Origin of the sequence: Arthrobacter sp. H-02-3 (genome assembly GCF_003097355.1) — a bacterium.
Classification (GTDB): Bacteria; Actinomycetota; Actinomycetes; order Actinomycetales; family Micrococcaceae; genus Arthrobacter; species Arthrobacter humicola.
In genome coordinates this window covers 57,672-173,014 of the sequence record NZ_PYUI01000001.1, presented here as the reverse complement: position 1 = coordinate 173,014, position 115,343 = coordinate 57,672, and the positions used below count along the sequence as shown (strand labels likewise).

At 66.9% G+C, this 115,343-nt stretch carries 101 protein-coding genes, 1 tRNA gene and 1 pseudogene (1 of these 103 only partly in view); 57 read left to right on the top strand and 46 right to left on the bottom strand.

The features are described from left to right. From C9424_RS00790 to C9424_RS00760, 7 genes are all read right to left on the bottom strand, one after another. Positions 1-911 carry the 5' portion of a CpaF family protein gene (locus C9424_RS00790; RefSeq protein ID WP_116765075.1) on the bottom strand. It extends 559 nt beyond the left edge of the window, so 911 of the gene's 1,470 nt are visible here — the first part of the coding sequence; the start codon lies at positions 909-911; the stop codon falls past the left edge of the window. Beyond that, the gene (locus tag C9424_RS00785; protein ID WP_116765074.1) at positions 908-2,113 is read right to left on the bottom strand and encodes an AAA family ATPase; all 1,206 of its coding nucleotides are present in this window, start codon (positions 2,111-2,113) and stop codon (positions 908-910) included. Before C9424_RS00785 ends, C9424_RS00790 begins: the two co-directional genes overlap by 4 nt. After that, positions 2,110-2,889 (bottom strand): Flp pilus assembly protein CpaB, encoded by a 780-nt coding sequence (cpaB, locus tag C9424_RS00780; protein ID WP_202615723.1) that lies wholly within the window; start codon positions 2,887-2,889, stop codon positions 2,110-2,112. The genes C9424_RS00785 and cpaB overlap by 4 nt, the downstream gene beginning before the upstream one ends. Before the next feature lie 20 nt (positions 2,890-2,909). Further along, the gene (locus C9424_RS00775; protein WP_116765072.1) at positions 2,910-3,932 is read right to left on the bottom strand and encodes a pilus assembly protein TadG-related protein; all 1,023 of its coding nucleotides are present in this window, start codon (positions 3,930-3,932) and stop codon (positions 2,910-2,912) included. Then, positions 3,920-4,327 (bottom strand): TadE/TadG family type IV pilus assembly protein, encoded by a 408-nt coding sequence (locus C9424_RS00770; protein ID WP_116765071.1) that lies wholly within the window; start codon positions 4,325-4,327, stop codon positions 3,920-3,922. The genes C9424_RS00775 and C9424_RS00770 overlap by 13 nt, the downstream gene beginning before the upstream one ends. Before the next feature lie 126 nt (positions 4,328-4,453). Continuing rightward, positions 4,454-4,660, bottom strand: a complete 207-nt coding sequence (locus C9424_RS00765) for a Flp family type IVb pilin (RefSeq protein ID WP_202615722.1) — start codon at positions 4,658-4,660, stop codon at positions 4,454-4,456. A gap of 270 nt (positions 4,661-4,930) precedes the next feature. Further along, on the bottom strand, positions 4,931-5,632 hold the full coding sequence (locus C9424_RS00760) for a prepilin peptidase (protein WP_116765069.1): 702 nt from the start codon (positions 5,630-5,632) through the stop codon (positions 4,931-4,933). Between the two features lie 316 nt (positions 5,633-5,948). Here C9424_RS00760 and rplM point away from each other — a divergent pair, with 316 nt between their 5' ends. From rplM to C9424_RS00740, 4 genes are all read left to right on the top strand, one after another. Then, a complete protein-coding gene (rplM, locus tag C9424_RS00755) occupies positions 5,949-6,392 on the top strand; it encodes a 50S ribosomal protein L13 (RefSeq protein WP_015937805.1) in 444 nt (147 codons plus the stop codon). 36 nt (positions 6,393-6,428) lie between these two features. Then, on the top strand, positions 6,429-6,938 hold the full coding sequence (rpsI, locus tag C9424_RS00750) for a 30S ribosomal protein S9 (protein WP_018773707.1): 510 nt from the start codon (positions 6,429-6,431) through the stop codon (positions 6,936-6,938). Between the two features lie 199 nt (positions 6,939-7,137). Next, positions 7,138-8,499 carry a phosphoglucosamine mutase gene (gene glmM, locus C9424_RS00745; protein WP_116765068.1) on the top strand — a complete coding sequence of 454 codons (1,362 nt, stop codon included), beginning with the start codon at positions 7,138-7,140 and terminating at the stop codon, positions 8,497-8,499. A 182-nt stretch (positions 8,500-8,681) separates the two neighbouring features. Next, positions 8,682-9,839 (top strand): hypothetical protein, encoded by a 1,158-nt coding sequence (locus C9424_RS00740; protein ID WP_116765067.1) that lies wholly within the window; start codon positions 8,682-8,684, stop codon positions 9,837-9,839. Between the two features lie 65 nt (positions 9,840-9,904). Here C9424_RS00740 and C9424_RS00735 read toward each other — a convergent pair whose 3' ends face one another. Both C9424_RS00735 and coaA read right to left on the bottom strand, forming a co-directional pair. Continuing rightward, complete coding sequence (locus C9424_RS00735) at positions 9,905-10,879, bottom strand: M15 family metallopeptidase (protein WP_237563229.1); 975 nt, start codon at positions 10,877-10,879, stop codon at positions 9,905-9,907. 5 nt (positions 10,880-10,884) lie between these two features. Then, on the bottom strand, positions 10,885-11,850 hold the full coding sequence (gene coaA / locus C9424_RS00730; RefSeq protein ID WP_091252054.1) for a type I pantothenate kinase: 966 nt from the start codon (positions 11,848-11,850) through the stop codon (positions 10,885-10,887). Between the two features lie 167 nt (positions 11,851-12,017). On the opposite strand from coaA, the gene glmS reads away from it, so the two are divergent. From glmS to C9424_RS00690, 8 genes are all read left to right on the top strand, one after another. Further along, positions 12,018-13,910, top strand: a complete 1,893-nt coding sequence (glmS, locus tag C9424_RS00725; RefSeq protein ID WP_116765066.1) for a glutamine--fructose-6-phosphate transaminase (isomerizing) — start codon at positions 12,018-12,020, stop codon at positions 13,908-13,910. Positions 13,911-13,914: 4 nt separating this feature from the next. After that, positions 13,915-14,262: a holo-ACP synthase gene (locus tag C9424_RS00720; RefSeq protein WP_024366340.1), complete on the top strand. Its 348-nt coding sequence runs from the start codon at positions 13,915-13,917 to the stop codon at positions 14,260-14,262. A gap of 73 nt (positions 14,263-14,335) precedes the next feature. Next, entirely contained in the window at positions 14,336-15,862 is a 1,527-nt protein-coding gene (locus tag C9424_RS00715) for an NAD(P)H-hydrate epimerase (protein WP_116765065.1), read from the top strand. Between the two features lie 91 nt (positions 15,863-15,953). After that, a complete protein-coding gene (glgX, locus tag C9424_RS00710; RefSeq protein ID WP_237563228.1) occupies positions 15,954-18,413 on the top strand; it encodes a glycogen debranching protein GlgX in 2,460 nt (819 codons plus the stop codon). Then, positions 18,410-20,749, top strand: coding sequence for a malto-oligosyltrehalose synthase (gene treY / locus C9424_RS00705; protein ID WP_116765064.1), 2,340 nt, complete (start codon positions 18,410-18,412; stop codon positions 20,747-20,749). Before glgX ends, treY begins: the two co-directional genes overlap by 4 nt. 77 nt (positions 20,750-20,826) lie before the next feature. Continuing rightward, a complete protein-coding gene (gene treZ, locus C9424_RS00700; protein ID WP_116765331.1) occupies positions 20,827-22,653 on the top strand; it encodes a malto-oligosyltrehalose trehalohydrolase in 1,827 nt (608 codons plus the stop codon). Positions 22,654-22,668: 15 nt separating this feature from the next. Then, positions 22,669-23,706, top strand: a complete 1,038-nt coding sequence (gene mgrA / locus C9424_RS00695) for an L-glyceraldehyde 3-phosphate reductase (RefSeq protein ID WP_116765063.1) — start codon at positions 22,669-22,671, stop codon at positions 23,704-23,706. A gap of 187 nt (positions 23,707-23,893) precedes the next feature. Then, positions 23,894-24,979, top strand: coding sequence for an inositol-3-phosphate synthase (locus tag C9424_RS00690; RefSeq protein WP_116765062.1), 1,086 nt, complete (start codon positions 23,894-23,896; stop codon positions 24,977-24,979). Positions 24,980-25,094: 115 nt separating this feature from the next. Here the strand turns inward: C9424_RS00690 and C9424_RS00685 are convergent, their stop codons facing one another. Continuing rightward, complete coding sequence (locus C9424_RS00685) at positions 25,095-26,840, bottom strand: formate--tetrahydrofolate ligase (protein WP_116765061.1); 1,746 nt, start codon at positions 26,838-26,840, stop codon at positions 25,095-25,097. 77 nt (positions 26,841-26,917) lie between these two features. Continuing rightward, the gene (gene mshA / locus C9424_RS00680; protein WP_116765060.1) at positions 26,918-28,183 is read right to left on the bottom strand and encodes a D-inositol-3-phosphate glycosyltransferase; all 1,266 of its coding nucleotides are present in this window, start codon (positions 28,181-28,183) and stop codon (positions 26,918-26,920) included. Between the two features lie 207 nt (positions 28,184-28,390). Here mshA and C9424_RS00675 point away from each other — a divergent pair, with 207 nt between their 5' ends. Beyond that, the gene (locus C9424_RS00675) at positions 28,391-28,918 is read left to right on the top strand and encodes a GNAT family N-acetyltransferase (RefSeq protein WP_116765059.1); all 528 of its coding nucleotides are present in this window, start codon (positions 28,391-28,393) and stop codon (positions 28,916-28,918) included. 81 nt (positions 28,919-28,999) lie between these two features. On the opposite strand, the gene C9424_RS00670 is transcribed toward C9424_RS00675, so the two are convergent. Next, positions 29,000-30,445 (bottom strand): family 4 glycosyl hydrolase, encoded by a 1,446-nt coding sequence (locus tag C9424_RS00670; RefSeq protein WP_116765058.1) that lies wholly within the window; start codon positions 30,443-30,445, stop codon positions 29,000-29,002. A 207-nt stretch (positions 30,446-30,652) separates the two neighbouring features. On the opposite strand from C9424_RS00670, the gene C9424_RS00665 reads away from it, so the two are divergent. The 6 genes from C9424_RS00665 (at position 30,653) to tsaD (ending at position 36,505) form a co-directional block, all read left to right on the top strand. Continuing rightward, on the top strand, positions 30,653-31,744 hold the full coding sequence (locus C9424_RS00665) for a carbohydrate kinase family protein (RefSeq protein WP_116765057.1): 1,092 nt from the start codon (positions 30,653-30,655) through the stop codon (positions 31,742-31,744). Positions 31,745-32,285: 541 nt separating this feature from the next. Continuing rightward, on the top strand, positions 32,286-33,506 hold the full coding sequence (gene alr, locus C9424_RS00660) for an alanine racemase (RefSeq protein WP_116765056.1): 1,221 nt from the start codon (positions 32,286-32,288) through the stop codon (positions 33,504-33,506). Beyond that, entirely contained in the window at positions 33,503-34,198 is a 696-nt protein-coding gene (gene tsaE / locus C9424_RS00655; protein ID WP_116765055.1) for a tRNA (adenosine(37)-N6)-threonylcarbamoyltransferase complex ATPase subunit type 1 TsaE, read from the top strand. The genes alr and tsaE overlap by 4 nt, the downstream gene beginning before the upstream one ends. Further along, entirely contained in the window at positions 34,198-34,869 is a 672-nt protein-coding gene (gene tsaB, locus C9424_RS00650) for a tRNA (adenosine(37)-N6)-threonylcarbamoyltransferase complex dimerization subunit type 1 TsaB (protein ID WP_116765054.1), read from the top strand. The genes tsaE and tsaB overlap by 1 nt, the downstream gene beginning before the upstream one ends. Before the next feature lie 53 nt (positions 34,870-34,922). Beyond that, positions 34,923-35,390, top strand: coding sequence for a ribosomal protein S18-alanine N-acetyltransferase (rimI, locus tag C9424_RS00645; RefSeq protein WP_116765330.1), 468 nt, complete (start codon positions 34,923-34,925; stop codon positions 35,388-35,390). Beyond that, positions 35,387-36,505, top strand: coding sequence for a tRNA (adenosine(37)-N6)-threonylcarbamoyltransferase complex transferase subunit TsaD (tsaD, locus tag C9424_RS00640; RefSeq protein ID WP_116765053.1), 1,119 nt, complete (start codon positions 35,387-35,389; stop codon positions 36,503-36,505). The genes rimI and tsaD overlap by 4 nt, the downstream gene beginning before the upstream one ends. Positions 36,506-36,602: 97 nt before the next feature. On the opposite strand, the gene C9424_RS00635 is transcribed toward tsaD, so the two are convergent. Continuing rightward, positions 36,603-37,754 (bottom strand): glutamate--cysteine ligase, encoded by a 1,152-nt coding sequence (locus C9424_RS00635; protein ID WP_116765052.1) that lies wholly within the window; start codon positions 37,752-37,754, stop codon positions 36,603-36,605. A 329-nt stretch (positions 37,755-38,083) separates the two neighbouring features. Here C9424_RS00635 and C9424_RS00630 point away from each other — a divergent pair, with 329 nt between their 5' ends. Beyond that, positions 38,084-38,917 (top strand): shikimate 5-dehydrogenase, encoded by an 834-nt coding sequence (locus C9424_RS00630; RefSeq protein ID WP_272914132.1) that lies wholly within the window; start codon positions 38,084-38,086, stop codon positions 38,915-38,917. A gap of 15 nt (positions 38,918-38,932) precedes the next feature. Here the strand turns inward: C9424_RS00630 and C9424_RS00625 are convergent, their stop codons facing one another. Further along, entirely contained in the window at positions 38,933-40,165 is a 1,233-nt protein-coding gene (locus C9424_RS00625; RefSeq protein WP_116765051.1) for a class I SAM-dependent methyltransferase, read from the bottom strand. 66 nt (positions 40,166-40,231) lie between these two features. Here C9424_RS00625 and C9424_RS00620 point away from each other — a divergent pair, with 66 nt between their 5' ends. The 4 genes from C9424_RS00620 (at position 40,232) to C9424_RS00605 (ending at position 45,561) form a co-directional block, all read left to right on the top strand. After that, complete coding sequence (locus C9424_RS00620) at positions 40,232-40,729, top strand: hypothetical protein (RefSeq protein ID WP_337189799.1); 498 nt, start codon at positions 40,232-40,234, stop codon at positions 40,727-40,729. 498 nt (positions 40,730-41,227) lie between these two features. Beyond that, a complete protein-coding gene (gene groES / locus C9424_RS00615; protein WP_028275747.1) occupies positions 41,228-41,524 on the top strand; it encodes a co-chaperone GroES in 297 nt (98 codons plus the stop codon). An 80-nt stretch (positions 41,525-41,604) separates the two neighbouring features. Next, a complete protein-coding gene (gene groL, locus C9424_RS00610; RefSeq protein WP_116765050.1) occupies positions 41,605-43,215 on the top strand; it encodes a chaperonin GroEL in 1,611 nt (536 codons plus the stop codon). 291 nt (positions 43,216-43,506) lie between these two features. Further along, entirely contained in the window at positions 43,507-45,561 is a 2,055-nt protein-coding gene (locus tag C9424_RS00605; RefSeq protein ID WP_116765049.1) for an acyltransferase family protein, read from the top strand. Between the two features lie 103 nt (positions 45,562-45,664). Here C9424_RS00605 and C9424_RS00600 read toward each other — a convergent pair whose 3' ends face one another. Then, the gene (locus C9424_RS00600) at positions 45,665-46,627 is read right to left on the bottom strand and encodes a DUF389 domain-containing protein (protein ID WP_116765048.1); all 963 of its coding nucleotides are present in this window, start codon (positions 46,625-46,627) and stop codon (positions 45,665-45,667) included. A gap of 203 nt (positions 46,628-46,830) precedes the next feature. On the opposite strand from C9424_RS00600, the gene C9424_RS00595 reads away from it, so the two are divergent. From C9424_RS00595 to C9424_RS00585, 3 genes are all read left to right on the top strand, one after another. Next, complete coding sequence (locus C9424_RS00595) at positions 46,831-48,915, top strand: acyltransferase family protein (RefSeq protein ID WP_202615721.1); 2,085 nt, start codon at positions 46,831-46,833, stop codon at positions 48,913-48,915. 217 nt (positions 48,916-49,132) lie between these two features. Continuing rightward, positions 49,133-50,644: an IMP dehydrogenase gene (gene guaB, locus C9424_RS00590; RefSeq protein ID WP_116765047.1), complete on the top strand. Its 1,512-nt coding sequence runs from the start codon at positions 49,133-49,135 to the stop codon at positions 50,642-50,644. 161 nt (positions 50,645-50,805) lie between these two features. After that, the gene (locus tag C9424_RS00585) at positions 50,806-52,656 is read left to right on the top strand and encodes an ABC transporter ATP-binding protein (RefSeq protein WP_116765046.1); all 1,851 of its coding nucleotides are present in this window, start codon (positions 50,806-50,808) and stop codon (positions 52,654-52,656) included. Here C9424_RS00585 and C9424_RS00580 read toward each other — a convergent pair. Continuing rightward, entirely contained in the window at positions 52,643-53,263 is a 621-nt protein-coding gene (locus C9424_RS00580) for a hypothetical protein (protein ID WP_116765045.1), read from the bottom strand. The genes C9424_RS00585 and C9424_RS00580 overlap by 14 nt on opposite strands. Before the next feature lie 87 nt (positions 53,264-53,350). On the opposite strand from C9424_RS00580, the gene C9424_RS00575 reads away from it, so the two are divergent. The 8 genes from C9424_RS00575 (at position 53,351) to C9424_RS00530 (ending at position 68,013) form a co-directional block, all read left to right on the top strand. Beyond that, entirely contained in the window at positions 53,351-54,487 is a 1,137-nt protein-coding gene (locus C9424_RS00575; RefSeq protein ID WP_091252098.1) for a GuaB3 family IMP dehydrogenase-related protein, read from the top strand. A gap of 168 nt (positions 54,488-54,655) precedes the next feature. After that, positions 54,656-56,407 (top strand): glycerol-3-phosphate dehydrogenase/oxidase, encoded by a 1,752-nt coding sequence (locus tag C9424_RS00570; protein WP_116765044.1) that lies wholly within the window; start codon positions 54,656-54,658, stop codon positions 56,405-56,407. Positions 56,408-56,496: 89 nt separating this feature from the next. Next, complete coding sequence (locus C9424_RS00565; protein WP_091252102.1) at positions 56,497-56,985, top strand: PTS sugar transporter subunit IIA; 489 nt, start codon at positions 56,497-56,499, stop codon at positions 56,983-56,985. 346 nt (positions 56,986-57,331) lie between these two features. Then, positions 57,332-59,620 (top strand): HNH endonuclease signature motif containing protein, encoded by a 2,289-nt coding sequence (locus C9424_RS21825; protein ID WP_237563227.1) that lies wholly within the window; start codon positions 57,332-57,334, stop codon positions 59,618-59,620. 532 nt (positions 59,621-60,152) lie between these two features. Next, the gene (locus C9424_RS00545; RefSeq protein ID WP_116765043.1) at positions 60,153-61,124 is read left to right on the top strand and encodes an SURF1 family protein; all 972 of its coding nucleotides are present in this window, start codon (positions 60,153-60,155) and stop codon (positions 61,122-61,124) included. Beyond that, positions 61,121-61,630, top strand: coding sequence for a DUF3817 domain-containing protein (locus C9424_RS00540; protein ID WP_116765042.1), 510 nt, complete (start codon positions 61,121-61,123; stop codon positions 61,628-61,630). The genes C9424_RS00545 and C9424_RS00540 overlap by 4 nt, the downstream gene beginning before the upstream one ends. Before the next feature lie 132 nt (positions 61,631-61,762). Beyond that, on the top strand, positions 61,763-63,352 hold the full coding sequence (gene guaA, locus C9424_RS00535) for a glutamine-hydrolyzing GMP synthase (RefSeq protein ID WP_116765041.1): 1,590 nt from the start codon (positions 61,763-61,765) through the stop codon (positions 63,350-63,352). A 356-nt stretch (positions 63,353-63,708) separates the two neighbouring features. Next, complete coding sequence (locus C9424_RS00530; protein ID WP_202615737.1) at positions 63,709-68,013, top strand: AAA family ATPase; 4,305 nt, start codon at positions 63,709-63,711, stop codon at positions 68,011-68,013. A gap of 129 nt (positions 68,014-68,142) precedes the next feature. Here C9424_RS00530 and C9424_RS00525 read toward each other — a convergent pair whose 3' ends face one another. From C9424_RS00525 to C9424_RS00515, 3 genes are all read right to left on the bottom strand, one after another. Beyond that, entirely contained in the window at positions 68,143-68,772 is a 630-nt protein-coding gene (locus C9424_RS00525; RefSeq protein WP_237563226.1) for an RcpC/CpaB family pilus assembly protein, read from the bottom strand. Between the two features lie 500 nt (positions 68,773-69,272). Continuing rightward, positions 69,273-69,530 carry an FmdB family zinc ribbon protein gene (locus C9424_RS00520; RefSeq protein ID WP_116765039.1) on the bottom strand — a complete coding sequence of 86 codons (258 nt, stop codon included), beginning with the start codon at positions 69,528-69,530 and terminating at the stop codon, positions 69,273-69,275. 148 nt (positions 69,531-69,678) lie between these two features. After that, on the bottom strand, positions 69,679-70,317 hold the full coding sequence (locus C9424_RS00515; RefSeq protein WP_116765038.1) for a 5-formyltetrahydrofolate cyclo-ligase: 639 nt from the start codon (positions 70,315-70,317) through the stop codon (positions 69,679-69,681). 105 nt (positions 70,318-70,422) lie between these two features. Between C9424_RS00515 and galU the strand changes: the two genes are divergently transcribed. From galU to C9424_RS00485, 7 genes are all read left to right on the top strand, one after another. Beyond that, positions 70,423-71,340, top strand: coding sequence for a UTP--glucose-1-phosphate uridylyltransferase GalU (gene galU, locus C9424_RS00510; RefSeq protein WP_116765037.1), 918 nt, complete (start codon positions 70,423-70,425; stop codon positions 71,338-71,340). Between the two features lie 5 nt (positions 71,341-71,345). Further along, positions 71,346-71,966, top strand: coding sequence for a GNAT family N-acetyltransferase (locus C9424_RS00505; RefSeq protein WP_116765036.1), 621 nt, complete (start codon positions 71,346-71,348; stop codon positions 71,964-71,966). A 142-nt stretch (positions 71,967-72,108) separates the two neighbouring features. Further along, on the top strand, positions 72,109-73,107 hold the full coding sequence (locus tag C9424_RS00500; RefSeq protein ID WP_116765035.1) for a hypothetical protein: 999 nt from the start codon (positions 72,109-72,111) through the stop codon (positions 73,105-73,107). A 120-nt stretch (positions 73,108-73,227) separates the two neighbouring features. Next, positions 73,228-74,052: an SDR family oxidoreductase gene (locus C9424_RS00495; RefSeq protein ID WP_116765034.1), complete on the top strand. Its 825-nt coding sequence runs from the start codon at positions 73,228-73,230 to the stop codon at positions 74,050-74,052. Between the two features lie 46 nt (positions 74,053-74,098). Further along, a tRNA-Ala gene (locus C9424_RS00490) sits at positions 74,099-74,171 on the top strand. Positions 74,172-74,398: 227 nt separating this feature from the next. Then, positions 74,399-74,527, top strand: a complete 129-nt coding sequence (locus tag C9424_RS22040) for a hypothetical protein (RefSeq protein ID WP_272914131.1) — start codon at positions 74,399-74,401, stop codon at positions 74,525-74,527. A 488-nt stretch (positions 74,528-75,015) separates the two neighbouring features. Next, entirely contained in the window at positions 75,016-76,272 is a 1,257-nt protein-coding gene (locus C9424_RS00485; RefSeq protein WP_116765033.1) for an Nramp family divalent metal transporter, read from the top strand. Between the two features lie 14 nt (positions 76,273-76,286). Here the strand turns inward: C9424_RS00485 and C9424_RS00480 are convergent, their stop codons facing one another. Then, positions 76,287-76,976, bottom strand: coding sequence for a metal-dependent transcriptional regulator (locus C9424_RS00480; RefSeq protein ID WP_116765032.1), 690 nt, complete (start codon positions 76,974-76,976; stop codon positions 76,287-76,289). A 180-nt stretch (positions 76,977-77,156) separates the two neighbouring features. Here C9424_RS00480 and C9424_RS00475 point away from each other — a divergent pair, with 180 nt between their 5' ends. Next, a complete protein-coding gene (locus tag C9424_RS00475; protein ID WP_116765031.1) occupies positions 77,157-77,615 on the top strand; it encodes a hypothetical protein in 459 nt (152 codons plus the stop codon). A gap of 106 nt (positions 77,616-77,721) precedes the next feature. Here the strand turns inward: C9424_RS00475 and C9424_RS21820 are convergent, their stop codons facing one another. The 6 genes from C9424_RS21820 to C9424_RS00445 form a co-directional block, all read right to left on the bottom strand. Continuing rightward, a complete protein-coding gene (locus C9424_RS21820) occupies positions 77,722-79,068 on the bottom strand; it encodes a copper resistance CopC family protein (protein WP_237563225.1) in 1,347 nt (448 codons plus the stop codon). 136 nt (positions 79,069-79,204) lie between these two features. Continuing rightward, positions 79,205-79,894, bottom strand: a complete 690-nt coding sequence (locus tag C9424_RS00465; RefSeq protein WP_116765030.1) for a DsbA family protein — start codon at positions 79,892-79,894, stop codon at positions 79,205-79,207. Beyond that, positions 79,894-80,811, bottom strand: a complete 918-nt coding sequence (locus tag C9424_RS00460; RefSeq protein WP_116765029.1) for a cation diffusion facilitator family transporter — start codon at positions 80,809-80,811, stop codon at positions 79,894-79,896. The genes C9424_RS00465 and C9424_RS00460 overlap by 1 nt, the downstream gene beginning before the upstream one ends. 49 nt (positions 80,812-80,860) lie before the next feature. Continuing rightward, the gene (locus C9424_RS00455) at positions 80,861-81,175 is read right to left on the bottom strand and encodes a hypothetical protein (protein ID WP_116765028.1); all 315 of its coding nucleotides are present in this window, start codon (positions 81,173-81,175) and stop codon (positions 80,861-80,863) included. A gap of 2 nt (positions 81,176-81,177) precedes the next feature. Continuing rightward, complete coding sequence (locus C9424_RS00450) at positions 81,178-82,029, bottom strand: cation diffusion facilitator family transporter (protein ID WP_116765027.1); 852 nt, start codon at positions 82,027-82,029, stop codon at positions 81,178-81,180. After that, positions 82,026-82,352: an ArsR/SmtB family transcription factor gene (locus tag C9424_RS00445; RefSeq protein ID WP_116765026.1), complete on the bottom strand. Its 327-nt coding sequence runs from the start codon at positions 82,350-82,352 to the stop codon at positions 82,026-82,028. Before C9424_RS00445 ends, C9424_RS00450 begins: the two co-directional genes overlap by 4 nt. A gap of 218 nt (positions 82,353-82,570) precedes the next feature. Between C9424_RS00445 and C9424_RS00440 the strand changes: the two genes are divergently transcribed. Next, positions 82,571-83,800 carry an MFS transporter gene (locus C9424_RS00440; protein WP_116765025.1) on the top strand — a complete coding sequence of 410 codons (1,230 nt, stop codon included), beginning with the start codon at positions 82,571-82,573 and terminating at the stop codon, positions 83,798-83,800. A 4-nt stretch (positions 83,801-83,804) separates the two neighbouring features. Next, positions 83,805-84,164, top strand: a complete 360-nt coding sequence (locus tag C9424_RS00435) for an ArsR/SmtB family transcription factor (RefSeq protein ID WP_442861998.1) — start codon at positions 83,805-83,807, stop codon at positions 84,162-84,164. A 70-nt stretch (positions 84,165-84,234) separates the two neighbouring features. On the opposite strand, the gene C9424_RS00430 is transcribed toward C9424_RS00435, so the two are convergent. The 3 genes from C9424_RS00430 to C9424_RS00420 form a co-directional block, all read right to left on the bottom strand. Continuing rightward, entirely contained in the window at positions 84,235-84,795 is a 561-nt protein-coding gene (locus C9424_RS00430) for a sulfocyanin-like copper-binding protein (protein WP_116765024.1), read from the bottom strand. Further along, positions 84,795-85,052, bottom strand: a complete 258-nt coding sequence (locus C9424_RS00425; protein WP_116765023.1) for an SHOCT domain-containing protein — start codon at positions 85,050-85,052, stop codon at positions 84,795-84,797. The genes C9424_RS00430 and C9424_RS00425 overlap by 1 nt, the downstream gene beginning before the upstream one ends. Positions 85,053-85,145: 93 nt before the next feature. Beyond that, positions 85,146-85,832 carry an ArsR/SmtB family transcription factor gene (locus tag C9424_RS00420; RefSeq protein WP_237563224.1) on the bottom strand — a complete coding sequence of 229 codons (687 nt, stop codon included), beginning with the start codon at positions 85,830-85,832 and terminating at the stop codon, positions 85,146-85,148. Between the two features lie 95 nt (positions 85,833-85,927). On the opposite strand from C9424_RS00420, the gene C9424_RS00415 reads away from it, so the two are divergent. The 5 genes from C9424_RS00415 to C9424_RS00395 all read left to right on the top strand — a co-directional run bounded on the left by C9424_RS00415 (position 85,928) and on the right by C9424_RS00395 (position 92,451). Continuing rightward, entirely contained in the window at positions 85,928-87,322 is a 1,395-nt protein-coding gene (locus C9424_RS00415) for an MBL fold metallo-hydrolase (protein WP_116765021.1), read from the top strand. Next, on the top strand, positions 87,319-88,602 hold the full coding sequence (locus C9424_RS00410) for an MFS transporter (RefSeq protein WP_116765020.1): 1,284 nt from the start codon (positions 87,319-87,321) through the stop codon (positions 88,600-88,602). Before C9424_RS00415 ends, C9424_RS00410 begins: the two co-directional genes overlap by 4 nt. Positions 88,603-89,087: 485 nt before the next feature. Then, entirely contained in the window at positions 89,088-89,540 is a 453-nt protein-coding gene (locus C9424_RS00405; protein WP_116765019.1) for a universal stress protein, read from the top strand. 48 nt (positions 89,541-89,588) lie between these two features. Then, entirely contained in the window at positions 89,589-90,011 is a 423-nt protein-coding gene (locus tag C9424_RS00400; protein ID WP_116765018.1) for a hypothetical protein, read from the top strand. Between the two features lies 1 nt (position 90,012). Beyond that, entirely contained in the window at positions 90,013-92,451 is a 2,439-nt protein-coding gene (locus C9424_RS00395) for a PEP/pyruvate-binding domain-containing protein (protein ID WP_116765017.1), read from the top strand. Between the two features lie 1,038 nt (positions 92,452-93,489). Here C9424_RS00395 and C9424_RS00385 read toward each other — a convergent pair. Further along, positions 93,490-93,834 carry a heavy-metal-associated domain-containing protein gene (locus C9424_RS00385; RefSeq protein ID WP_116765015.1) on the bottom strand — a complete coding sequence of 115 codons (345 nt, stop codon included), beginning with the start codon at positions 93,832-93,834 and terminating at the stop codon, positions 93,490-93,492. Between the two features lie 378 nt (positions 93,835-94,212). Here C9424_RS00385 and C9424_RS00380 point away from each other — a divergent pair, with 378 nt between their 5' ends. Continuing rightward, on the top strand, positions 94,213-94,890 hold the full coding sequence (locus C9424_RS00380) for a TIGR00730 family Rossman fold protein (RefSeq protein WP_116765014.1): 678 nt from the start codon (positions 94,213-94,215) through the stop codon (positions 94,888-94,890). A gap of 260 nt (positions 94,891-95,150) precedes the next feature. On the opposite strand, the gene C9424_RS00375 is transcribed toward C9424_RS00380, so the two are convergent. Continuing rightward, the gene (locus C9424_RS00375; RefSeq protein ID WP_116765013.1) at positions 95,151-95,678 is read right to left on the bottom strand and encodes a hypothetical protein; all 528 of its coding nucleotides are present in this window, start codon (positions 95,676-95,678) and stop codon (positions 95,151-95,153) included. 948 nt (positions 95,679-96,626) lie between these two features. On the opposite strand from C9424_RS00375, the gene C9424_RS00370 reads away from it, so the two are divergent. After that, on the top strand, positions 96,627-96,911 hold the full coding sequence (locus C9424_RS00370) for a hypothetical protein (protein WP_116765012.1): 285 nt from the start codon (positions 96,627-96,629) through the stop codon (positions 96,909-96,911). Between the two features lie 184 nt (positions 96,912-97,095). Here C9424_RS00370 and C9424_RS00365 read toward each other — a convergent pair whose 3' ends face one another. Genes C9424_RS00365 through C9424_RS00355 form a run of 3 tightly spaced genes read right to left on the bottom strand, consistent with a single transcriptional unit; the run spans position 97,096 to position 99,906 of the window. Further along, positions 97,096-99,345, bottom strand: a complete 2,250-nt coding sequence (locus tag C9424_RS00365; protein ID WP_116765011.1) for a heavy metal translocating P-type ATPase — start codon at positions 99,343-99,345, stop codon at positions 97,096-97,098. Beyond that, complete coding sequence (locus C9424_RS00360) at positions 99,345-99,569, bottom strand: heavy-metal-associated domain-containing protein (RefSeq protein WP_116765010.1); 225 nt, start codon at positions 99,567-99,569, stop codon at positions 99,345-99,347. Before C9424_RS00360 ends, C9424_RS00365 begins: the two co-directional genes overlap by 1 nt. A 19-nt stretch (positions 99,570-99,588) precedes the next feature. Then, on the bottom strand, positions 99,589-99,906 hold the full coding sequence (locus tag C9424_RS00355) for a metal-sensitive transcriptional regulator (protein ID WP_116765009.1): 318 nt from the start codon (positions 99,904-99,906) through the stop codon (positions 99,589-99,591). A gap of 373 nt (positions 99,907-100,279) precedes the next feature. Here C9424_RS00355 and C9424_RS00350 point away from each other — a divergent pair, with 373 nt between their 5' ends. The 4 genes from C9424_RS00350 (at position 100,280) to C9424_RS00335 (ending at position 104,475) form a co-directional block, all read left to right on the top strand. Further along, entirely contained in the window at positions 100,280-100,723 is a 444-nt protein-coding gene (locus tag C9424_RS00350) for a hypothetical protein (protein WP_133247461.1), read from the top strand. A 331-nt stretch (positions 100,724-101,054) separates the two neighbouring features. Beyond that, the gene (locus C9424_RS00345; RefSeq protein ID WP_237563223.1) at positions 101,055-101,390 is read left to right on the top strand and encodes a heavy-metal-associated domain-containing protein; all 336 of its coding nucleotides are present in this window, start codon (positions 101,055-101,057) and stop codon (positions 101,388-101,390) included. A gap of 73 nt (positions 101,391-101,463) precedes the next feature. Then, on the top strand, positions 101,464-103,971 hold the full coding sequence (locus C9424_RS00340; protein WP_116765007.1) for a heavy metal translocating P-type ATPase: 2,508 nt from the start codon (positions 101,464-101,466) through the stop codon (positions 103,969-103,971). 51 nt (positions 103,972-104,022) lie between these two features. Then, entirely contained in the window at positions 104,023-104,475 is a 453-nt protein-coding gene (locus tag C9424_RS00335; RefSeq protein ID WP_116765006.1) for a universal stress protein, read from the top strand. 70 nt (positions 104,476-104,545) lie between these two features. Here C9424_RS00335 and C9424_RS00330 read toward each other — a convergent pair whose 3' ends face one another. Continuing rightward, positions 104,546-104,971 (bottom strand): hypothetical protein, encoded by a 426-nt coding sequence (locus tag C9424_RS00330; RefSeq protein WP_116765005.1) that lies wholly within the window; start codon positions 104,969-104,971, stop codon positions 104,546-104,548. 745 nt (positions 104,972-105,716) lie between these two features. Here C9424_RS00330 and C9424_RS00325 point away from each other — a divergent pair. After that, entirely contained in the window at positions 105,717-106,142 is a 426-nt protein-coding gene (locus tag C9424_RS00325; protein ID WP_116765004.1) for a DUF302 domain-containing protein, read from the top strand. A gap of 151 nt (positions 106,143-106,293) precedes the next feature. Here the strand turns inward: C9424_RS00325 and C9424_RS21815 are convergent. From C9424_RS21815 to C9424_RS00270, 11 genes and pseudogenes are all read right to left on the bottom strand, one after another. Beyond that, positions 106,294-106,537 (bottom strand): annotated as a pseudogene (locus C9424_RS21815) (four-helix bundle copper-binding protein); the annotation flags it as partial. A 153-nt stretch (positions 106,538-106,690) separates the two neighbouring features. Continuing rightward, positions 106,691-107,350 (bottom strand): TlpA family protein disulfide reductase, encoded by a 660-nt coding sequence (locus tag C9424_RS00315; protein ID WP_116765003.1) that lies wholly within the window; start codon positions 107,348-107,350, stop codon positions 106,691-106,693. A gap of 165 nt (positions 107,351-107,515) precedes the next feature. Further along, the gene (locus C9424_RS00310) at positions 107,516-108,427 is read right to left on the bottom strand and encodes a cytochrome c oxidase assembly protein (protein WP_116765002.1); all 912 of its coding nucleotides are present in this window, start codon (positions 108,425-108,427) and stop codon (positions 107,516-107,518) included. Between the two features lie 2 nt (positions 108,428-108,429). Next, positions 108,430-108,687: a hypothetical protein gene (locus C9424_RS00305; protein WP_116765001.1), complete on the bottom strand. Its 258-nt coding sequence runs from the start codon at positions 108,685-108,687 to the stop codon at positions 108,430-108,432. Between the two features lie 30 nt (positions 108,688-108,717). Continuing rightward, positions 108,718-109,353 carry a DUF3105 domain-containing protein gene (locus C9424_RS00300; RefSeq protein WP_116765000.1) on the bottom strand — a complete coding sequence of 212 codons (636 nt, stop codon included), beginning with the start codon at positions 109,351-109,353 and terminating at the stop codon, positions 108,718-108,720. Beyond that, positions 109,350-110,255, bottom strand: coding sequence for a prolipoprotein diacylglyceryl transferase (lgt, locus tag C9424_RS00295; protein WP_116764999.1), 906 nt, complete (start codon positions 110,253-110,255; stop codon positions 109,350-109,352). The genes C9424_RS00300 and lgt overlap by 4 nt, the downstream gene beginning before the upstream one ends. Positions 110,256-110,267: 12 nt before the next feature. After that, positions 110,268-111,863 (bottom strand): multicopper oxidase family protein, encoded by a 1,596-nt coding sequence (locus C9424_RS00290; protein WP_116764998.1) that lies wholly within the window; start codon positions 111,861-111,863, stop codon positions 110,268-110,270. A 40-nt stretch (positions 111,864-111,903) separates the two neighbouring features. Next, entirely contained in the window at positions 111,904-112,653 is a 750-nt protein-coding gene (locus tag C9424_RS00285; protein ID WP_116764997.1) for a cytochrome c biogenesis CcdA family protein, read from the bottom strand. 4 nt (positions 112,654-112,657) lie between these two features. Further along, entirely contained in the window at positions 112,658-113,539 is an 882-nt protein-coding gene (locus tag C9424_RS00280) for a F510_1955 family glycosylhydrolase (RefSeq protein WP_116764996.1), read from the bottom strand. Between the two features lie 70 nt (positions 113,540-113,609). Beyond that, a complete protein-coding gene (locus C9424_RS00275) occupies positions 113,610-114,233 on the bottom strand; it encodes a DUF305 domain-containing protein (protein WP_116764995.1) in 624 nt (207 codons plus the stop codon). Between the two features lie 117 nt (positions 114,234-114,350). Continuing rightward, on the bottom strand, positions 114,351-114,824 hold the full coding sequence (locus tag C9424_RS00270; RefSeq protein ID WP_116764994.1) for a hypothetical protein: 474 nt from the start codon (positions 114,822-114,824) through the stop codon (positions 114,351-114,353). Positions 114,825-115,343: the final 519 nt, after the last annotated feature.

The following is a 115,343-nucleotide window of genomic DNA, read 5'->3' as shown; positions in this document are numbered from 1 at the left end:
TGGTCCTGCTGCAGCTGCAGTTCCACAGCGTCCTCGATCGTAACGATCCGGTCCGACGCCGGAATGAACGAGGAAAGCACATTCAGCAGAGTCGTCTTGCCGGTGCCCGTGCCGCCGGACACGATGATGTTCATTCGTGCCAGCACGCAGGCCTGCAGGAGTTCCGCCATCTCGGGGGACAAGCTGCCCATCGAAATCAGGTTGTTGACGGTGAGCGGATCACGACCGAATTTCCGGATCGTGAGAGCCGGCCCGTTGACCGCCAGGGGCGGGATGATGGCGTTGACACGTGAGCCGTCGGCGAGCCGGGCGTCCACGAGCGGCGAGGACTCGTCGATGCGCCGCCCCACATGGGTCACGATCCGCTCGATCACCCGGCGAAGGGCTTCATCCGAGGTGAACTTCGTGTCCGTCAGGTGCAACTGGCCGTCGCGTTCCACGTAGATCTGGTCGTAGCGGTTGACCATGACTTCTGTGACGGCGGGATCGTCCAGGAACCGCTGGATGGGCCCGTGCCCCAGGACGTCGTCGATGATCTCGCGGATCAGACGTTGGCGTTCCTGGCCCGAGAGTGGAATCTGTTCCTCATCGACGACGGCCTTGAGTTCGTCCTTGACCGACTGGTGGAGTTCAGCTTCGCCGATCGACGAATCGGTGATCCTGGATCCGAGCCGTTCAAACAGGGCCTGGCTCGCCCGCTCCTTGAGCGCGTTGAGAGCTTCGCTGGCGATTGAGGCGGTCTGCTGGACGTCCGCGACGTCGCTGCGCGTTTCCGCAGCTGCCTTTGCCTCATGGATGCGGCCAAGCGTCGACGGGGCCTGGAAGACGTCGACCGGGGCCGGCCGCACTTCCTTTGACTTTCCTGCGGGGGCTTCTCCCCGCAGCTGTGCGAATCGGTCGGTGAGGCTCACTGGAATACCGCCCTTCTGTGCAGCTGCTTGTGAGGTCTTGCTTCCCACCCGGGCTTGAAGCGATCCACCAACTGGCGCAGTCCTTTGGATGCGGCATCCTTGCTACCGTCCTGGAGGACGGGGATACCCTTGTTGGTGGAGTAGGGAAGGTTCTTGGAACGCGGCAGCACCACGTCCACCGGGGCGCCGACTGTTGCTTCGACGTCCTTCAGCGTCAGACCCGCCCGCCGGTCGGCCATGTTCAAGACGATGTGCCGGCGTTCGGGTGCCAGATTGAGCTCTTCCAGGATCTGGAAGCCGGTCCGCATGCCCCTGATGCTGGGAACATCCATGCCACAGATCCAGACAGCATCCGTGGCCTGTTCCAGCGTCGCCAGGACGTGTTCTCCCAGACCTGGCGCCGTATCTACCACGATGTATTGGAACTCCTGCCGCAGCTGTTCGAGCAGGTGGGAGACATGGGCAGCCGTGATCCGGTCCATGTCGATCGGACTGCGCGGGGCGCAGAGGGCATAGATGCCGGCCGGGTGGACGGTCAGGTAGGTCTTGAGGACCATCGAATCCTGGCTAGCAGCCCCCATGACAGCATCCGTGATGGTGAAATCCGGTTCCAGCAGTAGGCCGCTGGCCACATCGCCGAACTGAAGGTCGAGATCGACGATTACTACGCCCATCGGAGATGTCTTGCCAAGGCCGACCGCGAGGTTGGTTGCCACCGTTGTCTTGCCAACGCCGCCCTTGGGCGACATCACAGCGATGACGCGGCCGGCGCCGCCGTGGTCGGCGTGCTCTGACGCCTGCGGGGCGAGCCCGCGCCGCCGGCCCGCCGCCGCCAGGCTGGCACGCTCCAGCATGACGCGGATGGTGTCCGCGTCGGCTGCCGGGTCCAGGAAATCCCGGACGCCGGCCCGCATGGCCTGCAGCACGGTCTCCGGAGCAGCTGTGGCGGCGAGCACCACACTGATTTCCGGGTATTGGAGGTCCATGACGGATGCGAGCTTGAGGGAACCCTCCACCGGCAGGCCAGGCCCGAGAATCAGGACCTCCGGAGGTTCTCCCTGCATCTGCCGCAGGATATCTGCCGGACCTTCCGGCAAATAGTCTGCCTGGAAGACGTGCAGTGCGCCGTGCATTCCGGTCACAGCCAGCCGGACCAGACGCTCGAAGTCACTGTTCGGGGTGATGAGTACGTAGCGGCTCATCGGAACAGTCCCGCCGTGTCAACCGCGCCGCTACCCGTCTCGAGTGCGTCACCCGGCTCTTTGGACAGGTAGATCTTGCCGAACTCCGCGGCAAAAACGATGCGCTCGGCATCGGCCGAGTTCCTTGCGAGCGTCACAAGGTAGGTGTCGTCCGTCTGTTCCTTGCTGCTGGACGTCGACGACGCCTGGGCAGTTCCCGCTGAGGAGTCCGAGGCTCCCGTCTGGGTGGCTGTGCCGTTGCTGAACTGGGCTGCCGTGACCAAGACCTTGTGGAAGCTCAGCTGGGTCTTGCTCGACTTGCCTCCGGCCTGGGCACCCGTGTCTTCCAGCGAGAGGAAGACTCCCACGGTGTCGCCGGCTTTCAAGACTCCGCCCGCTACGCGCTCAATGGGAAGCTTCAGCGTGAGCTCCTGGAGCCCTGTGGGGACCTGGACCCGCGCCGGACCAAGGAAAGCGTTCTGCTCCACCATCCGGGAGGACAGCAGTTGCTCGCCCGGCATCAGCGCAACGGCGGAGACCTTGGAGTTCAGTGTCGCGAGGTCCGTCACGCTGTTTTCGGCGATCGCGAGTTTCGGTACTGACTTCTTGGACACCGAGCCGGCGATCTCTTCGGCGGTAGCGCCGGCAGGAATGGTTTTCTGGACAATGTAGATGTTTTCAGTTTCGGTACTGGCCAGCGCGCGTTTATCAGCATTTTGGACGTACGTCACCAGCAATACAGTTCCAACAATTGCCACAAGTAATGCGGCGATGCCCCCCAGCAGGCGTGTTTTCATCGTAACTCCTTAGAAATTGCTTATTTGACGAGCTTGATATCGACGGTCCCCAAGTCGGTACCGCCCGTTCCTCCAAAAGAATCAATGGTTTCGAATTTCACGAATTGGCCAATGACGCAGCGGTTGTTGGCCGGAGTGTCACAGGCCAGGGCGCTGGTCATTCCAGGATCGCTGGCCTTGTCGCGGAATTCGTACGGGCTGTTTTGCCCGAACTTCCAGCCCCAGATCTTGAAGGTGGCGTAGCCAATGACGTGGAAGTAGCCGTTTTGTCCCTGGTTGGTGGCGTCATCGAAGACGGGGAAGGCCACTTTGACCTCACCGCCGGCAAGGATGGTGGTCTTCCAGCCGGACAGGACGTCATAACACAGCGTGGGCGGGTTGTTGCCAGGATCCGAGCCGACTCGGTTGGTGCCGGTGGTCGTCGTTGCGACGCACGGCGAGCTCTGGTCCAGCCACCCCCAGCCGCCCGGGATCTGCGTTCCGGACGGGCCCGTGCAGGTTCCGCCGGGTTTGTAGGAGATCTTCTGGACGTCTGCCGTTTGCGCTGCACTGGAGAGGTTGTAGCAATGGTTGGAGATCGCCAAGGGAAAGCTGGACCCGCTTGAGGGCGGTGCCCAGGCCGCGGTAGCGCCGGCCCGGACCGTCACCGGCGGGGCGTTCAGCGCGCTGGCGAACATCTTGGTGAGGAACCCGTTGCCGCCGTTGAGGGTGGAAGTGACCACCTTGACCTGTTTCGGAACCGACAAATCGACGGAATCGACGGTTGTGGCTCCATCGTTGGAGTTCCCCCCGCTGAGTTCTCCCGCCCAGAGCTTGGCCTGCGTGACCGTGCAGGTACCGGCCTTGTGGCACTGTTGCGCAGCGGCCATGGCGCCTGCATCCGCCGCGTTCTGGAGTTGCGCCCGTTCGGCGTAGATCTGTCCGGTGTCGACGGCCAGGGCGCCGGCACCGATGAGCACCAGCATCATCACTGCGACCAGGACGCCGGCGGCTCCGCGTTCTTTGTCGTGCTTCGCCCGGGAAGTCGCGTTTAGCCGTGGCATCGCATGGCTCCCGTTCCGTGAACGGTGACGGAACCGCCAAAAATCCCGGTCAGGGAGTTGGCCTTATAGTCAACAGCAACTTGGGCGTTGCCAGTGCTGCCGCTCGGGCAGGCGCCGGTGAAGGTATACGTGAAGCCGGCCGCGCTTAGCCCGGGCGCTCCCGCCACGGCGGCGGCCCTGGCCTGGCTTTGATCGTTGTGAAGGGCCATGTTCCTTGCCGCCTCGCGGGCGGCCTGGGTCACCGAAATCTGCAGGTTGTAGGTATACGAGAACTCAATGATTCCGCCGACCAAGGCGAGAAGGACGGGGGCGACGAGGGCGAACTCGACGGCTGCCGCGCCACGCTGCCGGCCCTGCGCCCGAGGCCGGGGCGACGGTAAACTGCTGCGCTTCATGGGATCCCCCCAGGGATAGATGCAGCTGGATGATTAAGAAAATGTGCCGCGTCCGCGAGACACGGACGCGGCACATTGGGTGTTGCTGAGACCTTCAGTTGTGCTTTGACGCTGCGTGCAGGGCTACTAGTTCTTCCAGTTGCCCACGGTGGTGCCGAGGTCGTTGAACCAGGTGTTCAGCTGGGTGCCGAAGAACGTGACGCCCAGGATGATGCCGAAGGCGATGAAGGCCACGAGGAGCGAGTATTCCGTCGCGGTGGCTCCCTTTTCGGAAGTGAGCTTGTCCTTGATGCCGGCGATGAAAGAGACCATTGAGACCATGAGACCAGTCATTTTAGTTTTTCCTTTTCCAGAGTGTGAGTAGTAAACGAATTTCCGGCAAATCCCCGATTGCTTATTTGCTGGAGCTTCGTTGGGACAACATTTGCACGGGCGCAATCGGCACGGCAATGAGGTTCGATACTCGACTTTTTGGCAGGAAAATGTGGGTACCACCTACCCTGAAACGGGGGTGTACTCAGTTTCCAAGTAGCGGAAGTGGCCGACTACTTGGTTTGCATAGTCGTGCGGCTTATTCCCCGCACGTGGCGGGGTAGGCCCTACTTAGGGGAGCAGCAGGATCACGGCCAAGCCCGCCGCCAGCATCGAAGGCCCATAAGGCACTTCCTCTGGCTTGTTTCCGCGGTTTTTGAGGACCAGGAGTACGGAAACGACGCCACCTGCGACGAACCCCAGGGCTCCCCCGTAGAACAAGTGGGACCAGCCTAGGTAGCCCAAGTACAGCCCAAGTGGTGCCGCAAGCTTCACATCCCCCATTCCGAGCCCGTTTCGGCTGGCCAAAGCCAAAATAAGGTAGGAAATGAAGAGAATTAATCCGCCGGCCACCCCCCTCAGCAGGTTTCCGGCCTCGCCGGACACCCCTGCAGCGGCTCCGAGCAGCACCAGGCCAGCCCCCAGCAGGGGCAAAACCATCCGGTTTGGCAGCAGATGGTGAATTAGGTCGATCCGCGCCAGCTGGACGCCGGCGACAGCCAGCAATACGTAGGCGGGGAGCTCAGGCGACAATCCGAAACGCCAGGCCAGTAGGCCGGACAACACACAAGTGACCGCCGCCGTCGTAATTCCTGTGCGTACTGTAGGGCTGCCGGCAAGGCGGGGGAGTGCGCGCTTGATGAAGATGTCGGCAAATAGGCCAAGGCAAGCGCCCGCGAGACCCACTCCGACTATGAAGAGAACGTCAGCAACGGACCCGAGCGGCTGAGCCGACAGTAGTGAGACGGTGCCGGCAGCGGCGGGATCTGACACGGTTCCTCCAGGGATGCGACGGGCCGGCATGGGGCAGCATGCGAAACAGCGAGCACACAGGATGCATCCGGACACCCCATTTTGACCCAAGACCCCGCGGCAGGCTATTCTTGGTAGTCGTTGTGCGTGTCCTACTCGATGGTGCGTGCCCGCTTGAGAATCCGGTTGCAGGATAGCTACTCAACGTGCACATTCGAGACCTCAGGATGACTGGTTACATAGAGCCCTCACCTCTGTTCCGGTAGCGCATAGATAGTAGGTGCACCTTGGGTGACGCCTAAAACAAGAACGCCAGAACAAGAACGAGGCAAACACCGTGCGTACGTACACCCCGAAGCCCGGCGATATCAACCGCCAGTGGCACGTCATTGACGCCACCGACGTTGTCCTTGGTCGTCTCGCCAGCCAGACCGCAATCCTGCTGCGCGGCAAGCACAAGGCCACCTTTGCGTCCCACATGGACATGGGCGACTTCGTCATCATCATCAACGCCGAAAAGGTTGCCCTTACCGGCGCCAAGCTGGAGCAGAAGCGCGCATACCGCCACTCCGGTTACCCGGGCGGCCTGACCTCCGTCAACTACGCGGAGCTGCTGGAATCCAACCCGGTCCGCGCCGTGGAGAAGGCCATCAAGGGCATGCTCCCGAAGAACTCCCTCGCTGCACAGCAGCTGGGCAAGCTGAAGGTGTACCGCGGTGCCGAGCACCCCCACGCCGCCCAGCAGCCCAAGACTTTCGAAATCACCCAGGTCGCCCAGTAGTCCTGGCCACCAACCAACTTTTAATCAAGGAGAATCGTGGCTCAGAACGAAGAACTGACCACCGAGGCCGTCGAGGCTGAGGAAAACCTGACCAGCTACACCTCGGAGAGCGGTGCTGCAGAAGCAGCTGCGCCGAAGAAGGAACGCCCGGCGCTGACCGTTGCCGGCGCTGCAGTTGGCCGTCGCAAGGAAGCCGTTGCACGCGTTCGCGTTGTGCCGGGCTCCGGCAAGTGGACCATCAACGGCCGCGAGCTGGCGAACTACTTCCCGAACAAGCTGCACCAGCAGGACGTCAACGAGCCCTTCAAGATCCTCGATCTTGACGGCGCCTACGACGTCATTGCCCGCATCCACGGTGGCGGCATCTCCGGCCAGGCCGGTGCCCTGCGCCTCGGCATCGCCCGTTCCCTGAACGAGATCGACACCGAAAACAACCGCGCCACCCTGAAGAAGGCCGGTTACCTGCGCCGCGACGCTCGCGTCATCGAGCGCAAGAAGGCCGGTCTCAAGAAGGCCCGTAAGGCTCAGCAGTACTCCAAGCGCTAAAAATGCGCCTACCCAACCGTTGGCCGCTGGCGCGACCGACGGTTGGGACCCTCGGCGCTTTTAGCGCTCGGATCCACAAGCGCTAATACCGCTTCCAAGCGCTTCTGGCGCTTGCACGAAAGCCCGTTCCGCCACTCGGCGGGGCGGGCTTTCGCCGCTTAAGCCGGACCTGCCCTGGCCATCGACTAAACTTGACCCGATGTCTAGATTATTTGGAACAGATGGAGTCCGGGGCCTGGCGAACGGTTTGCTGACCGCCGAGCTCGCTTTGCAGCTGGCGCAGGCCGCAGCCGTCGTGCTTGGCCACGACCGCAACACGAGCGGGGAGCGGCCGCGCGCCGTGGTGGCACGGGACCCGCGGGCCAGCGGTGAGTTCCTCGCCGCCGCCGTGGAAGCGGGCCTCTCGAGTTCCGGAATCGACGTCTACGACGCCGGCGTGCTTCCCACCCCGGCCGCCGCCTACCTCGTGGCGGACCTCGACGCCGACTTCGGCGTCATGATCTCCGCGTCCCACAATCCTGCGCCGGACAACGGCATTAAGTTCTTCGCCCGCGGCGGCCAGAAGCTGCCCGACGACGTCGAGGACGCCATCGAAGAGCAGCTCGGCAAGGAACCCTTCCGGCCCGTCGGCGGCGAAGTCGGACGGATCCAGCGCTTCTCCGACGCCGAGGACCGCTACATCGTGCACCTGCTCGGCACGCTTCCGCACCGTCTGGACGGCCTGAAGGTGGTCCTCGACTGCGCCCACGGTGCAGCCAGCGGCTGTTCCCCGCAGGTGTTCAAGGACGCTGGCGCCGACGTGATCCTCATAGGCGCCGAACCGGACGGACTCAACATCAACGACGGGGTGGGCTCCACCCACCTCGGCCCGCTCCAGCGGGCCGTCCTGGACCACGGGGCAGACCTTGGCATTGCCCACGACGGCGACGCCGACCGCTGCCTCGCCGTGGACCACGAAGGCACCGAAGTGGATGGCGACCAGATCATGGCGATCCTGGCCGTGGCCCTCAAGGCCTCCGGAAAGCTGAAGGACGATGTCCTGGTGGCCACCGTGATGAGCAACCTCGGCCTGAAGATCGCCCTGCGCGAGGCCGGTATCAGCCTGCGTGAAACCGGCGTGGGGGACCGCTATGTCCTCGAGGAAATGCGCAACGGCGGCTTCAGCCTGGGCGGCGAGCAGTCCGGGCACGTGATTTTTGCCGACCACGCCACCACCGGCGACGGCGTGCTGACGGGCCTGCAAATCGCAGCCCAGGTGGCCTTCACCGGGCGCCCGCTGAAGGAGCTGGCCACCGTGATGACCAAGCTGCCCCAGGTCCTCATCAACGTCCGGGGCGTGGACCGCACCCGCGTGAAGGGCGACGAAGCAGTGGCTGCTGCCGTGGCCGTCGCCGAAGCCGAACTTGGCGACACCGGACGCGTGCTGTTGCGCCCCTCCGGCACCGAGCCCGTGGTGCGCGTGATGGTCGAGGCCGGAGACCACCAGACAGCCCAGGACGTCGCGGAACGCCTGGCCCAGGTGGTCCGGACCGAGCTGGCCCTGGAACTCGTCGCCGACTAGGCCGTCGGGAGCGGTTCCGGCCGCCAGGTGTGGTCGTCGTCGGAGCCGCTTCGCGCGGCACCGTTACGGACGCTCAAAACCGGGCTACCTATCTGGGGTTCCCAATGGGGAAAACACCCTTAGGATCAATTGGGTGACGTGTGTCAACTCTTACGGTACCTACAGGTTCATGGGGGCGCTCAATGGTTGATCACCCGGGCATCACCATCGACGACGTCAAGATCCGCAGGGTGAACACCGACGCACTGCTCACCCAGGGATTCCTCTGCAAGCCTGACGGCGGATCGAGCCAGCCAACAGCTGATGACATCGACGGCGCTATCGCCGGCGTCAGAATGCCGGAGCATCCCGATCAACGGTTCCATGCGGTTGAAGTGAGCAAGGGAACGGCAATCTATGTCTACCCGGTCATGGCGCCCAAGCACGCCGTGGAGATTGCGGACATGATCGCCGACGCGATTGCGCCCCTAGGCTTCACCGGCACCATCACGGCTTGTGCCGACCGCCCCGGCCCCAGACCACGCACGGATCGGTACGCCTACTGTGCCGCGATCTGCTCCGTCGACGCAGCCCTTGACAATAATGAGACCCCCCTCGCCTTCCGGTCTGTGAAGAAGAACCTGGACCGATGGGCCGTGGACAGTCCGGTATTCAAGGAGATCGTGGAGCGGATCGCCGGCTGGGCCGCGGCCAACGCGACCGCTCCGATCCTCGCCGGGCTCCACTTCACGATGACCCAGTGCGAGCCCCACCAGGTCGCCGGTCTGCTGACCCGCTGCTGCGAAGACATCGGAAGGGCGTATCTGCTGTTCCCCACTGCCAACGGGGACTGGTACGTCCGGTTCACCGGCGAGGGATGGATCCTCGCCGGCACCGAGATCAAGAAGGGCAAGGACGACGCCGGGGAGGCACTCACGCGGCTCCTAGCGGACCTGGCCCCGCTATATGACTACGCCCAGATGTCCAGGGTCATCTTTGGATTAGTGACGCCCAGGAGTGTGATGATCCAAATGGCAGCCCGCGGTCAGAAGGTGCCGGATACATATATCCGTCGTTCCCACACGATCCTGGTCCCCGGCCCCGGAGACATCGAACTCAGCGCTGACCACGGATTCGTGAGGAATTCTATTCCCGGGATATTCGCCGTGCAGGTCCTCGGACCCGCCCATCCGGACCTCCAGCCGGCCGACCGCTGGCGCGTCACACCACTCAACGCAGGCCGAAGAATGGCCACCGTCGACAACCTCGGCGACTGGTGGGCGGCCCCACATCAAACCCCTCCGGAAGATCTGCAGCTTCGACGCGAAGCCAACAAGGCTCTCCTATCCAAGTGGGCCTGATCTGATACGTCTGTGTCCTGCCCTTCAGGCTGTCGCATCCAGAGCTTTCACCCTCATGGGTACCCCTACAAGTATCCCGGGGCGGCTTCCAGACCGAAATACTCCTCCAAGGTGGCAATTCCACGGGTGGACATGTCCGTTGCCGCCGCGACGCCGATGTACCGCAGGTGCCAGGGCTCGTAGTAGTAGCCCGTGATTTCGTGGAACATCCACGGGTAGCGGACCACGAAGCCGAAGCGGTGGGCGTTGGCCTTGGCCCAGACCGCCGCCTGCTGCTCGGCAAAACAGGGCTGGAAGCTGCATGCCCCGCCGCCGTCGCCGATGTCGAAGGACCAGCCGGTCTGGTGTTCGGAGTAGCCCGGCCGCGCCGAAGCGGTGTCGGCTTCGGCCCGGCCCCGGGTGCGCACGTAGCTGCCGTATGTTGCCGTTTGCGTCCTGAACGAACGGTACCCGCTGGCCAGGGTGATAATGACGCCGTCGGCAGCCGCGGCAGCGAACATCTTCTCCGCCGCTGCCGCCGTCGTGCTATTCAGCAGTGCCGCCTCGCCGGAGGTGGCCAAGCGGACGGACGGCCGGATGAGGTCCGGCGGCACAAAGGTGGCGGGGAAGAGCGGCCGGTGCTTGTTGACGATTACCCACGGGCTGACGGGGTCCGTCAGTGAATGCTGCGGCCCCCGCGCTGAGGCCGACGGCGGTGCCTTCGACGGAGCTGCCTTCGACGGCGCTGCCGCCGGCGTCGGAGGCGTGGCCGCCGCCGTCGTGCTTTCCGGAAGGGTTGCCGCCGACGGCGGGTTTGGCGGTGGAGAGCTCGACGTCGCAGCTGTCGGCGAACCGGTGCGGACACCCGGGCTCAGCCCCGGCGACGGTGCCGGTATGCCGGCCGGTGCTGAAGCGGGCGCGGACGCCGGGGCCGGAGTGCAGGCGCTCAGGGCCGTGAGGCCGGTGCCTGCCATCAGGAGGCGGTTGAACGCGCGGCGGCTTGGCGAATCCGGTCCGGCTGACTGCCGTCCGATCGATTCGCCCCCACCGTCGTAGCACATGTGTGCTAGACCTTCCTCAGCAGCATCCGCCGGATGGAGTGGTCGGCATCCTTGGTCAGAACCAGTTGCGCCCGGCCCCGGGTCGGGAGGACATTTTCCTCGAGGTTCGGCTCGTTGATGCGCTTCCAGATCTCGCGCGCGGTCTGTTCGGCCTCGGCATCGGAGAGGGTGGCGTAGCGATGGAAGTAGGATTCCGGCTGCGCGAAGGCGGTGCTCCGCAGCTTGCGGAAGCGGTCCACGTACCACTCCTCGATATACGAGGTCTTGGCGTCGACGTAGATGGAGAAGTCGAAGAAATCGCTCAGAGCGAGGCCCTGCCGGCCGTCCTGCCGTGCCCGGGCCGGGGCCAGGACGTTCAGTCCCTCGACAATCAGGACGTCCGGCCGGCGGACCACCACTTCCTTGCCCGGGACAATGTCATAGGTCACGTGGGAGTACCACGGCGCCCGGACTTCCTCGGCGCCGCCCTTGATTTCGCTCACGAAACGCAGCAGGGCTCGGCGGTCGTACGACTCCGGGAAACCCTTGCGCTCCAGCAGCTGCCGGCGCTTGAGCTCAGCCAGGGGATAGAGGAACCCGTCCGTCGTGATGAGCTCCACGTTGGGGGTGCCCGGCCAGCGCCGGAGCATTTCCCGCAGCACGCGGGCGATGGTGGACTTGCCGACGGCCACCGAACCGGCAACACCGATCACGAACGGCGTGCGCTGGGTGGTCTCGCCAAGGAACGTTGTGGTGGCGGCGTGCAGTTGGCCGGCGGCCTCCACATACAGGTGCAGGAGCCTGGACAGCGGCAGGTAGACCTCGCGCACTTCCTTGATATCGAGGGGGTCCCCGAGGCCACGAAGGCGGACCACGTCCTCTTCATTAAGGGGCTGCTCCATCTGGGCAGCGAGCCGGGACCAGGTCTGCCGGTCCAGCTCCACGAACGGGGAGACACCTTCCCCGGTCGCTTCATTGCGTTGCAAAGTCACCCTAGAGATTCTGCCCCTCACGACGCCGAGAGCGAAATGGACGGGCCGGTGGGAGCCGGAACAGGCCCGCGCCGGCCCTGCCACGGCGCAGCACCGGCCCCGCGTCGAAGCGTCCGCACGGCCCTGTCCCACGTCCTCCCTCCCGGAAACCCGCTAGGCTTGACCCCATGTGTGGAATCGTTGGATATGTGGGCCACTCAGATGGCCGGGTAAATGCTGGACACAATGCCTTGGACGTTGTCCTTGAAGGATTGCGGCGCCTGGAGTACCGCGGCTACGACTCAGCGGGAATTGCAGTGGTTGCCGACGGCACCATTTCTTCCCGGAAGAAGTCGGGAAAGCTGAGCAACCTGATTGCCGAGCTCGAGACCAGCCCGTTGCCCGAATCGCTGACAGGCATCGGCCACACGCGCTGGGCAACGCACGGCGGCCCGACGGACCAGAACGCCCACCCGCACTTGTCCGACGGCGGCAAGCTGGCACTGATCCACAACGGCATCATCGAGAACTTCGCCGAACTCAAGCAGGAACTCCTCCGCAAGGGCGTCATCTTCCAGTCCGAGACCGACACCGAGGTGGCCGCCGCGCTGCTGGGCGACATCTACCGGAACCAGATCGGCGGTGACGCGGCCAAGGGCGGCCTCACCCGGGCCATGCAGCTCGCCTGCCAGCGGCTCGAAGGCGCCTTCACCCTCCTGGCCGTCCACGCCGACCAGCCGGACGTAGTGGTCGCAGCGCGCCGCAACTCTCCGCTCGTGGTGGGCCTGGGCGACGGCGAGAACTTCCTCGGCTCCGACGTCTCCGGCTTCATCGACTACACCCGGCGCGCCGTGGAACTCGGCCAGGACCAGATCGTCACGATCACCGCCGACTCCGTGGAGATCACGGACTTCTACGGCGCCCCCGCCGAAGGCAAGGAATACCACGTCAACTGGGACCCGGCCTCCGCAGAAAAGGGCGGCTTCCCGTCCTTCATGGAAAAGGAAATCCACGACCAGCCGGACGCCGTGCTGCAGACCCTGCTGGGCCGCTCCGACATCCACGGCCGGCTGACGCTCGACGAGCTCCGGGTTGACCCGGAACTGCTCAAGAACGTCAACAAGATCATCGTCCTGGCCTGCGGCACTTCCGCCTACGCCGGGCAGGTCGCGAAGTACGCGATCGAGCACTGGTGCCGGATCCCCACCGAGGTCGAACTCTCGCACGAATTCCGTTACCGGGATCCGATCGTGGACGAGAACACCCTGATTGTCTCCATCTCCCAGTCGGGCGAGACCATGGACACGCTCATGGCCGTCCGCTACGCCAAGGAACAGGGCGCCAAGACGGTCTCCATCTGCAACACCAACGGATCCACCATCCCGCGGGAATCCGACGCGGTGCTCTACACACACGCCGGACCGGAGATTGCCGTGGCCTCGACCAAGGCGTTCCTCGCCCAGATCACCGCCGCCTACCTGCTGGGCCTTTATTTGGCACAGCTGCGCGGTAACAAGTTCCAGGGCGAGATCAAGGACATCCTGGCCGACCTCGGCAAGATTCCGGCCAAGATCCAGCACATCCTGGACAACGAGGCCGAGATCAAGGAACTCGGCGAGTCCATGGCCGATGCCAAGTCCGTGCTGTTCCTGGGCCGCCATGTCGGCTTCCCGGTAGCGATGGAAGGTGCCCTGAAGCTCAAGGAGCTCGCCTACATCCACGCCGAGGGCTTTGCCGCCGGCGAGCTCAAGCACGGCCCGATCGCCCTGATCGAGGAAGGCCAGCCCGTCTTCGTGGTGGTCCCGTCCCCGCGCGGCCGCGACTCGCTGCACTCCAAGGTGGTCTCGAACATCCAGGAAGTCCGCGCCCGCGGTGCCCGGACCATCGTGATCGCGGAAGAAGGAGACGAGGCCGTCAAGGCGTATGCCGAGCACGTCTTCTACATCCCGGAGACCCCCACGCTTCTGGCACCGCTTCTCGCAACGGTTCCGCTGCAGATTTTCGCCCTCGCACTCGCCTCAGCCAAGGGATACGACGTGGACCAGCCGCGCAACCTGGCCAAGAGCGTGACCGTAGAATAACGCCATGATCGTTGGCATTGGCGTAGACGTCGTAGACATTGAGCGGTTCGGGCGGCAGCTCGAGCGCACCCCCGGGCTGCGCGACAGGCTGTTCGTCCCGGCCGAGCGGGAACTGAACACGCGGTCCCTCGCGGCACGGTTCGCCGCCAAAGAAGCCGTGGCCAAAGTGCTGGGGGCACCGGCCGGCATGAATTGGCAGGACTGCTGGATCGGGCTGGACCAGAACGGCCCCACGGTCCAGGTCAAAGGCACCGTGCTGGCCGTGGCGGAGTCGAAAGGCGTCAAGCGCTGGCACCTGTCGATGAGCCACGACGGCGGGATCGCCACCGCGACCGTAATCGCGGAAGGCTGAGCCGGCCGCCCGGGCAGCACCAGCCTGAGCGCCAGGCATTCCCCAGCGACCGCACCGCGAACGGACTGAAACCATGATCAGCGCCTACACCGGAACACAGGTACGAGAAGCCGAGAAACCATTTCTCGACGACGCCCTGGGCCCCGGTGCGGGCGCTGTTCTCATGCAGCGGGCCGCCTACGGGGTCGCCAACGCCGTCATCAGCGCATTGCGCGGCCGCGGTCAGCGGCTGTATGGCTCCAGGGTGGCCGTGCTGGCGGGCAAGGGCAATAACGGCGGCGACGGGCTCTTCGCCGCCGCCCTGCTGGCCGGCCGCGGCATGCGGACGACGGCGGTGCTCACCGCCGGCGACGCCCACGACGCGGGGCTGGCCGCCTTCCGGAAGGCCGGCGGATACGCCGTGACCCTCACCGGGGATAACGTGGCCGAACTCGCCGCGGTCGCCGGCGGCGCCGACGTCGTGATCGACGCAATCCTCGGGACCGGCGCCCAGGGCGGGCTGCGCGGCGCGGCCGCCGGGCTGATCGAGACCCTGGGCCACTTCCGGCCGGACCTCGTAGTGGCCTGCGACATCCCCAGCGGCGTCGACGCAGACACCGGAGAGGCGCACGCGCCGGTCCTGGCCGCCGATCTGACGGTCACATTCGGTGCCGCCAAGGCCGGCCTGCTCGCGGACCCCGGTGCCGACTTCGCCGGCCGCGTGCAGGTGATTCCGATCGGAATCGAAGGAGCGCTGCCATGGCCGGCCCTGCGACGGCTTGAGGCCCGAGACCTTTCCGCTCTCCTCCCGCGCCCGGAGCGGCGGGCCCACAAGTACTCCAGGGGAGTGCTGGGAGTGGTCGCAGGCTCAAGCGCCTACCCCGGCGCCGCCGTGCTCGCCTGCAAGGGCGCCCTGGCTGCCGGCGTCGGCATGGTGCGCTACCTTGGGCCGCCGGACGTCGCCGACCTCGTCCGGCAATCCTGCCCCGAGGTCGTGTGCAGCGTCGGCGCCGTGGCCGACACCCACGTTCAGGCCTGGCTCGTTGGCTCCGGACTGGATGACTCCGATGAACAGCAGCTCCAGCGCGCCCGCGACGCCGCAGACTCGGGCCTGCCGACGATCGCCGACGCCGGCGCGTTGCCCGCCCTGCCTGAAGTGCTGGCCCCGCAAGTGATCCTCACACCCCACGCCGGCGAACTGTCCGCATTGCTTGAGCGCCTCGGGGTTTCCTTGGACCGTTCCGCGGTAGAAGCATCCACGCTCAGCGCGGTGCGGCGGGCTGCGGGGCTGACCGAAGCCACGGTGCTGCTCAAAGGCGCCACGACCCTTGTTGCCTCCCCATTCCAGGACTTCTTCAGCCAGGCGGAAGCCACCCCGTGGATGGCCACGGCCGGCAGCGGGGACGTCCTGGCGGGAATTATCGGCGGGCTGCTTGCCCAGGTGGGTGCCGACGTCGGGCGCTTCGGTGACCATGGCATCGATCCTGACGCCAGATGGGCCGCGGTCGCGGCGATGGCGGCCAGCATCCACGGCCGCGCCGGCGTCCGGGCCTCCGGCGGGGGACCGGTAACGGCCAGCGGCATTGCCGATGCGGCGCGGGAGGTGATGCGGGAGCTGTAACAATCGGGCGCGTTCAGTGCGCCCGGACAAATACTAATCCTACTTACAAGTAGTCTGTCTAGAGAATATTCGTCACGCACGAGGAGTACACATGGAAGTCTGGCCCGGAACGGCTTACCCGCTGGGAGCCACTTTTGACGGCACTGGCACCAACTTTGCCCTTTTCAGCGAGCGCGCCGAGCGCGTGGAACTGTGCCTCCTGGCTGACGACCTGAGCGAAACCCGGATCGAACTGACCGAAGTGGACGGCTACGTGTGGCACTGCTACCTGCCGCAAGTCCAGCCCGGACAGAAGTACGGCTACCGGGTGTACGGAGAATACGATCCTGACAAAGGCAACCGGTTCAACCCCAGCAAGCTGCTGATGGACCCGTACGCCAAGGCCATCCAGGGCCAGATCGACTGGGACCCGGCGCTCTTTTCCTATAACTTCGGTGACCCCATGTCCCGCAATGACACCGATTCGGCTCCGCACACCATGCACGGTGTCGTCATCAACCCGTTCTTTGACTGGGACGGAGACCGCCAGCTGCGCATCCCGTACCACGAATCGGTCATCTACGAAGCCCACGTCAAGGGCCTGACCGAGCTGCATCCGGAGGTCCCGGAGGAGCAGCGCGGCACCTATGCCGGCGTGTCCCATCCCGCCGTGATCGAGCACCTCAAGAAGCTCGGGATCACTGCGGTCGAGCTCATGCCCGTGCACCAGTTCGTCAATGACGGCACCCTCGTGGAGAAGGGCCTCACCAACTACTGGGGCTACAACACCATTGGTTTCTTCGCCCCGCAGAACACCTACAGCTCCTCCGGCGACGTCGGACATCAGGTCCAGGAGTTCAAGGCGATGGTCCGGGACCTGCACAAGGCCGGCATCGAGGTGATCCTGGATGTGGTCTACAACCACACGGCAGAAGGCAACCACCTCGGCCCCACGCTGTCCTTCAAGGGCATCGACAACGCCGCCTACTACCGGCTGGTGGACGGCGACCTGAAGCACTACATGGACTACACCGGCACCGGAAACTCGCTCAACGTCCGGCACCCGCACTCCCTGCAGCTGCTCATGGACTCCCTGCGCTACTGGGTCACGGAAATGCACGTGGACGGGTTCCGCTTCGACCTCGCGTCCACCCTGGCCCGCGAGTTCTACGACGTCGACAAGCTCTCCACCTTCTTCGAACTGATCCAGCAGGATCCGATCGTTTCCCAGGTCAAACTGATCGCCGAACCGTGGGACGTGGGGCCCGGTGGCTACCAGGTGGGCAACTTCCCGCCGCAGTGGACCGAATGGAACGGCAAATATCGCGACACCGTCCGTGACTTCTGGCGCGGGGAACCGGCCACGCTCGGCGAGTTCGCCTCGCGGCTGACCGGTTCGGCCGACCTCTACGAGAGCTCTGCCCGGCGCCCGGTGGCTTCCATCAACTTCGTCACCGCCCACGACGGGTTCACCATGCGTGACCTCGTGTCCTACAACGAGAAGCGCAACGACGCCAACGGTGAAGGCAACAACGACGGCGAATCGCACAACCGCTCCTGGAACTGCGGCGCGGAAGGCGAGACCGAGGACGACGCCGTACTGACCTTGCGCGCCCGCCAGCAGCGGAACTTCATTGCGACCCTCCTGCTGTCGCAGGGCGTTCCGATGATCCTGCACGGCGACGAGCTGGGCCGCACCCAGCAGGGCAACAACAACACCTACTGCCAGGACTCGGAACTGAGCTGGGTGCACTGGGATGACATGGACCAGCCGCTAGTGGAGTTCACCGCCGTGGTCAACAAGATCCGCCGCGACCACCCGATCTTCCGGCGCAGCCGCTTCTTCGACGGCCGCCCCGTCCGCCGCGGCGAGGGCGAGAAGCTGCCGGATATTGTCTGGCTCAACACCGACGGCAAGGAAATGCTGCCGGAGGACTGGGACAGCGGCTTCGGCCGGACCATCGGTGTGTTCTACAACGGCCACGGCATCCAGGAGCAGGACTCCCGCGGACGCCGGATCACCGATGACAGTTTCCTTCTGGCGTTCAACGCCCATGACGACCACGTCGACTTCCTGCTCCCGGCCGAGGAGTACTCGCCGTTCTGGGACGTCGTGGTGGACACCGCCGACCAGGCAGACACGGACCAGCCGCTCAAGGCCGGGTCCGCCCTGAAGCTGGCGGCGAAGTCCCTCGTGGTCCTGCGCGCCTACTCGGGCCCGGAAGTTGAGGTGGACTACTCCGCCGCGGCATCCCTGGCCGCCCGGGCCGAGGCCCCCGCGGAAGCGGCTCCGGCTGCACCCGCTGCTGCCCAGGTTCCGGCTCCGGAGGTTCCGGCGGCGCCTGCTGCTCCCGAGGCTCCGGCCGAGGAGGTCGTGGTCGCGCCCGAGCCTGAGGCCTCGCAGGCTGATCCGACGCCTGAGCCGGACCCGGCGCCCGAGCAGGATCCCGCTCCGGCCGATCCCGCACCGGCCAAGGCGGCTCCGGCCAAACGCGGCTCGTCCAAGGCGGCCGCGAACCCCAAGGCGGCCCCCGCCAAGAAGCCGCGGTCCAGGAAGGGCCCTGCCTCATGAGGACGCCCGTCTCGACGTACCGGCTCCAGATCCGTCCCGGCTTTACCCTGCAGGACGCCGCGCTGACCGTTCCATACCTGAAGTCCCTGGGCGTGGACTGGATTTATCTTTCGCCGATCCTGACGGCCGAAAAAGGTTCGGACCACGGCTACGACGTCACGGATCCTTCCGCCATCGATCCGGATCGGGGCGGCGCGGCCGGCCTGCTGGCGGCCTCCGCAGCGGCCCGGGAAGCCGGCATGGGCGTGCTCGTGGACATCGTGCCCAACCATGTCGGCGTCGCGACCCCGGCCCAAAACCCGTGGTGGTGGTCCCTCCTGAAGGAAGGGCAGCAGTCCCGCTACGCCCAGGCGTTCGACGTCGACTGGGACTTTGGCGGCGGCCGGGTCCGGATCCCCGTGCTTGGGGAGGACTCGGACGTGGACGCGCTGGAGATCCGTGACGGTGAACTGCGCTACTACGACCACCGCTTCCCGCTCGCCGAGGGCACGTTTACCGCAGGTGACTCCACTGCCGATGACCCCCGGGAGGTCCACGACCGGCAGCACTACGAGCTGATCGGCTGGCGCCGGGCGGACAAGGACTTGAACTACCGCAGGTTCTTTGCCGTCAACAGTCTGGCCGGGATCCGGGTGGAGCTCCCCGAGGTCTTCGATGAAGCCCACGCTGAAGTTGTGCGCTGGGTCCGGGAGGGACTCGTTGACGGGCTGCGGATCGACCACCCGGACGGCCTCGCCGACCCGGAAGGCTACCTGCACCGGCTGCGCAAGGCCACTGACGGCAGCTACCTCCTGATCGAGAAGATCCTGGAACCGGGCGAGGTGCTGCCGGCCGGCTTCGAGTGCGAGGGCACCACCGGTTACGACGCCCTCGCGGACGTGGACCGGGTGTTCGTCGACCCCGCCGGCCAGGGGGTGCTCGACGCGCTCGACGCCGAACTGCGCAGCGGGCAGGCTGCCGACTACGACGACATGATCCGCGGCACCAAGCGCAGGATCACCGACGGGATCCTGCACTCGGAAATGCTCCGGCTGGCGCGGCTGGTTCCGGCTGCTGCAGGGCTGGCCCAGGATGCCGCGGCGGATGCTCTGTCCGAGATCATCGCGGCGTTCCCTGTCTACCGCAGCTACCTGCCCGAAGGGGCCGACGTGCTCCGGGACGCCTGCGAGCTGGCTGTCCGGCGCCGCCCGGACCTCGGGGACGCCGTCGGAATCCTCCTTCCGCTGCTGCTGGAGGCCGGCCCTGAACCCGACGCCGAGCTCGGCCTCCGCTTCCAGCAGACCTCCGGCATGGTCATGGCCAAGGGAGTGGAAGACACAGCGTTCTTCCGCTACACCCGGCTGGGAACCCTGACCGAAGTGGGCGCCGACCCCACGGAATTCGCCGTTGCCCCGGAGGAGTTCCACACCCGGATGGCCCGCCGCCAGGCCGAGCTCCCGCTGTCCATGACGACGCTCAGCACCCACGACACCAAGCGCAGCGAGGATACCCGCGCCCGGATCTCGGTCCTGGCGGAACTGGCGCCAGAGTGGCGGGACTCCCTGAAGCGGCTGCAGAAGCTGGCGCCCCTGCCGGACGGGCCCCTGGCCAACCTGCTGTGGCAGGCCGTCGCAGGGGTATGGCCCGCGGACCGCGACCGTTTGCAGTCCTACGCGCAAAAAGCCGCCCGCGAAGCCGGGAACTCGACCAACTGGATCGATCCGGACGAGGCGTTCGAAGCGAAGCTGGCCGCCGCCGTCGACGCCGCGTTCGACACCCCGGAGGTGACGGCTGAGCTGGAGTCCCTCGTGGCGCTGCTGGCGCCGTACGGTGCCGTCAATTCGCTGGGCGCCAAACTCGTCCAGCTCACCATGCCCGGGGTGCCGGACGTCTACCAGGGCACCGAGTTTTGGGACCGGTCGCTGACGGATCCGGACAACCGGCGGCCGTTCGATTTCGGTGAGCGCCGGCGTGCCCTCGCCGCCCTCGACGCCGGTGACCGGCCGGCGTCGTTCCTGGACGACGCGGCGAAACTCCTCGTCACCTCCCGGGCCCTGCGCCTGCGGCGGGACCGGCCGGAGCTGTTCACCGGGTACGTGCCGGTCACGGCCACCGGCGCCGCAGCAGCGCACCTGCTCGCCTTTGACCGCGGAACCGCCTCAACCCCGGGTGCCCTCACGCTTGCCACCCGGCTGCCCCGCGGACTTGAGCAGCGAGGCGGATGGCAGGACACGTCCGTCCGGTTCGCCGCCGCCATGACCGACGAACTGACCGGCAGGACCTTCGGCCCGGGCCCCGTAGCGGTGGGGGAGATCCTGCGGGACTACCCTGTAGCTCTGCTGGTGCCGGCGTCCTGACGTATTCCTGCGACGGTATTCCTGAAAACGATCTTCCCGAAAAGCTGATTCCCCGGACAGCGGAACGGAGCATGACGATGACCTTGCCTGCACACGGAAGCGCGCGCTTCGACCTCTGGGCGCCGGAAGCGGGCACGGTGACGCTGCTTGCCGATGGTCGGGAGTACCCCATGACCCGGCGGCCCGGCGGCGGCACTGACAGCGGCGGCGGCACTGCCGGTGACGGGTGGTGGACCGTCCCCGGGGCGCCCGCCTCCGGGGACGTGGACTACGGGTACCTACTGGACGGGGACTCCATTCCGCTGCCGGACCCGCGCTCCCGCCGCCAGCCGGCGGGCGTGCACGCACTGTCGCGAACGTTTGACGCCGGCCATCACCAATGGGCGGACGGCCAGTGGGCGGGACGGGAGCTCAAGGGCTCCGTCATCTACGAACTCCACGTGGGCACCTTCACCCCGGAAGGAACGCTGGACGCCGCGGCAGGAAGGCTGCAGTACCTGGCGGAGCTGGGCATCGACTTCGTGGAACTCCTGCCGGTCAACGGGTTCAACGGCACCCACAACTGGGGCTATGACGGCGTCCAGTGGTACGCCGTGCACGAAGGCTACGGCGGACCCGCGGCGTACCAGCGCTTCGTGGACGCCGCCCACGCCGCCGGCCTTGGCGTTATCCAGGACGTGGTCTACAACCACCTCGGACCCAGCGGAAACTACCTCCCGCGGTTCGGGCCCTACCTGAAGTCGGGGGAGGGCAACACGTGGGGCGACTCCGTCAACCTGGACGGCCCGGAGTCCGACGAGGTGCGCCGCTACATCCTGGACAACGCCGCCATGTGGCTGCGCGACTACCATGTGGACGGCCTGCGGCTGGACGCCGTGCACGCCTTCAAGGACGAGCGCGCCGTGCACCTCCTGGAGGACTTCGGCGCCCTCGCGGACGCCGTCTCGGCGGAGACGGGCCGCCCGGCCACCATGATCGCGGAATCGGACCTGAACAACCCGCGCCTGCTCTATCCGCGGGACGTCAACGGCTACGGGCTGGCCGGGCAGTGGAGCGACGACTTCCACCACGCCGTCCACGTCAACGTCAGCGGCGAAACCATTGGCTACTACGAGGACTTCGACTCGCTGGGCGCGCTCGCCAAGGTCCTGGAACGCGGGTTCTTCCACGACGGCAGTTTCTCCAGCTTCCGCGGCCGGCACCACGGACGGCCCATCAACCCGGCCCTGGTCCACCCCGCTGCGCTGGTGGTGTGCAGCCAGAACCACGACCAGATCGGGAACCGGGCCACCGGGGACCGGCTGTCCCAGACCCTGGGCTACGGGCAGCTCGCGCTCGCCGCCGTCGCCACCTTGACGTCGCCTTTCACGCCCATGCTCTTCATGGGCGAGGAATACGGGGCCAGCACCCCGTGGCAGTTCTTCACCTCCCACCCGGAACCGGAACTGGGCAAGGCGACGGCCGAAGGCCGGATCAGGGAGTTCGAGCGCATGGGGTGGGACCCCGCCGTCGTGCCCGATCCGCAGGATCCGGAAACCTTCACCCGGTCCAAGCTCAACTGGGCCGAGGCCTCCGAGGGGGACCATGCCCGGCTCCTGGAGCTGTACCGGGCGCTGATCGCGCTGCGCCGCACGACGCCGGACCTGACGGAGCCCGGGTTCCAGGACACCGTCACCGAAGTCAGCGAGGAAGAGGGCTGGCTGCTGTTCCGGCGCGGCGGCACCGAGGTGGCGATGAACTTCTCCGGCGAGGCGCGGCGCGTCCCGGTCAGCGGGGGCGCCATCGCCTTGGCCACCGACGACGGCGTGCGGCTGGATCCGGGTACCGACCCCACTACGGGCGGGGAGCCGGCCGCCGGACGCCTCCACCTCCCCGGCCACAGCGCCGCGATCCTTACAAACTAGGGCAGGATATGACGTATGACTTATTTGGCAGCTGATACCCGCTACGACTCCATGCCTTACCGCCGCGTGGGGCGCAGCGGCCTGAAACTTCCGGCCATCTCCCTGGGCTTGTGGCACAACTTCGGCGATGACAAGCCGTTCGAGATCCAGCGCGCCATCCTGCGCCGCGCCTTCGATCTCGGCGTCACCCACTTCGACCTCGCCAACAACTACGGGCCGCCCTATGGCAGCGCCGAGACCAACTTCGGCCGGCACTTCAAGGACGATTTCGCCCCGTACCGGGACGAACTGATCATCTCGAGCAAGGCCGGCTACGACATGTGGCCCGGCCCCTACGGCAACTTCGGCTCCCGCAAGTACCTGCTGGCCAGCCTGGACCAGTCGCTGGGCCGGATGGGCCTGGACTACGTGGACATTTTCTACAGCCACCGCCCGGACCCGGAGACGCCGATGGAGGAGACCATGGGCGCCCTGGACCAGGCCGTGCGCTCCGGCAGGGCGCTCTACGCCGGCATTTCCTCCTACACCCCGGAACAGACCCTAGAGGCAGCCCGGATCCTGAAGGAGCTCGGCACGCCGCTGCTGATCCACCAGCCCAGCTACTCCATGCTGAACCGCTGGACCGAGAACGGCAGCCCCAACCTCTTCGAGGCGCTGGAGCAGGTGGGCGCCGGATCCATCGCGTTCTCGCCGCTGGCCCAGGGCATGCTCACCGACCGCTACCTCACGGGCATCCCGGCCGACTCCCGTGCCGCCCAGGACAAGTCCCTGGACGAATCCATGATCACCACGGACAAGCTGGACCGCGTGCGCGGCCTCAACAGGATCGCCGAGGGCCGCGGGCAGACACTCGCGCAGATGGCCATCGCCTGGATCCTGCGGGAACAGGGCAACGGATCGTCCGTCACGTCCGCACTCGTTGGCGCGTCCAGCGTCCGGCAGCTCGAGGACACCCTGGCCGCGATCAACAACCTGGAGTTCACGGCCGATGAGCTGGACGCGATCGATGAGTTCGCCGTCGAATCCGACATCAACCTGTGGGCCCAGAAGTAGCACGGCCCGTCACTTAATCAAGCGGACCAGTCAGCTCCGCCGAGGCCGCGGGAACAACCGCGGTCCCGGCGGTGTTGATTAGACTACTAAGGGCGCCTTACGGCGCCGTGTCCGCCTGCCGCCCGCACAACTGATGCAGTACAACAGAGTGCGGCCGCGCCGGTCACCCTTTCCTCAAAGGAGTTCCGTGTCTTCACATCCGATTCGTGTTGCAATCGTCGGCGTAGGTAACTGCGCCACTTCGCTGGTCCAGGGCGTCCAGTACTACAAGGACGCCGACCCCAAGGCCACAGTTCCCGGCCTCATGCACGTGCAGTTCGGCCAGTACCACGTGGGCGACGTGGAGTTCGTCGCCGCATTCGACGTCGACGGCAAGAAGGTCGGCCAGGACCTGTCCGCCGCCATCCTGGCCAGCGAAAACAACACCATCAAGATCGCCGACGTCCCGCCGACCGGTGTCACCGTCCAGCGCGGCCCGACCCTGGACGGCCTCGGCAAGTATTACCTCGAGACCATCGAGCAGTCCCCGGAGGAGCCGGTCGACGTCGTCCAGGCCCTCAAGGACGCCAAAGTTGACGTCATGGTCTGCTACCTCCCGGTCGGCTCCCAGCAGGCCGCCGAATTCTACGCCCAGTGCGCCATCGACGCCGGCGTGGCGTTCGTCAACGCCCTGCCCGTGTTCATTGCAGGCACCAAGGAGTGGGCGGACAAGTTCACTGCCGCCGGCGTGCCGATCGTGGGCGATGACATCAAGAGCCAGATCGGCGCCACCATCACGCACCGCGTCATGGCCAAACTGTTCGAGGACCGCGGCGTCACGCTGGACCGCACGTACCAGCTGAACGTCGGCGGCAACATGGACTTCAAGAACATGCTGGAGCGCGACCGCCTCGAGTCCAAGAAGATCTCCAAGACCCAGGCCGTCACCTCCAATGTCGAGGCTGAGCTCGCCGCCAAGGACGTCCACATCGGCCCGTCGGACTACGTCCAGTGGCTCGATGACCGCAAGTGGGCTTTCGTCCGCCTCGAGGGCCGCAACTTCGGTGACGCCCCGGTGTCCCTGGAATACAAGCTCGAAGTCTGGGACTCGCCCAACTCCGCCGGCGTGATCATCGACGCCATCCGCGCCGCCAAGATCGGCCTGGACCGCGGCATCGGCGGCCCGCTGGTCTCGGCGTCGAGCTACTTCATGAAGTCCCCGCCGGAGCAGTTCAACGATGACCTCGCCCGTGAAAAGGTCGAGGCCTTCATCCGCGGCGACCTGGAGCGCTAACCCCTCCCGCACCTCCCCTTCCCCCGTTGCCCTATCACTTATGGCCCTTAAAACCCCGGTTTAGCAGCCATAAGTGATAGGGCAACAGGCGTTTAACGGGCGGATGAGGGGTGGGTTAGAAGAGGCCGACGGGGTTGCCGGCGTCGTCGACGTCCATCCGCATCGCTGCCGGGACCTTGGGCAGGCCCGGCATGGTCATCACCGCGCCGGTGAGGGCCACGATGAAGCCGGCACCGGTCTTGGGGATGAGGTCCCGGACGTGGACGGTGAAGCCTTTGGGGGCGCCGAGCCGGGTGGCGTCGTCGGTGAAGGAGTACTGCGTCTTGGCCATGCACACGGGCATCCCGGACCAGCCGTTCTTCTCGATCTCGGCCAGCCGTTTGAGCGCCGGCACCGAGAAGTCAACGCCGTCGGCCCCGTAAACCTCCTGCACGATGGTCCGGATCTTGTCCTCGACGGACATGTCCAGCGGGTACAGGTGCCGGAAGGCGTGCGGGGCGTCCAGCGCGGCCGCCACCTTCGCCGCGAGCTCATCCCCGCCGTCGCCGCCTCCGCCACGGCCCCAGACATCGGCCACCGCGGCCTGGACGCCCTCCGCGGCGCACCACTCGATCAGCCAGTCCAGCTCCTCGGCGGTGTCCGTGGCGAATTTGTTGACCGCCACGACCGGCACGATGCCGAACTTCTCCACGTTGCGGATGTGGCGCTGGAGATTGGCGACGCCGGCGGCCAGCGCCTCCACGTTGGGCTCCTTGAGCCGGTCCTTCGCCACGCCGCCGTGCATCTTGAGCGCCCGGACGGTCGCCACGAGGACGACGGCGGACGGGGCGACGTCGGCCATCCGTGCCTTGATGTCCATGTACTTCTCGGCACCGAGGTCCGCGCCGAAACCGGCCTCGGTGACCACGATGTCCGCCAGGCTGCGGGCCGTCTGGGTGGCGATCAGGGAGTTGCAGCCGTGGGCGATGTTGGCGAAGGGTCCGCCGTGCACGAGTGCCGGTGTGCCGGCGATGGTCTGCACGAGGTTGGGCTTGATCGCGTCCTTGAGCAGCATGGTCAGGGCGCCTTGGACACCGAGATCGGCCACGGTGACGGGCTGGCGGTCGTAGGTGTACCCGAAGGTGATCCGGCCCAGCCGCTCGCGCAGATCGTTGAGGTCCGTGGCCAGGCAGAACACCGCCATGATCTCCGAGGCCACCGTGATGTCAAAGCCGTCCTGCCGCGGGATGCCCTGGGCCGGCCCGCCGAGGCCGATCACCACTTCGCGCAGGGAGCGGTCGTTCATGTCCAGGACCCGCTTGAACGTCATCCGCCGCGGGTCGATGTTGAGTTCGTTGCCCTGGAAGATGTGGTTATCCACGAGGGCCATGAGGGCGTTGTTGGCCGAGGTGATGGCGTGGAAGTCACCCGTGAAATGCAGGTTGATCTGGTCCATCGGCAGCACCTGGGAGTAGCCGCCGCCCGTGGCGCCGCCTTTCATGCCAAGGATGGGCCCGAGCGAGGGTTCGCGCAGGGCGATCATCACTTTGTGCCCGGCCCGGGCCAGGGAATCGGCGAGCCCGACGGTGGTGGTGGATTTGCCCTCGCCGGCCGGGGTGGGGGACATCGCCGAGACGAGCACGACTTTTCCAGGGGTACGTGCGGGGGTACGCAACTGAGTTCCAGCGGTTCCAGGGGCAGCGCCCGCTGCGACGTTTAGCTTCGAAGGGTCGATCTTGGCCTTATAGGGTCCATAGAGCTCCAGGGCCTCGGGGTTGATTCCGGCAGCCGCCGCGATCTCCCCGATGGGCTTCATGACGGCCCGCTGGGCAATTTCCAGATCGCTGGGCACGTTGTTCCCGGCAGTGGTGGTCTCAGACATCGTTGTCCTTCGGCTCGTGGCGTCGGCGGGTGTCCCGGCCCGGTGTTGCCGGCCCGGGTTCGGCGGAGGGGTCCGGTTCAGGGTGTGTGGCCCACCGGGATGGTCAGGGTACCAAAATACTGGCTCACTGCGGTGTGGTAGCTCTCCAGCGTAATCGCGGCGGTGCGCTGCCAGCCGAAATCCTGCGCATGGATCGCGGCGGCGCGCCCCATGTCGGTGCGCGTCTGCGGGTCGTCATAGAGAGCTTCAAGGGCATCCGCCCAGTCGCTGGCTTTGTGGCCCTCGACCAGCATCCCCGTGCGCCCGTCCTGCACGGCGCGGGACAGGCCGCCCACTTTCGTGGCAAGCACCGGTGTCCCGCAGGCCTGCGCCTCCAGCGCCACCAGGCCGAAGGATTCGCTGTAGGAAGGCATCACCACGACGTCGGCAGACCGGTACCAGCCGGCCAGCTCCGGTGCGTTGACCGGCGGGTGGTGGGTGGCGACGTCGTCCATTCCGGCGGCGCTGATCAGCGCTTTGAGATTGAAGTCCTTCGCGCCGCTGACGGCCCCCAGGATGGTCAGCTGCAGGTCGATGTCGGGGCGCCGGGACCGCAGGAGGGCGGCCGCCTTGATCAGGACCTGCGGCCCTTTGAGCCGCTGGATTCGTCCCGCGAACAGGAGATGGAATTTGCCCGGGGCCACGCCATGCCCGGCCCTGTCGCGGTTCCGGAACGCCGGCGTGAAGACGGCCAGGTCTACGCCCGGCGGCGCGACGTCGATGCGGTCGATGTCCGCGTTGTAGTGCGAGACCAGCTCCGCGGCTTCGGTGCCGGTATTGGCGATCAGCCGGGCGGCGCCGTCGACAATCTGCTGCTCGCCGTCCTCCCGCCGTCGCGGTTCTGGCTGTTCGCCGGACTCGAGGAGCTGGTTCTTGACCTTGGCCATGGTGTGCATGGTGTGGACGAGGGGGAGCCGCCACAATTCCGCGAGCTCGAGACCGGCCACACCGGAGACCCAGTAGTGGGAATGGACGACGTCGTACCGGCCGTGCGGCTGCAGGTGCCGGATGCGGTCGATCTCGGCGACCATGCTGTGCAGCAGTTCCGGGAGTTCCTCCTTGGGCAGCTTCCGCGGCGGCCCGGCCAGGACGTTGTGGACGCAGACGCCGGGGGAGGGATGTTCGACGGCGGGTTGCCCGGCTGCGGTGGACCGCGTGAAGATCTCCACCTCCACGCCGGTCTCGGCAAGGGCCGCGGCCAGCGCCCGGACGTACACGTTCATGCCACCGGCATCACCCGAGCCGGGCTGCTCCATGGGTGAGGTGTGCAGGGAAAGGAAAGCGACGCGGCGGATCAGCGACACGGTTCCCCTTTCCTCTACAGATTTCTCTCTGCCAAATGCATGTCGATAAAACATTACTCCTGAAGTGGCGGCGGGTTCACAGCTCGTTTTGCGGCCCGGTTTCACAGCTCCTTTCGCGGGCCCGGTCAGGGGACGGTTCCGGGTTCCGTTCACCGTCCGGTTCACTGCCCGGTCCCCAAGTCACGGCCTCCTGCTAACGTGGCGGCTGTGAGCGCAACCACAGAACACGATGCTGCAGGCAGCTGGACAATCCGGGAGGCCCGACCGGAGGACTGGCCGGGCATCTGGGCGATCCTGGAGCCCGTCATCCGGGCCGGGGAGACCTTCACCTGGGACCGGGACACCACCGAGGACGAAGCCCGCGGGCGCTGGTTCAAGCAGGCGCCGGGGCAGACGTTCGTCGCGGTCGCCTCCGACACCAGCGCCATCCTGGGCACCGGCGAACTGCACCCCAACCAGGGCGGCGGCGGCAGCCATGTGGCCAACGCGGGCTACATGGTCCATCCCGGCTCTGCCGGCCGCGGACTGGCCCGGGCCCTCTGCGCCTACTCGCTCGGCGCCGCACGCGACGCCGGCTTCCGGGCAATGCAGTTCAACGCGGTCGTGGAAAGCAATGTCCGGGCCGTCGCCGCCTGGAAGTCCATGGGCTTCGAGGTGCTCGCCACCATTCCCGAGGCCTTCAACCACCCGAAACTGGGCTATGTGGGACTCCACGTGATGTATCGGAAGCTCTAGGCGGGCTGGCCGTAGAAACCGGGCTGAACGGTCGTGCCCGGCTGCCGGGCTGCCAGCGGGTCTTCACTTACGGTGCGGCCGTCACGGCCCGCGGTGCCACAGGCGGCCCAGCTCCGGGAAGGCGGCCTCGTACGCGGCGAGCAGTTTGCCGGCGAGGACCTCCGAATCCACGAGCGGATGGCTGGCGAACGCGGCGAGGGCTGACTCCCGGCGGCCGGTCGTCGTCGCCTCCACCACGAGCCGTTCGACGTCCTTGACCCGCCGCATCAACGCCAGCTGCTCCGGTCCCGGAAGATCCTGCGGAACCGGTACAGCGCCGTCGGGGGTCACCGTGCAGGGAACCTCGACGACGGCGTCCGCCGGCAGCCCCGGCACGGCCGGCACTGCGGACCCGGCCGCGCGGCCGGCGGCGGGGCTGTCCGGGGCCGGCCCAGCGACAGTGTTGACTGCGGTGTCGGCCTGGAGGGTGTTGACCGTGTTGAGGATCAGCTGGGCCTCGCCGCCCCCGGACAAGGCGCGCATGGCCGCCAGGGCCACCCGCTCGTAGCCGCCGCCGGCGAGGTCGGTCTCGTCACGGCGTTCGCCCCCGGTGCGGGATTCCGCGAGATAGCCCTCTTCGCGTGACCGGCGGGCGGCCTCCCAGAGCGCAAAGGCCCCGGGCCCGGCGGCTGCGAGACGGGGGTAGAGCTCGGCCTGCTGCCGGGCGATTGATTCCCCCCGGGTCAGGGCCGCGCCGCGCATGCCGGCCACTGCGCGTTCGGTGTCGTAGTAGTAGAAGAGGTACTCATTCGGCAGGCAGCCAAGGCCCCCAAGAAGCCCGGGCGCGAACAGCCGACCCTCTTCGAACTCCGCCAGCGCGGCCGGGTTCGCCAGGAGTTCCGGGAGCACATCGCGGCCCCCCGACTCCAGCCGGCACAGCCAGCCGAGGTGGTTCAGGCCGTAGTAGCCCACGCCGTCGAGCCTGCCCTCGGACAGCGTGACTCCGGCAGCCCGGGCGGCGCGGTGCACCAGGCCGCCGGCGGAATCGCAAATCCCGATCACCCTGTGCCCGAGTACCGGGACCAGGGCCTCGGTGACCATGCCGGCGGGATTGGTGAAGTTCAGCAGCCAGGCCCCGGGGCAGCGGTTCCGCATTTCCTCCGCGAGCTTCAGCATGGGCGGAATGGACCGCAGGGCATAGGAAATGCCGCCCGCACCGGTGGTTTCCTGGCCCAGGATGCCCAGGTCCAGGGCGATCCGCTCATCGGCAGTCCGCCCGGCCGTGCCGCCTGGCCGAATCGCGGCGAAGACCATGTCGGCGCCGTCGAGGGCTCCGGCGAGCGACGATGCGGTACGGACCTGCGGCCCGGAACCGGACGGACCCTGCTGTGCAAGGGAGGCCAGAACCGCTTCGATGGCGGCCAGCCGGCCGGCGTCGACGTCGTAAAGCACCAGCTCCCGCACCAGCCCCGCAAAGGGGCCGGCAGAGAGCGCCCGGTAGACCAGGGGGACGCGGAACCCGCCCCCGCCGGCGATCGTGAGCCGCATGCGGACAGTCTATTCTCCGCGCTATTCTTCGCACGTCCCGGCGCGGCCGGTGTGGGCCAGTGCCGGCGGGTGTGGCGCGGGCCGGGGGCGCCACTGAGGTGCTGGACATGGCGCCGTCGGGCCGCTGCTGGCGGTCCGGACATGTCGCCGTCGGGCCGCTGCTGGCGGCGGTTTCGCTCGGCTGCGGTACGGCGTAGTGTGCCGTATATGGACGCGAACTCGACGCGGCGCTTTGACCCGCTGTCTGCCGTCCGCAGCTCGGCCGCGGACGGGTTCGACCTGCTCCTGACCGGCACCGTATTCCAGGACATCATCTTCACCGGGCTGCCGCACGCACCCCAGCCGGGAACGGAAATCTGGAGCGACGGGATGGGCAGCTGCCCCGGCGGTGTCGCGAATCAGGCGATCGCCGCGGCCCGGCTGGGATTGCGGACCGGGCTGGCCGCCGCGTTCGGCGACGACGGCTACGGCGACTATAACTGGAAGATCCTGGCCGGGCAGGAACATGTGGACCTGTCCCTGTCCCGGCGGGTGCCGGGCTGGCATTCGCCCGTCACGGTATCCCTGAGCGTGGAGAAGGACAGGTCGATGGTGACGCACGGCCACCCGGCGCCCGTCTCCGCCACCGAGCTGATCGGCTGTCCGCCGCCGGCGCTCGCGGCCGTGGCGGAGCTGGGGGAGGAACTCGAGCCCTGGGCCGTCGATGCGCATAAGAACGGCGTCCGGCTGTTCGGCGACGTCGGCTGGGATCCGTCCGGTGTCTGGTCCTCCACCCGGCTGGACAACCTGCAGTACTTCCACGCTTTCATGCCGAACCAGCACGAGGCGATGGCTTTCACTGGCCACGACAACCCGTGGGCGGCCCTCTACGCGCTGGCCGACCGGGTGCCGGTCGCCGTCGTGACCCTTGGACCCCAGGGAGCCATGGCCGTGGACTCCGAGACGGGCGAAGAGGAGTGGGTGCCGTCGCTGCCGGTGTCCGCCTACGATCCCACAGGCGCGGGGGATTGTTTCGGGGCCGCCTTCATCGTCGGCTGCCTGGCCGGCTGGCCGCTCGGGGACCGGCTGCGGTTTGCGAATCTCTGTGCGGCTCTGGCCGTTCAGGAGGTTGGCGGCTCGCTGGCGGCACCCGGCTGGGGGGACATTGCCGACTGGTGGCAGCGGGCCAACGCCCGGAAGGAACGGCAGGCCAGTCAATGGCTGCGCCGCTACCGCTTCCTGGAAGAGATCGTGCGGGATGTTCCGCCCGAGGCGCAGCGGCGGGCGACGGCGACCATCGCGCACCTGTCCGACGCGTAGGTGCTGCGGGAGGTGCCGGGGCGGGCGGTTGCTGGCACCGGACATGTCCTTCTCTGAGGCCGAGGCATGGACATATACCCGTTGTGCCCGGTCCTGGGTGCGAAGAACGGGCATGTCCCACGGGCAGTGTCCGGCAGGTTCGCCTTGGCTACCGGACATGTCCCTCGCTGAGGCCAGAGCGTGGACCTAGACCCGGTGTGCCCGGTCCTGGGTGCGAAGAATGGGCATGTCCCGTGGGCAGTGTCCGGTAGGTTCTCGTTGGCCACCGGACATGTCCTCCTCTGAGGCCGTGGCATGGACATATACCCGTTGTGCCCGGTCGTGGGTGCGAGGAACGGGCATGTCCCACGGGCAGTGTCCGGTAGGTTCTCGTTGGCCACCGGACATGTCCTTCTCTGAGGCCAGAGCGTGGACATATACCCGTTGTGCCCGGTCCTGGGCGCGAAGAATGGGCATGTCCCGTGGGACGGGAGGACATGTCCAGCGGTGGGCGTGGCCCCGCGGATTATCCGGCCCGCGGCGGCGCCCCTAGAATCGTTAAGTGACTTACCAAGCAGCAACAGGCGATCTCCTGCCCGAATCGGCGGCAGTGCCGGCCCGCGCGGAGGAACGCTCCGCAGTAATCGACCTCGACGCCATCCGGCACAACGTCCGCCACCTCGCGGCGGTGGCCTCACCGGCGAAGATCATGGCCGTGGTCAAAGCCGACGCCTACGGGCACGGCGCGGTCCAGGTGGCCCGGGCGGCTCTCGGTGCAGGAGCCAGCTGGCTGGGCACCGCCCACATCTCCGAGGCCCTGGCCCTCCGCGCCGCCGGCATCGAGGCGCCGCTGCTGGCCTGGCTGCACACACCGGACAGCAACTTCGCCGCCGCCGTGGCCGCCGGCATCGACATCGGCTGCTCGGGCTGGGAACTCGACCGGATCGTGGCCGCCGCCCGGGAGCAGGAAAGGCCGGCCCGCATCCACCTGAAGGTCGACACCGGGCTCGGCCGCAACGGCGCGACCCTCGACGCCTGGGACAGCCTGGTGGGTGAAGCCATGGAGTACCAGGACCAGGGCCTGCTGCGGGTCGTGGGCATCTTCTCCCACCTCGCCGTCGCCGACGAACCCGAACGGCCCGAAACCGACGAACAACTCGCCGCGTTCCGCCAGATCCTCGCCGTCGCCCAGGACGCCGGCGTGGACCCGGAGGTCCGCCACCTGGCCAACACCCCCGCCACCCTGTCCCGGCCGGACACGCACTTTGACTTGGTCCGCGTGGGGCTGGGCCTGTACGGGCTGTCGCCCTTCGAAGGACAAAGCCCGGCCGAGCTCGGGCTGCGGCCGGCCATGACGGTCCGCACGGTGGTGTCGCACTGCAAGGACGTGCCCGCCGGGCAGGGCGTTTCCTACGGACTGAACTACCGCACGGACGGCGTCAGCACCCTCGGGCTCATCCCGCTGGGCTACGCGGACGGCGTCCCGCGCATCGCGACCGGAGGCCCGGTCCGCGTCGAAGGCGTCAACTACCCCGTGGTGGGACGCATCGCGATGGACCAGATGGTGATCGACCTCGGACCCCGCAACGTCACAGCCGGAGGGCCGAGCATCCTCGGCGCCGAGGCGGTGCTGTTCGGCGACGGCGCCGACGGCGGACCCACGGCCGACGACTGGGCCCGGGCCGCCGGCACCAACAACTACGAGATCGTCACCCGGATCAGCCCGCGGGTGCCGCGCCGCTACATCAACGAAGAGCCCTCGACCGGCGAAGAGCGGCCGTGAGCGGGCCCGCATGGGAACGGAGCGTTGAGGTCCGGACGGCAGCGGAGACGCACGCGCTCGCCGCGGCCCTCGGCGCCGACCTGGAGACCGGCGACCTGCTCATCCTCACCGGCGAACTGGGCGCCGGGAAGACCACCTTCACGCAGGGGCTGGGCGAGGGCCTGGGCGTCCGGCCCGGCATCATTTCCCCGACATTCGTCCTGGTGCGCATCCACCCCAACCTGCCCGAGGGACCCCGGCCGGGCGGTCCGGACCTGGTGCACGTGGACGCCTACCGGCTGGAATCAGCCGCCGAAATCGATGACATCGACCTTGAAAACACCATGGACAGCGCCGTGACCGTGGTCGAGTGGGGCCGCGACCGGGTCGAACACCTGAGCGACAGCCGCCTAGAGGTGGAACTCCACCGCACCCGGGGAGGAGCACCGGGCGCCCCAGGCGCCCCAGCCCCGAGCGCCCCAGCCCAAGGCGCCCCAGCCGCCGGTGTGCCCTCCGAAGCCGGCGCCGACCGCACCGCCGCCGACCCCGCTGTCGAACCCGGCGTGCTGGATTTCGACACGGACGACGACGACGAGCCCCGGACCGTCGTGATCCGCGGCTTCGGCCCGCGCTGGGCAGAACCCCCGGCGCTGCCGGGCTTCGAAGCGACGCCCGCCGACCCACTGCCCCAGACCCCGGAACGGAACTCCTGATGCTGATTCTCGCCATCGACACCTCGGCCGTCGCGAGCGCCGCGCTGGTCTCCGATGACGCGCCGGAGTCCGTGCTGGCCAGCTTCGCCACCGAAGATACGCGCACGCACGCGGAAGTCCTGGCCCCGGGAATCGACGCCCTCCTGGCCGAGGCCGGCGTCAGCGGCCACGACGTCGACGCAATCGTCACCGGCGTGGGTCCCGGACCGTTCACGGGACTGCGCTCCGGGATCGTCACCGCCCGCACCCTCGCCTTTGTCTGGGACAAGCCGCTGTACGGCGTCATGAGCCTGGACGCGATCGCCTTGGAAGTCGCCGAATCCACCGACTCGGCCGCGGAGTTCATCGTGGCCACCGATGCGCGCCGCAAGGAAGTGTACTGGGCCCGGTACACGCTCTCTGACGCCCAGTTGCCACACCTTGCCGACGGCCCGCACGTCGGATTCGCCGCGGATCTTCCGGATCTGCCCGTCTACGGCGCCGGAGCGGGAATTTACTCCGACGTCGTCAAGGCTGTCGCCGAATTCAGCACACGGCAGCCCGAGGCCCTCTCGCTGGGCCAGTTCGCGCTCGCGCGGCTCGCGGCGGGGGAGCATCTCCTGGACTCCACCCCCTTGTACCTCCGCGAGTCCGATGCCCAGGTGCCCGGACCCCGGAAGCGTGCCCTGTGAACGCTGACCACACCACACCGCGCACTCTGCCCGGCGGCGTCAGGCTGCGGGAGATGGACGCCGCGGACATCCCCGCCGTCCACGAGCTCGAATGCCGGCTGTTCCCGGTGGACGCGTGGCCGCTGCAGATGTTCCGCGACGAGCTCGCGCAGACGGATACCCGCCGCTACCTCGTCGCGGAGTTCCACGGCCGGATCGTGGGATATGCCGGGCTGATGTGCATTGAACCGATCTCGGACGTCCAGACGATTGCCGTCGTGCCTGAACAGGAGGGCAAGGGCATCGGCTCGGCCCTGCTTACCGAGCTGATCGCGGAAAGCCGGGTCCGCGGCGCCCAGGATGTGCTGCTGGAGGTCCGGGCGGACAATCCCCGGGCCCAGCAGCTCTACCGGCGCTTCGGCTTCGAACAGATCCACATCCGTCCCCGCTACTACCGCGACGGCGTCGACGCCCTGATCATGCGGCTCCAGCTGCCCCGCGAACCACTCAGCCCCCAGCCCAAGGAAGCAGGCCGACCATGAACCGCACCCAGCCGCTCGTGCTCGGCATCGAGTCTTCCTGCGACGAAACCGGCGTCGGCATTGTCCGCGGGACCGAATTGCTGACTAACACCGTGTCCTCCTCCATGGAGGAACACGTCCGCTTCGGCGGCGTGATTCCCGAGATCGCCTCCCGCGCCCACCTCGACGCCTTCGTCCCCACCCTCCAGGAGGCGCTTGCGGAGGCGAACGTTCAGCTGGCGGACATTGACGCCATTGCCGTCACCTCCGGACCCGGCCTGGCCGGAGCGCTCATGGTGGGCGTCTGCGCGGGCAAGGCGCTCGCCGTCGCCACCGGAAAACCCCTCTACGCCATCAACCACCTGGTGGCGCACGTCGGTGTCGGGCTCCTCCAGCAGGGCACCGGCACTGCGACGTCGGTGTCGACGCCGCCCGCCGGGTCGCCGCCGGAAACCCTCCCGGACAACATGGGCGCGCTCCTGGTCTCCGGCGGCCACACCGAGATCCTGCGGATCCGGAGCATCACCGACGACGTCGAGCTGCTGGGCTCCACGATCGATGACGCTGCCGGCGAAGCCTATGACAAAGTGGCGCGGCTCCTGGGCCTGGGCTATCCCGGCGGCCCGGCCATCGACAAGCTCGCGCGCACCGGCAACGCCAAAGCCATCCGGTTCCCGCGCGGCCTCACCCAGCCGAAGTACATGGGCACCGCCGAGGAACCCGGCCCGCACCGGTACGACTGGTCCTTCAGCGGACTCAAGACCGCCGTCGCCCGCTGCGTGGAGCAGTTCGAGGCCCGCGGCGAGACAGTTCCCGTCGCGGACATCGCCGCGGCCTTCCAGGAAGCCGTGGTGGATGTGATCACGTCCAAGGCCGTGCTCGCCTGCCGCGAAAACGGCATCACGGAGGTCCTCCTCGGCGGAGGCGTTGCAGCGAACTCGCGGCTGCGCCAGCTCACCGAACAGCGCTGCAGCGCCGCCGGGATCCGGCTGACGGTGCCGCCGCTCTCGCTGTGCACGGACAACGGCGCCATGGTCGCAGCCCTCGGGGCGCAGCTGGTGATGGCCGGAGTGGAGCCGAGTGGGATCGGTTTTGCCCCTGACTCCTCGATGCCGGTCACCACTGTCTCCGCCTGAGGCGGCGTCCGACTGACGTTGGTGCGGCTGGGGCGCCGTTAGCGCCGGCGTCGCCTGCGATTGTCCGCTCCCGTGGACGCCACGCCCCGCGCCGGAGCTAGGCTTCCGGACCCTGCCGCATCTGCTTGACGAGGTCCAGCACGACGGCGCGCAGGTCCCCGCCGTGCTCGGCAGCCACCCGGCGCTGGCGCTGGTAGCCGGCGCCGCGCTGGATGATCTTCTCGACGTCGGCCAGTTCGGCGCTGCAGCCCAGTTTCGCCGCGACGGGTTCGAGCCGCTTGAGCGTCTCGCGGAGGTGCTCTGTGACGAGCTGCTCGTTGCCCTCAGCGTCGAGGATGATGATCGCGTCCAGGCCGTATCGGGCCGCGCGCCATTTGTTTTCCTGGACATGCCACGGCGGCATCGTGGGAATGGTGCCGCCGTTGTCCAGTGTCGTGGAGAATTCGTCGACCAGGCACTGGGTTAAGGCGGCGATGGCCCCGACTTCCTCAAGGGTGGCCAGGCCATCGCAAATGCGCATCTCGATCGTGCCGAAATGCGGGACGGGACGGATGTCCCAGCGGATCTCGGACAGGGTGTCGATCACTCCGGTGGTGAACATGTCCTGGACGTAGGCCTCATAGTCCTCCCAGCGGGCGAACTGGAACGGCAGCCCCGCGGTCGGCAGCTGCTGGAACATGAGGGCGCGTTGCGAGGCGTAGCCGGTGTCTTCGCCGCCCCAAAAGGGGCTGGAGGCGGAAAGCGCCTGGAAATGCGGGAAGTAGTTGACCAGGCCGTCCAGCACCGGAAGGACCTTGTCCCGGCTGTCCAGTCCGACGTGGACGTGGACGCCGTAGATGACCATCTGCCGGCCCCACCATTGCGTCCGGTCGATGAGCTTCGCGTAGCGTTCCTTATCAGTCACGGGCTGCAGCTGGGGCGGGCTGAACGGATGACTTCCGGCGCAGAAGACCTCCACGCCCATGGGGTCGGTGACCTCGCGGACCGCGGCCAACGAACTGTTCAGGTCGGCTTTCGCCTCCGCCACGGTGGTGCAGACTCCGGTGACGAGTTCCACGGTATTCAGCAGCAGCTCCTGCTTGATGTGCGGGTGCTCGTCGTCCTCGTTGAGTTCGGGATGCCGGGCAGCGACTCCGCGGAGCACCTGGTTCGCCACGGAGGCCAGTTCACCGGTCTCGGCGTCGACGAGGGCCAGCTCCCATTCCACGCCAAGAGTCGACTGCCTGGATGAAGCGAACTCGATCTTCATGTGGTCCCTTCACTGTTCTGCTGTCCTGGCCGTCGTCCTGGCGGGAATGCGCTGGCAAACACCCTCGGACGTGCCCCTGCACGCGGCACCGGCGGTGTCGCGTGCCATTTCCCGCCACAGCGCCGGGCGGGCGGCTGGCAGGGCTACGGGTGGTCCAAGTCTAGTGCAGGGGGTGGGCCCGGACGGTGCCAAAGTTACCGCTGATGCGTGAGTGTGTTCACAAACGGCGCTGGTCAGGGGAGGCTCCGGCGCGGGGCGTCGTTGAGGTTCGGGCCCGGGCTCGGGCGGGGCTGCGGGGGAGCGGGCCGCTCCTGGCGTTTAATGGAGCTGTGCCCATTCTGAACAAAGACATGACCCTGTGCGTCTCGCTCTCGGCCCGGCCGAGCAACAACGGGACACGCTTCCACAACCATCTGTACGAACAGCTGGGCCTGAACTGGATCTACAAGGCCTTCGCACCCACTGACCTTGCCCAGGCCATCGCCGGAGTGCGAGGACTCGGCATCCGCGGCTGCGCGGTGTCCATGCCCTACAAAGAGGACGTGATCGCCTTGGTGGACGTCATGGACCCGTCCGCGAAGGCCATCGATTCGGTCAACACCATCGTCAACGACGGCGGCCGGCTCACCGCCTACAACACCGACTACACGGCAATCGAGCAGCTCCTGCAGCGCAATGCCGTCCCGACGGACTACTCGGTGCTGGTCCTGGGCTCCGGTGGCATGGCCAAGGCCACTGTCGCCGCGCTGCGGGATGCCGGCTTCAAGGACGTGACCGTCGTGGCCCGCAACGAGGACACCGGACGCGGCCTGGCCGAGCTGTACGGGTTCGCCTGGAGCCCGGATCTGGGCTCCGCAAGGTCCGGAACGGGCACGGCCGACATGATCATCAACGTCACCCCAGTGGGCATGGCCGGGGGCCCCGACGCGGAGGCGCTGTCCTTCCCGCAGCAGGCCATCGACGCAGCAAAGGTGGTGTTCGACGTCGTCGCCCTCCCGGCCGAGACGCCGCTCATCAAGGCAGCCCGCGCGGCCGGCAAGACCGTGATCACGGGAGCCGAGGTGGCCACGATCCAGGCGCTGGAGCAGTTCGTGCTCTACACCGGGATCCGGCCGACCGACGAGCAGGTTAAGGCCGCCGAGGAGTTCACCCGGGCCCAGTAGCCCCGGCAGCCCGAGTTAGACGGGCTCCACCGAGATGGCCACCCGGTCCTCGCCGATCCTGGTGAGGACCAGGGTGGCCGATTTCTTACCCTTGCTCTTGGACCCTGCCGGTTTTCCGCCGGGCAGGAGCTGCTTGCGCAACTCTTCCGGGGTGACGGCCGTGCCGCGCTTCTTGATGTCCAGGACGCCGATCCCTTGGTCCTTGACCCAAGCCTTGAGCGCCTTGACGTTGAACGGCATCACGTCCAGGACCTTGTAGGCCTTGGCAAACGGGGTCTCGCGCAACTCCGGGGCGCAGATGTAGGCGATGTGCTCGTCCACGAGGTGCCCGCCCAGCTGGAGGGCGACGTCGGCCACGAGTCCGGCGCGGATGACCGCACCGTCGGGCTCGTACAGGTAGCCCTCCACCGGGCCCACGGGCGCGGCCGGGCCGCCCCCGAAGTCCTCGCCGCTGGTGAGTTCAGCGGCTCCGAGCGGCCCGAGCACCAGGGCAGCACGCCGGACCCCGGGGCGCCGCACCGCGTTGAACCACAGCGCCACCTCGGTCACGTCCCCGCCGACGGAGACCCACTGGGCTTCGCAGTCCGCCGGCACGGAATCATGCGGCATGCCCGGCCCCATCTTGACGCCGACGGCGCGCCCGGAGCCGGCCAGCGACTCGACGAAGGACAGCGGCGGGGAAAAGTCCTCCGGATCCCAGATCCGCTTGGTTCCCGAAGTGGACGTGGTGCGCCGGGCAGGGTCCAGCCAGACGCCGTCGACCCCCTCAAGGGAAACCGCGGTGGCATCGGAGTGGACCACGGTGGCGTTGCGGAAGGGGATCAGGTTCATCGTGGCGCAGGCGGCCGTGGTCTCGTCCATTTCCACCGCGGTGACCACGAGATCCATGGACGCCAGGGCCATGGCATCGGCTCCCAGCCCGCAGCCGAGGTCCGCGACATGGCTGATTCCGGCCTCGACGAACCGCTGCGCGTGCCGGGCCGCCACCGTGAGCCGGGTGGCCTGCTCCAGGCCGGCCTTGGTGAAGACCATCTGCCGGGCGAACTCACCGAACTTGGCCTCGGCCTTGGTCCGCAACCGGGACTGGGTGAGCACCGCCGAGACCAGCTCGGGGGAGTGGCCGGCCTTGCGCAGCGCCGCGGTGAGGCGGAAGGCCTCGTCCTCGCGGTACGGGCCCAGCGACGCCAGCAGCTCCCAGCCCTCGGGCGTGAGGATCGGGGCAATGTGTTCCTGCGGTGCGTCAGTCATGCCTTCCAGCGTAGTTCAGCGCCGCGGGCACGCTGCGACCGGACCGCGGGGACTAGGCTTGACGACATGGAAGACAGCGGTACAGGCGGCAGCACGTCAGAGGAAACATCCGGGCAGAACACGGGCGGTCAGAATACGGACGGGCAGGACGACGCTGGGCAGGACGTGGACGGGCAGGACGACGGCGTGCAGGACGACGGCGGGCGGGTGCGCCATAGCCATCACCAGGGACTGGCCCGCTACGCACGGACGGCGATCATCGCCGGAGCGGTGATCGCCGTCGTGTGCATCGCGTTGCTGGTGATCATCTTCTTCCTCGATTCCTTCAACGCGACGGTCTATTCCGTCGGCGGCAAGAACGTACAGGACGCCACGGACGAGGCCCGGGCCATCCGCGACACCTATGCCACGGCCAGGCTCGGTGGCATCATCTTCCTCATCGCCGGTGTCCTGCTGGCCGGCGGCGGAGCCCTGGTGATGTACCGGCATCGGAACGACGAAGGCAGTGACCGCGACGACGAAGAAGGCGAAGACGTGGACTTCGAGGACCTCGCCGGCGAGTAGGCGCACGCGCCAGGCCCCATGAACCCAGCAGGCCCGGATGGACATGCCCCTCGCTTGGCGCGGACCGGGAGCATGGTGCCGAAGCGTCCATTGGCTGCAGCAAAGAATGGGCATCTCCCACTGAGCAGCCTTCATCCGTTGGACATGTCCTCTCGGGCAGCCCGCATGCAGTGGACATGCCCTCCTGAGTGCCCGCTACCCGTTGGACATGCCCCTCGCTTGGCGCGGGCAGGGAGCATGATGCCGAAGTGTCCGCTGGCTGCAGCAAAGAATGGGCATGTCCCGCGCGGGGGAGCTGTTCACCCGAGATGAATTTCTGGCACTCGCCTTGACCGAGTGCTAACCATTTACATAGAGTCGTCATTAGCACTCTCCCTAGGAGGGTGCTAACACCTGAAGCTTCACAGCCAGGCTGCTGCCGGCACCGCGACGACGGTCTGTACGCCATGGCATCACCGCTTCATAGTCCACGAATTTGCTGACGAATAGGAGAGGTCCTTGTCGGTCTCTATTAAGCCTCTTGAGGATCGTATTGTTGTCCGCCCGCTCGAAGCCGAGCAGACCACGGCTTCAGGCCTGGTTATCCCGGACTCCGCACAGGAGAAGCCGCAGGAAGGCGAAGTTGTTGCAGTAGGCCCCGGCCGCTTTGACGACAACGGCAACCGCGTTCCCGTTGACGTTGCCGTCGGCGACGTCGTTATCTACTCCAAGTACGGCGGAACCGAAGTCAAGACCGGCGGCACGGAGTACCTCGTACTCTCCGCCCGCGACGTTCTGGCGATCGTCGTAAAGTAACTCTCTTGGTCCCCCGCGCAGCCGATCCTTCGCCATGAACGGATCAGTTGCGCGGGGTTCTGTCTTGAAAGGACAAAACCATGGCAAAGCAGCTTGCGTTTAACGACACTGCCCGCCGGTCGCTTGAAGCCGGCATCGATAAGCTCGCCAACACCGTCAAGGTCACGCTGGGCCCGCGCGGCCGCAATGTCGTGCTGGACAAGAAGTGGGGCGCTCCCACGATCACTAACGATGGTGTGACCATCGCCCGTGAAATCGAGCTCGACGACCCCTACGAAAACCTTGGCGCGCAGCTTGCCAAGGAGGTCGCCACCAAGACCAACGATGTTGCCGGCGACGGCACCACCACCGCCACCGTGCTGGCCCAGGCCCTGGTCAAGGAAGGCCTGCGCAATGTTGCGGCAGGCGCCGCCCCGGGCGAGATCAAGCGTGGCATCGAGGTTTCGGTCGAGGCCGTCGCTGCCCGCCTGTTGGAAAACGCCCGCCCGGTCGAAGGCACGCAGGTTGCCAACGTTGCCGCCATCTCCGCCCAGAGCGACGAGGTCGGCGAGCTCCTGGCCGAGGCGTTCGGCAAGGTCGGCAAGGATGGTGTGATCACCATCGAGGAATCTTCCACCACACAGACAGAACTGGTCCTCACCGAGGGCATGCAGTTCGACAAGGGCTACCTCTCCCCGTACTTCGTCACGGACGCGGAACGCCAGGAAGCTGTCCTCGAGGACGCCCTGATCCTGATCAACCAGGGCAAGATCTCCTCGGTGCAGGAATTCCTGCCGCTGCTGGAAAAGGCGCTGCAGAGCTCCAAGCCGCTCTTCATCATTGCCGAAGACGTCGAGGGCGAGGCCCTGTCCACGCTCATCGTCAACCGCATCCGCGGCACCCTGAACGTCGTCGCCGTCAAGGCCCCGGGCTTCGGCGACCGCCGCAAGGCCATGCTGCAGGACATCGCGACTCTCACGGGTGCACAGGTTGTCTCCCCGGAGCTGGGCCTGAGCCTGGATTCCGTTGGCCTTGAGGTGCTCGGCACCGCCCGCCGCATCACGGTCACCAAGGACAACACCACGATCGTCGACGGCGCCGGTTCGGCCGAGGACGTCGCCGCGCGTGTTGCCCAGCTGCGCGCCGAGCTGACCCGCACGGATTCCGACTGGGACAAGGAAAAGCTGCAGGAACGCCTGGCCAAGCTGGCCGGCGGCATTGGCGTGATCAAGGTTGGCGCTGCCACCGAGGTTGAGCTGAAGGAAAAGAAGCACCGCATCGAGGATGCAGTGTCCTCGACCCGCGCCGCCCTTGAAGAAGGCATCGTCGCCGGTGGCGGGTCCGCCCTCATCCACGCGCTGAAGGCCCTCGACGAGGACGCAGCCGTCCAGGCTCTCGAAGGTGACGCGGCTGCCGCCGTCGGCATCGTCCGCCGGGCCCTGACCCAGCCGCTGCGCTGGATCGCCCAGAACGCCGGCTTCGACGGCTATGTGGTTGTTGCCAAGGTGGCAGAATCCGCCGTCAACCAGGGCTTCAACGCCAAGTCCGGCGAGTACGAAGACCTGATCGCCGCCGGCGTGATCGACCCCGTCAAGGTGACCCGTGCGGCCCTGCGCAACGCGGCTTCCATCGCTGCGCTGGTCCTCACCACGGAAACCCTCGTGGTGGAGAAGCCGGCCGACGAAGACGAGCACGCAGGCCACCAGCACTAATTTCGGCCCGCACAGGGGACGGCCCGGCAACTTGCCGGGCCGTCCCTTTTTTGTGCCCGGGTCCTGCTTTTGCGCCCGGGGACTGCCGCGAAAATGCTCCCGAGGTGCGCCAAGTCCAGGCGCGACTCAGGCGCGACTCAGTCGGGACGTGCTGCCTTCATGCTGACAATTCACTGGAAACTCACACCTTGGCATGACTGAATAGAGTTCTATGCCCGCCGCGACGATTGGCCATGAACATTACGGTTGGATAACATAGACGTTTTGGTTACCGGTTTGAGGGGTTTTTCTATGACACAGCAAAGAACCCTACCCGCGCCTGCCCGATCCGACGGCGCGCCCCAGGCCGGCCGAAAGTCCACCTTCAGGCCCGAAATTCAGGGGCTCCGGTCCTTGGCCGTGCTGATGGTCATGAGCTACCACATCTGGTTGGGGCGGGTCTCCGGCGGTGTGGACGTGTTCTTGCTGATCTCGGCGTTCCTCATGACGCTGCAGTTCGTCGGCCGTTACGAGCAGGGCCGACCCATGGCCCTGCTCAAGCATTGGCTGCACCTCTTCCGGCGCCTCGTCCCGGCTGCCGTCACCGTCATCGTGGCCGTCATTGCCGCAAGCATCCTGTTCCTTCCCCGGACCCGCTGGCTGGAAGTGATCTCGCAGGGCTGGGCCTCCCTGTCCTATGTCGAGAACTGGCTCCTGCAGTCCCAGGCCACGGACTACTACGCCTCGGACCACAGCCAGGCCAGCCCCTTCCAGCACTTCTGGTCCCTCTCGATCCAGGGGCAGATTTTCATCCTGTGGCCGCTCATCTTCGCGGGAGCCGCACTCGTCGCCAGGCGCTTCCGGCTCCGCTACCGCGTGCTGCTGTGCTACATCTTCGCCTTGATTTTCCTCGGTTCGCTGATCTACTCCATCCTCTTCACCAAGGCGGAGCAGACGGAAGCGTACTTCGATACCGGCGCGCGGCTATGGGAGTTTGCGCTGGGCACCCTTGTGGCTCTGGCCCTTCCCTCCCTGCGGCTTCCCCGGAGCTGGCGCTTGGCGCTCGGCTGGCTGGGCATTGTGGCCATGCTCAGCTGCGGCCTCCTGCTTAATGTCCAGGCCTCCTTCCCCGGGTTCGTGGCACTCTGGCCCACCTTGGCCGCGGCCTGTGTGATCGTCGCTGGCCAGACCGGCAGCAAGCTTGGCGTTGACCGGTTCCTCAGCTCGGGGCCTCTGGTCCGGCTGGGAGACATGTCCTACGCGTTGTACTTGTGGCACTGGCCGGTCCTGGTCATCTCGCTGACCGCGACGGACAAGGACCGCGCGGGGCCGATCACGGGCAGCATCATCGTGGCCGTTTCGATGGTGCTCGCCTACCTCACCACCCGCTTCGTTGAGAAGCCCTGGCGGGGGTGGAAGTGGCCGGAGCTCAAACGCCGCCGCGCCCTCATCGCCATCGCCGCGGCCGCGGCCATCGCCGCCGTGCCGCTGGCGGCCTGGCAACTCCAGATCAACTACGCCCTTGCCGCGGCGTCAAGCCAGGCCTGGGTCAATAATCCGGGTGCACGTTCGCTGGACCCGGCCTACGTCGGCGGGGCCGACAAATCCGCTCCCCTCCTTCCCACCCTCGCCACGGCGGCTGATGAATGGCCCCGCTACGCAGGCGGCTGCACGTCGGACGAGAAGGCCCTCACCAACATTTGCACCAACGGCAAACAGAACGCCGCCAAGACCGTGGTGATCATCGGCAACTCGCACGCCCACGTCTGGGCGACCCCCATTCTCACTCTGGCCGACAAGTACGGGTGGAAGGTCGAAGCCATCACCAAGGGTTACTGCCCTGTGACGGTCGGCCCGGCCCCGGGGCTCTCGGAAGGCTGCCTGGACTTCAACAAGGACACCCTCAAGAAGGTGCTGGCCATGAAGCCGGACCTTGTGGTGACAACCAGCACCCGGACCGACCCGGATCCGACGTCCACGGAGTTCATGGACCCGGGGTGGGTTCCGCCGATCAAGTCCATCAACGACGCCGGCATCCCCGTCGTGGCGTTGCGCGACACCCCGCGCATGCACGAGGCCGTCCCGGCCTGCCTGGAGAAGAACCCCAACAACTACGCAGCCTGCGGATCGAAGACGGCGGAGAACTATCAGCCCGCGTCGCCCGATGCCTCCGTGGCCGCGCAGCTGCCGGCCACCAAGTTTCTGGACTTCAGCCAGTACTTCTGCCAGGACGAGGTCTGCCCGGCCGTCATCGGCAACGTGATGGTCTACAAGGATGACAACCACGTCACCAGGACCTACATGGAGAGCCTCACGCCCTACTTTGAGGCTCAGTTCCTGGCGGCTACCGGGTGGGCCGCCGAGTGAGGAACCTGCTGCCGTTGCCTAACTGACTGGCTGACCCCGGCCCGGCCCGGCCGCCAGCCAGTCTGGCGGTCAGTCCGTCAGCACCGGGCCGTCAGCCAGTCCGTCAGCGGCGGGTGCCCGCAGACTTGCGCCGCAGCGTAGCCTCCGGCGGCCGCCGTTTGGCCACCACCCGGTAGAAAAGCAACACCCCGACGCCGGACACCACAATCCCCACCAGGTTCAGGAATAGCTGAAGGGCGGAACCGGCCGCCTTCTGATACTCGCCCAGGACCAGTGCCACGGCCACAAACCCCGCCGCCGGCACCGTGGTGACGGAGATAAACACGCCAATCAGCGCCGCCGAGCGCCGGCTGATCACCGACAGCATCCCGGCCGTTCCAGCCAGCACCGCGACAATCAGCGAGTATGGCCCCGGATGGTAGATGAATTCAACCGCAGAACCGTGGTCCAGCGCGTCCTTGGGAAACAGTCCGAGCGGCACGGACAGCCACGCGGTCAGTGCCGCGGCCAGCATCGCGACCGGAAAGCCGACGCCGAGGGCCAGCGCCGCGTCGCGTCCGAGCCGTCGCTCGCGCCGGACCAGAGCCACAGCCAGCGCAGCCAGCGGGCCGAACTCAGGGCCCACGGCCATGGCGCCGACAATCGCGATTGTGGAGTCCGTGACGATGCCGATGGCCGCCAGCTGGGTGGCCAGGACCAGGAATGCCAGAAAACTCCACGTGAGGCGCGAATCTTCGCCGCTCTGGCGCGACACCTCTTCCCAGATGACCGCGTCCGCGCCCTCACCGGGGGCCTCGGCCTCCGCCCGGTCGGCCCGGTCCGAAAGCACAAGATCCGGCAGGTTGACCGAAATCGATCCGCGCTTATGTATGTCGAGGACCTGGAGCTTCTCCATGAGCGTCTCCACGGATTCGCGGGCGAGCAGGACCTGGACAACGTCCCCGGGCGGCATGACCGAGGCGCCCTTGTCCACGGCGATTTCCGCGACGCCGAGATGATCGGCACATCTTTCGACAACAACTCCGGACAAATCACCCGGAACACAAATGCGCAGCTGCACAATCACTAAGCGGCCTCCTCAGACTCGCACCAGCCTAGCTTCCGCGCCGCGGCCGGTGGAGTCCAACGCCGCCCGCAGCCGCCCCAGGACTCCAACGAAGCACCCCGTGGACGCCCCCGCCCGCGCTCCCACTAGCGCCCTGTGACTGGCAAAGAAAGTTACGGTTCGGTAACATTGATCCTTTGGAAGCCGGCCTGAAGGGTTTTTTAGTGTCGAACGAGCGAACCATAGCCACCCCGCCAACAGCGGATGCGGGTTCTCCGGCGAGCCGAAAAACCAGCTACCGACCCGAGGTCCAGGGCCTTCGCGCCCTTGCCGTCCTCATGGTGGTCACGTACCACGTGTGGCTGGGCCGGGTCTCCGGCGGTGTGGACATCTTCCTTCTCATTTCAGCATTCCTGATGACCCTCAGCTTCACGCGGAAGGTCGAATCCGGTGCCCCCCTGCGGCTCCTGAGCCACTGGCTGCACCTGCTCAAGCGACTGCTGCCCGCCGTCGTCGTGGTGGTGCTCGCCGTACTCGCCGGCACCTGGGCCATCCTGCCTCAGAGCCGCTGGCCGGACATCCTCGATCAGGCGTGGGCCTCCCTGCTATACCGGCAGAACTGGCTCCTGGCCGACAGCGCAGTCGACTACTACGCCCAGGACCATTCGGGCGCGAGCCCGCTCCAGCACTTCTGGTCGCTGTCGATCCAGGGACAGGTGTTCGTGCTCTGGCCCCTCGTATTTGCCGGCACGGCTCTTCTTTCCCGACTACTCCGGCGCTGGACCGGCGAGGACCGCGCCCTGCTTAGTTACCGGTCCCTGCTGACCGCTGCCTTCGGCGCCATCTTCGCCGTGTCGCTCGTCTACTCGATCCAGCAGACCGCCACCAACCAGGCCCACGCCTACTTCGACACCGGCGCCCGACTCTGGGAATTCGCCCTCGGCTCCCTCCTGGCCCTCGCCCTGCCATATCTGAAGCCCGGCAGGATCCTGCGCGTCGTGCTGGGCTGGGCCGGCTTGGTGGCCATGCTGTCCTGCGGGTTGCTGCTGACCGTGGACCGTTCGTTTCCCGGCTTCATCGCGCTGTGGCCCACGCTGGCCGCCGCCGCGATCATTACCGCCGGACAAAGCGGCAGCCGCTTCGGCGTGGACCGTCTCCTGACCTGGAAGCCGCTGGTGTCGCTGGGAGACAACTCCTATGCGCTGTACCTCTGGCACTGGCCGCTGCTGGTCCTGGCCCTTGCCGGGGCGGGCATCACGGCGCCGAACCTTGTCCAGGGGCTGTGCATCGTCGGCGTGTCCATCGTTTTGGCAGTTCTCACCACCCGTTTCGTCGAGAAGCCGCTGCGCGAATGGCACTGGCCGAAGCGCCGTGCCTGGCGCACCGCCGTCGTGATTGCCGCCTGCGGTGCCCTGCTGGCAGGTCCGGTCGCGGTCTGGCAGAGCAGGCTCGTGGCCGACGAGGCCGCGGCGGCGTCCCAGCCCAAGGAACTGACGCCCGGGGCGGCCGCCCTGGCCCCGGAGAACGCCGGCAAACCCACCCCGGACGCGAAGATCATCCCCGCGCCGGCGGCGATGAAGAATGAGTGGGCCGACATCGACGGGCTATGCACGGACGAGAACGTCCCCAGCGACCCCCTGCTGCAGGGCTGCCTGCAGAACAACAAGCCCGAGAAGGTCACGAAGCGGATCGTGGTGCTTGGCGACTCCCATGCCCAGCAGTACATGGCGGCGCTGGGCCCCATCGCGAAGAGCCACGGCTGGGAAGTCGTCACGCTCCTGAAAGGCAACTGCCGCTTCGGCGGGGAGTCACCGGAGCGGGACGCGGACTGCAACGCCTTCAACAAGGCCAGCGCGCAGTACGTCCTGGACCACCACCCCGACGCCGTCTTCACGGTTGCGTCCCTGACCCACAAGGAAGCGCCGTTCGAGACCGAGGTGCCGCAGTACCTTGAAGGCATCAAACCCTTCACCGACGCCGGCATGGACGTCGTGGGGATCCGCGACAACCCCCGCTTCAACATCAACATGCCCGAATGCGTCCAGAAGAACGGCGAGGGTGCCGCGGAGTGCAACGTGCCCGAGCAGGAGTCGCTCGCGGGGTCCTCGCCGTTGGACGCCTACCGTGGCAAGGTGCCCGGCCTGCACCTCATGGACATGAGCGATTTCATCTGCGCGAACGGGGTCTGCCCCGCGGTCGTCGGCAACGTGTACGTCTACAAGGACGACAACCACCTGACCAAGACCTACGTTCAGACCATGATCCCCATGTTCGAACAGCGGCTCCTGGCTGCCACCGGCTGGAAGTAGGGCCCCGCGCCGGGCCGGCACCGGGAGCCTCCGGCGGCCGCCCGGCATGGGGCGGCTCACATTGAGGCGCACATTACCGCCCCGGAATATGGCTATCGCCGTCAAGGTTCTACTATTTATTCAACCCTTCTGCACAGACCAGACCCGTAATGACTGGCTGGTCATCTGTTGCAACCCCTACCCGTGAACCCCGTAACCCAAGGTAAGAGGCGCACTCATGACCCAGCCCGAACACAACCCCTTCGGCTTTATCGGCCTGACGTACGATGACGTCCTGCTCCTGCCCGGCCACACCGACGTGATCCCCTCCGAGGCGGACACGTCCTCCCGGATTTCCAAGCGCATCACGGTCCAGACCCCGTTGCTGTCCGCCGCGATGGACACCGTCACGGAGTCCCGGATGGCCATCGCCATGGCGCGCCAGGGCGGCCTCGGCGTCGTGCACCGCAACCTTTCCATCGCCGATCAGGCCGACCAGGTGGACCGGGTCAAGCGCAGCGAATCCGGCATGATCACCAACCCCCTGACCATCGGACCCGAAGCCACGCTGGCTGAGCTCGACGAGATCTGCGCACGCTACCGCGTCTCAGGGCTCCCGGTGGTGGACGAAGGCAACAGGCTGCTGGGCATCGTCACCAACCGCGACACCCGGTTCGTGCCGGAGTCGGACTTCCCGCTCCGGCTGGTCAGTGACGTCATGACCAAGATGCCGCTGGTCACCGGGCACGTCGGCATCAGCCGCGAGGAAGCCTCGCACAAGCTGGCCACGAACAAGATCGAGAAGCTCCCGCTCGTTGACGAGCAGGGCCGGCTCCAGGGCCTCATCACCACCAAGGACTTCACCAAAGCCGAGCAGTACCCGCTCGCCACCAAGGACGAGGCAGGCCGCCTGCGCGTCGGTGCGGCCATCGGCTTCTTCGGCGACGGCTGGGAGCGTGCCATGACGCTCGTTGACGCCGGTGTGGATGCCCTGTTCGTGGACACCGCGAACGGCCACTCCCAGGGCGTGCTGGAAATGATCCGCCGGCTCAAGGCCGAGCCCGCCGCGGCGCACGTGGACATCATCGGCGGCCAGGCCGCCACCCGCGAAGGTGCCCAGGCCCTGATCGACGCCGGTGCCGACGGCATCAAGGTCGGCGTCGGCCCCGGGTCCATCTGCACCACCCGTGTGGTTGCCGGCGTCGGCGTCCCCCAGATCACCGCCATCTACGAATCGGCGAAAGCGGCCATCCCGGCCGGCGTCCCGCTGATCGCCGACGGCGGCCTGCAGTACTCGGGCGACATCGGCAAGGCGCTGGTCGCCGGTGCCGACACCGTGATGCTCGGCTCCCTCCTGGCCGGCTGCGACGAATCCCCGGGCGAGCTGATCTTCGTCAACGGCAAGCAGTTCAAGAGCTACCGCGGCATGGGCTCCCTGGGCGCCATGCAGACCCGTGGCAAGAACACCTCCTACTCCAAGGACCGGTATTTCCAGGCCGACGTGTCCGGCGATGACAAGCTCATCCCGGAGGGCATCGAAGGCCGAGTCGCCTACCGCGGTCCGTTGTCCTCGGTGGCGTACCAGCTGGTCGGCGGCCTCCGCCAGACGATGTTCTACACCGGCGCCCCCACCGTCGCCGAGCTCAAGGCCCGCGGCAAGTTCGTCCGCATCACCGCGGCCGGACTCAAGGAATCGCACCCGCACGACATCCAGATGACCGTCGAAGCCCCGAACTACGGTTCGCGCTAGGACTCTCCGCTGTGAAACGGGTAAGCCCGCCGAAACTGCAGTTTCGGCGGGCTTACCCGTTTGTGGGCGCCCGGCTTCACCCGGGGCGGCGCCGCCCCACCGGTGCCGCACCCGCAGTCTCCGTACCCGCCACCTCCGGGTCCCGGAACTAGGCTGGAGGCATGTCTGAACTCCTGCCCGCACGTGAGCCGAAGCGCAAGCTTGCGCTGAAGCCCTACGCTCGCGCCGTGGCGCAGGTTCTGCGGGTGAGCTTCCAGGCCTCACCGGCCGCCGTCGTGATGAAAGTCCTCGGCTCGCTGATCTCGGCGCTCCTGCCGCTCGTCACCACCTACTTCGCCGCCCTGACCACGACGGCGCTGGCTGCCGCCTACGCGGGCAACACCGACGCTGGCCGGCAGGCCATCATTTACGTCATCATCACCGCGGCCCTCGGGCTCTTCTGGGGCGCGTTCAGCAGCGTGGACCGCTACATCCAGCAGCTCATGAGCTTCCGGGTCGGCGCGATCGTCGGTGATCTGATGTACGAGCGATTCCTCACCCTGGACTTCTGGCGCTACGACGACAAAGAGACGGTGGACCTGTACGACCGCGCCAAGCGCTTCTCCGATTCCTACGCACGGGTCCTTGACCGGATCGCCGCGATCTTCACCCAGCTCGTCTCGGTTCTCCTCGCCATCGGCGCGCTGCTGCTGGTCAGTTGGTGGATAGCCGTGATCGTCCTGATCGCGATCGTCCCCAGCGTCTACCTGCAGTTCAAACTCTCCCGCGAACAAATCGCGCACTGGAACACGCAGGTGGACTCGCGCCGGCAGCGCAGGATGATTGAAACCAACCTCCTCCGCCCGCAGCACATCGCCGAGATGCGGCTCTACGGAATCGTCGGCTACCTGATGGGGCTGCGCTCGAGGCTCCGGGACGCCGACGAGAAGCGCCGGCTGGACTTCCAGAAGCGCTACATCCCCAAACAGCTCGCGGCCGATGCCCTCCAGTACGGTGCGGAAGTCGTTTCCCTGATCTGGGTAGTGGGCCAGATCATCGCCCACGCCCAGCCGGTGGGGCAGTTCCTCTATGTCCAGCAGATTGTCAGCCGCGCCCTGTCCACGGCCAACAGCCTGGTCTCCTCGCTCAGCTCGATCGACGAGGACCTGGCGAACCTCAAGGACTACGAACTGTTCATGGCACTGCCCGTGCATTCCAGCCACGCCCCGCCCCTGCTGGAGGCGCCGAAGAGTGTGGAACTGCGGGACATCCACTTCACGTACACCGGCAGCGACCTTGAAGTCATCCGCGGAATTTCAATGACCATCCGGCAGGGCCAGCACGTCGCCATCGTGGGGGAGAACGGCGCGGGCAAGTCCACCCTGATCCGCATCCTGGCTGGCCTCTACCGGCCCGATTCCGGGCAGGTGCTGCTCGACGGTGTCGACCTCGCCGCCGTCGACGTCAAGTCCTGGCACCGGCACCTGGCGGTGCTCAGCCAGGAATTCCTGAAGTACGAGTTTGCCACCGCGGCGGAGAACATCTTCTTCGGCGACGTCGATTCGCCCCGCGACGACGGCATGATCCGCCGGGCCGCCGCGGATGCGGAGGCCCTGGAGTTCATCAACAAACTGCCCAACGGCCTGGACAACCACGTCAGCAACTGGATGGAGGATCCGCGCGGACGGAAGGGAAGCGGGCTGTCCGGCGGGCAGTGGCAGCGCCTGGCGATGGCACGGAACTTCTACCGCAACGCCTCATTCATGGTGATGGACGAGCCGACGTCGGCCATCGACGCGCTGGCCGAACACCGGATCTTCACGAGGCTCTTCGCGGACCGCGGCAGCACCATCATCGCCATCAGCCACCGCCTGGCCACGATCGAGAAGGCCGACGTCGTCTACATGCTCGAGGACGGCCGGATCGTGGAACAGGGCACGCACCGCGAGCTCGTGGCCCTGCGCGGCCGGTATTTCCGGATGTTCGAATCCCAGCTGACGGTCCCGGACACGGAGGACATCAGCGGAGAGTGACTGGGGCGCCTTCCACAGTGGTGCGCACCCGGGCTATGCCCGGTTCGGGCGGGACGCTGCTGAAGCCGAAGCCGACGGCGGGCAGGACCTTTGCCAGCGCGCCGGCGTCGACCCCGTCCCAGCTGACCGTCGCCGCGTCGATGCGGTGGAGATCGGTGACGCCGTAGTACTCGCGCCGACCGCCCCCGGCGGTGCCGGCAGTGCGCACCCCGGGGCTGAGAAGTCCCGCGAAGGGGCTGACGGCGCGCAGCCAGCGCGGGTGCACGGCCAGGGGCCGGGGGATGAGCCGTGCCGCCGTGCCGAGCGCGGTCCGGGCGCCGAGGGCAACCTCAAACAGCAGGTGCCCGGCGTCCACCGTCAGCGTTCCGCCGGCGTGCCGGACGGCAATGTCCACCACACGGGTTTCATCGAAGCTATACACGGCGGCGATGAATCCTGCCACCTCTGCCGTCGGGGCCAGCAGGATGCGCCGGCCGGAGGGCAGTTCCACCATGGCGTCGGCGAAAGCGCCGAACGGGGACTCCTGCCAGAGCCCCACCACGGCACGAAGTCCCGACGTCGTGCCGATCCCGGCGATGTGCCCGTCGAAGATCCACCGCATACCCATGCGGCCACCTTACGTCGGCAGCGGTCGTTGCGCTGCCGTGCGGGACACGTTCACGGGGAAAACCGCGCCCTGGGATAACCTAGAGCAGTGACTTACGAGATTGAGATTGGCCGAGGCAAGCGTGGGCGCCGTGCCTACTCCCTGGATGACATTGCGATCGTCCCCAACCGTCGCACGCGTGACCCGAAGGACGTATCCGTCTCCTGGCAGATCGATGCCTACAAGTTCGACATGCCGGTCATCGCGGCACCGATGGATTCGGCCATGTCGCCGGAAACCGTCATCGCCCTGGGCCGCCTCGGCGGCCTCGGCGTCCTGGACCTCGAAGGCCTGTGGACCCGGTACGAGGACCCGCAGTCCGTCCTGGACGAAATCGCGGTCCTCGCGGACGAGACCAACAGCCCCGCTGTCACCCGGCGCATGCAGGAGCTCTACCAGGCGCCGATCCAGCCCGAGCTGATCACCTCGCGCCTGGCGGAGATCCGCGCCGCCGGCGTCACCGTCGCAGGCTCCCTCACCCCGCAGCGCACGCAGGAACACTACAAGACCGTGGTGGCTGCCGGCGTCGACATCTTCGTCATCCGCGGAACCACCGTCTCGGCCGAACACGTCTCCAAGGACCACGAGCCGCTGAACCTCAAGCAGTTCATCTACGAACTCGACGTCCCCGTGATCGTCGGCGGGGCGGCCGGCTACACCCCGGCACTGCACCTCATGCGCACCGGCGCCGCCGGCGTCCTGGTCGGCTTCGGCGGGGGAGCCACCACCACCACCCGCCGCGCGCTCGGCATCCATTCGCCCATGGCTTCGGCCATCTCCGACGTCGCGGCCGCCCGCCGGGACTACATGGATGAATCCGGCGGACGCTACGTGCACGTGATCGCCGACGGCGGCATGGGCACCTCCGGTGACATCGTCAAGGCCATCGCCATGGGCGCCGACGCCGTAATGCTGGGCAGTGCCTTGGCCCGCGCCGAGGAAGCACCCGGCAAGGGCTGGCACTGGGGCCAGGAAGCCCACCACCTCGAACTTCCCCGCGGCGACAGGGTCAACGTTGGAACGGTGGGTCCGCTCGAGGAAGTCCTGTTCGGGCCGGGCCACCACACCAACGGCACCTCGAACCTGATCGGTGCGCTGCGCCGTTCGATGGCGACCACCGGCTATTCGGACCTGAAAGAGTTCCAGCGCGTCGACGTCGTCGTCTCGCCGTACGCCGGTAACTGAACCGGGCGCCGGGAACTCTGACGTACGCCGGAGACTGAACCCGGGACAGACGACTGAACCCGGCACCGGGAACTGAACCCCACTCTGGCAGGTGATTGGCCCTGCCCATCCGGAAGACTTGGACGTAGTCTGGTGCCCTACGAGGTTTGATCCGGATGGAGGCGTGACATGAACAGTTTTCCCGGCGGTTCTCCCGTGGCCGGAGGTGCGCTCGGCCCCGCAGAGCGCGATGCTTCGATCGCGCTTCTGAAGGGCACGGGCGACCCGGGCAAGGAACTAGACATCCTGATCGTGGGCGGAGGAATCGTCGGCGCCGGCGCCGCCCTGGACGCCATCACTCGTGGGCTCAGCGTCGGCATCGTCGAAGCCAACGACTGGGCGGCCGGCACCTCCTCCAGGTCCTCCAAGCTCATCCACGGCGGCCTGCGTTACCTGGAGATGCTGGACTTCGCCCTGGTCAAGGAGGCGCTGCACGAGCGCGGGCTCATCCTTTCCGTCCTCGCCCCGCATCTGGCCCGGCCGGTGCCGTTCCTCTACCCGCTGACCAAGCACTTCGTTGAGCGCCCCTACGTCGGTGCCGGGATCGCGTTGTACGACGTCATGTCCATCACCGGCGGACACAGCCGCGGCGTTCCGTTCCACAAGCACCTGACCCGCCGCGGGACCCTGCGGGCCGCGCCGAGCCTGAAGGATGACGCCTTCGTGGGCTCCATCCGGTACTACGACGGCCAGGTGGACGACGCTAAGTACGTTGCCAACCTCGTCCGGACCGCGGCATACTACGGCGCGCACGCGGTCAACCAGATGTCAGTCGTGGCCTTCCTGCGCGAAGGTGAGCGCGTGGTCGGCGCCAAGGTGGTCAATCACGAGGACGGCTCGAGCTTCAACATCCGGGCCAAGCAGGTCATCAACGCCACCGGAGTCTGGACCGACGAGACCCAAGCCATGGTGACGGACCGCGGACAGCTCAAGGTGCGCGCCTCCAAGGGCATCCACCTCGTGGTACCCCGTGACCGGATCCAGTCCACGGTGGGGCTGATCCTGCGGACCGAGAAGTCCGTGCTGTTCGTCATCCCCTGGGGCCGGCACTGGATCATCGGAACCACGGACACCGACTGGCACCTCGACAAGGCGCACCCGGCCGCCTCCAGCAAGGACATCGACTACCTCCTGGAACACGTCAACAAGGTCCTCAAGCGGCCGCTGACCCGGGAGGACGTCGAGGGTGTCTACGCCGGTCTACGCCCGCTGCTGGCCGGGGAAAGCGACTCCACCGCCAAGCTGTCCCGCGAACACGTAGTGGCCCACCCCGTGCCGGGGCTCGTAGTAGTAGCCGGCGGGAAATGGACCACCTACCGGGTCATGGCCAAGGACGCCGTCGACGAGGCAACGCGCAGCATGGACGAGCGTGTCCCGCCGAGCTGCACGGAGTCCATTCCGCTGCTTGGAGCCAGCGGTTTCAAAGCCGCATGGAACAAGCGGAACCGGATGGCGGAGGAGACCGGCGTCCACGTGGCCCGGATCGAACATTTGCTCAACCGTTACGGCGCCATGGCTCCAGAGGTGCTGGCCCTCATCGCCAGCAACCCGGAACTGGCCGAGCCGCTGCCGGGCGCGGATGACTACCTCGCCGCCGAGGCCGTCTATGCCGCCACGCACGAGGGCGCCCGCCACGTCCAGGACGTACTGACCCGCCGCACCCGAATTTCGATCGAGGCGTGGGACCGGGGTGTGTCCGCCGCTCCGGTAGTCGCTAAACTAATGGGAGACGTTCTCGGCTGGAGTGATGCGCAGCGCGAGGGCGAAATCAAGCACTATCTGGCCCGGGTTGATGCCGAGCGCCTGAGCCAGCAGCAGCCGGACGACGAATCCGCCGATGCCGCACGGTTGGGCGTGGAGGATATCGTCCCCTTGCGCTGAGACTCAGCTCCGGCCGGCAGTGCGGACCACAACGCTAGTCAAATGACTGCCGGCCGGCGTGCACTGACGCCACTTCGAAGGGACATCTCTTGGCGGAACCACTGGACCGGTACGACGCCGAGCTCACCACGCCGGAGATGGTGATCCTCGAACTGGACGCCACGGACAAGCTCGATGCCACGTCCCAGCTCGCAGAGCGCATGTATGAGGCTGGCCGCATTTCCGATCTGGAGGGCTTCCTCAAGCAGGTCAACGCCCGTGAGCACCAGCTCGCCACCGGGCTGCCCGGCGGTGTGGGACTGCCGCACGCCCGCAGCGAGCTCGTCTCGCAGACCTCCATCGCCGTCGGCATCACGAAATACGGCAGGGCACTCGACTTCGGCGCCGCTGACGGCCCGGCCACCGTGATTCTGCTCATCGCCACTCCGGCGAGCTCCTTTTCCGACCATCTCGAAGTGCTCGCGACCCTGGCACGTTCACTGTCGAAGGAGTCCTTCCGCGAGTCGCTCCGCCGGGCTTACGACCCCGAAGTGATCGCAGAACTCATCAATTCCAGCTTGGTGTTCTTCGACCACTAGGGATTGGGGCGGGCTCTCTCGTGTCGACTTCGTCGCCACGCAGCGACCCTGCTGCCCCACTGGCTTTCCAAGGGGCACGGCGCGTGGCCTCTGTACCGGGCGCACGTGACCCGGCTGGAGGATCAATTGGTGCGCGCTGCCGGCATTGAGGTCGGCAGGCCGCCGGAGTCCGTGCTCTTCTCGCCCGGAGTGCGCACGCAGTTTGGCCGGCCGCGGGTCCTGAATCGCGCACCCTGACCCGCGCGCTTTGACCCGAGTGTCCTGAAATCCTGGCGGCCGGGCAACCGCTCCGCGGCGCCACGGGGTTCCCGCTAGAAATGTCAGACCCCCGGAGGAGACTGGTGTCATGGAAGCCGCCAGGGGTTTCATTCCGTTCGGGGACGACGGGCAGGGCACGGATGGGTGCACTGGTCGCGCTGCAGGCTGCGGCGCGGATCCCGGCACGGGCCGCGACGCAGGCGGCGGCACGGACCTGGCCGGGTGGTCGGGGGTGGGTGTTGCCCTGGCCGCGTTGGAGGCTGTGGGGTCGACGGCGGTTCAGGATGCGGCGTTGTGGGATTTCCGGGCCGCGGCGGACTTTGCCGGGCGGGTGGAGGAGCTCTCGCGCCGGGCGGAGTTTTTGCAGCTGGTGGCGGCCGGTGCGGTGGACCGGACCAGGAAGCAGTCCGCCGCGGCGGCGAGGACGGCGGCGGGGGCCGGCTCGTCGTGGACGACGGGCTGGCGCGACGACGCCCCCGGCACCGCGGTCGCCGGTGGCGCACCGTCCGGCACGGTGAGTGGTGCTGTGGCCGATGACGGGATCGACGGTGGGATCGACGGTGTGCCCGGTGCAGTGGCTTCGCCCGATGCGCTGACCGGGGAGGGTGTGCCGTGGGATGCGGTCGGTGACGCGGCGGTGGTGGATGACGGGTACCGGAACACGGCGGAGTTCCTGCGGGCGCGGCTGCGGATCAGCGCCCCGGAGGCTAAACGCAGGCTCTCCCTGGCCTGGAATCTCTTACCCCGCCGGGGACTCACCGGCCAGCCCGTCCCGGCCGTGCATGCTGAACTGGGTGCGGCGGTCGCGGCCGGGGAGGTCGCGTCGCGGGCCGCGACGATCATCACGGCGGCGCTGGAGAAGGTCCGGCACGTCTGTGACGCCGGGGCCTTGGGGCGGATGGAGCACGCCCTGACGCGCACGGCCGCGGAGAACGATGCGGACTTCCTGGCCCGGGTGGCCCGGGGCTGGGCGGATGCGCTGGATCAGGACGGTGCCGAGCCCTCCGAGGAGCTGCTGCGCCAGCTTCAGGGCGCCTTCATCCGGTGCCGGCGCCACGGCCTGCACCATCTTGAGATTTTCGCGACCACCGAACAGTTCGAGTACCTCCTCACCGTCATGAACACCGGCACCAACCCCCGCACCGGCACCACAAACACACACGCCGCCGGGCCCACGAAAGCCGCCGCCTCTGAGGTATCGGCCGCCGGCGCCGCTTCTGAGGGCACCACGGCCGGCGCTGATGACTCCGCCACTGGTGTCGCCGACTCTGACGGCTGGGCGGTTGATGCCACCCCCGGTGCCGCCGCTTCTGCTGACTGGGGCGCCGAGCCCGCCGGAGCTTCCTTCGCCGTGGGGTGGGCTCCCAGCCTGTCCGACGGCCAAGGCTGGGTCGTCGGCACTCCCGCCGGCGAGCGTTCGACCCTCGGACCCGCCGACGCGGCCGGTGCCGGCAGTGAGTGGCCGGTCACGGGTGCCGGGGCCGGCGTGTGGGCCTGTGATGCCCGGGCCGGCGGTGTGTCGACTCTTGCGGATGCCCAGGCTGCCTCCCCGGCCCCGGCTCAGGCTCCCGCCGTGGGGAATCATGCCGTTCCGGATGACGCCCCCGCAGCAGCGGGGCAGCCGGTGCCGGAGGAGGATCCCGGGGCGGCGGGGCTGGATCCCCGGTCCCGGGCCCAGCGGCTGCTGGACGGCCTGGTCGGTGCCTGCGGGATCGCCCTCGCGACCGGGGGCCTGCCCGCCGCGGGCGGGCTCCGGCCCCAGGTCATGGTCACCATCGACTACCGGGACCTGCTGGCCCGGCTCGGCACCACCACCGACGCCCAGGCCGGCCCGGCAGAAGCTCAGGAAACGGCCGGCGCGGGAAGCACCGCGGCCGTGGCGGGCGGCGCGGCGGATGAAACCGGTGCGGCGTTCCGGCCCGCGGGGGCGGTGCGGGAAACGGGATCGCTGCTGTTCACCGGACCCGTCACCGCCTCCACGGTCCGGAAGATCGCCTGCGACGCCGACATCATCCCCGTCCTGCTCGGGGGTGAGGGACGGATCCTGGACATCGGCCGGGCCTCACGGATCTTCCCGCCCCACCTCCGCAAAGCCCTCATCGCCCGGGACCTCGGCTGCGCCTTCCCCGGCTGCACCATCCCCGCGCCCTGGTGCGAAGCCCACCACATCACCTACTGGTCCCGCGGTGGGACCACGGGCACGGAGAACGGGGCCCTGCTGTGCTCCCATCACCACCACCTGATCCACAAGGAGGCATGGACCATCCGGCTGCGGACCGGAGTCCCCTGGTTCATCCCGCCACCCCACATCGACCCCGGCCAAAAACCCCGCCGCAACCACTACTTCACACCCGCCCGACCCGCCCGGGCCGCATGACCGCGGCCCGGAGAGTGGCACCGCAGCACCTCAACGCGGCCTATGGCGGCAGACCGGGCGGTGGCGGTGTCATCCGGGCTAACGTGCCGGCCGTGTAATCACGGACCCGGCGGTGGCGGCGTGATCCGGGCTAACGTGCCAGCCAAGTGGACCAGGCAGTGACGGCGTGATCAGGGCAGCGAAGGCGGCTCCTCACGACGGCGGCATAGCCGAGTCCCGTCCTGTGGCCATTGAACATGATCAGGACTTACGACAGTGGCCGGGACAGAGACGACGCCTCCTCATGACGGCCCTACGACCGAGTCCCCTCCCAACTGGTGCCAGGGAACCTGACGACGGTCTACGACCGAGGCCCGGTTGGCGAAGGCGGCTCCTCATGACGGCCGCATATCCGAAGCCCGGGGGACGGCAAGCGCGGCATCACCTCAACTAGGTCCGGTTGTGTCTACCTCGTCGTTGCCGGGTCAGGGAGGGCTGGGTCCGGCGTCGGCCCGTTTCGTTGTTCTACAGGGGGACGAAGTACGGTTAAGAGGTGCTGAAAACTGCCCTCAAACCCCGCTGGATCGCAGGACTCGTGTTCGCGATCGCCATTTCCGGGGTCTTTGTGCTGCTGAGCCAGTGGCAGTTTGGCCGCTCAACACAACCCGAAGCCCCGGTCTCCACCACAACCGAGGAAACTCGCCAGCTTACGTCGGTCCTGCAGCCGGGCGGATTTTTCCCTGGTTCGGTGGCTGATCAGATGGTCTCGGCCACCGGAAGTTATGACCCCCAGAAACAGGTCCTCGTCCCGGGGCGACTGAATGACGGGGCCAAGGGCTACTGGATCGTTTCCGCCTTCGCCGTCAAGGGTGCTCCTGTCCTGAAGGGCGGCGGGGCCACACCGCAGACCTGGATTCCGGTCGCCCGCGGCTGGATCGCTGATCCCTCGGACGCCGTCGCGCCGCCGTCGGGCACCATCGCACTGACCGGGCGGCTACTGCCGTCCGAATCGCCGCTGGCGAATACCGACCCCGGACCCGGCCGCGCGAGTGCCGTTTCGGTCGCCGAACTCATCAACGACTGGAACGTCAGCAGCTACCCGGGATTTGTCGCGGCAAAGACGGAACTTTCCGGCAGCACCGACGTCGGTGCTCTTGCCACCGGAGGCGACGTCAAACCCCTTCTGATTGGCCCGCAGCCGCCTGCGCAGCAGGTCAACTGGCTAAACCTGTTCTATTCCGTGGAATGGGTGGTCTTTGCCGGGTTCGCGTTGTTCATCTGGTGGCGTCTGGTCAAAGACGACTACCGCCGCGACCTGGAAGACGCCCTTGACGCGGAATCCGTCCCGGAATCGGCCGCGCAACCGGACAAGGATCCGTTGGCGCAACTGGACTCGGACCCGGCCGAGGAGTCGGTCAAGGAATGGGCCGGACAGGTGCCCGGCACCTCCGAAGACCCGCAGCCGCCGGCAGCCGAAGCGCATCGCACAGCCCCCAATCCCACAGACCCGAGAGTGCAATCATGATCGAGCCCCAACCCGCCATCCAACCGCAGCCAACGAACGGCACGGGGACAACCGGCAAGAAGCGTCGCTTCGGCGGCACCGAGGCCCAAATCCGGTCCGCCCTGAAGTTCTACAAAGTGCTCGCCTACCTGACGGGCTCGATGCTACTCCTGCTGTGCGCCGAGCTGATCGCCCGGTACGGCTTCGGGCAGTACCTCTACGTCGGCGGCACCGACGCCGTTACTGGCCAGCCGTTCGGCCTGGGCTTCGCCGACGCCGAGCCGCCAGGAGTGATCGGGGGCGTCAACCTCTCCATAACGGTGCTGATCGTGCACGGCTGGATGTATGTCGTGTACCTGATTTCCAACTTCCGGCTGTGGTCGCTCATGCGCTGGCCGTTCAGCAAACTGGTGATCCTGGCCCTCGGCGGCGTCGTGCCGTTCCTGTCCTTCTTCGTCGAGAAGAAGTTCCACGCAGAGGTCGAGGCCGAACTCGCGGCGAACCCCCAGGCTCCCCAGCGCTACTGAGCCGGGTAGAGGCCGCGAACAGCGGCAGCAGCCGCCGTCGGGCGTGTGAGTTCGCTTACCCGGGGCGTGATTCGAGGCCCACAGCGGCTTCTCAATGTGCGGGCGGGTAGCGGCGCAAAGTAGGCTAGTGGGGTGACTACTCCCACTGCATCCCAGACGTCCCACAGGCCGGTTCTGGTTGTTGACTACGGTGCCCAGTACGCGCAGCTGATTGCCCGCCGCGTCCGGGAAGCGAATGTGTATTCGGAAGTGGTTCCGCATACCTTCACCACCGAGCAGCTGCTGGCCAAAAACCCCGCCGCGATCATCCTCTCGGGCGGACCCGCAAGCGTTTACGCCGAAGGCGCCCCGAGCGTTGGCGCCGATCTCTTCGAAGCCGGTGTCCCCGTCTTCGGCATCTGCTACGGCTTCCAAGCCATGGCCAATGCCCTCGGCGGCAAGGTAGCCCAGACGGGTCTTCGCGAGTACGGTGCCACCGAGACCACCACCCTGGGTGAAGGCCGGTCCATCCTGGCTGGCATGCCTCAGCACCAGAGCACGTGGATGAGCCACGGCGACTCCGTCCATGAGGCCCCCGAAGGCTTCGAGGTTCTCGCGACGACGGCAGGCGCCGAGGTGGCGGCCTTCGCCAACGAAGAGAAATGCCTCTACGGCGTGCAGTGGCACCCTGAGGTCAAGCACTCGGCCTACGGCCAGCAGGTCCTGGAGAACTTCCTGTTCAAGGGCGCCAAGCTGGAACCGAACTGGACTGCAGGCAACATTCTCGAGGAACAGGTTGACCGGATCCGTGAGCAGATCGGCGACTCCCGGGTCATCTGCGGACTGTCCGGCGGCGTCGACTCTGCAGTGGCTGCCGCCCTGGTGCAGCGCGCGGTCGGCGACCAGCTGACCTGCGTTTTCGTGGACCACGGCCTGCTGCGCGAGGGCGAGGCCGAACAGGTCGAACGCGACTTCGTGGCCGCAACCGGCGTCAAGCTCTACGTCGCCAACGAGCAGGAGCGCTTCCTGAGCGCCCTGGCCGGTGTCAGCGATCCCGAGACCAAGCGCAAGATCATCGGCCGCGAATTCATCCGCGCCTTCGAGGAAGCCGAACTGGCGATCATCGCCGAGGCAGCGGCGCACGGCGAAAAGATCAAGTTCCTCGTCCAGGGCACCCTGTATCCCGACGTCGTCGAATCCGGCGGTGGCGAAGGTGCAGCCAACATCAAGAGCCACCACAACGTGGGCGGCCTGCCCGAGGACCTGCAGTTTGAACTCGTTGAGCCGCTGCGCGCCCTGTTCAAGGACGAGGTCCGCGCGGTCGGCGCCCAACTCGGACTCCCGCAGGAAATCGTCGGCCGCCAGCCGTTCCCCGGGCCCGGCCTGGGCATCCGGATCGTCGGCGACGTCACCAAGGAACGCCTCGACCTGCTCCGCAAGGCCGACGCGATCGCCCGCGCCGAGCTGACCGCGGCCGGACTCGACAACGAGGTCTGGCAGATGCCCGTCGTGCTGCTGGCGGATGTTCGCAGCGTAGGCGTCCAGGGCGACGGACGCACCTACGGACACCCGATCGTGCTCCGTCCCGTGTCCTCCGAGGACGCCATGACGGCGGACTGGTCGCGGCTGCCCTACGATCTCCTGGCCCGGATCTCCAACCGGATCACTAATGAGGTGGACGGCGTCAACCGTGTGGTGCTGGACGTGACCAGCAAGCCGCCGGGAACCATCGAGTGGGAATAGCAGTGTGAATGGCCGGCCTTTCGAGGCCGGCCATTTCATTTTGTTTCTGGCAATTCGGGTTGAATTTCGCACCGCTCAGTGTTGCGGCCCCGCAGGTGCCCCTGATTCGGGCTACCCTCGAAGGCATGCCGGTATGGTCCAAGGCGTCCCGCGCGAGCCAGGCAACCGCGAGCACACAAAACGCGGCCATGGAAAGCGCGGACGAAACACAGACACGCGTTGACACGTCGAACGCGCTAAAGGCGAGCCCGCCGCGGTCCGGCATGGAGGAATCCGGCCGGGAGAAATCCAGCCCGGAGAAGTCCGGCATGGAGACATCCAGCACAGAGAAGTCGAGCACAGAAAAGAAGGCAGCAGTGTCAGTTGGTCAAGGCCACCCCGAGGGCTCCGAGGAGTTCAGGAAATGGCTGTCGGGGCTCAAACCCGTCACCGGAGCAGATACGATGCTGCGCTTCACCAAGACGCCCGAAGGCTCGATTGACCTGACCCATGCCCATCCGTCGGGGCTTGCCCAGCTCATGGCAGGCCGGCGCACCCGGCTCTCAACCCTGATCCGGGACCGCCAGCAGTACGTGATTGCCGCCAGGGCCTCGCGCAACCTGCGCTCGAAAATCTTCGAACTCGCCAACGACCGCGGCATTGACGCGGGCTATTTCTCGGCCGGCACGGTCGTCTGGACGTCCGCCGTCGGAGGTAAACCGCAGCGAATTTCCGCCCCGGTCATGCTCACCGCCATTTCCCTCACGGTGCGCCCCGGCGAAGACGACTACGAACTGCAACTCACCGAACAGGCGCAGATCAACCCCGCACTGGTCCGGCACCTCAAGTCAGTCCATGGGATCGTCTTTGACGTCAGCGCGGTGACGCGGATGGCCTACAGCACGGCGCGTTATGACCCCCAGCCGGTCCTGGACCGCCTGGGCACGCTGATCCAGCCGATTGCCGGTGCCGAGATAGAGCACAACCTCCTCGTCTCCACGTTTGCCGACCTCTCCGGCAACCTGGATGACCCGTGGATCAACCCGAACAACCCCCTCGTCACCGCCCTGGCCCGGTCCGGTTCCGGCGAAATGGTCGACGTGCCCGTGCTTGAACCTGGGCGTTTCCCCAGCACGGATGAGCGGGACCCCGCCGATGAGCTTCTGCTGCTCGACGCCGACACGGACCAGCAGTACGTCGTCGACGCCGTTCGGGCGGGCGACTCGCTCGTGGTCAGCAGCCCGCCGGGCACCGGCCAGACCCAGACCGCCATCAACACCATCGGCGCCCTCGTCGACGAGGGCAAAACCGTCCTGGTAGTGGGCGACAGGCGCGCCAGCCTCGCCGAAATCTCCGCCCAGCTGGAGAGCCTCGGCCTGGATTCCGTACTGCTCCAGCTCGCCGGCAATGCCAGTCCGCTGCAGCTCAAGGGCCAGCTGGTCCGGGCGATCGTCCGCAACGAGAAGTCGCTCCAACCGCAGCTAAGCAACCTGCACGCCACGCTGACGGGGCACCGGCACGCCCTGATGGACCATGTTGCCTCGCTGCACAACGTCCGGGAACGCTGGGGCTGTTCCCCGTACGAGGCCATGCAGTCGCTGGCCGAACTGACCTCCATCCAGCCGGCGCCAGCCACGACGGTCCGGCTCAAGCGCAGCGTGCTGGATAACATCCGGGACCGCGAGGAGCTCGCCGGCAGGCTCCGCCGCGCTGCCGAACTCGGCGGTTTCAGCCGTGCGTCGACCACCAGCCCCTGGCACGGAGCACGGCTCCTGACCCGCAAGGAGACGCAGGAAGCGCAGGCGGTTGCACGGTCCGTCGCGGAGAAGCTGCCGCTGCTGCGCGGGCGAATGGACGAGGTGGCAGAACACGCCGAGATTCGCCTCGGCGGGACTTTCACCGAATGGGGCGAACAGATCGAACTGCTCGTGGCCGTCCGCGAAAGCCTGGACAAGTTCACTCCCGACATCTTTGACCGGCCCGTCCATGACCTCATCTCGGCCACGGCGCCCTCCGCCTGGCGCCGGGAACGGGGGATCGAGATGCCCTCCATGCAGCGGTCCCGCCTGCGCCGGGTGGCCAAGGAATATGTCCGTCCCGGCGTGCACATCGCGGACCTGCACAGCTCTCTGGTCCTCGTGCAGGAGCAGCGCGCCGCGTGGGCCGGGTATGCCACGACGCAGCGGCACCCTGCCGTGCCGTCCGGGCTGGCCGAAATCTCCGGCCTCTACCGGGAGCTTGAGTCAGAACTGGCCGAACTGGGCCAGGCAGTCAAGCACACCGCCGCGGGCGGCGATCTGGACCGCGTGCCCTATGCCGATCTCCTGACCCGCGTTCAGCGACTCGTCGCCGACACCGCGACACTCGAAACCCTGCCGGAGCGTACGCTGTTGGTCGAGAGCATGCGTGAGCACGGGTTGGGCGAGCTGCTCGCCGACCTGGCCGAGCGTGAGGTCCCCGAGGGATCTGTGACCGCAGAACTCGAGCTGGCCTGGTGGCAGTCGGCCCTGGAAGCCATGATTAGCGGCGATGACTACCTCGCCATGTCCGACGGCGACGCCCTGCGCCAGCTGGAAGCGGAGTACCGGCTCGCTGACAACGCCCATATCGCCAGCGGCGCTGCCCGGCTCCGGTGGAACCTGTCCGAGCGCTGGCGCACGGCCATCGAGGCATACCCGCGCCAGGCCGAGCTGCTGCGCAGTCTGCTAAAGGACGGCAGGGTTACCCTTGCGGCACTCAGCGGCCAGGCGCAGGAGCTGCTGCCCACACTCGTTCCTGTATGGTCCGTCAGCCCGTACCTCATGACGGGCCTCCTGCCGATCGAGCAGACCTTTGATGCCGTAGTGATCCTGGACGCCGAGACAACATCGCTGCAGGCCGTCCTCCCGGCTATCGCCCGGGCCCGGCAGGTCATAGCTTTCGGCGATGAGCAGATCGCCAGCCCACGAACCTTCACAGTGGGGGTCGAACGGCTCGCCGCAGGGGAGAGCTCCTACCAGAGCGTCGAGAGCGCTTACCGTGCGCTGTCTGCCGTACTGCCCGTGTGGAACCTGAGGACCGTGTACCGCGCGGTCGATGAAGACCTGGTGCGCCAGCTCAGCAAGGGATATTACGGCGGGGAACTCACACGGCTCCCGGAAGGGCAATCCGCCACAGGCCTCGACCGTGCCCTCAGCGTGGAATACCTTCCCGATGGCACAGGGCTGCCCAGCGCCGACCACGACGGCGTTGAATCGGTGGTTGCCGAGGTGAACCGTGCGGTGGAGTTAGTCTTCGAGCACGCCCGGCTCCGTCCCCGGACCTCGCTGGCTGTGGTGACCGGCAGCCTCCGTCACGCCGCCCGGATCGGCGAAGCCATCCGGGCCCAACTGCCCAACTACCCGATGCTCGGCAGTTTCTTCACAGCAGGGGAGGAATCCTTCCGCGTCGTGGATCTCGAACGGGCCCAGGGGCTAGTCCGCGACCACGTCATTTTCTCCCCGGGCTATGGGCGCACGCCGCACGGGCGCACGCTCCACAGCCTTGGCCCGCTCTCCGCCGACGGCGGACGCGCTAAATTCGCCTTGGCGATGACGCGTGCGCGGCGATCCCTGCACGTGCTCAGTTGCTTCCGCCCCGAGGACCTCGACGTCAGCCGCCTGAGCCATGGTGCCGTGGATTTCTACGAACTACTGGACCGCGAGATCGCGGGCAATACGGATCTGGGCAGCCCCGCATCCCGGGCGGCCGCCAGCGAGCAGGCGCTCGGCGCTGATCCGCTCGTGGCAGACCTGGGCGACCGGCTCCGGGCCCGCGGTGCGCGCGTGTGGCACCAGTACGACGGCGTCCTCAACATGGTGGCCGCCGCCGATCCGATGACCACGATCGGCCAGGACGATGCGGAGATTCCCCGTCCAGTGGCGATTGAGTCAGACGGCACCGGCCACTACCGGCGAATGAGCGTCCGCGAGCGGAGCCGGCTCCGGCCGCAACTGCTTGAGCGGCTTGGCTGGCGTTATATGCCGCTGTGGACCATCGAGGTCTTCACTGATCCTTCGGCCTGCGCCGACCGGATTGGCGGCTACCTCGGGTTGGAGAAGCCTGCAGTGTCCAGTCGGCTCCGGGCATCCCACGGGTTCTTCGACGACGACATTGAAAACCTGGCGATCAACGACGCCCGGGGCCAGGAAAGCCACGTCTTCTCAGGGCACGCACCGGCGGGAGATGATTTTCATGGGCGCGAGACCGCGTCCACCCAGTCTGCAGCGCGGCCGGGCGATGCGCACGAGTCAGGTGCTACGCCCCTGCTGAGGCCAGAGACTGGGACCATAAACGGTGCAGCCACGACCGGCAACAATGGTATGACAGGCAGTACAGGCAGTAAGGAGTCCGGCGCCATGAGTGCAGACGGCGACATCCAGAACAGCAGCGGCGCTACCGCGGCTGAAGCGAACGGCGACTCCGGGTCGGCGGCCCGGGAACCGGCGGCGGGGGAGTCGGCAGCGGGGCAGCCCGCCGGAGAAGCGCGGGAGCAGGCGACGCCAAAGGAGAAGTCCCGGCGCGCGGCGGCGCCAGCAACGGCTGCCGGGGCAGTGCTGCCGAACAAGGCGGCCGAAGACGACCCGCGGCGCTGGGGCGACCAGCCCGAGAACTACGACCACGATGCGTGGCTCCAGGAGCAGAAGCCTCCGCACTGGGGTTGAGATGTAAGGCCGGTGCCGAGTAGCCGGCGGCGCCGGCGACCGCAATCGGTCTCAGGGACTACCGGCCGGCGGTCGGGGACTTAGCCGGGCGCTCGCCATGGCGAGTGTGCACGCCAGTCACCCAGCCACTCACCCTGGCGCTGCCGCCACAAGCACGAAGAACAGCTTGCCTTGGGTTGATGCGCCGGCCAATCGCCGCGCCTGATCGGCCGCGGCTGCCACGACGATGAGCCCGTCCGCGTCAGCGTCCGCGGTGGGCAACCACTGGCCCGTCTTGCCGCCCTGCACGGAGGTCCACAGTACAGGGACGGCTTCAGCCAGGATTTGGCCTTCAGCGGCTTGTTCGAAGCCGTTGCCGACGGTGAGCACCACGTTGACGAGTTGTCCGGGGGAGAGCAGCCGGATAGACGCAGGATCCGCCATCCTGAGCGGTACGGCTGCGGAACCGGGCGGCCTTCCGGCCAGCAGGCCCGGGCCAAGGATCTGGGCGTCGGTGAGGAGCTGGCCTTGGCGCAGCGGTGCGGCCAACTGCTTGCCCTCGAACGCGTTTTCGCCGCCCGGGCTGCCGGCCGGCACTAGCCCGGGCGGGATGCTGATCATGCGGACGTCGCCGGGTTCCAGGGTTTTTCCGGCGGGAAGATCCGCTACGGCTGCGAACGCAGTGGCGGTGTCGGCGGGCGCAGGAGTTAGCTGCTGAACAGTCAGGCCAGCGGCGATGCACAACATGAGCGCCGCCAGTAGCCGGCGGTTCCGGTTCAACCAGTTGCCCGGGCGGCGTCGCGGCGGCCTGCCGCGCGGCAACCGCTGCCGGGGCGGCCTCCCGGGCCGGGTGTAATTCCGGGTGGAGCTGCCGGCAGAACGAAACGTGGGCGGAAGGAGGCCAGCGGAGCGGATCCCGGCGCGTGCCCAGCTTGCGGGCATCACTCCGTTCCCGGGCCGGGGCGGCAGCGAAGAGGCCTTGAAAGACGGCCAGGAAGCCGGGTTGAGTGAGGGTGCCATGGCCGCCACGCTACGGACTCTGGCATGCTCGCGGGAGTCGCGGAACTGCTTATGTGGACAACGGGAGGCAGGAAGAACTGTGTGGGCCGCGGCATGCCGGCATTAGTGCGCGATTGCACGGCACGGGGACTGCGGCCACGGTGCTGTCTTGGCAGCGGTGTCTTTCGCGAACAATGTTCCGGGGCGGCGGCCGGAGGCTAGGCGGACGGTGCCGTCCGGAGACGGTGCACCAGGGCTGCGCGGATGGCAGCCTTGGGACCCTAGCTGGCGGCGGCCGGGGCAGGCGTCGCTGCGGGTGCGGGAGCCGCTGCGGGGGCCGGGGCAACTGTGCTGCCCTTGGTGTCGCGCGAATCGGTCCGGTAGAAGCCGGATCCCTTGAATACAACGCCGACGCTGTTGAACTTCTTGCGCAGCGTGCCCTGGCACTCGGGGCAGGACGTCAGGGAGTTGTCGCTGAACGACTGCACGATCTCGAAGGCGTGGCTGCAGTCCTTGCAGGCATATGCATACGTGGGCACTGGAAATCCTCCTCTGGGACAAACGAGCAGGTCCCGTGCTGTCGAGTCGGGACCGGTCGATATATCTATAGATATACCTGTCGGCGGGTTCCGTCTTAGCAGTCGCAGGGCCTGAGTGCTAATTCTATCACCCCCGCAGGACCCCCGATCAGCGGAGCCGGATGATCCCGCCCGGTGTCAGCGCCGCGTCGATCTTCCGGTCGAAGGACTCGGCGGGAATACTGCCTGCGGGCAGTACCTCAGTGTCGTAGACGACGGCGACGGTCGGCAGCGGTACGGCGTCGGACGCCCTGCCGGACGCGGACGAGCCGGACGCGGAGGACAGGGCGGCCAATGTGGCAAGGAACTTGTCGTAGTAGCCGCCGCCTTGTCCGATACGGTTGCCCGAGAAATCCACTGCAGTGGCCGGCAGTAAGATTGCGGTGGCGTCCAGCGTCACCGCGGTGCCGTGGCGCTCGCCAACAGGCTCCTGGATGGGGGCGAACCGGCTGCGGACAAACCCGGATTCCGGAGTCCAGTACACCCAGCTGAGTTCGAGCTCGGGTTCGCAGACGGGAAGGAGCACCCGGTGCCCGGCATCGACCAAGGCTGACAGCAGCGGCAGCGTGGGCGGTTCGGCGCCCACGCCCAGATACGCGGCGAAGGTACCCCGGCGGCCGCCGGTCAGATCGGATGCCCACTCGAGTCCGTGGCGGGTGATGCCTGCCGCTGCGGCATCGAGCGCGTCCAACGGGAGCGCCGCACGCCTTGCCCTGTGGCTGGAGCGTATTTCGTCTTTTGACGCCATGACTGGTCCGTCCTTTGCATCGTGCAGCCTGCTCCGCAACGTCAGGGGCCCGCGGGGCAGGCCGAATAATTACGCAATGATTGGTCCCTCCGTTAGATTAGTCGAGTGAATACACCCAATGCTTCCGTCCGCAAGGCCGTCATCCCCGCCGCGGGCCTTGGTACCAGGTTTCTTCCGGCCACGAAGGCCATGCCCAAGGAAATGCTGCCTGTCGTTGACAAGCCGGCCATCCAGTACGTGGTCGAGGAGGCCGTGAATGTCGGCCTGAACGACATCCTGATGATCACGGGCCGCAACAAGCGGGCGTTGGAGGACCACTTCGACCGCGTTCCCACCCTCGAAGCCACCCTCCAAGCCAAGGGTGACACGGCAAAGCTCGAGTCCATCCAGGCCGCCAGCAACCTCGGCGACATCCACTACGTCCGCCAGGGTGACCCCATGGGCCTGGGCCACGCGGTCCTCCGGGCCAAGCAGCACGTCGGCCAGGAACCGTTCGCCGTGCTCTTGGGCGATGACCTGATTGACGCCCGCGATGAGCTCCTCAGCACCATGATCGAAGTACAGGCCAAGACCGGCGGGTCGGTGGTCGCGCTGATCGAGGTGGACCCGTCCCAGATCAGCGCCTATGGCTGCGCCGACGTCGCGGCGATCGCCGGTGAGGAGTACGTCCGCGTCAAGCAGCTCGTGGAGAAGCCCGACGTCGAGGACGCCCCGTCAAACCTCGCGGTCATTGGCCGCTACGTCCTGCACCCGGCCGTCTTTGAAGTGCTCGAGCGCACCGCGCCGGGCCGCGGCGGCGAAATCCAGCTGACGGATGCACTGCAGGAACTCTCCACCGGCACCGGCGAGGGCTACGGCGTGTACGGCGTCGTCTTCCGCGGCCGCCGCTACGACACCGGCGACAAGCTCAGTTACCTCAAGGCCTGTGTCCAGCTCGCCTGCGACAGCGAGGACCTCGGCCCGGGCCTGCGCGAATGGCTGCCCGGCTTCGCGTCCAGCCTTACCCCCAGCCTCGCCAAGTAATTCCCGTGGGGGGCAGCTTCACCTGGCCGGTGACTCTGGAGAGCGGCGACATCGTGTTGCGCCCTATCCGGTACCGGGACCGCAAAGAGTGGACAGCGCTTAGGTCACGCAACTGCGAGTGGCTGGCCCCCTGGGAGGCATCAAACCCGGTCCCCGGTGGCGGTTTGCCGGATTACCGGCAGATGGTGCGGTCGCTGAAGGCCCAGGCCGCACAGGCCACGGCCCTGCCGTTCGTGATCGCCGAATGGAGGCCCGGGCACGAGAAGCCAGTGATCGTGGGACAGCTGACCGTGTCCTCGATCGTGTGGGGATCGGCCATGATGGCGACGTTGGGCTATTGGGTCGATCAGGACCGGGCTGGCCGGGGGATTGCCCCCACCGCCGTGGCCATGGCGACAGACTACTGCTTCGGAACCCTTGGCCTGCACAGGATGGAAATCAACATCAGGCCGGAAAACGGGCCGAGCCTGCGAGTGGTGGAAAAACTCGGGTTCCGCGACGAAGGATTCAGGCCCCGATACCTGCACATCAACGGTGAATGGGCCGACCACCGCACCTTCGCGCTCACGGCTGAGGAAGTGCCGGAAGGCCTTCTCACCCGGTGGTTGCGGAGCCGGCCGGCGTGAGCCCGTGATAGCCGCCTGACCAGCCACTACGCCCCGGCCCGGACCAATTGCCGGCGCGCCCGCGACACACCCCTGACAATGCGGCCTAGCACCCCATATACCTCATACGGTTTTGAGTGTGGACTTCCCTCTTAGCAGCTCTGTGATCCTTGTCATTGCTGTTGCGCTCTGGATCGTGTGGGTGGCACCCTACGTTCTGCGGAACGGGCGCCACCAGCTGCAGCCTGCAGGCGAATTCCTGGCGGACGTCATCGACATAGAACCAGTAGACCCACAAGCGGGGAAGGTTATGAAAATGGCGGCGCAGCAGGAGAAGCCCATGAATATCACCCGGCGCGCAGAACCTGCCGGCGGCACCGCAGGGCCCCGGGATACGCCAAGGGAAACACGTGGTGCAAGTCCGCTGCCCGCAGCAGCCTCTCCGGCGTTGAGGATTCGCTGGGGCCGGCTGGTGCTTGCGCTGGCCGGGATGCTCTCCCTGCTCACCGGCGTGGTGTCTGCACTCCTTCGACTGTTCGGCGTTGGATCCGGCTGGCTGCCGGTGGCAGCCCTGGTGGGCGCCGTCGCGTCCGTGGCAATGCTCCGCCGTCTCGCTATCCGCGACCGCCGGCGGAGGATGAACGCCGCATTCCGTGCAGCCATGGGCAGCCCGGCGCACAGGCCTGCGCGGCTGTCGGTGCCCGACGAGACCCCCACCCTTCCTGCGGAGCGCCCCGGCGTGCGACCCGAGAGTCCGCTCTTCGACGCCGAAGCGGACCGGTCCGCCCCGGAACCGTCGCCCAAACCGCTCACCGCACTGGATCTCCGCCAGGCAGCCCTGGCCGAAGCGGCAGCCTCCGGCGACATCGCGGCAGCTGTGGCAGCCGCACCACCGGCACCTGCGGAAGGCTCCAGCTGGGAGCCCGTGGACGTTCCCAAACCCACGTATGTGGAAGCGCCGAAGGCCGAACGCGCGGCCCCCAAGCCGCTGGACCTGCCCCAGGCACCGAAGGCCGTTGGCAAGCCGTCGCTCAAGCAGGCCTCGGCTCGGCCGGCTGCCTCCGATCCCCGGATCGCCGACGATCCCGAGACGAAGCAGCTCAGCAAGGCCCAGAGCGCGTTGAGCAACCTCGATGACGTTCTTCAGCGGCGACGCGCCTGACCCGCTCCGATCTTCCGGAGTTTTCGCCCCGGGCAGCCAGTGATGGCTGTCCGGGGTTTTCCTTTCCCCGCAGCGCCCCGGCAGGGAGCGCTGCACGGGCCACTGCGGTAGCCTCTGGTCATGACAAGGATCTGCGTCGCCGGTGGAACCGGCCAAGTGGGCCGTGAGGTGGTGCGTCAGGCTCTCGACGCCGGGCATTCCGTGGCCGTGCTGAGCCGCCGCCCGCCGGCAGCCGGCACCGCCGGCGGGGGAGCGGAGTACTTCCGCGCGGACGTGACGACGGGCGAAGGGCTCGCGGCCGCTCTGGCCGGGGCCGACGTCGTGATCGACTGCCTGGAGGGACGCTCCGGGAAAGCGCGCAAGAACTTCGCCGACGGCGGCGCGCGGCTCCTGGCCGCCGCCCAGGAGGCGGGCACGGCCAGGGCCGTGATGCTCTCCATCGTGAACTGTGATCGCAGCAGCTATGCCTTCTACCGCTCGAAGGCGGCGAAGGAGCATGTCTACGAGCTGTCCGGGCTCGAGACGGTGGTGATGCGGGCCACCCAGTTTCATTCATTGCTGGCGATGATGTTCGGCGCCGGATCAAGGGTCAGGGTCATCCCGGTGGTGAGGGGCGCCCGGTTCCAGCCCGTTTCACCGGCCGACGTCGCTGCGATGCTCCTGGAGTCCGCCCTGGAGCCGGAGCCGGAGCCAGCGCCGGCCACGCCTGAACCGGCGCGCCCGCGGCACCACGTGCTGACCATCGGCGGCCCGGAGGCCAAGGACATGGCCGACTTCGCCCGGGAATGGCAACGGGCCACCGGCGCGAAGGGCCATCTGGTGCGCCTGCCGCTGCCGGGGGCGATGGGCCGCTACCTGCGCGCAGGGCTCAATCTGGTGCCGGATGCGCGACACGGCACCGAGACATTCCGTGGCTGGCTGGCAAACCACGCAGATAGTTTGTAGCCTAGGGACACCGGCAGCGCCGTTCCAACAGGACCGGCGTTGCTTCGGGGCTATAGCTCAGTTGGTAGAGCGCTTCGTTCGCATCGAAGAGGTCAGGAGTTCGAATCTCCTTAGCTCCACGGTTAAAGCCTTCTGACCTGCGAAAACGTTGGGTTAGGGGCTTCTCTCTTGCCTGGTTTGGGGCCAGCCCGACGATTACCCGACTTTTTGCGACTCAGCCCCATGTGAGCATCGGCCAGCGCAGGTAAATTGCTCGCGAGGCCAAACGACAGTTCTCGGAGCAGAATGCCTACCGCGGGATAACGCTGGATCGGACACGCTTCAGTACTGAGAGGGCTGCCGGGAGATGGCAAAGACACCGCCAACTGAACGTCAGCTTGCGGTTCTGCACTGGATCGCCGACGGCTGTCCGGCGGGTGTGATGACGGACCCGAAATACAAAGTCAGCGCTTACGCGCTGGACGTCGAAATCTAGTCCGAGTAAAGCGCCGGAAGAATCCATGGATAACGGAAATTAACGAAGCAGGGGAGCAGCTACGTGCCAATGGCGGAGCTGCTTCGATGATCGGAGACAAGGCTACCGGGTCGGCCTCGAGGGCCCTTCAACCTTGGGTGGAGGCGCCAGGGGACGCGAGCCCGGCAAGCCAGTCCATGCGGATTACCGGTCAGGGTGCCAGCCGCTCCCGCAAAGAGTGCTAGGCAAAAGATGATGGAGCGCCTGGTAGTGGAGCACGTTATTGAATTCTCGAACGCGGAACCGGAAGTTACAGGCAGCTCGTCACCGTCGCCCGGCGGAAGAAATTGCTGATCTCCGCTCGGTCTGTTGCATCCGGCTCCCGCGGCGGCGGCTGCCTAAAGCCCTGGTCCCGGGCCGGGTTTGGAGGGGCGAAATACTACTTTTCGGTATACCTAAATTAACGCTATTCTCGTCTTGTCAGAAACCCCCGATGGCGAGGACGCACGATGGCCACTTCCACCACCCTCCCGGAGCGCCGGGCGATCACCCGCCCGTGGCGGTCGCGGTTGCTGCTCATGGGGCCGGCATTTGTCGCCTCCATCGCCTACGTGGATCCTGGAAACGTCGCTGCGAACCTGACGGCGGGTGCGAACTTCGGATACCTGCTCGTCTGGGTGCTCGTGGTCGCGAATGCCATGGCCGTCCTCGTCCAGTACCAGTCGGCCAAGCTTGGCCTGGCCACCGGCCACAGCCTGCCGGAAATTCTCGGCAAGCGCCTCGGTACCCGCCGCAGGCGGCTGTACTGGGCCCAGGCCGAGATTGTTGCGGGTGCCACGGACATGGCGGAAGTCATTGGCGGTGCGGTGGCACTGAATCTGCTCTTCGGCCTGCCCCTGTTGGCCGGCGGTTTCATCATTGGGCTGTCATCGATGCTGTTGCTCGCACTCCAGTCGCACCGGAGCCAGAAGTCCTTCGAGTATGCCATCATGATGCTGCTGGCCGTCATCGCCATCGGATTCGTCTCGGGGCTCTTCGTCAATCCACCGGACGCCGGAAATGCGCTGACCGGCCTCGTCCCGCGCTTTGAGGGCACGGACACGGTTCTGCTCGCAGCAAGCATGCTCGGGGCGACCGTGATGCCACACGCCATTTATCTTCACTCGGCCCTCGCGCGGGACAGGCACGGCTTTTCCAAAGATCCGGCCGTCAGGACGCGGCTGATCCGCGCCACCCGCGTCGATGTTGTGGGTGCGCTCATGCTGGCCGGAGTCGTTAACATCGCCATGCTGCTGCTGGCCGCGTCGAGCCTGCGGGGCATCGAGGGAACAAACACGATCGCCGGCGCACACGCCGCCGTCGCCTCTGCGCTGGGACCGGTCATCGGCGTCGTCTTCGCCATTGGTCTGCTGGCATCAGGGCTGGCCTCCACCTCCGTGGGCTGCTACGCCGGCGCCACCGTCATGGGGGGACTCCTCAAAGTCCGGGTACCTCTTCTCACCCGGCGCGTCATCACCCTGATCCCGGCCCTGGCCATTCTCGGGGCGGGCATTGAACCTACGCTTGCCCTGGTCCTGAGCCAGGTCCTGCTGAGCTTCGGCATTCCGTTCGCCCTCATACCGCTGATCCGGCTCACCGGCAGACGGGACGTTATGGGCATTCACACCGATTCACGCCCACTGAAGATCGCCGGATGGACCAGCGCCACTCTCATCGTGGGCCTCAACTGCGTGCTGATCGTCCTGACAATCAGCGGCCAGTCCTGATGGCAGCGGCCGCATCAGTGGCGGAGACGGCTGCCGGGCACTACCCAGATCGCATCTGAATCCGGCAGACCTAGTTCGATATTCTCGCCCTGTCCGTGCACGCGGACTGTCATGGCGGCCGAGAAAGAACGTCGCTCCACGACGGTGAATTCTGTATCAAGGGTCAGTCCGAGGCGGGAGAAGTGGCGGAGCCGGGCCGGGTCCGCGTCGGAAACCCGGCAGATCCTGATCGTCCGGCCGGGTTCTACTGCGGTGAGCTGAATGGCATCCGGACGGTCCGACTGCCCGTCCGCAGCCGGGATGGGGTCTCCGTGCGGGTCACGGACCGGGTGGTCGAGAAGCGCATCAATCCTGCTGATCAGGGTGTCGGAGACCGCATGCTCCAGGACTTCCGCCTCATGGTGGACTTCGTCCCACGCATAACCCAGGGCCTGGACCAGAAACGTCTCCAGAAGCCGATGCCGGCGGACCATCGCCACAGCTTGCTCACGGCCTTCCGCCGTCAGTTCGATGCTGCCGTACCGTGCATGAGAGACGAGCCCCTGGTTGGACAGCTTCCGGATACCCTCGGAAGCGGTGGATGCGCTGACCCCCAGCCGTGCGGCCATCATGCCGACAGTGACCGGCGCCCCTGACCACTCTGTGGCCGACCAGATGACTTTCAAATAGTCCTGGGCCGACGCAGTCAGATCGGATACCGCCATGTTCCTGATACTAACAACCCGCCGGATCGCGGGAGCATCGGGTAATGGCTGAATCCACCGGATCCTGTACTGTTTTGGGGGCCGCGTCGCCGGCCCGAGACATCTCCCGGAAATCCGGGACCCTCACCATAAGCGTCGTGGCAGGGCCGAACAGGCTCACACGAGGAACAAGGAAACGCCATGACAGCCGAAAATGACACATCCAGGGCAGCCGGACCGGCAGCCATCGCAGCGGGCCCCTCCGCCAGGATGCCGCTAGGTGCCCGGCGGTTGTTCATGATCGGGGGACTTTGCGTGCCCGTTGGTCTCGTTGCCGGCCCCTACATCCTTGGCGGCCAGCTGCTCGCCGTCGCCGGCGTGGTCATGGTTGCCGCGGCGCTTTCCTACAGCGGCCAGGGACCGTGGTTCTCGCGCTGGTCGTGGGCCGCCACGGCCGCGGGAGCGCTTTGGCTGGCGGCCACGGCCGCTTACTGGGGTTCGGTCATCGCGGCCGCGGACGCGGCCGCCCAAGCTCCCGCGTTCGCCCCGGCGTTATTCACCGGAGGACTCGTGTGCTTTGGCATCATGGCGGTGGCAGCCATAGTTGCCATGACGCTGCGCGCGGTCCGGGGCCGTGACCAGCGGACCGGGACGGCCTGACCGTCCGCTGCCTGACCGGCCTCGGTGAAACCGTTCGTGGCTGCGGCCGTACGGGGCCAGCGCACGGCAGCCCGGACGCGTGGTCTGGACTGCCGAACGCAGGAGGTCAGGCCCCGGTGTTCTTTCGCCTGTTGCGCAGTACCAGTACTGCACCGACCGCGGCGGCAAGAATCATTGCCGCGATCCCCAGGGCCAGCGGGGCGCCGTCGTTGTTAGGACGCTCCGCCGTCGTTGACGCAGCCGGCGAGGCTGACGGCGCAGCTGCCGGCGACGCCGGGATCGACGGGGTGGCGGATTGTCCGGCGGGTGCCTGGATGGTCAATGTGTAGTTTCCTTCGATCGGGTGTCCGTCGGAGGAGACGGCCCGCCACAGTACCTTGTAGGTTCCCGGGCTTCCCTCGGTGAGGTTGGTGGACAGCGTCGGGCCGTAGACGGTCACCTTGCCGTCGCTGACGGTCTTGCCTGCGCCGTCCGTGACGATGATGGTGCTGAGGTTCAGGTTCTTGGAATCGGCCGGCGGCTCGGACAGTGTCAGGGACACCGTCTCGGGGGCGTGGGTGATGACGGCGTCCCGGGCCGGGCTGGTGGATGAGAGTGAGTCATGCGCCAGGGCCGGTGAGGCGGCTGTCGCAGCGGGGATCAGGATGGCGGCGATGGCGGCCAGCCGGATGCGGGCCTTGAATGTGAGTCGTGCGTGCATGGGGGTTCTTGTTCCTTCATGGGAGATGGCTCTGGGCTGCAGATCTGCACGACGGGCTCGGGGTCTGCTTCGCCGGCCGGGCGGCGCCCCGGGATGCCAGGGGGCGGGGAGCGGCGGCGGTGGATCGGGCCGGGGGAACAGCCGGTGCCGTCGGCGGCAGGCGGCCGGGGGCGGACCCCGCAGGGGATGCCGGCGGAGGGCCCGCCACCGGCGCACTAGGGCGCGTCTCGGAGCCGGGGAGATCTTCGGCGACGTCGCCAGGATCGGGACTGCCGGGATCCCGGCGCAAGGTCGGAGCCAGGCTGCCAGGGCCCCCAATGCTGCCTCGCCCCTGGCCAGGAGCGCCGCCGTGACGAGTGTGGCCAGGATGTGGGCGCCGAGCATGGTCGGATCAAGGTCTGCCGGCAGGTGGCTGTGCGGCAGGTCATGCGCCGCGGGCATTCCGACGGCCGCGGCTGTGTGCAGATGGCGGACCGGTGCCGGCCCCGCCGGGGATGATTCCGACAGGACGGAGAATGCCGCGTGCAGCATCCACTGTCCGGCGGAGAGAATCCCGGCCAGTGCCGTGGCCGTCAATTTCCACCGGGTCAGGAGAACAACGCCGAGCAGAACAAGGGCCGTACATGCGTCCATCACCGGCGCGGGCGGGAGTTGCCCGCCGGCCAGCGTATGGGCCCCTGTGGCCAGGGCGAGGATGACCGCCGTGACGGCGGCGCTGCGCGGCAGGCGGAACGGCGCAGGGTGTCGGGTCATGGTGCGCCGCTCCTTTCCGTCGGGGGCGGGGGCTTATCGAGGGTAGGGGATCCGGGGATGCGTGGCCCTCGGGTGGCCGCCAGCTTTCGCAGGGCAGCCACGGCCGGCGTTAGTGGCCGGGAGTCACCGGGGCCGCCTATTTGGCGGCGTCGGTGAGTTTCTGCCGGAAGTCCGCCTCGGTACTAAGCGTCAGCATTTGGCCGTTGAGGAAGAACGTCGGGGTGCCGGTCACTCCCAGCGCCTTGCCGTCGGCGACGTCTTTGCGGATCCGGTCAATGGTCTTCTCGTCCGCCACGGCGGCGTCATACTTGGCAAGGTCCAGTCCCAGTTCCTGCGCGTAAGTTCTGAACAGGGGTGCCTGGGAGTCCTGCTTTTCGCCCCATTGCGGCTGGGTTTCGAACATTTTGGCGTACATCTGCTCGTACTGGTCCTGCTGCGCGGCGGCTTCCACGGCCAGGGCTGCGGTGCCGGAGTTCCGGTGTCCGGGTAGCGGGAAGTAGCGGTTGACGAAGGTGATCCGGTCGCCGAATTCTTTCTTCAGGTCCTCCACGAGCGGCTGCGCTGCCCGGCAGGATTCACATTCGAAGTCCAGGAACTCGACCAGCTGGGCCTTCTCTGTGGCGGGTGTGGTGACGCGGTGGCTGTCGTTTCGGACCAGCTGCGCGTCGGCGGCCGGCTGCGGCGCCGGCGGTGACGGCCTGGCGGCGGTGAAGACCGCGTACCAGGTCACGCCGGCGGTGACGATGACTCCCAGGAGGATCCAGAGGACCAGGCGGACCTTTTTTGCGGGGTCCGGTGGGGCGGGGGCGGTCGTGGTTTGTGTCATCAGTGGTGGATGCTTTCCTGGTCGCGGTGGGCGGCGGGTTCGATCTGGAAGGTGGAGTGTTCGACGCTGACGTCGAAGTGTTCGGCCACGCAGTGCTGCAGGTCGGCCAGGATGGCGGCGGCGTGACCGTCGGTCATGCAGGTGTCTTCGACGGTGACGTGGGCGGAGAGGACGGCTGTGCCCGAGGCGACCAGGGAGGCGTGCAGGTCATGGACGTCGATGACGTGCGGCACGGCGAGGATGTGATCGCGGACCTGGGCCATGTCCAGGCCCTGGGGGGCGTTTTCCATGAGCACGTTGACGGTATCGCGGAGCAGCTTCAGCGTGCGGGGGATGATCAGGACGCCGATCAGTATGGATACGACGGCGTCGGCCTGGACCCAGCCGGTGACGGCGATGATGATGGCAGCCGCGATGACGGCCACGGAGCCGAGGGCGTCGTTGAGCACCTCCAGGAAGGCGGCCTTCATGTTGAAGTTGTGGTTCCGGCCCGAGGCCAGAACCATCAGTCCGACGGCGTTGCCGGCGAGGCCGATGATGCCGAACCAAAGCATCGTCGAGCCGCCGATTTCGGGAGGCTCGATGAGGCGGCGGATGCCCTCGACGATGACGAAGCCGCCGACGCCCAGCAGCAGGGCAGCCTGCCCGGCCGCTGCGATGATCTCGGCGCGCTTGTACCCCCAGGTCCGTTTGGCCGTGGCCGGTTTCAGGGCCAGTGAGGCGGCGATCAGGGCGATCAGCAGCCCGGTCGAGTCGGTGAACATGTGGCCGGCGTCGGCCAGGAGCGCCAGGCTGCCGGTGAGGAAGGAGCCGATGATCTCCGCGATCATCACGGTGAAGGTGATGGCAAAGACGAGGATCAGTTTGCTCCGGTTGCCCGCTGCGGCCGCGCCGTGGTCGTGGTCGTGACCGCTCATGCGTGTGTCTCCAGGGTGTGTGGTTCGGTGGGATGATGCCGGTGACGGGTCATAGTTGGGAATGGCGGCTGCGGATCGCGGTGCGCAAGGATTCGGCGGAGGGAAGTCCCGCTAGGCCGTGCCCGGTGTTGTAGAGGCGGCAGCTCAGGGCCGGGGCGGATTCCGCCGGAAACAGGTCGCGTCCGTCCGCGACGAAGGAGGGGGAACCGTGGAATCGGAGGTCTTGGGCCTCGGTTTCGGAGACCACCTCACGGACGGTCAGGGGTTCCGTGTCCTGCCCTTCGGCGGCAAGAACCTCTCGGAACAGCTCCAGGGCCGGGCCGCTGTTGGGGCACTCCGGGATTGTGCGCAGCTCGTAAGGCATGCTCAGGCGTTCCTGCGGCCCAGATTCGGGCCAAGCGTCGCGGCCGCCGGTCCTGGAGTGGAAGCGCAGCCTTCGCAGCAGGCGGACGGTTCATCCGCCACGAGGTCCTCCGCCGATGCGTCGCGTGGTGCCGGATCAGCGGGGCCGCCGTCGTGATCTGTGGTCTTACCCGGGCCGGTGATCTCGCAGCAGTCGTCCGGTGCGCCGTCGGTGAGCGCGGCGGCGTGGGGGACGGTGCAGCAGACGTCGCCTTTCCAGGCGTTGGTGCCTTCGCGGACGGCGATCACGGCGATGACCAGTGCGGCGCCGGCGTCGGCCCACCACCAGCCCAGTGTGCTGTTCAGTACCAGCCCGATCAGCAGGACGGCGGAAAGGTAGGTGCAGAGCAGGGTCTGTTTGGAGTCCGCCACCGCCGTCCGGGATCCGAGCTCCCGGCCGGCGCGGCGCTGCAGCCAGGACAGCACGGGCATGATGGCGAGACTGAGTGCCGCGATGATGATGCCGGGCGTGGATTGCTGCGCCTCGCCGCCGCCGGCCAGCGAGGTGACGGAATCGAAGGTGACGAAGGCGGCGAGGGCGAAGAAGGAGATCGCGATGAGCCGCAGGGTCAGGTGCTCGCGCCGCTCCGGATCTTTGGCGGAAAACTGCCAGGACAGGGCGACGGCGGACGCCACCTCGATCACCGAATCCAGGCCGAAGCCGATCAGGGCAGAGGAGTCGGCGACGCCGCCCGCCCAGAGGGCGACGACGGCCTCGATCATGTTGTAAGTGATGGTCGCGGCGGCAAAGAGCCGGATGCGCCGGCTGAGCACGGCGCGGCGGACGGGGCTCGGTCCCAGTTCGAGGGCGGTCATTTCAGGCACGTCCCGTCCGGGGCGCAGCAGGCCGGGTCCACCGCGAGGACGACGCCGATCAGGTCGCCGATGGCGTGGCCGAGCCGGGCGTCGGCGAGTTCGTACCGGGTCCGCCGTCCGTCGGGGACGGCTACCACGAGGCCGCAGCCGCGCAGGCACGTCAGATGGTTCGACATGCTTTGCCGCGAGACACCGAGGGAGTCGGCCAGGTCGGACGGATAGGCCGGCGCCTCGGCCAGCGCCAGCAGTATCCGGGCCCGGGTCGGATCGGAGACGGCGTAGCCGAACCGTGCCAGCACCGGGGCGTGCGTGAGGGTTTCCATGGCTCCACAGTACACGCGCGAATGTACTCAAACAATTGAGTGCCGCCTTGATGCCCTCCGGGACCCCGATCCGGAACGAGCCGCCCGGACCGTGGCAGCACGGCCGGCGCAAGAAGAGCGCCGGATTGCGGGAGCGGTTCAACGGGAGCAAATGGGCTACTCTAATAGGTGCACAGGTAAGCACCTGTTGAGTATGTTTGTTCATCTGAGGAGTCCCGTTGCTTGAAGTGCTGGCTGTTCCTGCCTACCGGAAGCTCTTTTCGGCGCAGATCGTTGCCCTGCTCGGCACGGGTCTTCTCACGGTGGCGTTGGGCCTGCTGGCCTTTGATCTGGCTGGCGGGGAAGCCGGAGCCGTTCTCGGGACGGCGCTGACGATCAAAATGCTGGCCTATGTCTTCGTCGCACCCCTGATGGCTGCCCTGGTGGAGCGGCTGCCCAAGAAGGCAGTGCTGGTCGGCGCGGATCTGATCCGTGCCGGGATCGCATTGATGCTTCCGATGGTGGACCAGGTCTGGCAGATCTATGCGCTGGTCTTCGTGCTGCAGAGCGCCTCGGCGACCTTCACGCCCGCCTTCCAGGCCCTGATCCCGGTCGTGCTGCCCGATGAGCGGCACTACACGCGGGCCCTGTCGCTCTCGCGTCTGGCCTACGACCTGGAATCCTTGGTCAGTCCGGCCCTGGCGGCAGCGCTGCTGACGGTGCTGTCCTTCCATGAGCTGTTCCTGGGAACCGTGGCCGGCTTTCTGTTCTCAGCGGCGCTGGTGGTGACCACCAGGCTGCCGGCGGCGCATGCGGCGCTTCTGGAGGGGACGTTGTGGCACCGGACCACCCTGGGCGCCCGGATATTTGCCAGGACGCCGGAATTGCGGGGGCTGATGGCCTTGAACCTTGTCGTGGCGGCCGCCACGGCCCTGGTGCTGGTCAACACCGTGGTCTACGCCCGGGAGCTCTTCGGCGGGTCCAATGCCGATGTCGCCATCGCCCTGGCCTGTTTCGGTGCGGGGTCCATGGTCATCGCCCTGACGGCCCCCAGAATTCTGGACCGGACCTCGGACCGCACGTTAATGAGGGCAGGCGCGGTGTTGCTCTCCCTCGGCCTGGCCGGGGCCTTCGTGCTCCTGGCAGTATCCGGGCCCTGGCCTGTGCTGCTGGGTCTGTGGGTGGTGCTCGGAGCCGGAACGTCGATGATTAGCACCCCCTCGGCCCGGCTGCTGCGCCGCGCCGCGACGGACAGCACCCGGTCCTATATCTTTACCGCCCAGTTCTCGCTCTCCCACGCGTGCTTCATCATCACCTATCCGGCCGCAGGTTGGGTCGGAGCCGCTGCCGGTCAGCCCGCCGCGGCCGCCGTCCTCGCGGCGGTGGCTACAATAAGTACCGTGGCGGCCCTGAGATTCTGGCCCGCAACATCAAGGACCGGCCCCGCGCCGGCGACCGCGAAAGGGTGATCGGGTGGACAGCGTGCAACGCGCCGGCGCACCCAGCCTCCACCACGACGAAGCTCCTGACTCCCGCCGGCTCGACACCGCCACGGCCACGTTCCGGATGCTCTCTGACCCCACCCGGCTGCATATCCTCTGGCTCCTGGCCCAGGAACCCTCGGATGTGACGTCCCTCGTGGAGCGCACCGGGGCGTCCCGGACCTCGGTCAGCCAGCATCTGGCCAAGCTGCGCTTCAGCGGACTCGTCAGAACGCAAAAAGAGAGCCGCCGCGTCGTGTACAGCATCGCCGACGGACACCTGACCCGCCTCGTCATGGAGGGCCTGAACCACGCCGACCACAAAGTCACCGGCGAACCCGCCCACGACTGACCCGCCCCACGGGACACCGACGCTGCAGAACGGTGCTCGTTGTCTGAGACTCGTGCTTGCCGGAGGTATGTCAGGTGACGGTGAGCTGGGTGTACATGCCGGCGGTGTAGTGGCCGGCGAAGTTGCAGAGCAGTTCATAGCGCCCCGGCGGCAGGTCCACCGTGACCCAGCCGGAACTGCGGGGAAGAATGCCCTGCCCGGCGCCTTCGGCGCAGGTGGCAGAGGCCTCGCCAAGGCTGCCTGCCTCGTCGATCTTCCCGTCCCCTCCGACGGCCCGGGTCCCGGCAATCTGGGTGTCGGGCAGCGGCAGGATCACCATCTCATGGGTGTAGCGCCCTGCGTTGGCGACCAGGAAGCTCACGCGGCCGTGCGGGACAGTCGTTCGATCGGCGGTCAACCGCATGCCTCCCATTCGTCCGGGTCCACCCATCATCGGACCGCCCATGTCGGTCGCGGCGACGTTGACGACGGTTCCAGGAATGCCGGGAGCTGCGCAGCCGGCATTGTTGGCGAAGCCGCGGCCGGCACCTGGCACGGCAAGGACCGCAACGGCGGCGATGGACAGCGCCGTGAGGGCCAGCGTGGCCAGGATCCCGATCAGCAGCTGGCTCCGCCGGGAAAGGGGCGTCATTACTTCCGCCTGAGAGCCGCGCGGCGCGCGGCGAACTCAGTTTCGTCGATTTCCCCGCGGGCAAAACGTTCGTTGAGGATCCGTTCGGCCTCGTCGTGGGGCGCGCCATAGGGACCGGAAGGACCCGGTAGTTCGGGACCCCGGCCGCGGACCAGCAGGATCACGACGGTCACGACTCCGCCCCAGAAGATCAGCATCATCAGTGCCATCAGTACCCACCCCCAGATTCCCCAGCCGTCATTCCATCCATACATCATGCGAAGACCTCCATCTTGTGACGTGATTCCTGGTTAAGGACCGCTGCGAAAGACGCTGTGGCCACCATCGGCGCGACAGGGGGATTGAGTTGTCTAGGCGGCAGCTTCCACGGGCAGGCCGCCGAGGCGCCATTCGAGCATTCCCTCGTTCAGCCGTCTGGCCCTCCGGCCGGCGGAGTGCAGCAGGTCCACCGCTTCGTACGCCAAAACGCAGTACGCGCCGCGGCAGTAGGCGACGACCTCCCGGTCCCTGGGCAGCTCGGAGAGCCTGTCGCGGAGCTCCTCGAGCGGGATCGAGACGGCTCCGGGGATGTGGGCGGCGTGATATTCCTCGTCAGGGCGGACATCGAGGACCGTCACGGTTCCCGCACCGGCGCGAGCGAGAAGGTCTTCGCGGGTGACTTCCTCCTCGTCGGCCCGCGCGCCCTCCAGTCCCAGGTAGGCGACGCGTTTGGGTTCGACGTCGGCCACGTGCTCCCGGGCAACCGACCGGAGCAGGCTGTAGAGCCGCAGGATGTCGGGGCCGGCGATGTCGTAGTGGATCCGGTTGCCGTCCCGCCGCGTGGTCACCAGCCCGGCCTGGCGCAGGGCCTGCAGGTGGGCCGAGGCGGTGCTTAGCCCCAGTCCGGCGGCTGCGGCGAGGGTTTCCACGCTGCGCTCCCCCTGGCTGAGCAGGTCCAGCAGCTCCAGCCGCTTGCCGTTGCCCAGAGCCTTGCCCACCCGGGCGAACTCCCCAAAGAGTTCCGATTTCCTGGCCTTGTCGCCCACTTGCTCCTCCAAAGATCCATGTAATACTGGAACAAATACTATTCCACGTTTGTCTGGAATACTACTCTGCCGCCGGAATCCGCCCCGGCGTGGAAGGACTGAGAGTCATGGGCTCCTTAAATCTGATCCCCGTCGTCGACGAGGGACTGGGCAACTCCACCTATCTGCTGGACCTCGGCGACGGCCGCGCCCTCGTCATGGACCCGGAACGTGACCTGCGGCAGGTCCGCGCCGAGGCCTCCCGTCGCGGATTGAGCATGGCCTACGCGGTGGAAACCCACCTGCACGCCGACTTCATCTCCGGCGTCGCCGAACTCGCCGCAGTCGAGGGCGCGACGGTGCTGGCACCCGAGGTCGGCCCCCGCGGTTTCGCGCACACCGGCCTCACCGACGGGCAGACCGTCGAGATGGGCCGCTTCAGCCTGCAGGCCCTGCACACCCCCGGGCACTCGCCCGAGCACCTGTCCTATGTTCTGCTCGAGGACGGGGACCTGACCGGGATCTTCACCGGAGGCTCGCTGATGGTCGGCACCGCCGGGCGCACCGACCTGCTCAGCCCGGAGATGACGGTACCCCTGGCCCGGGCCCAGTACCGGTCCCTGCAGCGGCTCATGGAATTCCCCGACACCACCCCGGTATGGCCCACCCACGGGGCCGGCTCCTTCTGCTCCGCCGGCGGCAGCGGTGACCGGGTCACCACCATCGGCGCCGAACGCGCCACCAACCCGCTGCGGCAGGCCGACGGCGAAGACGCCTTCGTCGCCGCCCTGTTGGGCAGCCTGGGGACCTTTCCCGACTATTTCCTCCGCCTGGGGGAGACCAACAAGGCCGGCCCGGCCGTCCTGGACGCCCGGCCCCGCCTGACGCCGCTGTCCGCAGCCGCCGTCGGGACGCTCATGACTGACGGTGCGCAGGTGATCGACGCCCGCCAGCCGGCAGACTACGCCGCCGGCCACCTCCCCGGCTCCCTCTCCATCCCGTTCCGCCCGGTCTTCGCCACCTGGCTCGGATGGCTCGCCACCCCGGACCGGCCCGTGGTCATCGTCCGCGGCCCGGACCAGGACCCCGTCGACATTGCCACCGCCGCGGCGAAGGTCGGATTCGACACCCTCGCCGGTGAACTGGACGGGGGCTACCCCGCCTGGACGCAGGGACACCCCGGGGCCGAGCCGGTGTCCCTGATCAAGCCCGGGCAATTGATTGACCGACTGCAGACCGGGGCCGCCGTGCTCGACATCCGCCAGTCCGGCGAGTACGCGGCAGGTCATCTCCCCGGCGCGGTGAACATCGAACTCGGCTACCTCGCCGGGAATCTCGCCGGCGTCCCCGAGGGCCCGGTCATCGTGATGTGCGGCCATGGTGAACGCGCCATGGGCGGCGCGAGCATCCTCGCCGCGTCCGGCCGCACCGGCATCGCAGTCTTCACCGGCGGACCCGCCGACTGGGCGTCCGCCGCCGGCCGCCCCGTTGAAACCGGCACGGTCATGGCGGCCGCCAGGTGAGCAGCCACGACACCAAGACCGGAAACGCCGCCTCCCGGGCCCCCGTCACGCTGGGCCTCCGGCAAAACCTGGCCCAGTTCATTCTCCTGGTCGCCGTCAACGCCCTGGTCGGCGGAACCCTCGGCCAGGAACGCACGGTCCTGCCCCTGCTGGCCGGGCAGGTCTTCCATCTGGACCTCTACACCTCGGCCCTGACCTATATCCTGGCGTTCGGGCTCGCCAAGGCCGGCACCAACTACTTCGCCGGAACCCTCTCGGACCGCTACGGCCGCAAGCCGGTGCTGGTCGCCGGCTGGCTCATCGCCCTGCCCGTCCCGCTGCTGCTGATCTTCGGCCCGTCCTGGGGCTGGATCGTCGCCGCGAACGTGATCCTGGGCATCAGCCAGGGCCTGACCTGGTCCACCACGGTGGTCATGAAAATGGACCTCGTCGGCCCGTCCCGGCGCGGCCTGGCCATGGGCCTGAACGAGGCCGCCGGGTACCTCGGCGTCGCCGCCACCGCCCTGGCCACCGGCTACATCGCCGCCCACTACGGGCTCCGGCCGGGCCCCTTCCTGCTCGGCGCAGCCTACATCGCACTGGGCCTGGGCCTGTCGGTCTTCGCCGTCAAGGAAACTCGGGGCCACGCACGGCTGGAGGCCGCCAACCACACGTCCGCCCATGCCGGCGCCCACGGACAACTGAGCAACCGGGAGATTTTCACCCTCACCAGTTTCCGGGACAAGTCCCTCTCCTCGATTAGCCAGGCCGGCCTGGTCAACAACCTCAACGACGGCCTCGCCTGGGGACTGTTTCCCGTCCTCTTTGCCGCAGCAGGATTGGGTATCGAAAGGATCGGCATCCTCGCAGCCGTCTACCCCGCCGTCTGGGGCGCCGCGCAACTCGTCACCGGCGCCCTTTCGGACAAATACGGCCGGAAATGGCTGATCGTGAGCGGCATGCTCGTCCAGGCCGCGGCCCTCGGCATGATCGCCGTGGGCGCCGGCTTCGACGTCTGGCTTGCCGCCGCCGCCCTCCTCGGGCTCGGCACCGCCATGGTGTACCCCACGCTGCTGGCCGCGATCGGTGACGTCGCACACCCGGAATGGCGTGCCCGCTCGGTGGGCATCTACCGTCTATGGCGCGACGGCGGATTCGCCGTCGGCGCACTGCTCGCCGGCGTCCTCGCGGACGCCTACGGGATCCCGGCGGCCGTCGCCGTCGTCGCAGCCCTCACCGGGGCGTCTGGAATACTCGTGGCCGTGCGGATGCGCGGATCTGACCACATACTGACGGCGTAGTCCCACGGCATCCCGTGGCCGCACTGGGGCTCCTGAACCCGATGACCTCCGGCGCCGTGGCCGCCAGCTCCGGCTCGTGCTAGCCAACTTGTCGCCTGTGCAACTTTACACGCTGAGGCTCGTTTGGGTTCACCCGCCGACTTTGGGCTGACGCTTCAGAACCCCCAACCGAAGCTGCACCCATATCGCCAACCCGGCGAACACACCGCACCCGGGGCTGGTGCAGACGCCTTCTGATATTCAGTGCAGCCGGGTTCTGAAACTGACAGCCTCCGAAATTGTGGATGCTAGCAACGTTGGCACTTTACCCGTCACCTAATTTATGTGTCGCAGACCGTCCTGCGATCAGTTTGTGTGACAGGACGTCAGTAGGAATCCCGAGTTCCCCCAAAAGCTCCCTCCGTGAGGAGGCCCTTGCGGTCAAAACCGTGCGGGGAAGACACTAAGGGCAACATGCGTGAAGAACCCGGCGGAGGGCGGTGCTCATGGGCGGCGATACGGGATTCAGGATCGTGGCCGGCGTGGACGGTTCGGCCCCGTCGCGTCTGGCGCTGGAATGGGCCGTGATGGAGGCGCGGCTGCGTAACGGCCAGCTCAGGGCGGTGACCGCGTGGGAGTTCCCGCCCGTGACCGTCGGGATGGAAGGCCTGATCCGTGACCCGGACGTCTTCCCGCAGACCGCCCGCCGCCTCCAAAACGAGGCCCTGAAGCGCGTTGACAGCGAAGGCGTGACAGTCACCGGCGATGTTATTCAAGGCAACCCGGCCGCCGTGCTCCTGCGGGCGGCCGAGAATGCTGATCTGCTGGTTGTGGGTTCCCGCGGCCTTGGCGGATTCACCGGCCTGTTGCTCGGCTCCGTGTCGACGCAGGTGCTTCATCACTCGCCCTGCCCTGTGCTCGTGGTCCGCACCCGGTCCCGGACCGGCGGCGTGGAATGAGGCCTCCGTTGACCCACAGGGCCCATCCCTGCGCCGGAAGCAGCGACCGTGACCGCTGACCACTCCTCGCGCCTGCATCCAGCCGCCGAACCCCGGGACGGGACGGTTCCCGCCGGGCGGACCTTCCGGGGCAGGCTCCACGGGCTGTGGCACTCCATAGTCGGCGCGGTCGGCCTGGTCATGGGGCTCGTGCCGCACGTCCTGCACCACGTCGGGCTTCTCGCCGGGACCGCACTGGTGGCAGGATCCGGCGGCACGGCGCTGTTCGGCGTGCTGGGCCTCTTGGCGTCCATTCCCATGCTGGTCCGCCTCTACCGGCGGTTCGGCAGCTGGATCGCACCGGCGCTGGGGCTGCTGGTCTTCACCGCCATGTTCTCCCTGTCCGCATTTGTCATCGGCCCGGCTATCAGCGGCACCGACGGCGGCCAACCGGCCCCCGTACCGAGTGTGCACCACACCGCGGATCACTGACATGGACCCGTTTGTTTACCCGCTGGGTTCGTCGGAGGCAACCGTCGCAACCGTGGGCGGCAAAGGAGCAAACCTGAGCCAGCTAGTTCGGACCGGTTTCCCGGTCCCTGACGGATTCCTGGTGGGCACTGCGGCGTACCGTGCGTTCGTGGAGGCGAACGACCTGCAACAGAGAGTCGTTGCCCTGCCGCGAGGCGTGGCTATTTCCGGCGCTGAAGCTGCGTCGGCTGAGATCCGCCGGCTTTTCGAGCAGGGAAGGATGCCACCCGAACTCGGGGCGGCGATTCGGCGGGCCTACAAAATGCTCTGTCCTAATGATGCGACGTCCACCGGACTGGCGGTTCGGTCGTCGGCTACAGCCGAGGACCTCCCGGGGGCCAGCTTCGCCGGTCAGCAAGAGTCCTTCCTGAACGTTCGAACTGAACAGGAAGTGCTGCAGGCGGTAAAGACGTGCTGGTCCAGCCTTTGGACTCCCCGGGCACTCGCCTATCGCATCCGCGCGGGAATCGACCCCGCAACGGTCAGCAACGCCGTCGTTCTTCAGGCCATGGTTCCGGCCTCAGGTTCTGGTGTGATGTTTACCGCCAACCCGCTGACCGGAGCTCGGGACGAGATGGTGATCGACGCGGTGTGGGGCCTCGGGGAAGCCCTCGTGGGCGGCTTGGTCACACCGGACCACATCACTGCCGACAAAGAGACAGGCAAGATTAAGGAGACCGCGGTTGGCGACAAGGTGATCATGACCGTCCCCGCGTCCACCGGAACCAAAATACGAGCGGTGGAGGCAGACCACCGGCGGACCGCAGTCTTGAACGCGGAACAGGTGGTGCAACTCGCCAGGATGGGAGCGGACATCGAATCCCGTCTGGGTTCTCCCCAGGACATCGAGTGGTGCGTGGCCGATAACCAATTCTGGATTGTCCAATCCCGTCCGATCACGGCGTTGCCGCCCGAGCCTCAGCCGTGGGAAAGCCCGGTGCCGGGCGCGAAATGGCTCAAAGACCTGCAGGCTGCCGAATGGGCCAGTGAACCTCCGTCGCCGCTCGGCGCGGCGACCACCTTTGCCGCCATGATCGCCGCCCGCCAACGGAAGCTTCCAATGCAAAAAGCCCCGTGGTCCGCGTTGATCAACGGCTGGCTCTACATCCGGGCCGACTTCAAATACGGATGGCTGGCTAGTCGTCCGGCGGTGTGGGTGTTGGGCGCGGCAACGGGGGCGCTCAACGGGCACCGCCGGGTCCGGCGTGTCTGGCCCCGAGAGTTGGCGACCCTGGATTCGCTGGAGAAGAGCTCGCCGGCAGAACTGGCGGACGAAGAGCTAAAAGCCCATGCGGGCCGGCTGCTGCAAGCCGTGGGGTCGTGGTGGTGGGAGATCTCCTGGTTCACGGCGACGGCGATCCTGGGGGAGCAGTTCATCGGCAAGGTCAAGGTTCCAGGGCTGGCGGACCCGGGGCGCCTCTTCCGGGCCAATGACAGCCTCCTGCTCGACGCGGAGCGAGCGTTACGTCGCGCCGCCCAAACAGGCCAGGTCGGCGACTACCTGGCACGGTTCGGCCATTTCGTGGAAAGTGCCGACCCCATGCACCTCACGCTTCGCGAGTCCCCCGATCTCCTTGCCCAACACCTGACGATCATCGACCAGGCTGTCACCGGCCCGGATGCACGCCTGGAGGGGGCCCGCCGTGAGCGGGCGGATGCGGAGAATCTCGTGCGATCCATGGGCGGGGTCCGTGGATTCCTTGCGCGCCGCCTGCTCACGCTTGGCCAAAGCCACGCCGCTCACGTCGACGACGCTGTGTTCCACTTCCAACGGGTCCTGGCGCTCTTGCGCGCAACGTTCCTTGAGGTGGGTCGCAGACTCGCGCAGGCCGGAACCGTGGAGGGGGCAGAGGATGTGTTCTTCCTCAAACCCGACGAAATATGGGGTTCGCGCGATCCGGTTGTAAACCTCAAAATACTCACGACGCAGCGGCGCCTGGACCGTGAGCGCCGGAAGCGGCTGGTGCCGCCTCCGTTCATTCCCCCGCTCTCCGATCCCACCTGGACCACAGATCCGCTTTGGAAGCTCATGGCGTCGGTCGGGCCGGCGGCACTGGCCCGCGGGGTCCAGCACCGCAACGGGCGACGCGTCCTCGTGGGCATCCCCGGCAGCCCCGGTCGTGCGCGAGGCACCGCGCGCCTTATTACCGGGCCCGGCGACTTCCACCACTTTCAGGCCGGCGATGTGCTCATTGCCCGCACCACGACCCCGGTCTGGACTCCACTCTTCAACATCGCGGCCGGTGTCGTCACTGAAGTCGGCGGCCCCTTTTCGCACGCCGCGATCGTCGCCCGTGAGTTCGGTATCCCCCTGGTGAGCGGAGCAATCGACGCGACGCGGGTCATCGCGAACGGGAACACCGTTGTCGTCGACGGCTCGGGGGGTGTCGTTGAACTGTGATGTGCACGTGCGTGGGCACCGGGAGGATGCACTGCGGTCCAGACGCGACATGCGGGCCCAGGCTGGTCCCAGCGGAGGTTGATTGTGCCTGTCACAGGGACGGGGCTCTTTTCAAGGTACCGTTGCAGCACCTTATGACCCCTAGGATGGCAGCACACTGCAGGGCTGCGATCCGTTTGGACTCATGACCGTGCCACGGGCAGCAACGGCTCGCGTGAGGAAGAACCAAAGTTGCAGGGTCATCCAGCCGCTCGGTGACGGACGTGAGGACGATCCTGCCTCAGTTTCTGCGGATCACACACCGTCTCTGGACGGCATTCGAGCAGCCGGAGGAAAGGGCACGGTCTCGTCCCTACGGCTGGCTTTGCCGAACCAGTCACGGGCCCGGTCATTGCCTCATGGACCATGGTCGGCGGCAGCCAGCCCACAGCATCGCGTTGACGGGCCGCAGACGCGGGGCAGGGGCCGGTGCCGGTGTCGGTGAAGGAATGCGGGACCCAATTGATGTCACGGCCTGCCGACGCCGGCCCTGTGTCACTTGACGTGCCCTTACGGCATCGGGGACGGCGACGAGGGGCCCGGCGGATTTGGGACACAGTCACTGGCGGGCCCGGACACGTTGTGATAGCCCGGGGCGCAATCAACGATCCTGTCGTAACGGGGCTGCATGGCAACCACCGCCACTAGGATGGCGGCCACGCTCAGCCCGGCGACGACGAGCAACGCGATCGTGGGAAAGCGCCGCGCCGGTCCCATCACAGCCTCCAACCAACGAACAACCATCGTGGCCATCCGTCTCCCCATCATCCCGCACGGTCGCCGATCGGTCACGGGCTTCGCCCGGACCCTGGACTCCGACGTCAGGGCGCGCGCGACGCCTCCGTGCCGAGTCCCACCGAGACCGCGTCACTTCCATCAGGACCGGAGTAGTGACTGCATCCGTACCGACCTCGAAGGCGCGGCGGTCGCCCTGAGGTCCGCACCGGAGACATCCGGGAACCGCGGGGCCTTCACCGGGGCCAATGGAGCGTGGAAAGGCTACTTCGCGCCGGTCAGGATGTAGCCGGAGGAGTGCACGGCCTCAGCCAGTTCCTCCTGGCCGGCAGTGCCGGTGACTTTGAGCCGCGACGTGCCGCCCGGGACCAGGTCTACGGCCGCTGACTGGACCCCGGATACCCTGGACACGGCCTTTTCGACGGTCTGGACGCAGTGTCCGCAGGTCAGCCCTTCCAGGGTGTATTGCGCACCGGACGCCTGAACCTCCGAGGCCACGGCGGACGGAGCCGCGGCCTGCGTTTCGGCGGCGGACGAGCAGCAGCTGCAGCCGTGCTCCGCAGTGGAGGTCAGGGGGAGCTGGGTTCGTGTTTCGGTTGTTCCGCACATGTCAGTTTTCCTTCGGAGCGAGGGACGAATGGGGCTGTTGTGGTTGAACGGCTGTAACGGCCTGGGGGCCTGGACAAACCACGTCACTGACAACACTCAAATAATACCCCCTGGGGGTATGCTGTGCAAGGGTCACCGCACCGTCTGGCGGCACTCTCCGTCGCCCCACACTGCGGACCGTCAGGCTCTACTGCATCAGCCGGGCCGGGGCGATACTCAGGGTATGAGCAGTCTTCCTGAACCGCGGCAGTTCCCACATGTGCGGCCATCGGGGCCGTGGACGCACGCGCTCCTCACCATCGAGGACGGGCGCCTCACAGCGGAAGAACGCGGGAAACACGACCGGCACTGCCGCATGCACCCCGGAGCGGGGCCGTCATGAAAATGCCTGATGAAGAACTGCTCGCCGCACTGGCCGACCCGGCCGAAGACCCGGCCCGGATGGAACGGATCAGAACGGAAATCGACGCCGGATTCCACCTGCTCTCGGCCCGGCTCGGGAAGGCAGTCGCTGTCTTTGGATCGGCACGCCTTGGAGCGGAAGATCCCCGCTACGCGGAGGCCCGGACGATGGGTTCACGGTTTGCAGATGCCGGGTTCGCGGTAATCACCGGGGGAGGCCCGGGCCTGATGGAAGCTGCCAACCGCGGCGCGGCGGAAGCCGGCGGCACCTCCGTCGGTCTCGGCATCGAACTCCGGCGCGAACAGGTGCTTAATCCTTACGTTGATGTGTCCATGACCTTCCGGTACTTTTTCGCCCGAAAACTCATGTTCGTCCGGTACGCCTCGGCATTCGTCGTTCTTCCCGGCGGATTCGGCACCCTCGATGAACTCTTTGAAGCCCTGACCCTCGTCCAGACCGGAAAGATCCACGAATTCCCCGTGGTCCTGATCGGCACCGAGCACTGGGCCGGGCTCATGGCCTGGATCCGGGAGCGGCTCAAGGACCAGGGATTCATCGCCCCCGATGACATCCGTCTGCTCCGGTGCACCGACGACATCGACGAAGCCGTCGAACTGATCCAGCAGTGCCACCTGCGCCGGCTCGCCCTCTGAAACCCAGGCTGACGATGGTCGGGCGCGGGGCAGGGCAACCGAGCAGGCACTCATCATCGCTGCAGCTTCCTTCCTCAACGAGGCTCCCCGCAAGTAGTGAATCGCCCGGTATAGTGGGGGCGCTGCACAACCCGGCTGAGAGCGCCCGGCGGCACAGTGACCGAATGACGGCCAGTGACCCGGGTTTTAGCTCCTGCGCCGCGGAGGCTGAGTGTTTCCGTCTCGATCGTTCCAGGCATGTTCGCTGATCGTGTCTGGGTTCATAGTTTGTCTGCCCAGCGCTCGTGGGCGGACTGCCGGCTGATTCCTACGGCGCGGCCGATGTCCGCCCAGGACGCTCCCGCTGCTTTCGCGGCGGCAACGGTCTTGTCCAGCCGGTGCCCGGCTTGGTTGTATTCACGCGCTGCCGCTTCCACGCCGGCCGCAACTTCCAGCGGTGCGAGGTGGGCTTTCCACTCGTCGTGGATGGCGTTTTCGACTTCGCTGGAAGCGTGTGCGAGGTCATCGGGGGAAAGGTAGTCCCGGCGGCGGCTGAGGTCCGCGGCCGCCGGGGATGACACTCTTTCCCACAGCTCGCCCTGCCAGCCGCATTCACAGGCTCCGCGCCAGCCGATGATCTCGCTGTCTGGGATTACTTCGTAGTCGGGCAGCATCTTGTCCGGCTTGTAGTGGCCGGTGATGCCCTTGACGAGCATTCCTTTGCCCGTCGATGATGCGGACAGCCGTCCGTCGGGTGCAACGGCGGCCGCCCACCCCTCGTGTTGGTTGTCGTTTGATATCCAGCCCATAGCGCGCACCCCACCTGGGGGCAGTGTTCCAGCCGCCCGCCAATCCGGAGCATCATTGTGACGGCAGGTCCTCACATCCCGCTACGAGACTTTGGCCTTTAGCGGAGTGCCCGCAAAATGTCGCGGCCGGGGGAGCGTCAAAAGCGTCCAGGATGGCCTTGGTTCACGTCTGACGCGACAGTCGTTATGACCTGCGGTCCAGTAGGATGGCCACAACCGAGCAGAGGGGGGCGCGTGGCCGGGCATGCCGACAGTTCTAGCCTGCGTCGCCCCGGGCTGACACGGCGCGTAGTCGCCGCGGCACTCACGATGGTCCTGCTGGTTGCCGGTTGTGCAGTGATCTGTTTGGCCGGATTGCACGCAGCCGAGGCAAGCGCCCATGGAAGTGATACTCGCCCCGCCGTCACTGCTCACCATTTGCCGCACGAACGTACCGCTGTTACGCCTGCACTTGAGCTTCTTGTCGGCGAAGGGCCGGCAGGAGTAGTGGAGGGCACCGCCGATTTCCACGTTGATCTCATGGGGTCATTGCATGATGGTACCGAAGGCTGCGCACACAACATTCACGATCCTAGAAACGGAACGCTAACCCGCGTCTCAGCCCCGGACCTGCAAATTCTGCCTGCGGCCTCCGGCGGAATCGTCGTTAACCGCATTATGTCCGTTCGGGTCACGAGAGTTGAGAATGCCTCTCCCCGGACGCCGTCGATCATTCAACTGGCCATCAGCCGGACGTAAAAACAGCCCCGGAAGATGCCTCATTCTGGCCGACTGGCCCGGGTGGGCATGCGTCACGATGGGTGGGTGCCACCGTCCCGTCGTGTGCGCGTTTCCCGGAACGCCCCGGAGTCCCGTGCTGGGCTACATCCTCATCGCGCGCCTCAAGCCACTCCCAGATCATGCACGCCGCGCGCTGTGTTCGCGTGGGTCTACGGAAAGTCCCTTGTTATGACCAAAACGCAATCCCTTGTCGTCGCCACCGATGGCTTCTTTACCGTCGCCGAAGCGATGATGGCCCTCCAGAGAATGCTCGATGACTCTCTCGCCGGCACCTTGAGTCTTCTGGAAGAGGAAGGCAGCAGGCTCTGGTCAATTGAGTCGGGGACGCACGCTATAACTTCCATTCCGGCGGTTGTCCCGAATGCGCCCGCACAGCCCGTCCGCCATCCGATGGTCCAATACGTTGCTTCTGCGATTGTCTTGATCACGTACCAGGAAGGCGGGAATCTCTAGCGAGGGCTGCAGCCCCGGCAGGTCCGGCCACGCACAGCGGTGCGCAACCCCTCGACGGCCAAAGGCCTGCCGAGTCGTTGCCGCACCTTGAGGCGGCAACCCAGAGCCGGAGCGGACACGGCAGGAAACACCGACGACCGCCCGCCCCGCGTCGCCGCGGGGCGGACCGCTGCAGATCCGGCCCCTACATCTTTCGGGCGGCGAAGCGGCGCAGACGGAGCGAGTTACTCACGACCAGGACCGAGCTGGCCGCCATTGCGGCACCGGCGAGCATCGGGTTCAGCAGCCCCAAGGCGGCGACCGGGATCCCGATGGCGTTGTAGAAGAAGGCCCAGAACAGGTTGGTTTTGATCGTGGCGAGGGTCCGGCGCGAGAGCTCGATGGCTTGGGCCACCTGGCCGAGGTCATTGCCCATGACCGTGAGGTCGGCGGCGGCGATCGCGACGTCCGTGCCGCTGCCCATCGCGATGCCCAGATCGGCCTGGGCCAGGGCTGCGGCGTCGTTGACGCCGTCCCCGGCCATCGCCACAATGGCTCCCGCGGCCTGCAGATCCCGGATGGCTTCGACTTTGCCTTCCGGCAACACGTTGGCCATGACATCTTCGGCCGGGATGCCCACCTCGTCCGCAACGGCCGCTGCGGCGGCGGCGTTGTCTCCGGTCAGCAGGATCGGACGCAACCCCAATGCCTTGAGCCGGCTGATGGCGGCTGCCGACCCGGCCTTGACTGTGTCGGTGAGGCTGATGATGCCCGCCACTTCACCGTCCACGCCGACCCAGATAACGGTGGCCCCGTCACTTTCCCGCGACTTCAGCGCCGTGTGGTGGCTGTCCTCGGGGTCTATGCCGTTGGCCTGCAACCACCCGGCGCGTCCGGCAACCACTCGGCGGCCATCGACGGTGCCGCGGACGCCGCCGCCGGGTGCGCTGTCGAAGCCGGTTACCGGCAGCAGCGGGCCATTGAGGTTGGCAGCGCGGGCTATGGCCTCTGCGATCGGATGTTCGCTGGCTGCTTCGACCGCGCCGGCCAAGGCGAGGATTTCCTCTTCACCGGCGCCGGTGAAGCTTTGGACTCCCGCGACAGACAGCCGCCCGGCCGTCACCGTGCCGGTCTTGTCCAGCACGATGGTGTCGACCGTGCGGGTGTCTTCGAGGACTTGGGGGCCCTTGATCAGGATGCCCATTTGGGCGCCTCGGCCGGTTCCGGTCAGCAAGGCCGTCGGGGTGGCAAGGCCAAGAGCGCAGGGGCAGGCGATGACCAGCACCGCGACGGCTGCGGTAAAGGCGGACTGCAGGTCACCGGCGGAGAGCATCCAGGCGGTGAACGTGGCTGCGGCGATGGCGAGGACAACCGGGACGAAAACCGCGCTGATCCGGTCGGCCAGCCGGGCGATGGGGGCTTTTCCATTTTGCGCCTGGCTGACCAGTTTGCCCATCTGGGCGAGTGTGGTTTCGCTGCCGACGCGGGTCGCCTTGACCAGGAGCCGGCCGTTCGTGTTGATCGTGGCGCCGATGACGGTATCGTGCACTCCGACGTCCACGGGGAGCGATTCGCCGGTGATGAGCGCGGTGTTGACCGCGCTTTGGCCGTCCACGACGAACCCGTCGGTAGCAATCTTTTCGCCCGGACGGACGAGGAAGACGTCTCCCGGCTGCAGCTGGTCCGCCGGTATCCGGACCTCGGCCCCGTCGCGGATTACGGTGGCCTCCTTGGCTCCTAGATTGAGCAGTGCCTTCAGGGCGTTTCCTGCCTGCTGTTTCGCGTTCGCTTCCAGGTACCGGCCCAGCAGCAGAAATGTTGTGACGACGGCGGCAACTTCGAAGTACAGGGCGTGGGGGCTCATGTCCATGCCCGGGTGTTCGGTCAGGGCCGGATCGGCCAGCAGTTGCCATGTGGAAAACAGGAAAGCTGCTCCCACGCCGATGGAGACAAGCGTGTCCATGGTGGAGGCCATGTGACGGGCGTTGATGGCGGCGGCGCGGTGGAAGGGCCAGGCCGCCCAGGTAACGACGGGCAGGCTGAGGGCAAACGCCCACCAGCCCCAGTGCGGGAACTGCGCGGCGGGAACCATGGAAATGATGAGCACCGGCAGGGTGAGGGCGGCGGCGAGCAGCAGCCGGGGCCGCAGTGACGCGGCCGCCGGTTCTTCCCCGGCGAGTTCCGCCGCCCCCGCATCGGGCAGGTTGCGGGCAGTCGGCGCCGCCTTCAACCGGGCCGAGTAGCCGGTGGCCGCGACAGTGTCCAGGATCTGCTGGTCCGTGACTGAATCGGGCACGGTTACCTGGGCGGATTCCAGCGGCAGGTTCACGACCGCGTGGACGCCATCGAGTTTCCCGAGCTTGCGTTCAACCCGCGCAACGCAGGACGCGCAGGTCATCCCCTCAATATCGAGCTCAATGACACGCGTGTTGGCCAGAGTTGCTGACTCCACCATTACGCTCCGCCGGCGACTGTGTAACCCGCTTCGGCGACGGCTTCGCTGATTTCTTCCGGGTCAAGCTCGGACGCTGAGGTGATGGTGACTACAGACACGCCGCCCTTGTTCAAATCGACGGAGACGTCCTGAACCCCCTCAAGCTCCTGGAGCTCTTCGGTGACCGAAGATACACAGTGGCCGCAGTGCATGCCCGAAATACTGACGGTGGTGTTCACGCTCATCGTGATTCTCCTTCTTGTCCTAGCGCAGCAGGCGCCCGATAGCGTCCGCTGCTTCCTTGACCTTTGCCCCGCCCGCCTCAGGTGACTCGGCAGCGGCGTTGACGACGCAATGGCCGATATGGTCTTCCAGCAGTCCGAGACTGACGGCATGCAGTGCCTTGTTGATGGCCGCGACCTGGGTCAGGATATCGATGCAGTACGCATCCTCATCGACCATCCGAGCAATGCCCCGAACCTGGCCCTCAATGCGCTTAAGCCTCCTCAGGTAGGCCGCCTTGTCTGAGGTGTAACCGTGCTCCGGAGCGGGAGCTGTGTCGGTGTCACTGTTTTGGCTCATGATTTCTCCTCGGGTATGGCAAATACTTTATACCCCCATAGGGTATAAAGTCTACTACCCCCTGGGGGTATAGCCGGGGGCGCATTGGCGCTAATAGGCAGGCAATGCAGGGGAAGTGGGGTCACGCCCGTAACGCCAAGCGGCGACAATGAGAGTCGAAATCCGCGCACCAGGAATGCTCTGTGAGAAACGTCTGTAGCAGTCGCAAGGCTCAAAACGAACTGCAACTCCGGAAAGCCTCCGGGAGCAGTTTCCGCAGTGAAGTCGTAGAGGTCGCCGGGCAGACTTCGATGGCGTCTCGGGGAGCCGGGAATGGTCATGGCGTTGCTGCCCCTTGTATTCTGGCCTCACTAATCGGCAAAGAGGTCTGTTTGTGGGCGAACCGTTATCTGTCCTGTTCGGTGGATCGCTCGTGGCATTGGCAGTAGCGCTAGGGCTAGTGACGAACCGCTCCCACACGAGGCGGAACGGCGATGCTGTTCCCGCCCTGCGCCGCCGGATGCTCCGCGCAGCTGCCGCGCTCCTGGCCGCCCCTGGCCTCTACATCATTCTTGTGTCGGGGATGGGTATCGCTCCAACGGAGAGCGGCATTGCCATCCAACTTGGACTTGGGCTGATGCTGTTCGCGGGGATCTGGTTTATCTTCCGCAGGGAGGTCGTCCGCTACCAGTTGTGGGCGGCATCGGCAATTTACGACCTTGAAAGGCCGCTCGACCCGGCTCAGGTGAAGGCTGCTGAAACCCTGGGCCTGTGGATTCGAAGCCTGCTCTTCCTGTCCGGACTTTTCATCATTGTGCTGCGGCTGATCTTGCGTTAGGCCTCGCCGGCCGTCGCGGCAACTCGGTGGGTGGGCCGCCGGATCGTTGAACGATGGAACCGGCAGGTGCGGGTGGGGGCCAAAGCCTCTGACGGCAGTGTCCGGTACGACTCCATACTGAGCTGCAGGCGGCCGCTACGCGGGCGTGCGCGAGGTCGTCCTGCCTGTGACTAGTAGGATTCAACAGACCTTGACCGTATACCCCTAGGGGGTATACGGTGAGTTCACCGGAAAGTCGCGTCCGAGCCGAAAGGTTCACACGCAGTGAAGGTCCCGCGGGGCTGCACACCGGGCGGTCCCGTTCCTCGACAGCGAATGAACGGACCAAATCGTGAGCGACATTTCCTCCACCCCATCGACTCCTGCCGCCGAAACGTCCGGCTGCTCCTGCTGCGCCCCGGCACCGGCGTCCGGGCTTCAGATCGGCCGCCCTCAAGACGCCGGATCCATCGTCGTGACTGACTACGAGGTCGAGGGCATGACCTGCGCAGGATGCGCCTCGGGAGTGATCACGCACTTGAAAAAGGTTGCCGGCGTCACGGATGTACGCGTCTCCCTGACTCCGGGCAAGACGTCCACGGTCACCGTCGCCAGCCGCTCACAATTGTCGCTGGACGATGTGAGGGGAGCCGTGACGAAGGCCGGATACAGCCTGCACCGGAGCTAGGCCATACCTGCCTCCTGGATCCAAGGGACGGACGGCGTCCCAGATGCCTGTCATCACTATCGAGAGAGCAGCAATGCCACAGACACTCAAAAGCACAACGGTCGAAGTCCAGGGTCTGCAATGGGCAACGTCCAAAGCAATCATCGAAAAGGTGCTCGGCGGCCAGCCAGGCGTCACGGCTGTTGATGCGAACGCTGTTGCCCAAACGGCCACGGTCACCTTCGACCCGTCCCGGACCTCCGTTGAGCAGATCAGCGGCTGGATCATCGATTGCGGCTACCACTGCCGTGGACAGTCAGTGCCGGAGCATATCTGCTACCCCATGGAGGAACCGGCGGCCGCGTCGGCCAACGCCGCCCCGGCAGACGGCGGGCATCACCGTGGTGGGCATGATGGTCATGCAGCCCACCCCGCGTCCGCACAGGCGGTGACGGACGCGGGTCATGAGGGGATGCGTCCCGGCATGACCATGCCGGGCCACGTTCACGCTCCCGGGCCCGCCCCGCGCAGCTCGCAGGAGATGATGGGTCACGGCGGGCACCACGGCGGAATGTCGATGGATGACATGGTCCGGGACATGCGCAACAGGTTCCTGGTCGCCGCCATCCTGTCTGTCGGCGTGACGCTGTTCTCCCCGATGGGGCGCAGCATGCTCGGATTCACCGTCCCGACGCCGTTCGGCCTCCGCGACGACGTCATGGCCCTCATCCTTTCCCTGCCCGTGATCTTCTACTCCGCCTGGATCTTCTTCGACGGCGCCTACCGGGCGCTGAAGGCCCGCACCCTGGACATGATGGTGCTGGTCGCGATCGCCGTCGGAGCCGGCTGGCTCTACAGCCTCGGGGTCACACTGACCGGCGGCGGCGAGGTGTTTTACGAGGCCGCCACCGTCCTGACATCCTTCGTGCTGCTGGGCCACTGGTTTGAAATGCGCGCCCGTGGCGGAGCCAACGAGGCCATTCGTACCCTGCTCGAACTAGCACCGCCGGTCGCAGTCGTCATACGCGACGGCGAAACCGTGGAAGTCCCCACATCCGAGGTCCAAACCGGCGACCTGCTCCTCGTCCGGCCGGGATCGAAGATCCCTGTCGACGGCCAAGTCGAGGACGGGCAGTCCGAGGTCGATGAATCGATGGTCACCGGCGAAAGCCTGCCGGTCAGCAAGACGGTCGGCTCAGAGGTGATCGGGGCATCGATCAACACCACGGGCACGATGCGGGTCCGTGCCACCAAGGTCGGCGCCGACACCGCCCTGGCCCAGATTGTCGCCCTCGTCCAGGAGGCCCAGAACTCCAAAGCCCCCGGGCAGCGCCTGGCCGACCGGGCCGCGTTCTGGCTGGTCTTGGTCGCCCTCATCGGAGGAACCGTGACCTTCGCGGCCTGGCTCGCCCTAGGCGCCGGAGTACAGGTCGCCCTGCTGTTCGCCATCACGGTCGTGGTCATCACCTGCCCCGATGCCTTGGGGCTGGCCACACCGACGGCCATCATGGTCGGCACCGGACTGGGCGCCAAACGAGGGGTGCTGTTCAAGAACGCCACGGCCCTGGAAACCTCGGCCCGGATAGACACCGTTGTCATGGATAAGACCGGGACCCTGACGAAGGGCGAACCCGAGGTGACCGACGTCGTCGTCGATGGCATCGACGAAATCGAACTCCTGGCACTCGTCGCCGCCGTGGAGCAGGAATCCGAACACCCCCTGGCCGCCGCCGTCGTCCAGTATGCACGCGAAAGGGGCGCGCCGGTGCTGGCTGCCTCCGAGTTCCTGAACGTGCCCGGCCACGGCGCCGGAGCCTCCGTCAACGGACGCAGGATCCTGGTCGGAAACCGCAAACTCATGGCCAACGAAGGCATCGACCTGGGCGGCCTGGCCGCGGTCCGTGACGAACTGGCCGCAACGGGACGCACCGCGGTGCTCGCCGCCGTCGACGGGCGCGCCGCGGCGGTCATCGCCCTCGCCGACGCCGCCCGGGACACGGCGGCCCCCGCCGTCGCGGCCCTGCACGAGGCCGGCATCGAAGTCGTCATGCTCACCGGCGACAACGAGGCCACCGCACGGCGGATCGCCGCCCAGCTCGGCATCGACACCGTCATCGCCGAGGTGCTGCCGGGCGACAAATCCGCCAGGGTCGCCGAACTGCAACAGGCCGGGAAGAAAGTCGCCATGGTCGGGGACGGCGTTAACGACGCCCCCGCCCTGGCCCAGGCGGACCTCGGCATCGCCATCGGTGCCGGAACCGACGTGGCCATCGAAACGGCCGACGTCGTGCTGATGCGCTCCGATCCGCTCGACGTGCCGATCGCACTGCGGATCGGCAAAGGCACCCTGCGCAAAATGCGCCAGAACCTCGGCTGGGCCGTCGGCTACAACGCCATTGCCCTTCCGATCGCCGCCGGCGTCTTCGCGTTCGCCGGAATCGTTCTCAGCCCCGAGATCGCCGCGCTGTCCATGTCAGGCTCCAGCTTCCTCGTCGCGGTCAACGCCCTGCTCCTCAAGCGACTGCGCCTGCCCCGCCCGGGTCAGCCCGGTCCGGCCCCCGTGGCTGCTCCCCGGCCCCTGACCCCGGCAGCCGGACGTTAGAGGCACCGCCGTGACGGGCTCAGTCTGAGCTTCGAGTGAAAGGTCCAGCCCATGAGCGGCAACGACACCTTCAGCATTACCGTGGGCGTGGACGGCTCAGCCGAGTCTCGCATCGCCCTCGAATGGGCCGTCGACGAAGCCCGGCTGCGCCACGGTCACGTCCGCGCCGTGACGGCCTGGGACTACCCACCAGTCACGGTCGGCATGGAAGGACTGAGGTGGGACCCTGACATCTTCGAACAGGTGGCCCGGACAACGCAGACCGATGCCCTCAAGCGCGTCGACTCCGAAGGTGTACCCGTCACCGGTGAAGTCACCCAGGGCCCGGCCGCCACCGTACTCCTGAAAGCGTCCAAGGATGCGGACCTCATTGTCGTCGGCTCCCGCGGGCTCGGCGGATTCACCGGACTGCTGCTCGGATCCGTGTCCACGCAGATACTCCACCACGCCGGTTGCGTCGTGCTCGTGGTCCGGGCACGGCCCCAACCCCATGCAGACCAGTAGCCGCCAAACCCTCCTGCGCATGATCGGTGCGGGGACGTCTTGAGGATGCAGGCCGGCCTCAGACATGGAGCTAGAGCGCCGAGGGCGGAGTGTCGTGCTCGTGATGGTGCGCGGTCATGCCTTCCTCCGGGATGCCGGCGGCCTTTGCGAGGTAAGCCCAGCCGGCGTCGCTAAGGGCGTGATATGCCACATGCAGTTCCTGTGCAGGCTCCGCGGTAACGCTTATGTCGCGCTGGTCGAGCGCGGACGCCAGTCGTTGTGCTGCTGCGGCGAACCTTTCGGCAAGGGTCTGGATTTCGTTCGGCCAGTCAATGGCTGCGACCGCTGTCCGGGCATTGCCGATCGATCCCGGCCAGCTTCGGTCGATTCGTGGCGATGCCCCCGTGAGGCTGGTGGCGATGCCGTGGAATCCGACATGGTCGATGTAGGTCAGGGCGGCGATCAGGCCCGCCGTCCGGACCGCGGCCTCGACGTTGGGATCCCCGTGGTGGTTCATGTCAGTCTCCTTTGCGGTTTCCGGTTGTACTCAAGGATGGTCTGCGCCGGAGAAGGGATCAAGGGCGTGCCGGCCGTCCCGCGCGGCAAGAGTTTGTGGCGGCGTCCCCGCCCGTTTCGCCCGGGGCTCGACTGTCGTCCCTGAACGCATCCGGCTCGTGCACGGTCCTGTGCTTCAGCTCTGGATGCTCCGGTGCCGGTGCCGGTGCCGGTGCCGGTGGTGGGGGATGAGCGCGGGCACCTCTTGGCGGTAGGTCGCGTACTGACACGCCCAATCCGGCCAGCATGGCCTGCTGCTCACTTCGGCCAGGCGCAGTTAGACGACCGTGAGTACCGGGAGCATCAGCCACCACGCAGACGATCAAGACATAGTCAGGGTCCATGCAGACACTGAAGAAACACACCCCGGCGCAGCAGTTGCCAATAATCGCACCTTGGCGAAGACCACAAAGATGGCAAAGACCACCAACCGGCACCTCAGTGCTCCCAGGAGCAGTCAAAATACCCCCTGGGGTATATACTGGGAGCCGATACCGGCTTTGATCTGGCACCCGCCGGGGAACTCGTTTCATCGAGCCTCGCCAGGTCGTCAACCGCCCCAGGCGCCCGGGTCGAAGTCACTGCCAGCGGGCTGGGGCAGCCCATTGTCTGCAAAGCTGTCAGCAATAAACACGAAGGAAGGACTGGAAAAGCACTTCTTTCTCCCGTGCCTGACCAATTCTGACACCGTCGAACCAAGGAGCATCATGAGCTATACGCATACCATCACTGTCCCCTTGACCTGGGAAGAAGCCGTGCAGCGCACGCGCGAAGCCCTCGCCGGGCAGGGATTTGGCATCCTCTCCGAAATCAACGTCCGTGCCACATTTGAAGCCAAGCTCGGCGTCGATGCCGCCGACGCGATCGGTGACTACATCATTTTGGGGGCCTGCAACCCGGCCCTTGCCAGCCGCGCTCTCGCCGCAGAACCGGATCTGGGCGCTTTGCTGCCCTGCAATGTCGTCATCCGCCGCAGCAAGGAATCTGACCACACCACCATCCAGGCCATCGACCCCCAGACCATGGTCCGTCTGAGCGACAGCCCCGCCGTGCGGGAGATCGCCGACGACGCCGACACCAGACTCCGCGACGCGCTGTCCACGCTCGACAGCACCATCGAATCGACCAGTTGATACCGTGTCGCTCCCCGTTCGTCGATGGGCAATGGGACCCTATCCCCGGCCGCGCCTAAATCTCTTCGGTAACCTGCTGGAGGACATTCCCGGTGGCAGCTTTCAGGGAAGCAACATATGGAACAACGCGACCATCGCTGGGTGAAACCCGGTTGGTTCCGGTCCGCTGGGACACTAGGCTGCCGGTCGCGGCACAGATGTCACCGCAGTCCAGGTCCGTGCGGATGCATGTCGTAAGATCGGCGACCATGTCTTCGGCCAGACATGCGTCCGCTCACGCCGTACAGGCCTGGGCACATTGAAAGCACGCGGCAATGCACTCGGCGCCTGTCCTCATCGGCCATCCCTGCACCTTTGGGGTGGGCATCGAGCATCGCACTGGTGTGATGGCTCATGGTATTGCTCCGGCCGCTGGAGCCGCTCGCCTCCTCCAACGTAACCCTGGGACACTGGGAGGCCAATGATCGGCCAACCCGGGCAGCTTTACCGGAACCTTCAACGTCGATGCGCCTCTCTGCGCCCGGCCTCCGACAGCAACGGATTCCCAGCTAGCCTTCGGCTACGGCGCCGGCGATGAGGGATTTGAGGATGCTTAGATCGGCCAGGCCGAGGATCCTGGCGGCGACGCGTCCCTGTTTGTCCAGGACGAGGGTGGACGGGACCGCCTGCGGCGGCACGTATTGGGTCATGACCAGCAAGACGCCCCCGTTTTTGTCCTGCATGCTGGGGTACGTGATTCCAAAGGTCCGTTCGAAGGCGAGAGCGGCGGCTTCCTCATCGCGGACGTTGACACCGTAGAACAGGACATTCTGTGGTTTGAACTCGTTCCAGAGCGCTTCCAGCCGGGGAGCTTCGAGCCGGCATGGGGCGCACGCGGCATACCAGAAGTTCAGGACGATCACTTTTCCGGCCCAGTCACCAGAGTTAACGACCGTCCCGTCGTACTGTTCCCCCGTCACTACTACCGGTGGCTTCCGCTCGGCTGCGGCATATTCGGTAACAGACCCGTCTCCGGCGATGTAGTTTTTGTTGTCGCCGGCTTTGGCCTGCTGGGCGAGAGGGTCGCCGGAGGCGCATCCGGCAAGGACGGTGGCGCCCAGCGCGCCCAGAAGGGCTGAGGAGAGCAGGCGGCGCCGGGAGAAATCCGGCGGTGTCCCGAGAGTCCGGAGAGCGGCGGCTGGCGGCGTCGGGAGGCTGGGCTTATGCATGGCTGTCCTTTGATAACGGAATTTAACTTCGAGGCGAGGTTGGATAGAGTTGACGCACTACATACCCCAGCGGGTATGCGTGCGGCCGCTTCCCCAAGCCCCGCCGCCGCGTTCATCTGAGCGGGCTCACCGCGGCTCTCCGGAAAATCCGGGGAGTGGAGGGCTTCAGGCATCGCTGCTGCTGCCGCGGGGTCCGTGCGGGCCGCTTAAGTGTTCGCGGTTCAGCGCGTCCAGCTGATCATCGGTGAGGCTGTCGAAGGAGGTCGCCTCGTTCCGGTCGCTGCGGGCGAAGCGGACGAACATCAGGATGATCAGCGGCACATCGACGATTTCGGCCAGGAACCACAGCAGGTCCCCGGCGAGCTGTTGGTCCCGTAACGCGCCGGGCAGCCAGGCCGGATGCCCGGTGAGGGCCTGGCTGGCCCCGTCCAGGATCTGCGGGCTGATGCGCATCATGATCCCGGGCACGGCGTCGGCGACGAGTTCGATGAAGACGTAGATGAATTCGACGATGATCAGCGCGCTGACGGCTTTGGCCGAATCGTCTTCGATGATCGGTACCACCATCAGCATCCCGGTCAGCGGCACCAGAAGGGTCAGGGCCACGTCCCAGAGCGGGTCGGTCCGCAAGGGGTGGAACAGCGGGGTCAGGAAGAGGGTGAACATTCCCAGGCCCAGCAGCGCGGCAACGACGGTGTTACTCAGCGACCGCATCACCGGGTGCGCCAGGAATGACCGGAGGCGTGCCACGCCGTCCGGTCCCAGCGTCGCCCTGGCGAGCGTAAGGGGTTTGCCCGCGGTGACGAGGAGCGGGACGATGAACAGGTATGAGGTGATCTTCAGGGTGAAGACCCAGCGCAGGTCGTGGCTGTAGACCCCGGTGAACCCAAAGCTGAGCGCGGCGAAGCTGCCCAGCCCCAGGACGTAGAACGTCCATGTCCGATGCCACGGCCAGTGGATCCTCCTGCGCCTGGCGGCGCGAAGGCCGCGGGCATACAGGACGGCGGCGGGGACCAGGAGGGCCAGGGCCGGCCAGTTCACGGTCCAGGAGGTCAGGACAACGTCCCAGGGCGGCATGTTCAGCGCTTCTTGGTCTCGGTGCGTCCGGCGAGGACGGCGCCGATGAGGATCAGCAGCCCGCCGGCGGGGTAGCCGAGGAAGATGTCCTGGGTGATGCTCGGTCCCTGTCCGGCGGGTGCCAGGTGGGCGATCCAGTGGCTGATGGCGACCAGGGCGCCGGCGGCCATGAGGATCTGTCCGATCCGGACGAGCTGCCGGTGCCGGCGGTAGTTTGACTCGGAGTCGGCCTCTGCTTTGGGTTTGTGGAACTTCTTCATGGGTTAGCCTTTGCTTGAGAGATGGTGCGCTTAGCCGTTAGTTCCGCCGGTGCAGGGGGCACCGGGTTCCGGTGCTTTCGGGGACTGTGCGTAGGCGCCGATGAAGGCGGGGATGCGGGAATCGCCGGCGTCCTGGACTGCCAGTTGGGTGCCCCAGGCGGTGGCGGTGACCGGGGCGCTCTGGTCTTTGTCCGGGCTGAGCAGGACGTAAGGCTTATTTTTGGCCAAGGTGGTGAGTCTGGTGATCTCGGCGGCCGGCAGGCCGGGGTTGTAGGTGATCCAGACGGCGCCGTGTTCCAGCGAGTGGACGGCCCGTTGTTCGTTGACCGGGTCGGTGTAGACCCCGCAGTTCGTCCAGCCGGGGGAGTGGTCGCCTCCGACGCCGGGCTCCTGAGGGTAGGCGGCGGCGTTCTGGACGTGGTTGCGGGACAGGCCGGCGAAGGTCTGGATCCCGTCGATGGGTTTTTTGGCCGCTTCGGCGGCTGCGTTCCGTTCCTGGATGGACCCGGTGACGGCCAGGGCGACGGCGGTGATAATGGCGGCCAGGACGAGACCGAACCCGCCGTAGACGAGGATGTTGAAGCGGCGCTGTTTGGCCTGTTGCCGGCCGCGGATCGCGGCGAGGATGGCTTGGTGTTCGGAACGACGTTTGCTGGTGTTGCTCATGCGGGGATTCCTTTGCCGGGAGCGTCAGAGTCCTGCCTGGGGACGGGGGCGGGTGGGACGGCGGAGCGGGGACGGGTCCTGAGCCGCTGGAAGAGGGCCAGGCCGGCGAGGAAGAGCAGGCCGGAGACCCACGTGTTGACCCGCAGGCCCAGGATCAGGTTGGCAGGGTCCGAGCGCATCAGTTCGAACACGAAACGCCCGGCAGTGTAGAACACGATGTAGAGCGCGAACACCGATCCGGCGCCGAGCAAGTACCGGCGGTCCAGGAACATCAGCAGTGATGCTGCGGCCAGGCACCACAGCGACTCGTACAGGAAGGTCGGCTGGAAGTAACCGAGGACCACCGGTGTCCCGTCGGGAGCGGTCAAGGCCTGGCCCGTGGCCTGGTTCATGGCATGGATCTGGAGTTTCCAGGGCAGGTCCGTGGGCTCCCCGTAGAGTTCATTGTTGAACCAGTTGCCCCACCGGCCCAGGGCCTGGGCCAGGAGCAGCCCGGGGGCGGCCGCGTCCGCGAAGGCCGCGAAGGGGACCCCGGCGCGGCGGGCGCCGATCCCGGCACCGACGAGCCCGAGGGCGACGGCTCCCCAGATCCCGAGGCCGCCCTCCCAGATCCGCAGCGCACCCCAGGGGTCCCTGCCCGGGCCGAAGTAGAGCTGGTTGTCGGTGATGACATGGTAGAGCCGGCCGCCGATGATGCCGAAGGGCACAGCCCAGGCCACGATGTCCAGGGTCTGGGACGTGGTGCCGCCTCTGGCCCGGAGCCGGCGGGCAGTGAGCCAGACGCCGATCCCGATGCCCGCCAGGATGGCGAGGGCGTAGAAGCGTATGGTCAACGGCCCGAGCTGGAAGGCGCTGACGGCGGGGGAGGGGAAGAACAGGTCTGTCGCGACAGGGGTGTTCATGGTAGGGATCCCTTATTTGATGTAGGAGAAGACGCCCATCATGCCGCGTTCGGCATGGTACGCGTTGTGGCAGTGGGTGAGCCACTGGCCGGGGTTGTCGGCGTCGAAGATCACCGTGACGCTCTGTTTGGCACGGACGATGACGGTGTCTTTGCGGGCCCCGCCGGCGCCGACCTGGAAGGTGTGGCCGTGCAGGTGCATGGGGTGCCACATGTCGGTGTCGTTGATGAATTTCACTTCGATGCGTTCGCCGGCTTTGATGTCGAAGGCGTTCTCGAACGGCTTGGTCATGTCGAAGCGGTGCCCGTTGATCCCCCAGTCGTACTTGGCCATGCCGCCGGTGAGTTTGAGTTCGTAGGTGCGGTCCGGAGTTTTGGCCGCAAGGACGACCGCGGGGTCGGCTTTGAGCTGCCCGCCGTCCACGACGGTGCCGTCCAGGGTGTCCGGCAGCACGGCGGGAAGGGGCTTTTTGCCCGTGCCGGTGCTGATGAATCCCAGGGCCTGGCCGGTTTTGCCTTCCGGCAGCGCCATCACGGGGGTGAACCCTTCCTTGACAGTGAGGAGGGCGTCGATGCGTTCGCCCATGCCGAGCACGACGGCGTCGGCGTCCTGATGCTGGACCGGGAATCCGTCGGTGTGGGTGAGGGTGAGTTTCTGGCCGGGGATGCCGACTCGGTAGGCGGTGTCTCCGGCGGCGTTGATTATCCGCAGCCGGATGACCTGCCCCGCCGTGGCGGTCAGGATTTCGGCCTCCTCCGGGGCTTTTGCGTTGAACAGGTGGTAGGGGTAGCTGACGTCCCCGGCGTCCCCGCCGAGGAACTCGCTGCGGGAGCCCATCAGCATGTGCTTCATCCCCATGCCTGTCGATCCGCCGGAGCCTGACGGGGAGGGTGAGGCTTCCATGGACCCGGACATGGTGCCGTGGTCCATGCCGGGCATGGACGTCCCGGGCATCGACATGCCGGCGGAGAGCTCTTTCAGGACGTCATCCGGGGTGCCGGTGATGCCGTCCATCCAGTCATCGAGGACGATGACCCAGTCCCGGTCGTAGACGAGTTTTTCGGCCGGGTCCTCGATGATCAGTGCCCCGTAGAGGGCGCGTTCGCGTTGCATTTCCACGTGGGAGTGGTACCAGTAGGTGCCGGGGTGGGCGAGCCGGAAATCGTAGGTGAACCCGGCACCCGCGGCGACGGGGTCCTGGGTGAGGTCCGGGACGCCGTCCTGGTCGTTTCGCAGCGCGAGGCCGTGCCAGTGGATGCTGGTTACATCCTTCAGCTGGTTGGTCAGTGCAACTTGGAGTCGGTTGCCGGCCGTGGCCCGCAGGGTGGGGGCGCTGATTCCTCCGTCGTAGCCCCACGTAGTGACGGGCTTCCCGGCGACGGTTGCCTGCACCGAACCGGCGGTGATTTTTTGGGTGACGGTTTTTCCGCTGAACGCCCTGCGGGTTTCGTAGTCGGCGACGAGCGGGTCGGTGGGCATGACCCTGTCCGGCAGGCCCGCGGCGGGTTGCGTGTTGGTGCAGGCCGCGAGGGCCGCGGCGGCGGCCCCGGCGACGGACAGGCCCAGAAAGCGGCGCCGGCCCAGGGGGTGATCGGTGTGGTTGTTCATTTGAGGTCCTTCGGAGGCGGCCGTTTGCGGGCCGCCGGTGTCAGATGGGGGTGAGGAAGGTTCCGGAGAGGTTCTGGAGCTGATAGATCCACTGCACCCAGAGTCCGCTGACCATGAGCACGCCCAGGATGATCAGCATCGAGGCTCCGGCGATGTTGACGACCCGGATGTGTTGTCGGACGAAGGCCAGGGCGGTGCTGACCCAGTTCAGGCCCATGGCGGTTAGGGTGAAGGGGATGCCGAGGCCCAGGCAGTAGGCGAAGGCCAGCAGTGCCCCGCGGCCCGCGCTGGCGGTCGTGACGCTCAGGGACAGGACGGCGCTGAGTGTCGGCCCCATGCAGGGGGTCCAGCCGAGTCCGAAGACGATGCCCAGCAGCGGTGCGCCGGCCAGTCCCGTCCGGCGGCCGAGGGTGATCTTGCGGGTCTGCTGCAGCCAGGGGATGAGTCCGAGCAGGGCGGCGCCCATCAGGATCACGATGACGCCGAGGCCGCGCATTAGGACATCCTGCCAGCGCAGGAGCCAGGATCCGATCGCTCCGAACGCCGCCCCGTAAAGGGTGAACACGGCGGCGAAGCCGAGCACGAAGAGACCGACCCCGGCCATGACGCGGCGGCGGTTGCGCGGCCGGGTCGGGTCGGTCAGCCCGGACACATACCCTAGATAGCCCGGAACCAGGGGCAGGATGCAGGGGGAAAGAAATGACACCAGCCCTGCCGCCATGGCCAGGGGAATGGCGATGATCAGGGCGCCGGAGGTCACCGTGGATGCGAAGAATCCGCCGATGTCCATTGGTTCAGTCCGCGTCGGAGGGCCGGAACGTGGTCCCGCCGTCGGTGGAAACCACCAGCCCCGTGGAGGTGGCGGCCCAGATCCAGGGGTTCCCGTCCGTGCCTTCCGTTGCAGCGACGGCCTGGACCTCGCCGGTGATCTTGCCGGTTCGTTTCCAGGTGGTGCCGGCGTCCGCGGAGTAGTACACCGTGCCGTCGGGCGCGGCCCCGACGGCCTCCTTGGCGCTGGCGAAGGCTGCGAACTGGATGATCGGGGAGGATTTGTCCGGCGTCCAGGTGGCGCCGCCGTCGGTCGATCGCTGCACGCCCTCCTGGGTGGTGGCGAGGACGGTGTCGCTGTAGGGGTACCCGGCCAGGGCTGCCGGGGCGAACCCGGCGGCTACTGTTGTCCAGTTTTTGCCGTCGGTGCTGGTGCGCAGTGTCCCGTCGAACGCCACGATCCCGGACTTGGTCGCCGCGAGGGCGTGGAAGTCGGATTCGTTCTGCCGGGACACCTGTTGCCAGGTCTTTCCGCCGTCGCGGGTCTTGATCAGACCCAGCGGGTTCGGCAGCGACGATCCTTCGCCCGGGTGGCCCGAAGCGTAGAACACCCCCTGATCCATGGCGGCCGCCAAACCCATGAGGTCGTTGGTGGGGCCGATTTTGATGGCCGTCCTTTTGGACACGTCGTACAGGCCTTCGTGGGTGGCCAGGAGCACCTGACCGGTTTCACCGTTGACGCTCAGACCGTGGATGTGGGCGCTGGGAAGGCTGTTGCCGGCGTTTTGGCGTGGGTTCGGGGCGGCGGGGACGGCAGCTGGGGCGCAGGCCGACAAGGTCAGGACAAGGGCAGCCGCGGCGGCGGTGACCGCAGCAATCCGCAGACGGGGAATGTAGGAATGGGGCATTGAGGACTCCAAGACAGGGACGGACGGAAATGAGAGGCAGCACGGGAGCGTCGGGGAACGGTGCCGCCGGTTACAGGGTGTCCAGTAGGTCTTTCATGTCCTGGATCTCCGCTTGCTGGGAAACCACGATGTTCTTGCTGAGAGCGACCGCGTCGGCGTTTTTGCCGTCTGATTCTTCGGTCTTGGCCATCATGACTGCCCCCTGATGGTGGGCAATCATCTGAGTCAGGAACAGCTTGGCCGCGTCGGTGCTCTGGGCGGCGTCGAGCTTCTTCAGGTCGTCGTCGCCCATCATGCCGGTCATGCTGTGGCCGCCGGACATTTGGCTTGGCTCGTTCCAGGTCGTGAGCCAGCCTGTCATGGTGGTGATCTCGGGTCCTTGGGCCGCTTTGATCTTCGTGGCCAGGGCAGTCACTTTCGGGTCGATGCCCTGTTTCTTGAGCATCATGTCGCTCATTTCCACGGCCTGGGCGTGGTGCGGGATCATCCCCTGGGTGAACATGGTGTCGGCGGCGTTGTGGTCCCCGGCAGCAACCGGGGCTGAGCTAGCGGACATTCCGGAGCTGCCATGGTTCATGCCGGGCATGCTGCTGCCGCTGGAACCGGCGGAGCATCCGGTCAGCGCGATGGCAGCTGCAAGGGTGGTCGCTGAAATTGTAAGAATTCTTGTCACGAAAATGGGGTCCTTCAACATCAACCGGCGCGGGGCGCCGTTCGCTGGCGACGCGCACAGCAATGTGGCCGGAGTTCCGGCAGGGCGCGTCAGGGTAAGGGCTCGTGCGCCGGTCAGGACACGGCGCGGATCAGCCTTTTACGTCCGGCTGATGCAGAGCTGGCCCGGAGAAGGACTTCCCGGACGGTAGGAGTATGCGGAGACCGGGGTCCGCGCATCGGCGTCGTCGTGTGCTGCAAAAGGGGTGTTCCCGGGCAACGGGGCTGCCAGCGATGCGTTGCCGGGGGACGGAATGCACGAGGCATCCATGGCGGACATCTTTGTGCACCCGCCGAGGTCAGCGCAGGACGGCCCCGGCATGGACGTTGTATCCGGTGATAGTGAACTCCCTTTGGCCGTTGCGGCCTCGGGGGCATGGGCCGAGTGTGCGGTGGCCGGTGGCTGCATCACCAGCGACACCTCCGCGCCCGGGATGCCGGCGGAGGCCGGCATGCTGTGGGGGCCGGTCATCACGTGCATGCCGAGGATCCCGGCGATGATTGCCAGCAGCCCGGCCAGCAGGCTCGCGCGGCGGAGGATCGCTGCAGTGCGGCGGGGTAAGGCGTCGGTCACGAGGATCCTCCTTCCAAGCGGGTTGTCTTCCATAAAGGTTACCGGGCCGTGCCGGCAGCGGCGTCTGCCGGGTTCAACGAACTTGTGGCAGGTTGAGTTTCATCCGGCAAAGAAGCCAGGCGGTCGGGGTCGCGACGGCGGCGGGTGAACAACACGTGCAGGCAAACGGTTCCGTGGCGGCAAGGGAAGCTCGGTCCGGGTATCTGTTCCGCACATGTCAGTTCGTTCTTTACAAAACGGCGCGATGCGGGTGCTGGGGTTGAACGGCAGTGACGGCCGATGGTTCAATGGGCCTAGACTAACCACTTCACTGACAACACCCCAAACATACCCCTAAGGGGTATGCGTTGCAAAGCGTGCGGTGCGGTTAGGGCCACGCTCGGACTCAAGGAAGTCTCAGGACGCCGCTCGGCGCGCGCCGCGGCAGGCTTCCTCCTCTCGCGGGCATTCGAATCTCCGGAGGGAGGCAGCCGGAGCCGGAGAAGGAGCCGCCGCCGGCCTCACCGGGCTTCGTTACCG

Excerpts from the sequence above, each read along its gene's own strand:
- C9424_RS00405 (WP_116765019.1), top strand. The coding sequence starts at position 89,088 with ATGGGCGGCGATACGGGATTCAGGATCGTGGCCGGCGTGGACGGTTCG.
- C9424_RS00315 (WP_116765003.1), bottom strand. The coding sequence starts at position 107,350 with ATGCATAAGCCCAGCCTCCCGACGCCGCCAGCCGCCGCTCTCCGGACT.
- mgrA (WP_116765063.1), top strand. The coding sequence starts at position 22,669 with ATGACTTATTTGGCAGCTGATACCCGCTACGACTCCATGCCTTACCGC.
- C9424_RS00620 (WP_337189799.1), top strand. The coding sequence starts at position 40,232 with ATGGAAGACAGCGGTACAGGCGGCAGCACGTCAGAGGAAACATCCGGG.
- C9424_RS00485 (WP_116765033.1), top strand. The coding sequence starts at position 75,016 with ATGGCCACTTCCACCACCCTCCCGGAGCGCCGGGCGATCACCCGCCCG.
- C9424_RS00670 (WP_116765058.1), bottom strand. The coding sequence starts at position 30,445 with ATGCGGCTCACGATCGCCGGCGGGGGCGGGTTCCGCGTCCCCCTGGTC.
- C9424_RS00580 (WP_116765045.1), bottom strand. The coding sequence starts at position 53,263 with ATGGGTATGCGGTGGATCTTCGACGGGCACATCGCCGGGATCGGCACG.
- C9424_RS00290 (WP_116764998.1), bottom strand. The coding sequence starts at position 111,863 with ATGAACAACCACACCGATCACCCCCTGGGCCGGCGCCGCTTTCTGGGC.
- C9424_RS00355 (WP_116765009.1), bottom strand. The coding sequence starts at position 99,906 with ATGAGCCAAAACAGTGACACCGACACAGCTCCCGCTCCGGAGCACGGT.
- C9424_RS00285 (WP_116764997.1), bottom strand. The coding sequence starts at position 112,653 with ATGGACATCGGCGGATTCTTCGCATCCACGGTGACCTCCGGCGCCCTG.
- C9424_RS00380 (WP_116765014.1), top strand. The coding sequence starts at position 94,213 with ATGAAAATGCCTGATGAAGAACTGCTCGCCGCACTGGCCGACCCGGCC.
- C9424_RS00465 (WP_116765030.1), bottom strand. The coding sequence starts at position 79,894 with ATGACACAAACCACGACCGCCCCCGCCCCACCGGACCCCGCAAAAAAG.
- C9424_RS00460 (WP_116765029.1), bottom strand. The coding sequence starts at position 80,811 with ATGAGCGGTCACGACCACGACCACGGCGCGGCCGCAGCGGGCAACCGG.
- C9424_RS00740 (WP_116765067.1), top strand. The coding sequence starts at position 8,682 with ATGGTTGATCACCCGGGCATCACCATCGACGACGTCAAGATCCGCAGG.
- C9424_RS00395 (WP_116765017.1), top strand. The coding sequence starts at position 90,013 with ATGGACCCGTTTGTTTACCCGCTGGGTTCGTCGGAGGCAACCGTCGCA.
- C9424_RS00495 (WP_116765034.1), top strand. The coding sequence starts at position 73,228 with ATGACAAGGATCTGCGTCGCCGGTGGAACCGGCCAAGTGGGCCGTGAG.
- C9424_RS21820 (WP_237563225.1), bottom strand. The coding sequence starts at position 79,068 with ATGACCCGACACCCTGCGCCGTTCCGCCTGCCGCGCAGCGCCGCCGTC.
- C9424_RS00570 (WP_116765044.1), top strand. The coding sequence starts at position 54,656 with ATGAACAGTTTTCCCGGCGGTTCTCCCGTGGCCGGAGGTGCGCTCGGC.
- C9424_RS00360 (WP_116765010.1), bottom strand. The coding sequence starts at position 99,569 with ATGAGCGTGAACACCACCGTCAGTATTTCGGGCATGCACTGCGGCCAC.
- C9424_RS00335 (WP_116765006.1), top strand. The coding sequence starts at position 104,023 with ATGAGCGGCAACGACACCTTCAGCATTACCGTGGGCGTGGACGGCTCA.
- C9424_RS00455 (WP_116765028.1), bottom strand. The coding sequence starts at position 81,175 with ATGCCTTACGAGCTGCGCACAATCCCGGAGTGCCCCAACAGCGGCCCG.
- C9424_RS00475 (WP_116765031.1), top strand. The coding sequence starts at position 77,157 with ATGACAGCCGAAAATGACACATCCAGGGCAGCCGGACCGGCAGCCATC.
- glmM (WP_116765068.1), top strand. The coding sequence starts at position 7,138 with ATGTCTAGATTATTTGGAACAGATGGAGTCCGGGGCCTGGCGAACGGT.
- C9424_RS00365 (WP_116765011.1), bottom strand. The coding sequence starts at position 99,345 with ATGGTGGAGTCAGCAACTCTGGCCAACACGCGTGTCATTGAGCTCGAT.
- C9424_RS00425 (WP_116765023.1), bottom strand. The coding sequence starts at position 85,052 with ATGATGTATGGATGGAATGACGGCTGGGGAATCTGGGGGTGGGTACTG.
- glgX (WP_237563228.1), top strand. The coding sequence starts at position 15,954 with ATGGAAGTCTGGCCCGGAACGGCTTACCCGCTGGGAGCCACTTTTGAC.
- C9424_RS00715 (WP_116765065.1), top strand. The coding sequence starts at position 14,336 with ATGATCAGCGCCTACACCGGAACACAGGTACGAGAAGCCGAGAAACCA.
- C9424_RS00280 (WP_116764996.1), bottom strand. The coding sequence starts at position 113,539 with ATGCCCCATTCCTACATTCCCCGTCTGCGGATTGCTGCGGTCACCGCC.
- C9424_RS21825 (WP_237563227.1), top strand. The coding sequence starts at position 57,332 with ATGGAAGCCGCCAGGGGTTTCATTCCGTTCGGGGACGACGGGCAGGGC.
- cpaB (WP_202615723.1), bottom strand. The coding sequence starts at position 2,889 with ATGAAAACACGCCTGCTGGGGGGCATCGCCGCATTACTTGTGGCAATT.
- lgt (WP_116764999.1), bottom strand. The coding sequence starts at position 110,255 with ATGAACACCCCTGTCGCGACAGACCTGTTCTTCCCCTCCCCCGCCGTC.
- C9424_RS00635 (WP_116765052.1), bottom strand. The coding sequence starts at position 37,754 with ATGAAGATCGAGTTCGCTTCATCCAGGCAGTCGACTCTTGGCGTGGAA.
- C9424_RS00340 (WP_116765007.1), top strand. The coding sequence starts at position 101,464 with ATGCCACAGACACTCAAAAGCACAACGGTCGAAGTCCAGGGTCTGCAA.
- C9424_RS00785 (WP_116765074.1), bottom strand. The coding sequence starts at position 2,113 with ATGAGCCGCTACGTACTCATCACCCCGAACAGTGACTTCGAGCGTCTG.
- C9424_RS00310 (WP_116765002.1), bottom strand. The coding sequence starts at position 108,427 with ATGCCGCCCTGGGACGTTGTCCTGACCTCCTGGACCGTGAACTGGCCG.
- C9424_RS00685 (WP_116765061.1), bottom strand. The coding sequence starts at position 26,840 with ATGTCTGAGACCACCACTGCCGGGAACAACGTGCCCAGCGATCTGGAA.
- C9424_RS22040 (WP_272914131.1), top strand. The coding sequence starts at position 74,399 with ATGGCAAAGACACCGCCAACTGAACGTCAGCTTGCGGTTCTGCACTGG.
- C9424_RS00450 (WP_116765027.1), bottom strand. The coding sequence starts at position 82,029 with ATGACCGCCCTCGAACTGGGACCGAGCCCCGTCCGCCGCGCCGTGCTC.
- C9424_RS00605 (WP_116765049.1), top strand. The coding sequence starts at position 43,507 with ATGACACAGCAAAGAACCCTACCCGCGCCTGCCCGATCCGACGGCGCG.
- C9424_RS00275 (WP_116764995.1), bottom strand. The coding sequence starts at position 114,233 with ATGTTGAAGGACCCCATTTTCGTGACAAGAATTCTTACAATTTCAGCG.
- C9424_RS00300 (WP_116765000.1), bottom strand. The coding sequence starts at position 109,353 with ATGAGCAACACCAGCAAACGTCGTTCCGAACACCAAGCCATCCTCGCC.
- treZ (WP_116765331.1), top strand. The coding sequence starts at position 20,827 with ATGACCTTGCCTGCACACGGAAGCGCGCGCTTCGACCTCTGGGCGCCG.
- tsaD (WP_116765053.1), top strand. The coding sequence starts at position 35,387 with ATGAACCGCACCCAGCCGCTCGTGCTCGGCATCGAGTCTTCCTGCGAC.
- rimI (WP_116765330.1), top strand. The coding sequence starts at position 34,923 with ATGGACGCCGCGGACATCCCCGCCGTCCACGAGCTCGAATGCCGGCTG.
- C9424_RS00765 (WP_202615722.1), bottom strand. The coding sequence starts at position 4,660 with ATGACTGGTCTCATGGTCTCAATGGTCTCTTTCATCGCCGGCATCAAG.
- C9424_RS00585 (WP_116765046.1), top strand. The coding sequence starts at position 50,806 with ATGTCTGAACTCCTGCCCGCACGTGAGCCGAAGCGCAAGCTTGCGCTG.
- C9424_RS00665 (WP_116765057.1), top strand. The coding sequence starts at position 30,653 with ATGGACGCGAACTCGACGCGGCGCTTTGACCCGCTGTCTGCCGTCCGC.
- C9424_RS00480 (WP_116765032.1), bottom strand. The coding sequence starts at position 76,976 with ATGGCGGTATCCGATCTGACTGCGTCGGCCCAGGACTATTTGAAAGTC.
- C9424_RS00330 (WP_116765005.1), bottom strand. The coding sequence starts at position 104,971 with ATGAACCACCACGGGGATCCCAACGTCGAGGCCGCGGTCCGGACGGCG.
- C9424_RS00445 (WP_116765026.1), bottom strand. The coding sequence starts at position 82,352 with ATGGAAACCCTCACGCACGCCCCGGTGCTGGCACGGTTCGGCTACGCC.
- C9424_RS00735 (WP_237563229.1), bottom strand. The coding sequence starts at position 10,879 with ATGTGCTACGACGGTGGGGGCGAATCGATCGGACGGCAGTCAGCCGGA.
- C9424_RS00540 (WP_116765042.1), top strand. The coding sequence starts at position 61,121 with ATGATCGAGCCCCAACCCGCCATCCAACCGCAGCCAACGAACGGCACG.
- C9424_RS00770 (WP_116765071.1), bottom strand. The coding sequence starts at position 4,327 with ATGAAGCGCAGCAGTTTACCGTCGCCCCGGCCTCGGGCGCAGGGCCGG.
- C9424_RS00515 (WP_116765038.1), bottom strand. The coding sequence starts at position 70,317 with ATGGCGTCAAAAGACGAAATACGCTCCAGCCACAGGGCAAGGCGTGCG.
- C9424_RS00375 (WP_116765013.1), bottom strand. The coding sequence starts at position 95,678 with ATGGGCTGGATATCAAACGACAACCAACACGAGGGGTGGGCGGCCGCC.
- C9424_RS00430 (WP_116765024.1), bottom strand. The coding sequence starts at position 84,795 with ATGACGCCCCTTTCCCGGCGGAGCCAGCTGCTGATCGGGATCCTGGCC.
- groL (WP_116765050.1), top strand. The coding sequence starts at position 41,605 with ATGGCAAAGCAGCTTGCGTTTAACGACACTGCCCGCCGGTCGCTTGAA.
- glmS (WP_116765066.1), top strand. The coding sequence starts at position 12,018 with ATGTGTGGAATCGTTGGATATGTGGGCCACTCAGATGGCCGGGTAAAT.
- guaB (WP_116765047.1), top strand. The coding sequence starts at position 49,133 with ATGACCCAGCCCGAACACAACCCCTTCGGCTTTATCGGCCTGACGTAC.
- treY (WP_116765064.1), top strand. The coding sequence starts at position 18,410 with ATGAGGACGCCCGTCTCGACGTACCGGCTCCAGATCCGTCCCGGCTTT.
- C9424_RS00370 (WP_116765012.1), top strand. The coding sequence starts at position 96,627 with ATGACCAAAACGCAATCCCTTGTCGTCGCCACCGATGGCTTCTTTACC.
- C9424_RS00385 (WP_116765015.1), bottom strand. The coding sequence starts at position 93,834 with ATGTGCGGAACAACCGAAACACGAACCCAGCTCCCCCTGACCTCCACT.
- C9424_RS00415 (WP_116765021.1), top strand. The coding sequence starts at position 85,928 with ATGGGCTCCTTAAATCTGATCCCCGTCGTCGACGAGGGACTGGGCAAC.
- tsaB (WP_116765054.1), top strand. The coding sequence starts at position 34,198 with ATGCTGATTCTCGCCATCGACACCTCGGCCGTCGCGAGCGCCGCGCTG.
- C9424_RS00775 (WP_116765072.1), bottom strand. The coding sequence starts at position 3,932 with ATGCCACGGCTAAACGCGACTTCCCGGGCGAAGCACGACAAAGAACGC.
- C9424_RS00325 (WP_116765004.1), top strand. The coding sequence starts at position 105,717 with ATGAGCTATACGCATACCATCACTGTCCCCTTGACCTGGGAAGAAGCC.
- C9424_RS00720 (WP_024366340.1), top strand. The coding sequence starts at position 13,915 with ATGATCGTTGGCATTGGCGTAGACGTCGTAGACATTGAGCGGTTCGGG.
- C9424_RS00625 (WP_116765051.1), bottom strand. The coding sequence starts at position 40,165 with ATGACTGACGCACCGCAGGAACACATTGCCCCGATCCTCACGCCCGAG.
- C9424_RS00305 (WP_116765001.1), bottom strand. The coding sequence starts at position 108,687 with ATGAAGAAGTTCCACAAACCCAAAGCAGAGGCCGACTCCGAGTCAAAC.